General features: G+C 74.5%; 104 protein-coding genes, 1 rRNA gene and 1 other annotated feature (2 of these 106 cut by a window edge). Of the genes, 30 read left to right on the top strand and 75 right to left on the bottom strand.

Annotated features, from left to right (window positions below; translation table 11 throughout):
• The 6 genes from Ae331Ps2_RS17980 to trmD form a co-directional block, all read right to left on the bottom strand.
• A protein-coding gene (locus Ae331Ps2_RS17980) for a YraN family protein (RefSeq protein WP_020627283.1) crosses the window boundary here: on the bottom strand, positions 1-100 show its 5' portion. The gene continues 263 nt to the left of window position 1, outside the view; the window shows 100 of its 363 coding nt (coding positions 1-100); its start codon is at positions 98-100; its stop codon lies beyond the left edge, outside the window.
• Positions 101-234: 134 nt separating this feature from the next.
• The gene (locus Ae331Ps2_RS17975) at positions 235-558 is read right to left on the bottom strand and encodes a DUF2469 domain-containing protein (RefSeq protein ID WP_020627284.1); all 324 of its coding nucleotides are present in this window, start codon (positions 556-558) and stop codon (positions 235-237) included.
• Positions 555-1,325 (bottom strand): ribonuclease HII, encoded by a 771-nt coding sequence (locus tag Ae331Ps2_RS17970; RefSeq protein ID WP_083696300.1) that lies wholly within the window; start codon positions 1,323-1,325, stop codon positions 555-557. The genes Ae331Ps2_RS17975 and Ae331Ps2_RS17970 overlap by 4 nt, the downstream gene beginning before the upstream one ends.
• Positions 1,326-1,417: 92 nt before the next feature.
• Entirely contained in the window at positions 1,418-3,736 is a 2,319-nt protein-coding gene (gene lepB / locus Ae331Ps2_RS33375) for a signal peptidase I (RefSeq protein WP_249265584.1), read from the bottom strand.
• Positions 3,737-3,778: 42 nt separating this feature from the next.
• Positions 3,779-4,135, bottom strand: coding sequence for a 50S ribosomal protein L19 (rplS, locus tag Ae331Ps2_RS17960; protein WP_060714490.1), 357 nt, complete (start codon positions 4,133-4,135; stop codon positions 3,779-3,781).
• A gap of 409 nt (positions 4,136-4,544) precedes the next feature.
• A complete protein-coding gene (gene trmD, locus Ae331Ps2_RS17955; RefSeq protein WP_075307597.1) occupies positions 4,545-5,321 on the bottom strand; it encodes a tRNA (guanosine(37)-N1)-methyltransferase TrmD in 777 nt (258 codons plus the stop codon).
• 50 nt (positions 5,322-5,371) lie between these two features.
• Here trmD and Ae331Ps2_RS17950 point away from each other — a divergent pair, with 50 nt between their 5' ends.
• The gene (locus tag Ae331Ps2_RS17950; protein WP_020625235.1) at positions 5,372-6,130 is read left to right on the top strand and encodes an MgtC/SapB family protein; all 759 of its coding nucleotides are present in this window, start codon (positions 5,372-5,374) and stop codon (positions 6,128-6,130) included.
• Between the two features lie 80 nt (positions 6,131-6,210).
• Here Ae331Ps2_RS17950 and Ae331Ps2_RS17945 read toward each other — a convergent pair whose 3' ends face one another.
• From Ae331Ps2_RS17945 to Ae331Ps2_RS17865, 18 genes are all read right to left on the bottom strand, one after another.
• Complete coding sequence (locus tag Ae331Ps2_RS17945) at positions 6,211-6,756, bottom strand: Clp protease N-terminal domain-containing protein (protein ID WP_075307599.1); 546 nt, start codon at positions 6,754-6,756, stop codon at positions 6,211-6,213.
• Between the two features lie 14 nt (positions 6,757-6,770).
• Positions 6,771-6,986 (bottom strand): helix-turn-helix domain-containing protein, encoded by a 216-nt coding sequence (locus Ae331Ps2_RS17940; RefSeq protein ID WP_020625233.1) that lies wholly within the window; start codon positions 6,984-6,986, stop codon positions 6,771-6,773.
• Positions 6,987-7,083: 97 nt separating this feature from the next.
• Positions 7,084-7,635 carry a ribosome maturation factor RimM gene (gene rimM, locus Ae331Ps2_RS17935; protein WP_020625232.1) on the bottom strand — a complete coding sequence of 184 codons (552 nt, stop codon included), beginning with the start codon at positions 7,633-7,635 and terminating at the stop codon, positions 7,084-7,086.
• Positions 7,632-7,862, bottom strand: a complete 231-nt coding sequence (locus Ae331Ps2_RS17930) for an RNA-binding protein (RefSeq protein ID WP_149663515.1) — start codon at positions 7,860-7,862, stop codon at positions 7,632-7,634. Before Ae331Ps2_RS17930 ends, rimM begins: the two co-directional genes overlap by 4 nt.
• Before the next feature lie 5 nt (positions 7,863-7,867).
• A complete protein-coding gene (gene rpsP / locus Ae331Ps2_RS17925; RefSeq protein ID WP_075307601.1) occupies positions 7,868-8,371 on the bottom strand; it encodes a 30S ribosomal protein S16 in 504 nt (167 codons plus the stop codon).
• Positions 8,372-8,518: 147 nt separating this feature from the next.
• Positions 8,519-9,541, bottom strand: coding sequence for a CPBP family intramembrane glutamic endopeptidase (locus Ae331Ps2_RS17920; RefSeq protein WP_084786443.1), 1,023 nt, complete (start codon positions 9,539-9,541; stop codon positions 8,519-8,521).
• Positions 9,538-10,656 carry an amidohydrolase family protein gene (locus Ae331Ps2_RS17915; RefSeq protein WP_075307603.1) on the bottom strand — a complete coding sequence of 373 codons (1,119 nt, stop codon included), beginning with the start codon at positions 10,654-10,656 and terminating at the stop codon, positions 9,538-9,540. Before Ae331Ps2_RS17915 ends, Ae331Ps2_RS17920 begins: the two co-directional genes overlap by 4 nt.
• 15 nt (positions 10,657-10,671) lie before the next feature.
• A complete protein-coding gene (gene ffh, locus Ae331Ps2_RS17910; protein WP_075307605.1) occupies positions 10,672-12,240 on the bottom strand; it encodes a signal recognition particle protein in 1,569 nt (522 codons plus the stop codon).
• A gap of 10 nt (positions 12,241-12,250) precedes the next feature.
• A complete protein-coding gene (locus Ae331Ps2_RS17905; protein WP_083695699.1) occupies positions 12,251-12,940 on the bottom strand; it encodes an AAA family ATPase in 690 nt (229 codons plus the stop codon).
• Positions 12,941-13,022: 82 nt separating this feature from the next.
• A complete protein-coding gene (locus Ae331Ps2_RS17900) occupies positions 13,023-15,419 on the bottom strand; it encodes a [protein-PII] uridylyltransferase (RefSeq protein WP_075307607.1) in 2,397 nt (798 codons plus the stop codon).
• A gap of 139 nt (positions 15,420-15,558) precedes the next feature.
• The gene (locus tag Ae331Ps2_RS17895) at positions 15,559-15,897 is read right to left on the bottom strand and encodes a P-II family nitrogen regulator (RefSeq protein ID WP_020624117.1); all 339 of its coding nucleotides are present in this window, start codon (positions 15,895-15,897) and stop codon (positions 15,559-15,561) included.
• A gap of 3 nt (positions 15,898-15,900) precedes the next feature.
• Positions 15,901-17,226, bottom strand: a complete 1,326-nt coding sequence (locus tag Ae331Ps2_RS17890) for an ammonium transporter (RefSeq protein WP_075307609.1) — start codon at positions 17,224-17,226, stop codon at positions 15,901-15,903.
• Between the two features lie 116 nt (positions 17,227-17,342).
• A complete protein-coding gene (locus Ae331Ps2_RS32095; RefSeq protein WP_170917006.1) occupies positions 17,343-17,510 on the bottom strand; it encodes a hypothetical protein in 168 nt (55 codons plus the stop codon).
• Positions 17,507-18,706 carry an IS701 family transposase gene (locus tag Ae331Ps2_RS17885; RefSeq protein ID WP_075311481.1) on the bottom strand — a complete coding sequence of 400 codons (1,200 nt, stop codon included), beginning with the start codon at positions 18,704-18,706 and terminating at the stop codon, positions 17,507-17,509. The genes Ae331Ps2_RS32095 and Ae331Ps2_RS17885 overlap by 4 nt, the downstream gene beginning before the upstream one ends.
• A 197-nt stretch (positions 18,707-18,903) precedes the next feature.
• Positions 18,904-20,667, bottom strand: coding sequence for a signal recognition particle-docking protein FtsY (gene ftsY, locus Ae331Ps2_RS17880; protein ID WP_075307611.1), 1,764 nt, complete (start codon positions 20,665-20,667; stop codon positions 18,904-18,906).
• Positions 20,668-20,723: 56 nt separating this feature from the next.
• Positions 20,724-24,329, bottom strand: a complete 3,606-nt coding sequence (gene smc, locus Ae331Ps2_RS17875) for a chromosome segregation protein SMC (protein ID WP_075307613.1) — start codon at positions 24,327-24,329, stop codon at positions 20,724-20,726.
• 48 nt (positions 24,330-24,377) lie between these two features.
• Positions 24,378-24,794 carry a VOC family protein gene (locus tag Ae331Ps2_RS17870; protein ID WP_075307615.1) on the bottom strand — a complete coding sequence of 139 codons (417 nt, stop codon included), beginning with the start codon at positions 24,792-24,794 and terminating at the stop codon, positions 24,378-24,380.
• A 77-nt stretch (positions 24,795-24,871) separates the two neighbouring features.
• A complete protein-coding gene (locus Ae331Ps2_RS17865) occupies positions 24,872-25,162 on the bottom strand; it encodes an acylphosphatase (protein ID WP_083695697.1) in 291 nt (96 codons plus the stop codon).
• 21 nt (positions 25,163-25,183) lie between these two features.
• Here Ae331Ps2_RS17865 and Ae331Ps2_RS32595 point away from each other — a divergent pair, with 21 nt between their 5' ends.
• Entirely contained in the window at positions 25,184-25,990 is an 807-nt protein-coding gene (locus tag Ae331Ps2_RS32595) for a CAP domain-containing protein (RefSeq protein WP_249265585.1), read from the top strand.
• Positions 25,991-26,003: 13 nt separating this feature from the next.
• On the opposite strand, the gene Ae331Ps2_RS17855 is transcribed toward Ae331Ps2_RS32595, so the two are convergent.
• Genes Ae331Ps2_RS17855 through kdpF form a run of 6 tightly spaced genes read right to left on the bottom strand, consistent with a single transcriptional unit; the run spans position 26,004 to position 33,744 of the window.
• The gene (locus tag Ae331Ps2_RS17855; protein WP_043275999.1) at positions 26,004-26,705 is read right to left on the bottom strand and encodes a response regulator; all 702 of its coding nucleotides are present in this window, start codon (positions 26,703-26,705) and stop codon (positions 26,004-26,006) included.
• Positions 26,702-29,203, bottom strand: coding sequence for a DUF4118 domain-containing protein (locus Ae331Ps2_RS17850; protein WP_283160284.1), 2,502 nt, complete (start codon positions 29,201-29,203; stop codon positions 26,702-26,704). Before Ae331Ps2_RS17850 ends, Ae331Ps2_RS17855 begins: the two co-directional genes overlap by 4 nt.
• Before the next feature lie 23 nt (positions 29,204-29,226).
• The gene (locus Ae331Ps2_RS17845) at positions 29,227-29,835 is read right to left on the bottom strand and encodes a potassium-transporting ATPase subunit C (RefSeq protein WP_075307623.1); all 609 of its coding nucleotides are present in this window, start codon (positions 29,833-29,835) and stop codon (positions 29,227-29,229) included.
• Positions 29,835-31,925 carry a potassium-transporting ATPase subunit KdpB gene (kdpB, locus tag Ae331Ps2_RS17840; RefSeq protein ID WP_075312144.1) on the bottom strand — a complete coding sequence of 697 codons (2,091 nt, stop codon included), beginning with the start codon at positions 31,923-31,925 and terminating at the stop codon, positions 29,835-29,837. Before kdpB ends, Ae331Ps2_RS17845 begins: the two co-directional genes overlap by 1 nt.
• Positions 31,926-31,963: 38 nt before the next feature.
• Positions 31,964-33,646 carry a potassium-transporting ATPase subunit KdpA gene (kdpA, locus tag Ae331Ps2_RS17835; protein ID WP_075307625.1) on the bottom strand — a complete coding sequence of 561 codons (1,683 nt, stop codon included), beginning with the start codon at positions 33,644-33,646 and terminating at the stop codon, positions 31,964-31,966.
• The gene (gene kdpF / locus Ae331Ps2_RS31300; RefSeq protein ID WP_020624320.1) at positions 33,646-33,744 is read right to left on the bottom strand and encodes a K(+)-transporting ATPase subunit F; all 99 of its coding nucleotides are present in this window, start codon (positions 33,742-33,744) and stop codon (positions 33,646-33,648) included. Before kdpF ends, kdpA begins: the two co-directional genes overlap by 1 nt.
• 350 nt (positions 33,745-34,094) lie before the next feature.
• Between kdpF and Ae331Ps2_RS17825 the strand changes: the two genes are divergently transcribed.
• Positions 34,095-34,532 (top strand): hypothetical protein, encoded by a 438-nt coding sequence (locus Ae331Ps2_RS17825; protein WP_075307627.1) that lies wholly within the window; start codon positions 34,095-34,097, stop codon positions 34,530-34,532.
• A 42-nt stretch (positions 34,533-34,574) separates the two neighbouring features.
• On the top strand, positions 34,575-35,621 hold the full coding sequence (locus tag Ae331Ps2_RS17820) for a magnesium and cobalt transport protein CorA (protein ID WP_075307629.1): 1,047 nt from the start codon (positions 34,575-34,577) through the stop codon (positions 35,619-35,621).
• 40 nt (positions 35,622-35,661) lie between these two features.
• Here the strand turns inward: Ae331Ps2_RS17820 and Ae331Ps2_RS17815 are convergent, their stop codons facing one another.
• Together Ae331Ps2_RS17815 and Ae331Ps2_RS17810 are read right to left on the bottom strand one after the other, a co-directional pair.
• A complete protein-coding gene (locus Ae331Ps2_RS17815) occupies positions 35,662-36,903 on the bottom strand; it encodes a hypothetical protein (protein WP_075307631.1) in 1,242 nt (413 codons plus the stop codon).
• The gene (locus Ae331Ps2_RS17810; protein ID WP_075307633.1) at positions 36,900-37,217 is read right to left on the bottom strand and encodes a PadR family transcriptional regulator; all 318 of its coding nucleotides are present in this window, start codon (positions 37,215-37,217) and stop codon (positions 36,900-36,902) included. Before Ae331Ps2_RS17810 ends, Ae331Ps2_RS17815 begins: the two co-directional genes overlap by 4 nt.
• 241 nt (positions 37,218-37,458) lie before the next feature.
• On the opposite strand from Ae331Ps2_RS17810, the gene lysA reads away from it, so the two are divergent.
• Positions 37,459-38,793, top strand: coding sequence for a diaminopimelate decarboxylase (gene lysA / locus Ae331Ps2_RS17805; protein ID WP_083695694.1), 1,335 nt, complete (start codon positions 37,459-37,461; stop codon positions 38,791-38,793).
• A 34-nt stretch (positions 38,794-38,827) separates the two neighbouring features.
• Here lysA and mutM read toward each other — a convergent pair whose 3' ends face one another.
• The 6 genes from mutM to Ae331Ps2_RS17775 form a co-directional block, all read right to left on the bottom strand.
• A complete protein-coding gene (gene mutM, locus Ae331Ps2_RS17800) occupies positions 38,828-39,706 on the bottom strand; it encodes a bifunctional DNA-formamidopyrimidine glycosylase/DNA-(apurinic or apyrimidinic site) lyase (RefSeq protein ID WP_075307635.1) in 879 nt (292 codons plus the stop codon).
• 5 nt (positions 39,707-39,711) lie between these two features.
• Positions 39,712-40,461: a ribonuclease III gene (rnc, locus tag Ae331Ps2_RS17795; RefSeq protein WP_075307637.1), complete on the bottom strand. Its 750-nt coding sequence runs from the start codon at positions 40,459-40,461 to the stop codon at positions 39,712-39,714.
• Positions 40,462-40,469: 8 nt separating this feature from the next.
• On the bottom strand, positions 40,470-40,652 hold the full coding sequence (gene rpmF / locus Ae331Ps2_RS17790; RefSeq protein WP_020626225.1) for a 50S ribosomal protein L32: 183 nt from the start codon (positions 40,650-40,652) through the stop codon (positions 40,470-40,472).
• A 70-nt stretch (positions 40,653-40,722) separates the two neighbouring features.
• Positions 40,723-41,298, bottom strand: coding sequence for a DUF177 domain-containing protein (locus tag Ae331Ps2_RS17785; RefSeq protein ID WP_020626224.1), 576 nt, complete (start codon positions 41,296-41,298; stop codon positions 40,723-40,725).
• A 26-nt stretch (positions 41,299-41,324) separates the two neighbouring features.
• Complete coding sequence (locus Ae331Ps2_RS17780; RefSeq protein WP_020626223.1) at positions 41,325-42,326, bottom strand: MinD/ParA family protein; 1,002 nt, start codon at positions 42,324-42,326, stop codon at positions 41,325-41,327.
• Positions 42,327-42,502: 176 nt separating this feature from the next.
• On the bottom strand, positions 42,503-43,270 hold the full coding sequence (locus Ae331Ps2_RS17775; protein ID WP_075307639.1) for a helix-turn-helix domain-containing protein: 768 nt from the start codon (positions 43,268-43,270) through the stop codon (positions 42,503-42,505).
• A gap of 60 nt (positions 43,271-43,330) precedes the next feature.
• On the opposite strand from Ae331Ps2_RS17775, the gene Ae331Ps2_RS17770 reads away from it, so the two are divergent.
• The gene (locus Ae331Ps2_RS17770; RefSeq protein ID WP_075307641.1) at positions 43,331-43,828 is read left to right on the top strand and encodes a glyoxalase/bleomycin resistance/extradiol dioxygenase family protein; all 498 of its coding nucleotides are present in this window, start codon (positions 43,331-43,333) and stop codon (positions 43,826-43,828) included.
• A 226-nt stretch (positions 43,829-44,054) separates the two neighbouring features.
• Positions 44,055-45,341 carry a DUF222 domain-containing protein gene (locus Ae331Ps2_RS17765; RefSeq protein WP_075307643.1) on the top strand — a complete coding sequence of 429 codons (1,287 nt, stop codon included), beginning with the start codon at positions 44,055-44,057 and terminating at the stop codon, positions 45,339-45,341.
• Positions 45,342-45,363: 22 nt separating this feature from the next.
• On the opposite strand, the gene Ae331Ps2_RS17760 is transcribed toward Ae331Ps2_RS17765, so the two are convergent.
• The 7 genes from Ae331Ps2_RS17760 to Ae331Ps2_RS17730 form a co-directional block, all read right to left on the bottom strand.
• The gene (locus tag Ae331Ps2_RS17760) at positions 45,364-46,116 is read right to left on the bottom strand and encodes a DivIVA domain-containing protein (protein WP_020626219.1); all 753 of its coding nucleotides are present in this window, start codon (positions 46,114-46,116) and stop codon (positions 45,364-45,366) included.
• A gap of 97 nt (positions 46,117-46,213) precedes the next feature.
• Positions 46,214-46,699 (bottom strand): pantetheine-phosphate adenylyltransferase, encoded by a 486-nt coding sequence (gene coaD / locus Ae331Ps2_RS17755; RefSeq protein WP_075307645.1) that lies wholly within the window; start codon positions 46,697-46,699, stop codon positions 46,214-46,216.
• A 31-nt stretch (positions 46,700-46,730) separates the two neighbouring features.
• Positions 46,731-47,465, bottom strand: a complete 735-nt coding sequence (locus Ae331Ps2_RS17750) for a GntR family transcriptional regulator (RefSeq protein WP_075312148.1) — start codon at positions 47,463-47,465, stop codon at positions 46,731-46,733.
• A gap of 20 nt (positions 47,466-47,485) precedes the next feature.
• Positions 47,486-48,265, bottom strand: a complete 780-nt coding sequence (locus tag Ae331Ps2_RS17745; RefSeq protein WP_075307647.1) for a glucosamine-6-phosphate deaminase — start codon at positions 48,263-48,265, stop codon at positions 47,486-47,488.
• A complete protein-coding gene (locus Ae331Ps2_RS17740; RefSeq protein WP_075307649.1) occupies positions 48,265-49,428 on the bottom strand; it encodes an N-acetylglucosamine-6-phosphate deacetylase in 1,164 nt (387 codons plus the stop codon). Before Ae331Ps2_RS17740 ends, Ae331Ps2_RS17745 begins: the two co-directional genes overlap by 1 nt.
• A complete protein-coding gene (locus Ae331Ps2_RS17735; protein WP_043280640.1) occupies positions 49,425-49,691 on the bottom strand; it encodes an HPr family phosphocarrier protein in 267 nt (88 codons plus the stop codon). The genes Ae331Ps2_RS17740 and Ae331Ps2_RS17735 overlap by 4 nt, the downstream gene beginning before the upstream one ends.
• A 26-nt stretch (positions 49,692-49,717) precedes the next feature.
• Positions 49,718-51,022: a PTS transporter subunit EIIC gene (locus Ae331Ps2_RS17730; RefSeq protein WP_075307651.1), complete on the bottom strand. Its 1,305-nt coding sequence runs from the start codon at positions 51,020-51,022 to the stop codon at positions 49,718-49,720.
• A 169-nt stretch (positions 51,023-51,191) separates the two neighbouring features.
• On the opposite strand from Ae331Ps2_RS17730, the gene Ae331Ps2_RS17725 reads away from it, so the two are divergent.
• Genes Ae331Ps2_RS17725 through Ae331Ps2_RS17715 form a run of 3 tightly spaced genes read left to right on the top strand, consistent with a single transcriptional unit; the run spans position 51,192 to position 52,548 of the window.
• The gene (locus Ae331Ps2_RS17725; protein ID WP_020626212.1) at positions 51,192-51,422 is read left to right on the top strand and encodes a glucose PTS transporter subunit EIIB; all 231 of its coding nucleotides are present in this window, start codon (positions 51,192-51,194) and stop codon (positions 51,420-51,422) included.
• Entirely contained in the window at positions 51,419-51,868 is a 450-nt protein-coding gene (locus Ae331Ps2_RS17720) for a PTS glucose transporter subunit IIA (RefSeq protein WP_075307653.1), read from the top strand. Before Ae331Ps2_RS17725 ends, Ae331Ps2_RS17720 begins: the two co-directional genes overlap by 4 nt.
• Positions 51,865-52,548, top strand: coding sequence for an HAD family phosphatase (locus tag Ae331Ps2_RS17715; protein WP_158071461.1), 684 nt, complete (start codon positions 51,865-51,867; stop codon positions 52,546-52,548). Before Ae331Ps2_RS17720 ends, Ae331Ps2_RS17715 begins: the two co-directional genes overlap by 4 nt.
• A gap of 7 nt (positions 52,549-52,555) precedes the next feature.
• Here the strand turns inward: Ae331Ps2_RS17715 and rsmD are convergent, their stop codons facing one another.
• On the bottom strand, positions 52,556-53,110 hold the full coding sequence (rsmD, locus tag Ae331Ps2_RS17710; RefSeq protein WP_075307657.1) for a 16S rRNA (guanine(966)-N(2))-methyltransferase RsmD: 555 nt from the start codon (positions 53,108-53,110) through the stop codon (positions 52,556-52,558).
• A gap of 21 nt (positions 53,111-53,131) precedes the next feature.
• Entirely contained in the window at positions 53,132-56,512 is a 3,381-nt protein-coding gene (locus tag Ae331Ps2_RS17705) for a pyruvate carboxylase (protein WP_075307659.1), read from the bottom strand.
• Positions 56,513-56,718: 206 nt separating this feature from the next.
• On the opposite strand from Ae331Ps2_RS17705, the gene Ae331Ps2_RS17700 reads away from it, so the two are divergent.
• Entirely contained in the window at positions 56,719-57,375 is a 657-nt protein-coding gene (locus Ae331Ps2_RS17700) for a hypothetical protein (RefSeq protein ID WP_020626593.1), read from the top strand.
• A gap of 4 nt (positions 57,376-57,379) precedes the next feature.
• Here the strand turns inward: Ae331Ps2_RS17700 and recG are convergent, their stop codons facing one another.
• A complete protein-coding gene (gene recG / locus Ae331Ps2_RS17695; RefSeq protein ID WP_075307661.1) occupies positions 57,380-59,560 on the bottom strand; it encodes an ATP-dependent DNA helicase RecG in 2,181 nt (726 codons plus the stop codon).
• Positions 59,561-61,306 carry a DAK2 domain-containing protein gene (locus tag Ae331Ps2_RS17690; protein WP_075312150.1) on the bottom strand — a complete coding sequence of 582 codons (1,746 nt, stop codon included), beginning with the start codon at positions 61,304-61,306 and terminating at the stop codon, positions 59,561-59,563. It abuts the gene before it with no gap.
• Positions 61,307-61,463: 157 nt separating this feature from the next.
• On the opposite strand from Ae331Ps2_RS17690, the gene rpmB reads away from it, so the two are divergent.
• Positions 61,464-61,655 (top strand): 50S ribosomal protein L28, encoded by a 192-nt coding sequence (gene rpmB / locus Ae331Ps2_RS17685; RefSeq protein WP_020627372.1) that lies wholly within the window; start codon positions 61,464-61,466, stop codon positions 61,653-61,655.
• Positions 61,656-61,726: 71 nt separating this feature from the next.
• Here the strand turns inward: rpmB and Ae331Ps2_RS34290 are convergent, their stop codons facing one another.
• The 3 genes from Ae331Ps2_RS34290 to Ae331Ps2_RS17670 are packed head-to-tail and all read right to left on the bottom strand — an operon-like array spanning position 61,727 to position 63,292.
• Positions 61,727-62,080 (bottom strand): DUF1707 domain-containing protein, encoded by a 354-nt coding sequence (locus Ae331Ps2_RS34290; protein WP_371335636.1) that lies wholly within the window; start codon positions 62,078-62,080, stop codon positions 61,727-61,729.
• A 10-nt stretch (positions 62,081-62,090) separates the two neighbouring features.
• Positions 62,091-62,771 carry a uracil-DNA glycosylase gene (locus Ae331Ps2_RS17675; protein ID WP_086002420.1) on the bottom strand — a complete coding sequence of 227 codons (681 nt, stop codon included), beginning with the start codon at positions 62,769-62,771 and terminating at the stop codon, positions 62,091-62,093.
• On the bottom strand, positions 62,768-63,292 hold the full coding sequence (locus Ae331Ps2_RS17670; protein ID WP_020627369.1) for a gamma carbonic anhydrase family protein: 525 nt from the start codon (positions 63,290-63,292) through the stop codon (positions 62,768-62,770). The genes Ae331Ps2_RS17675 and Ae331Ps2_RS17670 overlap by 4 nt, the downstream gene beginning before the upstream one ends.
• Positions 63,293-63,481: 189 nt before the next feature.
• Here Ae331Ps2_RS17670 and mbhE (Ae331Ps2_RS17665) point away from each other — a divergent pair, with 189 nt between their 5' ends.
• The 6 genes from mbhE (Ae331Ps2_RS17665) to mnhG (Ae331Ps2_RS17640) are packed head-to-tail and all read left to right on the top strand — an operon-like array spanning position 63,482 to position 69,104.
• Positions 63,482-66,220, top strand: coding sequence for a hydrogen gas-evolving membrane-bound hydrogenase subunit E (gene mbhE, locus Ae331Ps2_RS17665; protein ID WP_075307663.1), 2,739 nt, complete (start codon positions 63,482-63,484; stop codon positions 66,218-66,220).
• On the top strand, positions 66,217-66,531 hold the full coding sequence (locus Ae331Ps2_RS17660) for a sodium:proton antiporter (RefSeq protein WP_020622050.1): 315 nt from the start codon (positions 66,217-66,219) through the stop codon (positions 66,529-66,531). The genes mbhE (Ae331Ps2_RS17665) and Ae331Ps2_RS17660 overlap by 4 nt, the downstream gene beginning before the upstream one ends.
• Positions 66,528-68,057 carry a monovalent cation/H+ antiporter subunit D family protein gene (locus tag Ae331Ps2_RS17655; protein WP_075307665.1) on the top strand — a complete coding sequence of 510 codons (1,530 nt, stop codon included), beginning with the start codon at positions 66,528-66,530 and terminating at the stop codon, positions 68,055-68,057. The genes Ae331Ps2_RS17660 and Ae331Ps2_RS17655 overlap by 4 nt, the downstream gene beginning before the upstream one ends.
• Positions 68,054-68,458 carry a Na+/H+ antiporter subunit E gene (locus tag Ae331Ps2_RS17650; protein ID WP_051050016.1) on the top strand — a complete coding sequence of 135 codons (405 nt, stop codon included), beginning with the start codon at positions 68,054-68,056 and terminating at the stop codon, positions 68,456-68,458. Before Ae331Ps2_RS17655 ends, Ae331Ps2_RS17650 begins: the two co-directional genes overlap by 4 nt.
• On the top strand, positions 68,455-68,727 hold the full coding sequence (locus tag Ae331Ps2_RS17645) for a monovalent cation/H+ antiporter complex subunit F (RefSeq protein ID WP_226358826.1): 273 nt from the start codon (positions 68,455-68,457) through the stop codon (positions 68,725-68,727). The genes Ae331Ps2_RS17650 and Ae331Ps2_RS17645 overlap by 4 nt, the downstream gene beginning before the upstream one ends.
• Positions 68,724-69,104, top strand: coding sequence for a monovalent cation/H(+) antiporter subunit G (gene mnhG, locus Ae331Ps2_RS17640; RefSeq protein WP_083695688.1), 381 nt, complete (start codon positions 68,724-68,726; stop codon positions 69,102-69,104). The genes Ae331Ps2_RS17645 and mnhG (Ae331Ps2_RS17640) overlap by 4 nt, the downstream gene beginning before the upstream one ends.
• Here mnhG (Ae331Ps2_RS17640) and mnhG (Ae331Ps2_RS17635) read toward each other — a convergent pair.
• The 11 genes from mnhG (Ae331Ps2_RS17635) to Ae331Ps2_RS17585 all read right to left on the bottom strand — a co-directional run bounded on the left by mnhG (Ae331Ps2_RS17635) (position 69,032) and on the right by Ae331Ps2_RS17585 (position 80,990).
• A complete protein-coding gene (gene mnhG / locus Ae331Ps2_RS17635; RefSeq protein ID WP_337819525.1) occupies positions 69,032-69,490 on the bottom strand; it encodes a monovalent cation/H(+) antiporter subunit G in 459 nt (152 codons plus the stop codon). The genes mnhG (Ae331Ps2_RS17640) and mnhG (Ae331Ps2_RS17635) overlap by 73 nt on opposite strands.
• On the bottom strand, positions 69,472-69,738 hold the full coding sequence (locus tag Ae331Ps2_RS17630) for a monovalent cation/H+ antiporter complex subunit F (RefSeq protein ID WP_020622056.1): 267 nt from the start codon (positions 69,736-69,738) through the stop codon (positions 69,472-69,474). The genes mnhG (Ae331Ps2_RS17635) and Ae331Ps2_RS17630 overlap by 19 nt, the downstream gene beginning before the upstream one ends.
• Complete coding sequence (locus Ae331Ps2_RS17625) at positions 69,735-70,544, bottom strand: Na+/H+ antiporter subunit E (RefSeq protein ID WP_075307667.1); 810 nt, start codon at positions 70,542-70,544, stop codon at positions 69,735-69,737. The genes Ae331Ps2_RS17630 and Ae331Ps2_RS17625 overlap by 4 nt, the downstream gene beginning before the upstream one ends.
• Positions 70,541-72,172 (bottom strand): Na+/H+ antiporter subunit D, encoded by a 1,632-nt coding sequence (locus Ae331Ps2_RS17620; protein ID WP_086002254.1) that lies wholly within the window; start codon positions 72,170-72,172, stop codon positions 70,541-70,543. Before Ae331Ps2_RS17620 ends, Ae331Ps2_RS17625 begins: the two co-directional genes overlap by 4 nt.
• Before the next feature lie 5 nt (positions 72,173-72,177).
• On the bottom strand, positions 72,178-72,612 hold the full coding sequence (locus Ae331Ps2_RS17615; RefSeq protein ID WP_043276360.1) for a Na(+)/H(+) antiporter subunit C: 435 nt from the start codon (positions 72,610-72,612) through the stop codon (positions 72,178-72,180).
• A gap of 20 nt (positions 72,613-72,632) precedes the next feature.
• Positions 72,633-73,217: an MnhB domain-containing protein gene (locus Ae331Ps2_RS17610; RefSeq protein WP_020622060.1), complete on the bottom strand. Its 585-nt coding sequence runs from the start codon at positions 73,215-73,217 to the stop codon at positions 72,633-72,635.
• On the bottom strand, positions 73,214-75,586 hold the full coding sequence (gene mbhE, locus Ae331Ps2_RS17605) for a hydrogen gas-evolving membrane-bound hydrogenase subunit E (RefSeq protein ID WP_254849640.1): 2,373 nt from the start codon (positions 75,584-75,586) through the stop codon (positions 73,214-73,216). Before mbhE (Ae331Ps2_RS17605) ends, Ae331Ps2_RS17610 begins: the two co-directional genes overlap by 4 nt.
• 173 nt (positions 75,587-75,759) lie before the next feature.
• Positions 75,760-76,194 (bottom strand): GNAT family N-acetyltransferase, encoded by a 435-nt coding sequence (locus tag Ae331Ps2_RS17600; protein ID WP_083696296.1) that lies wholly within the window; start codon positions 76,192-76,194, stop codon positions 75,760-75,762.
• Between the two features lie 61 nt (positions 76,195-76,255).
• On the bottom strand, positions 76,256-77,476 hold the full coding sequence (locus tag Ae331Ps2_RS17595; protein WP_233147462.1) for a cytochrome P450: 1,221 nt from the start codon (positions 77,474-77,476) through the stop codon (positions 76,256-76,258).
• A gap of 53 nt (positions 77,477-77,529) precedes the next feature.
• On the bottom strand, positions 77,530-78,750 hold the full coding sequence (locus Ae331Ps2_RS17590) for an MFS transporter (protein WP_198932142.1): 1,221 nt from the start codon (positions 78,748-78,750) through the stop codon (positions 77,530-77,532).
• Between the two features lie 89 nt (positions 78,751-78,839).
• The gene (locus Ae331Ps2_RS17585) at positions 78,840-80,990 is read right to left on the bottom strand and encodes a malate synthase G (protein ID WP_075307672.1); all 2,151 of its coding nucleotides are present in this window, start codon (positions 80,988-80,990) and stop codon (positions 78,840-78,842) included.
• 175 nt (positions 80,991-81,165) lie between these two features.
• Between Ae331Ps2_RS17585 and Ae331Ps2_RS17580 the strand changes: the two genes are divergently transcribed.
• From Ae331Ps2_RS17580 to Ae331Ps2_RS17570, 3 genes are read left to right on the top strand one after another with little or no spacing between them, the layout of a single operon-like run.
• Positions 81,166-82,620, top strand: coding sequence for an FAD-binding oxidoreductase (locus tag Ae331Ps2_RS17580; RefSeq protein WP_020622066.1), 1,455 nt, complete (start codon positions 81,166-81,168; stop codon positions 82,618-82,620).
• Positions 82,621-82,676: 56 nt separating this feature from the next.
• Positions 82,677-83,822, top strand: a complete 1,146-nt coding sequence (locus Ae331Ps2_RS17575; RefSeq protein ID WP_075312162.1) for an FAD-binding oxidoreductase — start codon at positions 82,677-82,679, stop codon at positions 83,820-83,822.
• 7 nt (positions 83,823-83,829) lie between these two features.
• Positions 83,830-85,218 carry a (Fe-S)-binding protein gene (locus Ae331Ps2_RS17570; protein WP_075307674.1) on the top strand — a complete coding sequence of 463 codons (1,389 nt, stop codon included), beginning with the start codon at positions 83,830-83,832 and terminating at the stop codon, positions 85,216-85,218.
• 24 nt (positions 85,219-85,242) lie between these two features.
• On the opposite strand, the gene Ae331Ps2_RS17565 is transcribed toward Ae331Ps2_RS17570, so the two are convergent.
• Positions 85,243-86,127 (bottom strand): LysR family transcriptional regulator, encoded by an 885-nt coding sequence (locus Ae331Ps2_RS17565; protein ID WP_075307676.1) that lies wholly within the window; start codon positions 86,125-86,127, stop codon positions 85,243-85,245.
• Between the two features lie 98 nt (positions 86,128-86,225).
• On the opposite strand from Ae331Ps2_RS17565, the gene Ae331Ps2_RS17560 reads away from it, so the two are divergent.
• A complete protein-coding gene (locus Ae331Ps2_RS17560) occupies positions 86,226-87,116 on the top strand; it encodes an LLM class flavin-dependent oxidoreductase (RefSeq protein WP_075307678.1) in 891 nt (296 codons plus the stop codon).
• An 11-nt stretch (positions 87,117-87,127) separates the two neighbouring features.
• Here the strand turns inward: Ae331Ps2_RS17560 and Ae331Ps2_RS17555 are convergent, their stop codons facing one another.
• Entirely contained in the window at positions 87,128-87,484 is a 357-nt protein-coding gene (locus tag Ae331Ps2_RS17555; RefSeq protein WP_075307680.1) for a hypothetical protein, read from the bottom strand.
• Between the two features lie 315 nt (positions 87,485-87,799).
• Here Ae331Ps2_RS17555 and Ae331Ps2_RS17550 point away from each other — a divergent pair, with 315 nt between their 5' ends.
• Positions 87,800-88,024, top strand: a complete 225-nt coding sequence (locus Ae331Ps2_RS17550) for a hypothetical protein (RefSeq protein WP_020622071.1) — start codon at positions 87,800-87,802, stop codon at positions 88,022-88,024.
• Positions 88,025-88,105: 81 nt separating this feature from the next.
• On the opposite strand, the gene Ae331Ps2_RS17545 is transcribed toward Ae331Ps2_RS17550, so the two are convergent.
• Complete coding sequence (locus Ae331Ps2_RS17545) at positions 88,106-89,107, bottom strand: thiamine-phosphate kinase (RefSeq protein WP_083695683.1); 1,002 nt, start codon at positions 89,105-89,107, stop codon at positions 88,106-88,108.
• 85 nt (positions 89,108-89,192) lie between these two features.
• Between Ae331Ps2_RS17545 and Ae331Ps2_RS17540 the strand changes: the two genes are divergently transcribed.
• Both Ae331Ps2_RS17540 and Ae331Ps2_RS17535 read left to right on the top strand, forming a co-directional pair.
• Complete coding sequence (locus Ae331Ps2_RS17540) at positions 89,193-89,429, top strand: Lrp/AsnC family transcriptional regulator (protein ID WP_020627802.1); 237 nt, start codon at positions 89,193-89,195, stop codon at positions 89,427-89,429.
• Between the two features lie 28 nt (positions 89,430-89,457).
• Entirely contained in the window at positions 89,458-89,979 is a 522-nt protein-coding gene (locus Ae331Ps2_RS17535; RefSeq protein WP_158071460.1) for a DUF3515 domain-containing protein, read from the top strand.
• On the opposite strand, the gene Ae331Ps2_RS17530 is transcribed toward Ae331Ps2_RS17535, so the two are convergent.
• Together Ae331Ps2_RS17530 and Ae331Ps2_RS17525 are read right to left on the bottom strand one after the other, a co-directional pair.
• Positions 89,980-91,050 carry a D-alanine--D-alanine ligase family protein gene (locus Ae331Ps2_RS17530; RefSeq protein ID WP_075307684.1) on the bottom strand — a complete coding sequence of 357 codons (1,071 nt, stop codon included), beginning with the start codon at positions 91,048-91,050 and terminating at the stop codon, positions 89,980-89,982.
• 108 nt (positions 91,051-91,158) lie between these two features.
• A complete protein-coding gene (locus tag Ae331Ps2_RS17525; RefSeq protein WP_075307686.1) occupies positions 91,159-92,496 on the bottom strand; it encodes a PLP-dependent aminotransferase family protein in 1,338 nt (445 codons plus the stop codon).
• 68 nt (positions 92,497-92,564) lie between these two features.
• Here Ae331Ps2_RS17525 and Ae331Ps2_RS17520 point away from each other — a divergent pair, with 68 nt between their 5' ends.
• The 5 genes from Ae331Ps2_RS17520 to Ae331Ps2_RS17500 all read left to right on the top strand — a co-directional run bounded on the left by Ae331Ps2_RS17520 (position 92,565) and on the right by Ae331Ps2_RS17500 (position 99,789).
• Positions 92,565-93,218: a pyridoxamine 5'-phosphate oxidase family protein gene (locus tag Ae331Ps2_RS17520; RefSeq protein ID WP_075307688.1), complete on the top strand. Its 654-nt coding sequence runs from the start codon at positions 92,565-92,567 to the stop codon at positions 93,216-93,218.
• Between the two features lie 98 nt (positions 93,219-93,316).
• Positions 93,317-94,297 (top strand): mechanosensitive ion channel family protein, encoded by a 981-nt coding sequence (locus Ae331Ps2_RS17515; protein WP_075312166.1) that lies wholly within the window; start codon positions 93,317-93,319, stop codon positions 94,295-94,297.
• Positions 94,298-94,320: 23 nt separating this feature from the next.
• On the top strand, positions 94,321-94,704 hold the full coding sequence (locus tag Ae331Ps2_RS17510; RefSeq protein WP_020622424.1) for a globin: 384 nt from the start codon (positions 94,321-94,323) through the stop codon (positions 94,702-94,704).
• Between the two features lie 186 nt (positions 94,705-94,890).
• A complete protein-coding gene (locus tag Ae331Ps2_RS17505; protein ID WP_075307690.1) occupies positions 94,891-96,273 on the top strand; it encodes a hypothetical protein in 1,383 nt (460 codons plus the stop codon).
• 36 nt (positions 96,274-96,309) lie between these two features.
• Positions 96,310-99,789 (top strand): hypothetical protein, encoded by a 3,480-nt coding sequence (locus tag Ae331Ps2_RS17500; protein WP_075307692.1) that lies wholly within the window; start codon positions 96,310-96,312, stop codon positions 99,787-99,789.
• Between the two features lie 24 nt (positions 99,790-99,813).
• On the opposite strand, the gene Ae331Ps2_RS17495 is transcribed toward Ae331Ps2_RS17500, so the two are convergent.
• The 7 genes from Ae331Ps2_RS17495 to rrf form a co-directional block, all read right to left on the bottom strand.
• Positions 99,814-100,458, bottom strand: coding sequence for a hypothetical protein (locus Ae331Ps2_RS17495; protein WP_020628052.1), 645 nt, complete (start codon positions 100,456-100,458; stop codon positions 99,814-99,816).
• Positions 100,455-100,880, bottom strand: a complete 426-nt coding sequence (locus Ae331Ps2_RS17490) for a thioesterase family protein (RefSeq protein ID WP_020628053.1) — start codon at positions 100,878-100,880, stop codon at positions 100,455-100,457. Before Ae331Ps2_RS17490 ends, Ae331Ps2_RS17495 begins: the two co-directional genes overlap by 4 nt.
• 8 nt (positions 100,881-100,888) lie before the next feature.
• Positions 100,889-105,730 (bottom strand): NAD-glutamate dehydrogenase, encoded by a 4,842-nt coding sequence (locus tag Ae331Ps2_RS17485; protein WP_083696294.1) that lies wholly within the window; start codon positions 105,728-105,730, stop codon positions 100,889-100,891.
• A gap of 118 nt (positions 105,731-105,848) precedes the next feature.
• Positions 105,849-110,087, bottom strand: a complete 4,239-nt coding sequence (locus tag Ae331Ps2_RS17480) for a hypothetical protein (protein ID WP_075307696.1) — start codon at positions 110,085-110,087, stop codon at positions 105,849-105,851.
• A 104-nt stretch (positions 110,088-110,191) separates the two neighbouring features.
• Positions 110,192-111,868, bottom strand: coding sequence for an energy-dependent translational throttle protein EttA (gene ettA / locus Ae331Ps2_RS17475; RefSeq protein WP_075307698.1), 1,677 nt, complete (start codon positions 111,866-111,868; stop codon positions 110,192-110,194).
• Between the two features lie 24 nt (positions 111,869-111,892).
• Positions 111,893-112,435 carry a single-stranded DNA-binding protein gene (locus tag Ae331Ps2_RS17470; RefSeq protein ID WP_075307700.1) on the bottom strand — a complete coding sequence of 181 codons (543 nt, stop codon included), beginning with the start codon at positions 112,433-112,435 and terminating at the stop codon, positions 111,893-111,895.
• 1,324 nt (positions 112,436-113,759) lie between these two features.
• Positions 113,760-113,876: ribosomal RNA gene (rrf, locus tag Ae331Ps2_RS17465) — 5S ribosomal RNA — on the bottom strand.
• A gap of 116 nt (positions 113,877-113,992) precedes the next feature.
• Positions 113,993-114,454 (bottom strand) — a sequence feature (23S ribosomal RNA rRNA prediction is too short) (it continues 63 nt past the right edge of the window).

Raw genomic sequence — 114,454 nt, 5'->3', positions numbered from 1 at the left:
ACCGCCAGTTGCGGCTGAGCACGACCATCCCGTGTGCCCGTTCGAGGTACTCGGCGGCGGTGTCCTCACCGCGGCGCCCGAGCTCGTCCTTCGCTGCCATGGGTCCACGATCGGGCCGGGTGGGCCCGTCGCGGGGGTGGATCGGCCGGCTGTGGACGGATCCGCCGGTTGTGGACGGGCACCGTCGGCCGCGCGGCCGGGACGGTGGAACCGTCGGTGGGGTCTGCTACCCGCTCAGCCCGGGAACTGGTCGTCGTCGGGGAGCCGCAGGTCCGGGGTGTCGAGCTCCTCGATGTTGACGTCCTTGAACGTCACGACCCGCACGTTCTTGACGAACCGCGCCGGGCGGTACATGTCCCACACCCACGCGTCGGACATGCGCACCTCGAAGTAGACCTCGCCGTCGGCGTTGCGCGGGGCGACGTCGACGGAGTTGGCCAGGTAGAACCGGCGCTCCGTCTCCACGACGTAGGAGAACTGGGCGACGATGTCGCGGTACTCCTTGTAGAGCGTGAGCTCCATCTCGGTCTCGTACTTCTCGAGATCCTCGGCGCTCACCGGCCCGCTCCTCCTGTGACGATCTCCAACGGCTCCCACGCCCCGACCGTGTCCCCCGGGTCTCCGGGGTCGGGTTCCTGCTCGGGGAGCGCCCCATTGTGGACCAGCCCCGCCGGGGCCTCGCGCCCGGCCACCGCGGCGACGTTCGCGAAGGAGAACCGGTGCTCCGGACAGGGCCCGTGTGCGCGCAGCGCGGCCTCGTGGTCCGGGGTGTTGTAGCCCTTGTGCACCGCGAAGCCGTAGCGGTCGTGCTCGGCGTCGAGTGCGGTCATGATGCGGTCCCGGGTCACCTTGGCCAGCACCGACGCCGCCGCGATGCAGGCCGCCACCCGGTCGCCCTTCGGCACCGCGAGGGCCGGGCTGCCGAAGCCGCGGACCGGGAAGCCGTCGGTCAGGACGTAGCCGGGCGTGACCGCGGTCAGCGCGGCCACCGCGCGACGCATGCCCTCGATGTTGGCCACGTGCACCCCGCGGCGGTCGACCTCCGCCGCCGGGATCACGACGACGGCGTGGTCCAGCGCCCGGGCCCGGATGCGGTCGTACCAGTGGTCACGGGCGGCCGGGGTCAGCAGCTTCGAGTCGGTCAGCCCGTCGAGGGCCTTCGCGTCCGCGGGCCGCAGCACCGCCGCGGCGACGACCAGCGGTCCGGCGCTGGCACCGCGACCGGCCTCGTCGACGCCGGCGACCGGGCCGAGCCCGTGGCGCTGCAGGACCGTCTGCAGGGTCCAGGTGCCGCCGTCGCGGACGACGGCACGCGGCGGACGCAGCCCGTCGGGCAGGACCCGTACGGGGCGTCGGCGGGCACGCGGCCGTCCGGCGGGACGGGCGCGGGTGGGCGGAACCGGCACGGTGCTCCCGGTCAGGTTCTCCGGCGCCACCCGTGCGGGGGGCGCGTCGCGGGCAGGAACCGCTCGGCCTCGGCGCGGGCGAGCAGGGCCCGTCGGCGACCGGCCGCGAGCGGCAGTGTCCCCATGATGCCCAGTGCCAGCGGCAGACCGTCGGGCAGCCCCGGCAGCCCGGCCGCGTCGGCCGTGGTCTGCGGGTCGACCGCACTGACCCAGCCGAACCGGTCGAAGGGCAGCACGATCAGCCGTACCTTGCCGATGATGTTGGCCTCGGGGATGGGGCCGTGCCCCGCCGCCCGGGAGTCCGCGGAGTTGTTCCGCGAGTCGCCCATCATCCAGTACTGGCCCTCGGGGACGGTGATCGGGCCGAACGGGATCTGCCGGGCCGGACCCGCCTCGGGCAGGTAGTAGATGTAGGGCTCCGTCAGCGGCTGCCCGTCGACGACGACCTGGTTGAGCGCGTCGCAGCAGGAGACGGTCTGGCCCCCCACGGCGATGACCCGCTTGACGAAGTCCTTCTCGTCCGGCGGGGCGATCCCGACCAGCGAGCCGAGCGTCTGCATGCCCTTGACCAGCGGGTTCTCGCTGCCCTCGCCGCTGTAGGTCTCGCTGGCCCAGCCGTCGGTGCCGCGGAAGACCACGATGTCGCCCGGGCTGATGTCGGTGAAGTTGTAGGTGACCTTGTCGACGAGCACCCGGTCGTTGTTGCAGCCGGTGCAGCCGTGCAGCGTCGTCTCCATCGAGCTCGACGGGATGACGTAGACCTTCGCGAGGAAGGTCTGGATGAGGACCGTCAGCAGGATGGCGACCCCGGCCAGGAGCAGGATCTCCTTCCAGAACGCCGTCTTGGGCTTCTCCTCACCCGCAGCGGCCGCGGCGGAACCGCGCCCGGTGAGCGCGGCGATCCGGCCGCCGATGCCGACGGGGCGGTTGCGGCGTGCGGCGCGTCCACCCGTGGCGCGCTCCGGCTCGTCCGTCCCGTCCTCCGGCTCGGCAGGGATCTCGGCGGGGTTCTCGTCGGGCTCCTCGGGCGGTTCCGGCGACGCGGCCGCCGGACGGCGGCGTCGGGGGGGCCGCGGCGGCGCATCGGAGCCGGGGTGCGGGACGGCGGCGGTCTCGGGGTCGGCGCCGGGGTCGACGTCGTCGCCGGCCGGGGCCGCGGCGGCGCGGGTACGCCGCGGGTCGGCCTCGGTCGGCACCCGGCGGCGCGTGGTCGTGGCGGCGTCCGGCGGGACGGGGCGACGTGTGGTCGGGACGCCGTCGACCGGCGGCGGGACGGGACGGCGCGACGGCGGGACGGCGCCGTCGGCGAGCGGCCCGGCGGGGCGGCGGCCGGCGCGCGGAGCGGACCGCTCGGGACCGCCGAACGCACCGGTGCCGTCCGGCTGACCGGGGGCGGCTCCGTCGGGGCGCTGGTCCGGGTGGGCACCGTTGGTGTACTCGCCGGACGGGCCGCGCAGCGGCGGGCGGCCGGCCCCACGACCACGCGGGTCGGGGCGGCCGTACCCGTCGGGCGCGTGGCCCTCGGGGGAACGGCCCTCCGGCCGGCCGTTGCGACGAGGTGCCCCGGGGCCGCGGACGGGCGGGGCGGCGTTCGGTTCGAACCCGGCAGGACGGCTCGGGTCGAACCCCGCGGCACGGTTCGGATCGAACCCCGCAGTACGGCTCGGGTCGAGACCGGCGGCGCTGTTCGGGTCGTACCCGGCGGCGCGACGACCGTGCCCGCCGTCGGGAAGGGGCTGGTCGGGGGCCGGGCGGATGCCGTGGCGGCCGGCGCCCTCGGGGCGTCCGGCCGGCGATGCCGGGTACCGGGGTTCCGGGGCGTGCTCCGGGCGGCTGCCGGGAGGTGGCCACGACCTGCCGTTCGGTGCGGCGCCGGCCTCGGGGCCGTCAGGCCGGTTCAGCCGGGCGGCGTAGCGGGCCTGCAGCGTGTCCGGACCCTCGGTGGCCGGGGCGGGCCGGTCCGCGGGGGCCGGGGCGGCCCCGTCGACGCCGTGCCGACCTGAGCGCCCGGCGGCGAGCTCGTCGAACCCGTTGCGGTAGCGACGTCCACGGGGGCCTGCGCCGTCAGCGCCGTCCTCCGGGCCCGTGTGCCGGGTACGGACCCCGCGCGGTGCGCCCTCGGGCTCACCGTCCGCGGAGCCGTCCCGGGCGGGCACCCCGTGCTGCAATGCGGTGCCGAGCAGCCACTGCTGCTCGTCACCACCCGGTTCGCCACCGGTCTGCGGCGGGTCCTCGGGGGCCCGCCGCCGACCGGGGCGCTCGGGGACATCGCTGCCGCGATACCGCCGGGGGCGGGCCCGGCGGTCGTCGGGGAGCTCGGGGAAGGCCACGCTTCGAGATTACGTCACCGGTCCGTCACGACTGGGTGACGGTCAGGACGCGGTGGTCTCCCGGCGCTCCTTGATCTTCGCGGCCTTGCCGCGGAGGTCGCGGAGGTAGTACAGCTTCGCCCGGCGGACGTCACCGCGGGTGGCGACCTCGATCTTCTCGATGTTCGGCGTGTGCACCGGGAAGGTGCGCTCGACGCCGACGCCGAACGAGATCTTGCGCACGGTGAAGGTCTCGCGGGCACCCGAGCCGTGGCGACGGATGACGACGCCCTGGAAGATCTGGGTACGGGTGCGGTTGCCCTCGATGACCTTCACGTGCACCTTGAGGGTGTCCCCGGGGCGGAAGTTCGGGATGTCGGAGCGCAGGGTCTCCGCGTCCAGTGCGTCCAGGGTGTTCATGTCGACGGTCCGTCCTCGTGTGTCGTTCGTGCGGGTCGTGCGGTGCCGGTCCCGGGTCGATCCGGGATCGCGCCCGGGCCACGGGGCGGTCGTGCCGTACTGGCGACGACGCTCCTCACGTGGCGGGCTCGGTACGGCCGGCACCACCGGCGGGACCGGGGCACACGTGACCGTCACCGGGCGCCACACGCGGCGCTGGCAACCCGTCCATAGTGCCAGACGGGCAGATCGCCCCGGACACCCGGTGGTCCGGGGCCTCCGGGAACGGCTCCGCGGGGCCGGTCGTACCGGACGCACCGGGCACCGCCGGTCGCCGGTGGGGGCCCGCCGGGCGACGGCCGGACGGTCCCCCGCACGGCCCTGGGCCGGCCCCGCGGTGCCGGGCCGGGGACGCGACCGGCGGGAACGCTCAGCCGGTGGGGCCGTCGGCGTCGTCGTCGGGGCGCCCGGCGGCGAGCACCGCGCGGTCGGCGGCGTCCAGGGCGTCCGGCCCGAGCGCGTCGAGCAGGTCGGGGCGCCGGTCCCGGGTCCGTTCCAGGGCCCGGTCGCGGCGCCAGCGGGCGATCGCGGCGTGGTTCCCGCCGCGGAGCACCTCCGGCACGGCCAGCCCCCGCCACACCTCGGGACGGGTGTAGGACGGGCCTTCGAGCAACCCGTCGGAGAAGGAGTCCTCGGCGGCCGAGCGCGGGTTGCCCAGCACGCCGGGCAGCAGCCGGGCGACGGCCTCGACCATCACGAGCACCGCGACCTCCCCGCCGACGAGCACGTAGTCCCCGATCGAGACCTCGTCGACGGTGATGCCGCGGGCCCGGGCGTCGAGCAGCACGCGCTCGTCGATGCCCTCGTAGCGGCCGCAGGCGAACACCAGCCGCTCCTCGGCGGCCCAGGCGTGCGCGGTGGCCTGGGTGAACGCCCGCCCGGCCGGGGTGGGGACGACCAGCCGGGCGGGCAGGTCCGGGGTGGCCAGCACGTCGTCGAGGGCCTCGCCCCACACCTGGGGGCGCATGACCATGCCCGGCCCGCCGCCGTACGGGGAGTCGTCGACGGCCTGGTGCACGTCGTGGGTCCAGTCCCGCAGGTCGTGCACGGCGACGTCCAGCAGCCCGCGGTCGATCGCCCGCCCCAGCAGTGCCTCGCGCAACGGTTGCAGGTAGGACGGGAAGATGGTCACGACGTCGATCCGCACGGCGCGGATCGTCGCAGGCGCCCGTCCCCCCGCCCCGAAGGAGGTCGCGCATGTCGGAATCCTGGACCGAGCCGCTCTGGTCGACGGCGGCGCAGTGGAGCCTGCTGCCGCCGGTGCTGCTCGCCCTACTGCTGACGACGGCGATCGGTCTGGAACGCGAGGCCGGGGCGAAGAGCGCCGGACTGCGCACGCACGTGCTGGTCGGCGTCGGCGCGGCGGTGTTCATGGTCATCTCGAAGTACGGCTTCGCCGACCTGCTCACGACCGAGCACGTCGCCCTGGACCCGTCCCGGATCGCGGCGCAGATCGTGTCCGGGATCGGGTTCATCGGCGCGGGGCTGATCTTCGTCCGGCAGGACGTGGTGCGCGGGCTCACCACCGCGGCCACGATCTGGCTGGCCGCCGCGGTCGGGACGGCGTGCGGCGCGGGCCTGGCCCCGCTGGCCGTCCTGGCGACGGCGGCGCACTTCCTGGTCACCCGCGGTCTGCAGCCGGTTGCGCGGGTGGTGCGACGGCACCGTCGTCGCCCGCCGGTGCTGCGGATCCGCTACGACGACGGCCACGGCGTGCTCCGCCGGGTCCTGGAGCGTTGCACCGCGGCCGGCTTCTCGGTCGCCGGGGTGTCCGTGCACCGCGGCTCGTACACCGACGACGGCGGCCGGGTCGCCGCGCTCACCCTGCGGCTCGACGGCCGGGGTGACCTGAACGGACTGGCCGCGGCGCTGTCGGAGACCGACGGGGTGCGCTCGGCCCAGACCAGGGTCGACCCGACGGAGGACCCGGACGACCCGGACCGCGCCGACGACTGAGCGCCGACGACTGAGCAGCGACGACGTGAACGCCGATGACCTGCGCGTCGACGTCCGGACGGGCGACCCGGCCAGGTGGCTCAGCCGGCCCGGCGGGGCCGCCGCCGTTCCACGGCCTCCCGGGTGCCGTACAGCGTCACCCCGCACCGGTCGAGCACCTGTGAGGCCGTGGTGTCCGGGTGCAGCAGCCCGAGCAGGACGTGCTCGGTCCCGATGAACCGGTCGCCCAGCCGGACCGCCTCGCGCAGCGCCAGCTCGAGCGCCTTCTTCGACGACTTCTCGAACGGGATGTGCCCGGCCCGCCACCGCTCGCGCCGCGGTCGGTCGAGCGCGCCGGGGCCGAAGCCCGCCTCCACCGCGTTCCGGACGGCGTCGAGGTCGATGCCCAGGGTGGCGAGGGCGTCGGCGTCGCCACCGGGCGCGCCGTCCACCCGGTCGAGCTCCTCGGCGACGGTGCGGGCGTCGACCCCGGCCGCGGAGAGGATCTCCTCCCCCGGCGTACCGGGGCACCCCAGGACCCCGAGCAGCAGGTGCTCCGGCCCGATCCGCCCCGCGTACCTCGTCCGGGCGATCTCCTGGGCCAGGACGACGACCCTGCGGGCCTCGTCGGTGAACCGTTCGAACATGTGTGTCTCCCCCTCTACAGGCCGAGCCGGCGGTACTTCTTGTGCACCGCCTGCCGGCTGATCCGCAGCGCGTCGGCGATCTGCTGCCAGGACCACCCCTGGTCGCGGGCGTTGGTGACCTGCAGCTCCTCCAGGGACTCCTGCAGCTCACGCAGGGCCACCACCGCCCGCAGCCCCACGGCCGGATCCGTGCTGGACGCCGCCGCGGCCACCGCCGTCGCATCGCTCATGGTGTCAATGTAGGTTGACAACGCACTCGATGTCAACCTTGGTTGACACCGGCGCCACGAGAACGGCCCGGCACCACGGGAGGGTGCCGGGCCGCGATCAGTCCTGGGGGTCGAGCAGCCCGTCGGGCGGGTCGAGGACCACGCGTCCCCCCGCCAGGTCGACGGTGGGCACGATCGCCTCGACGAACGGGACGAGCGCCTCGTGTCCGGCGGGCCGGGTGACGACCAGCAGGGACCCGCCGGGCCCGTGCACGACGTCGGAGACAGTGCCCGCCGCGGTCCCGTCCGCCAGCTCGGCCCGCAGGCCGGTCAACTGGTGGACGTGGAACTCCTCCGGGTCCTCCGGCTCGGCGAGCGCGGAGGTCGGCAGCCTGAGCTGGACCCCGCGCAGGGCCTCGGCGGCGTCGCGATCGGCGACGCCCTCGAAGAGCACGAGCCAGCGACCCGAGTGGGCACGCGCACCGGTGACGGTGAGCGGCCCGGGACCCGCGCCGCGGGTCCGGTGGCCCTGTAGGACGGCACCAGGCGCGAACCGCGTGCGCGGGTCGTCGGTGCGGGGCTCGACCACGACCTCACCCCGCAGACCGTGTACACGCACGACGACGCCGACCAGGACCTGGCCGGCGTCGTCGGGTGCGGAACTCGTCACCGGTCGGTGTCGACGACGTCGACGCGCACGCCGCGACCGCCCACACCACCGATGACGTTGCGCAGGGCGGTGGCGGTGCGACCACCCCGGCCGATCACCTTCCCGAGGTCGTCGGGGTGCACCCGGACCTCGAGGATCCGACCGCGACGCCCGGTGACCAGGTCCACCCGGACGTCGTCGGGGTGGTCGACGATGCCGCGCACGAGGTGCTCGAGCGCGTCCGCCATGAGAGTCACGACTGGGTCGACTCGGTGGCCGGCGCGGCCGCGTCCTTGGTCGCGTCGGCGACGTCGTCGCTCTTCGTCGCGGCCTCGGCCGGGGCGGCGTCAGCGGCCTTGCCGGCGCGGTCGCCACCCTTCTTCTTCGGGGTGGTGGCCGCGGTGGTCGGCTCCTCGTTCGCCGCAGCCAGCGCCTCGTTGAAGCGGGCCAGCTTGTCGACCTTCTCGGCCTGCGGCTTCAGGGTGCCCTCGGTGCCCGGCAGGCCCTTGAACTTCTGCCAGTCGCCGGTGATCTCGAGCAGGTTCTGCACCGACTCGGTCGGCTGCGCGCCGACGCCCAGCCAGTACTGCGCACGGTCCGAGTCGATCTCGATCAGGCTCGGCTCGTTCTTCGGGTGGTACTTGCCGATCGTCTCGATGGCCCGGCCGTTGCGGCGCGTACGGGAGTCCGCGACGACGACGCGGTAGTACGGCTGACGGATCTTGCCCAGACGCATCAGCTTGATCTTGACGGCCACGCTGTGGTGCTCCTCGCGAATGTCGATTCGTGCTGCGATGAGTCAGCCTGCCTCGCGTGGGGTTACGGGCTCGCTCACTCGTAGGTGTCGGCCGTGGCAGGTAGAGGGCCGGCCACGGACCCGATCGACCATTCTGCCAGACGTCGTTCAGACCGCGGGAAAGGCCCCGACCAGCATGAGGGCCAGGGCCAGCCCTGGCAGGAAGTTGTTGACCGCGTGCGCCACGATCCCGGCGGTGACGCGGCCGGTCAGCAGCCGTGCGATCCCCAACGGCAGCGCGACGACGAACAGCAGCGGCGCACGCAGGAACTCCAGGTGGGCCAGGGCGAACACCGCCGTGGTCAGCACGAACACGACCCAGCGGTTGCCGATCCAGTGGGCGACGGCGTTCCACAGCAGGCCGCGGTAGACGATCTCCTCGCAGACCGGCGCGATCACGACGACGCCGACCATCACGGCCAGCGCGACCGGCCACGTCGTGCGGATGCCCTCGAAGGCGACGCCGACCGAGGTCGTGAGGTCCGGGCCGACCAGGTAGAGGTAGGCCAGCGCGGCGGGGATCGTCACGAACAGCCCGGCGACGCCGATCAGCAGCCCGATGCCGACGTCCTCCCAGCGGAACTGCAGGCCCAGGTCGGCGACGGGACCGCTGCCGAACACCCGGGTCCAGACGACGCAGGTGAGCGCGGCCAGGATCGTCGGGACGACGATCGCGAGCAGGACCTCCTGTGCCGAGTCGACCTCCCCCAGGCCCACGGCCAGCAGGAACGACGAGCCGAGGAACACGATCTCGACCACGAGGAACGCGAGCAGCCCGCGGAACGGGCGCGGCGGGGGCGGGGACGGCTCGATCCCGAACAGCCCGCGCCGCGGCGGCGGACCGTACGGCGCGCCCGGGCCGTGCTGCCCGGGTCCACCCGGCCCCCAGGGCGCCGGGCCACCCGGTCCGTACGGCGTCGACCCACCCGGGCCGTACGGGCCGGGCCCGCCTGCACCGTTCGGCCCGGGCCCGCCCGGCCACCCGGCGGGCGGCGGTCCGGCGGGCGACGACGATCCGGCGGGCGACGATCCGGCGGGCGACGGTGCCGCGGCCCCGGACGGGCTCGAGCCGTCCGGGTCGTCGGCGGAGGCTCCGCGTGATCCCCGCGGCGAACCGGGCGAACTGCTCATGCCCCCGTTGATACCCGACGTCCGCGGATCAGGACCACCGACGGGGCCCGCAGCACGCCGAGATCCCCCCGCGGGTCACGGTCGTACACGACCAGGTCGGCAGGCGCACCGGGCGTCGGGCCGGCCGGGCGGCCCAGCCAGGACCGCGCCGCCCAGCTCGCCGCCCCGATCGGGTCCGGGTGCCCGGCCCGGGCGAGCTCGGCGATCTCGTCGGCGATCCGGCCGTGCCGGATGCCGCCGCCGGCGTCGGTGCCCGCGTAGACCGGGACCCCGGCCTCGATCGCGCGGCCGACGGTCTCCCAGGCGTGGGTGTGCAGGTCACGCATGTGGCCGGCGTAGCGGGGATACTTCGTCGCCTTCTCGGCGATGCCGGGGAAGGTCTCGACGTTGATCAGCGTCGGCACCAGGGCGGTGCCACGGGCGGCCATCTCGTCGATGAGCTCGTCGGAGAGCCCGGTGCCGTGCTCGATGCAGTCGATCCCGGCCCAGATCAGCCCGGGCAGCGCCTCGGTGCCGAAGACGTGCGCGGTGACGCGGGCGCCGGCCCCGTGGGCCGCGGTGATCGCCTCGGCCAGTACCTCGTCCGGCCAGAGCGGGGCGAGGTCGGCGTCGTCGGGGCCCGCCGAACGGTCGATCCAGTCCCCCACGAGCTTCACCCAGCCGTCGCCGCGGGCCGCCTGGGTCCGGACCTCGTCGACCAGCAGGCGCGGGTCGTCGAGCTCGGCGGCGAGGCCGGGGATGTAGCGCTTGGGGCGGGCGACGTGCCGCCCGGCGCGGATGATCTCGGGCAGGTCGTCGCGGGCCTGCAGCGGCGAGGTGTCGACCGGGGACCCGCAGTCGCGCAGCAGCAGGGTGCCCGCGTCGCGGTCGGTGCGTGCCTGGGCCGCGCACTCCTCCAGGTCGGTGACCGGGCCGTTCGGCCCGAGCCCGACGTGGCAGTGCGCGTCGACCAGACCGGGGACGATCCAGCCGTCGGTGACCAGGTCCTGGGCGCCGGGCAGCGGCTCCGGGCTGATCCGCCCGGTGCCGTCGACGTACAGGTCGGTGCCCGCGGCACCGTCGGGGCCCAGCAGCGTCCCGCGGAGCCGCCACCCCACGGCCGGGAGATCGGTCATGGGTGGCGACCCTAGCTACTTCTTCTTGCCGAAGTTCAGCTTCGACGGGTCGAACCCGGGCGGCAGCTGGTCGAGGTTGCCCAGCCCGGGCGGGAGCTGCTGGAGGCTCGGCGGCAGGTTCGACAGGTCCGGCGCGCCGGCGGCCGCGCGGTTCGCGGGGTTGCCGCTGCGCCGGCCCTTCTTCGCCTGGCGAGCCTTGCGCGGGTTCTTCGGGACCTTCTTGGTCGCGCTGCGCCCGCCACCGCCGAAGCCGAACTGGCCGGCCATCTGCTTCATCATCTTGCGGGCCTCGAAGAAGCGGTTGACCAGGTCGTTCACGTCGGAGACGGAGACACCGGACCCGTTCGCGATGCGCTGGCGGCGCGACGCGTTGATGATCTTGGGGTCCGCCCGCTCGGCGGGGGTCATGCCACGGATGATGGCCTGCAGGCGGTCGATCTGACGGTCGTCGACCTGCTCCAGCGCGGCCTTCGCCTGCCCGGAGTTCATCCCCGGGAGCATGTTCAGGATGTTGCCGATCGGCCCCATCTTGCGCAGCTGCAGCATCTGCTGGAGGAAGTCCTCCAGGGACAGCTCACCGGAGCTGATCTTCGCCGCGGCGGCCGCGGACTGCTCGGCGTCGAAGACCTGCTCGGCCTGCTCGATGAGGGTGAGCAGGTCGCCCATCCCGAGGATGCGCGAGGACATCCGGTCGGGGTGGAAGACGTCGAAGTCCTCGAGCTTCTCGCCGTTGGAGGCGAAGAGGATCGGCTGGCCGGTGACCTCGCGGACGCTCAGCGCGGCTCCACCGCGGGCGTCGCCGTCGAGCTTGGTCAGCACGACACCGGTGAAGCCGACGCCGTCGCGGAACGCCTCGGCCGTGGCCACGGCGTCCTGACCGATCATCGCGTCGACGACGAACAGGACCTCGTCGGGCTGTACCGCGTCCCGGATGTCGGACGCCTGGCGCATCAGCTCCTCGTCGACACCGAGGCGGCCCGCCGTGTCGACGATGACCACGTCGTACTGCTTCTCACGGGCGTGCGCGATGCCGTCGCGGGCGACGCCGACCGGGTCGCCGGGGCCCTCGGGGAGCTCACCGGACCCGGTGGCACCGGGGTGCGGTGCGTAGGTCGGGACGCCGGCGCGCTCGCCGACGATCTGCAGCTGGTTCACCGCGTTGGGACGCTGCAGGTCGCACGCCACGAGCAGCGGGGTGTGGCCCTGGCCCCGGAGCCAGCGGGCGAGCTTGCCGGCCAGGGTCGTCTTCCCGGCGCCCTGCAGACCGGCCAGCATGATGACCGTCGGCGGTTCCTTGGCCAGGTTCAGCCGCCGCGTCTCGCCGCCGAGGATCGCGACGAGCTCCTCGTTGACGATCTTGACGACCTGCTGGGCCGGGTTCAGGGCCTGGGAGACCTCCGTCCCCTTGGCCCGCTCCTTGATCCGCGCGATGAAACCGCGGACCACCGGCAGGGCGACGTCCGCCTCCAGCAGCGCGATCCGGATCTCGCGCGCGGTGGCGTCGATGTCGGCGTCGGAGAGCCGGCCCTTGCCGCGCAGGTCGCGCAGCGTGGATCCGAGCCGCTCGGAGAGGGAGTCGAACACCCTTACCAGCCTACTTGGCCAGTGCCAGTCCCCCACGGGCACCGGAGCGATCGGTGCGGCGGACCGAGGACCAGCCGGTCTCGGTGCCCGCCCGCAGGGCGTCGACGGTGTCGCGGGCACGCCGCGCGTGCGTCGCGAACGGGCGCGAGCGGACCACCCGTCCCCGGGCGTGCTGGCCGTCGAGTGCCTGGTCGGGGGTGGTGTCGAGCCACAGCAGGTGCGGCGCGCGGCGGCCGAGCCTGGCCAGTGCCCGCACCGCGGCCCGTACCCGCGGCGAGGTCGCGGGCAGGTGGACGACGACGGTGCCCGCGGGCCCGAGCACCGCCGTTACCACCGACGCGCGGTGGGCCAGGTGGGTCAGCCACCGGTACGCCGGGTACGGCGTCGCGGCCGGGAGCAGCCGCGCCAGCGTGGCCCGGGTGGCCCCCGAGTCGAGGACCCGGGTGTCCGCCGGCGCGTCGAGCCCGGCGAGCAGGGTGGACTTCCCCGCTCCCGGCAGGCCCGCGACCAGCAGCAGCGACCGCCCCGGCAGCACGACGACCAGCGGCGCCGCCGGATCGTCGTCGGACGGGGTGCCGGCCACCGGGCCGACGCGCGGCGCCGCGCCGGGGCCGCCGGGCGGACCGGGGTCGGCGGGGCGGTGCTCGGTGGCGCGGGTCGGCGGGACGGCGCCGGTCGGCACGGCACGGGCGGTGGTCATGTGTGGTGAAACGGTCAGGTCGCCCGAATCGTTCCGTTCGCACCGCGCCGCGCCGCACCGCGCCGCGCCGCACCGTGCTGCGTCACGTGCCCGTGTGGGCCTCGCCCTGCCCGGCGGCGACCGTGAGGACCGCGGACTCGATGGCGGCGCGGGCCGCCCCGTCCGGGGACCCGCCGATGCCGAAGGAGTCGACGACCGAGGCGCCGAGCGTCTCGACCCGGGCCCAGACGAGGTCCACCCCGGCCCGTTCGAGCGCGGCGGTGACGTGGTGGAGCAGCCCGATGCGGTCGGTGCCGCGCAGCTCCAGCACGACCGCCCCGGTGGCCTCGTCGTCGAACCACAGCACCCGGGGCGGGGCGGTCCGTTCCACCTCCGGCGTCGACGGCGCGTAGTCGCGCTCCTTGCGCGCCAGCGCCTGCGCCAGGTCCAGGGTTCCGGCACGCACCCGCGTCAGGTCCGAGCGGACCAGCGCCGGGTCGGGCAGACCGCCGAACCGCGGGGTCACCGCGAACGTCTCGACCGTCACCCCGTCGGACACGGTCACGTCGGCGGTGTGCACCTGCAGCGAGTGCAGGGCCAGCACCCCGGCGACGGCCGAGAGCACCCCCCGCCCGTCGGGCAGCGCGACGGTGACCGAGGAGACGTCGCCGTCGCCGGTGAAACGGACCTGCGGTCCCCCCTCCGCCACGGCCTCGACCATCTCGTGGTGCGCCGGATCCGGCGGACCGGGCTCGACGAACGGACGGCCGTCGAGCGCGGACAGGCAGCGCCCGGCCAGCCCGTGGATCAGGGTCCGCCGCCACGGGGTCCAGACACCGGGCCCGGTGCCCAGCGAGTCGGCCTCGGCCAGGGCGTCGAGCAGCTCGACGAGCAGCGCCACGTCGGCGTCGCCCCGGCCGCCGGGGGCGACCGCCTCGCGCAGCGTGTCCAGCACCCGCGACACCGTCGCCGGGTCCTCCGGGTCGCGACGGGTCGCGGTGTGCGGCAGCAGCAGGTGGTGGCGCACCATCGCCGCCAGCAGCACGAGGTCACCCTCGCGCAGACCGAGCCGCTCGCCGATCTGGCCGACCAGCGACTCCCCCACCACCGAGTGGTCGCCGCCGCGGCCCTTGCCGATGTCGTGCAGGAGCGCCCCGACCAGCAACAGGTCCGGGCGTGCCACCCGGGTGGTGAGCCGGGCGGCCTCGGCGCAGACCTCGACGAGGTGACGGTCGACCGTCCAGACGTGCGTGCGGTCCCGCGGCGGCAGGTCACGGACCGCGCCCCACTCGGGGAACAGCCGTCCCCACAGCCCGGTGCGGTCCAGCGACTCGATCACCGCGACGGCCGCCTTGCCGGTCCCGAGCAGGGCGAGCAGCTCGGCCAGCGCGGTCCGCGGCCACGGCGCGCGCAGCTCGGGGGCGGTGTCGGCGAGCCGGGACAGGGTGCCCGCCGAGATCGGCAGCCCGGTGCGGGCGGCGGTGGCGGCGACCCGCAGGACCAGGGCCGGGTCCTTCGTCGCCGACGCGTCGCGGGCGAGCCCGACCTCCCCCGCGTGCTCGACGACGCCGGAGTCCAGCGGCCGGCGCACCGGCGCGCGGCGGAGCGCGGCGAGTCCCCGGCGGGGCAACGCGTTGCGGGCCTGGCGCAGCCCGACCTCGGTCGCGAAGGCGACCGCGCGGGCCGCTCCGGACAGGGCGCGGGCCAGGTCGAAACGGTCACCGACGTCCAGGGTCGCGGCGATCTCGTCGGCCTCCTGGGCCCGCAGGACGTCGCGGGCCCGCCCGGACAGCCGGTGCAGCTCGGTGCGCACGTCCAGCAGCAGCGACCGGGCGGCGACGACGTCGGCCCCCGGCCGGTCGACGAGCTGGGCGGTGGCCAGTGCGTCGAGCAGCTGAACGTCCCGCAGGCCGCCGTGGCCGTTCTTCAGGTCCGGCTCGACGCGGTGGGCGACGTCGCCGTTGCGCTGCCAGCGGTCGGTGGTGGTGTCGACGATCTCGTCGAAGCGGCTGCGCATCCCCGCCCGCCAGGCCGTGCGGACGGCGTCGCGGACCTTGCCGGTGAGCGCCGCGTCCCCGGCGACGTGCCGCAGCTCCAGCAGCCCGAAGGCCGCCCGCAGGTCGGTCGCCGCGACCTGGACGGCCTGGCCGGGCGTGCGCACCGAGTGGTCGAGGCCGATCCCGGCGTCCCAGAGCGGGTACCAGAGCTTCTCGGCGAGCGTGTCGACGTCGGTCCGGCCGTCGTGCAGGAGCACGAGGTCGAGATCGGACCAGGGGCAGAGCTCGCGCCGGCCGAGCGCGCCGACGGCCGCCAGCGCCGTCCCGCTCCCCTCACCGCCGACCCCGAGTGCTGCGCGCCGGGAGGAGAGCCAGAAGTCGTGCAGGTCGACCAGCGCGGCCCGTAACGCCTCCGGACCGTGGTGGTGCCGGCCGTTGGATTCCAGGAGGACCGCTTTCGCCTTGACCAGGTCCGCCGCTTCGCCCGACCCCAGGACCGTCATCGCCCTGCGCCACCCGCTTCCTGTTCGTTCGAGTAGTCGACCGCATACATGTCGTGATGTCCGTTTCGAGCCTGGACGGCGGACGGCCCGCCGCACTCCGGGAAGGGAGCGCGACGGGCCGTCGCGAGGAGTTCGTCGATCAGATGGCGTCGGCGCCGCGTTCCCCGGTGCGGACGCGGACCACGGTCTCGACCGGGGTCACCCAGACCTTGCCGTCACCGATCTTGCCGGTGCGGGCGGCCTCGACGACCGCGTCGACGACCTTGTCCTGCAGCGTGTCGTCGACCACGACCTCGACGCGGACCTTCGGCACGAAGTCGACCGAGTACTCCGCGCCCCGGTAGACCTCGGTGTGGCCCTTCTGGCGGCCGTAGCCCTGGACCTCGCTGATGGTCAGACCGAGCACGCCGATCTGCTCCAGGGCGCCCTTGACGTCCTCGAGGACGAACGGCTTGACGATGGCGGTCACGAGCTTCACGGATCAGACCTCCTGCTTCGCGGCGGGGGTGGCCTTCGCCTCGGTGGCGGGCTTCGGCGAGGAGCCGATGCCGCTGCCGCCGCGCAGGCCGGAGAACTCGTAGCCGGTCTCGGCGTGCTCGCCCTCGTCGATGCCGCTCTGCTCGACCTCGTCGTCGATCCGGAGGCCGATGGTGAACTTGACGATGAAGACGATGATCGTGGTGACGATCGCGGTGTAGGCGATGACGGCGAGCGCGGCGACCGCCTGCAGGCCCAGCTGGGTGAATCCGCCGCCGTAGAACAGGCCGTTGACGGCGTCGGGGGCGACGTCGGTGGCGAAGAACCCGATGGCCAGGGTGCCCCAGAGACCACCGAAGAAGTGCACGCCGACGACGTCGAAGGAGTCGTCGTAGCCCAGCTTGTACTTGAGGCCGACGGCCCAGGCGCAGAGGGCACCAGCGATGGCACCGATGGCCAGCGCGCCGAGCGGGGAGACCGAGGCACAGGCCGGGGTGATGGCGACCAGACCGGCCACGATGCCCGACGCGGCACCCAGCGAGGTGGCCTTGCCGTAGCGGATCTTCTCGACCAGCAGCCAGCCGAGGATGGCGGCGGCGGTGGCGGCGAGGGAGTTGACGAACGCGTAGCCCGCGGCCCAGCCGGCCGAGGTGGCCGAACCGGCGTTGAAGCCGAACCAGCCGAACCAGAGGACGCCGGCACCGAGCATGACCATGGTCAGGTTGTGCGGGCGCATGGCCTCACGCGGCCAGCCGCGGCGCTTGCCCAGGACGATGCAGAGCACGAGGGCGGCGATACCGGCGTTGATGTGGACCGCGGTGCCACCGGCGAAGTCCTTCGCGCCGAGGATGACCGGGATCCAGCCCTGCTCCAGGTCGAAGACCCAGTGGGCGACGGGGAAGTAGACCAGCGTGGCCCAGAGACCGGAGAACAGCACCCAGGCGCCGAACTTCATGCGGTCCGCCGCAGCACCGGCGATCAGGGCGACGGTGAGGATGGCGAACATGCCCTGGAAGCTGACGAAGGCCAGCGCCGGGTAGGTCTCGGTGGCCTCGTCGTCGGGCAGCAGCGCGGTGAGCCCGAAGTACTCGGCCGGGTTGCCCAGCAGACCGCCGCCGACGAGCTCGGTGCCGAAGACCGTCGAGTAGCCGTAGAGGATCCACAGCACACCGACGACGCCCAGGGCGCTGAAGCACATCATGAACATGTTGAGCACGCTCTTGGACCGGGCCTGGCCGCCGTAGAACAGCGCCACCCCCGGAGTCATGAGCATGACGAGTGCTGCGCTCGTCAGGAGCCAGGCGGTATCACCGCTGTTGAGGCCTTCCACGGGTTAGTCCCTCCCACGTCTGTCGTTAGTCCGACTGGGGAGGAAGAATGATGATCGCGTGTTTCGCATTCGACGCCTGTCCGTTTCGCACCGGTTAATACTGCAACGGCAGTTGATCAGCTCGGGGGTCGTTCGCCGCGTCGGCGGTAGTGGCAGTCGCGGGCCTGTTGTTGGCGTTCACGGCGCCAGGTCGACCAGTGCATGACGTGGTCGATGCAGGTGAGCGGGGTGAAGGCGAGCGCGGCGAGGAGACGGCGGATCTCGTTGCCCGACAGCTGAATCAATGCGCGCCGGCTGGCTGAGGATCCCCCTTTTCGGCCTCGCGTGCGTGTTCGGCGGCGCGGGTGACGGCGAGGTAGGCCGCGGTGAGCATGGCCAGGGTGATGTGGGCGTGCCAGGCTCGGTAGGAGCGGACTTGGTAGTGGTCGAGGCCGGCCTCGTTCTTCGCGGTCTGGAAGCATTCCTCAATCGCCCACCGCGCCCCGGCGACTCGAACGAGGTCGCGCAGCGGCGTGTTCGCCGGGGCGGCGCAGCGGTAGAACGCCAGCTCACGGATGGTCTTGCCCTCTGCGGGCTCGGTCTGGCGGCGCACCAGCAGCCAGTGCCCCCAACCCGCCGGGAGGCCGTCGATGGCCAGCGCAACCGCGGTCCAGTCATAGACCCGCATCCCGTGCGCGCCCGGCCCGATCGCGCGGCGCTCCCACCCGTCGTGCCCGGTGTCGAGATCACGCGCCCCGGCGATCGTGGCCAGGGCCTTGGCCGGGCGACGATTCCCGTCCGGGCTGGTGAGCATGTCGTCATTGCGGGTGGCCAACACGAACGGGATCTCCCGCTCGGTGAGCCAGTCGCGAAAGCCCGGGTTCTGCCCGTAGACCTCGTCCGCGGTCACCCACGACCCGGACGTGAGTGCCCCAGCGGCGTACGTGCGGGCCAGCATCGCCGTCCCCAGCTGCGGTTTCGTGGCGAACTCGACGTCATCGGGGACATCCGCGCGCTCGCAGCGTTCGCGGTCCTCGGTCCACGAGGTCGGCAGGTAGAGCTCCCGGTCGATCAACGCCCGCCCCCGCTTCGAGGCGTAGGCCAGGAACACACCGAGCTGACAGTTGTCGATCTTCCCGCTGGTGCCGGTGTACTGGCGCTGCACCCCGGCCGAACGCAGGCCCTTCTTGATGAACCCGGTCTCGTCCACGATGAACACCCCCGACGCGGTGTCGGTGAGATGTTGCAGGACGTAGCCGCGCAGGTCGTCGCGGACCCCGTCGACGTCCCAGTCCGCGGTGCGCAGCAGCCGCTGCATCCCGTCCGGCGACATCGCCCCGGCGTGTTCGGCGAGGGTCCAGCCGTTCTTCCGCTCGAGCCCCGCGAGCAGGCCTCGCAGGTAGGTTCCGACCCGCCGGCGCGGCTCGACCCTGCGGAAACGGCCAGAGATCAGCTCCACCACCGCGTCCAACGAGGCCACCCACCCGGCAAGATCAACCACGCGGTGATCATCACCGCCGAACGGCCGTCAGCCTCTCACCACACGCCGAACTGCCGTTGCAGTATTAACAGGGCGCCGAGCAAGATGACGGTTGCGTTACTCAACCGGATCCGGAGGACCGAAGGTCATCCGAATGGTCCGGTTCGTGACGTGGCGCACGGCGCGGGTCGTCCGGGAGGGCGACCCGCGCCACGACCTCAGTCGAGCAGTGCCTCGACGAACGCGGCGGGCTCGAACGGGGCCAGGTCGTCGGGGCCCTCACCGAGCCCGACGAGCTTGACCGGCACGCCCAGCTCGCGCTGGACGCGGAACACGATGCCGCCCTTGGCCGTGCCGTCGAGCTTGGTGAGCACCACCCCGGTGACGTCGACGACCTCGCCGAACACCCGGGCCTGGGTCAGCCCGTTCTGGCCGGTGGTGGCGTCGAGGACGAGCAGGACCTCGTCGACCCGGGCCTGCTTCTCGACGACGCGCTTGACCTTGCCGAGCTCGTCCATCAGCCCGGTCTTGGTGTGCAGCCGGCCGGCGGTGTCGAGCAGGACGGCGTCGACGCCGTCGTCGGTGCCGCGCGTGACGGCGTCGAAGGCGACCGAGGCCGGGTCGGCGCCCTCGGGCCCGCGGACGACGCCCGCCCCGGAGCGCTCGCCCCAGGTGACGAGCTGCTCGGCGGCGGCGGCCCGGAAGGTGTCGGCCGCACCCAGGGTCACCCGATGCCCCCCGGCGACCAGCACCCGGGCCAGCTTGCCGGTGGTGGTGGTCTTGCCGGTGCCGTTGACCCCGACGATCAGCAGCACCGCGGGGCGCCCGTCGTGCGGCAGGGCGTGCACGGAGCGGTCCTGGCCGGTGCCGAGGGCCTCGACGAGCACGTCACGCAGGGCGGCGCGGGCCTGCTCGGCGGTGCGGACACCACGGGTGGCGATCTGCTCGCGCAGCGCGTCGACGATCTCGGCGGTCGTCTCGGGCCCCAGGTCGGCCTGCAGCAGGGTGGCCTCGACGTCCTCCCACGACTCCTCGTCGAGGTCACCCGCGCCGAGCAGGCCCAGAAGGCTCTGGCCGAGCCCGGAGCGCGACCGGGACAGCCTGCCGCGCAGCCGGCCGATCCGACCCTCGGCCGGGGCGATCTCCTCGGTGGGGGTGCCGGGGGCCTGCGTGTCCGGCGTCCCCGGGCGCGCGACCGGCTCGGTCGGTGCAGACGGCTCGGTCAGCGCGGACGGCACAGTCGGCGCGGTGGGTGCTGCCGGCGGGGGCGCGGCCTCCGGGCGGGCGACCGGCTGGGTGGGCGCGCTCGCCGCGGGTGCGTCGGTCCCGGCGGTCCCGGCGGGGCCCTCGGGGCGGCGGAGCTGCCGGGTGGCCGGGTCCTTGCTGGCCTCGGCCGTGTCGATGACGCGGGCGTCCGGGGTGCCGGTGACGGTCCCGGTCTGCTCGGTCGGGACGGGCGGGCTGCTGGGGGGCGCGGTCGACGGGACCGGCGGTGCGGTGCTGACCGGGACGCCGCGGGGCGGCGTGCGGGCCTCGGTGGCGCCGTCGACGACGGGGGTGCCACCGGGCGGGGTGCGGACCTCGTCGGCGGTGGGCGCGTCGGCGGCCTCGGCGGGGGCCTCCGGGGCGGACGGGGTGGTGGTCGGTGTGGCGGCCGTCGGCGCGTCGGCGGCGGCGTCGGCGGGCGACGCCGGGGCGGACGGGGTGGCGGTCGGGGTGGCGGCGGTCGGTGCGTCGTCGCCGGGGGCGCGCGGCCGCTCGGGTGCGGTGGCCGTCCCGGAGGAGAAGGCGAACCCGCTCCCGGCCTGGTAGCCGCCGCCGGCGCGCGGTGGCTCGTCGGTACCGGTCCCGAGCTCGCGCTGCTGCTCGTCGGACCGCAGGCTGATGCGCCGTCGGCGGGCGATCACCAGCCCTGCGACGACGGCGATCAGCAACACCGCCACGACGATCGCGACGACGATCCAGAGGGTCTGCGTGGTCACGACGCCACCCTGCCACGCCCGGCCGACGCGCCGCGCAGGACGGGCCGGTCAGCAGGTCAGGAGGCGGGTCGCAGGCGCTGGGAGATGACCTGGGTGATGCCGTCGCCGCGCATGGAGACGCCGTAGAGGGCGTCGGCGACCTCCATCGTCGGCTTCTGGTGGGTGATGACGATGAGCTGGCTGGTCGTGCGCAGCTCCTCCATCAGCGAGATGAGCCGGCGCAGGTTGACGTCGTCGAGGGCCGCCTCGATCTCGTCGAGCACGTAGAACGGCGAGGGACGGGCCCGGAAGATCGCGACGAGCAGCGCCATCGCGGTGAGCGAGCGCTCCCCACCGGACAGCAGCGACAGCCGCTTGACCTTCTTGCCGGGCGGGCGGGCCTCGACCTCGATGCCGGTGGTGAGCATGTCGTCGGGGTCGGTGAGCACGAGCCGGCCGTCGCCACCGGGGAACAGCGTCGCGAACACGGTCTCGAACTCGGCGGCGACGTCGTGGTAGGCGGTGGTGAAGACCTCGAGGATCTTGTCGTCGACCTCGCGGACGACGGTGAGCAGGTCACGCCGGGTGTTCTTGAGGTCCTCGAGCTGGGTGGACAGGAACTTGTAGCGCTCCTCCAGCGCCGCGAACTCCTCCAGCGCGAGCGGGTTGACCTTGCCGAGCAGCGACAGGTCCTTCTCCGCTCGCTTGAGGCGGCGTTCCTGGGTGGGCCGGTCGAACGGGACCGGCGGCGGCGCGGACACCTGCTCGCCGCGCTCGCGGGCGGCCTCGTACTCGGCGGTCTCGTCGGCCGACGGCGGCACCGGGACCTCGGGCCCGTACTCGGCGACGAGGTCGTCGACGCCGATGCCGTGGTCGCCGAGGATCTTCTCGGTCAGCTGCTCCAGCCGCATCCGGGTCTGCTGGCGCACCATCTCGTCGCGGTGGACGGCGTCGGTGAGCTTCTCCAGCAGCGCGGTCAGCTTCGTGGTGGTGTCGCGGGCCTCGGCGTGTGCGCGCTCCCGTTCGGCGCGGGCGGCCTGGATCTCGTCGCGCTCCGCGGCCGCGGCGGCCAGCGAGCGTTCGATCCGCTCGGCGGCGACGTGCCCGGCGTCGACGACGAGCCGGGCGACCTCCGAGGCCCGCTCCCGTTCGGCGGCCGCGGCGGCGGCCCGGGACCGGGCGACGCGCTCGCCGTGCGCCTGGCGGCGCAGGGTCTCCGCGCGCCCGGCGATGGCGCGGGCCCGCTCCTCGGCCGTGCGCAGCGCGAGACGGCACTCGACCTCCTCGGAGCGGACCTCCTCCACGCGCTCGGCGGCCTCGTCGCGCAGCTCGGTGTCGGGCTCGTCGTCGACCGGGGCGTCGGAGGCCAGCGACAGCTGGTGCTCGGCGGCCTCCAGCTCGATCAGCGAGTCCGACCGCCGCCGCTCCACGGTGTCGCGGCGCTCGCGCAGCCGCTGGGCCTCGGCGCGGGCCGAGGTGACGACCTGTTCGAGCCGCCCGAGCTGGGCGGCGGCGGCCGCGCGGCGACGGTCGGCGTCGGCGACCGCGGCGCGGGCCGCGGTCAGGTCGGTGCCGCGGGCGGCCTCCTCGGCGCGGGCACCGTCGAGGGTGGGGCGCAGCGACTCCAGCTCGGCGTCGACGGCGTCGCGTGCGGCCAGCGCGTCGTCGACGGCGGCCTGCAGCTGCAGCGCGCCCTCCCCGGCGCCGGTGCCTCCGCGCGCGGCGTGTGCGGTGAGCAGGTCCCCTTCGGTCGTGACCGCGGTCAGCCCCGGCCGGGCCCCCACGGCGGTGGCCGCGGCGTCCAGACCGTCGACGACGACCACCCCGGCCAGCAGCTCCCCCAGCGCCGGGGCGAGCGCGGGCGGTGCGGTGACCAGCGCGGCCGCCCAGCGCCCGGCGGGCGGGTCGCCATCGGGGACCGGGACCGGCACCCGCCCGGCGGAGCGGTCGGCCCCGGCGGACCCGGCGCCGACGAGCAGCGCGGCCCGGCCGGCGTCGCCACGGCGCAGGGACCGCAGCGCGTCGGCCGCGGACACCACGGAGGCGACGGCGACGCCCTCGGCGAGCTCGCCCAGCGCCGCGGCGACCGCCGCCCGACCGGACGGCTCGACCTCGACGAGCTCGGCGACGGCGCCGAGCACGCCGTCGGCGCCGGAGTCCAGCAGGGCGCCGGTGCCGTCACGGCGGACCAGGCCGACCTGAAGGGCCTCGACCCGGGCCCGCCAGTGCGCGCGACGCTGCTCGGCGTCGCGTTCGGCGGCGACCAGCTCGGCGACCCGCTCGGCGGCGCTGCGGTGCGCGGCCTCGGCCTGCTCGACCCGCGTGGCCAGCGCGTCGGTGTCGGCCGCGTCCCCGGAGACGCCGAGGGACTCCCGCGCGGTCTCCAGCTCGGCCTCGGCCTCGGCGGTGCGGGCGCCCGCCTCGGCGAGCGCCTCGGACAGCCGCTCGATCTCCTCGGCGGTCGCGGCGACGCCGGAGCGCAGCGCGTCGGCCTTCCCGGCGAGGGTGGCGATCCCGGCACGACGGTCGGCGATGGCGCGCACGGCGGCCAGGTGCTCGCGTTCGGCGGCGGCGAGGGTCCGCTCGCGCTCGGCCTTCTCGGTGACGACCTCGTCGAGCCGGCGCCGGGCCTCGGCGACGGCGGCGACCAGCTCCTCCTCCTGCTCGGCGATCGCGTCGGCCTCGGCCTCGGCCTCGTCCGGGTCCCGGCCGGGGGTGCGCCCGGCCTCGGCCGAGGACGTGAGGTGGCGGACGCGTTCCTCGGCGAGGCGGACGGTGCCGCGCAGCCGCTCGGCCAGCGCGGAGAGCTGGTACCAGGTGTCCTGCGCGAGCTGCAGCCGCGGCGCGTCCGCGGCGAGCGCGGTCTCCAGCTCCTCCTGGCGCTCGCGGGCGACGTCGAGCTGCTCCTCGACCTCGGCGCGGCGACGCCGGGCCTGCTCCTGGGACGCCTCCTCGCGCTGGGTCTCCTCGGACAGGGTCACGTAGTCGTCGGCGGCCAGGCGGAGCCGGGCGTCGCGCAGCTCGGTCTGCACGGCCTGGGCGCGGCGGGCGATCTCGGCCTGCCGGCCCAGCGGTTTGAGCTGGCGGCGCAGCTCGGCGGTGAGGTCGGTGAGCCGGGTGAGGTTGGCCTGCATCGCGTCGAGCTTGCGGAGCGCCTTCTCCTTGCGCTTGCGGTGCTTGAGGACCCCGGCCGCCTCCTCGATGTAGGAGCGGCGGTCCTCCGGCTTGGACTGCAGCACCCCGTCGAGCTGGCCCTGCCCGACGATGACGTGCATCTCCCTGCCGATGCCGGAGTCGCTGAGCAGCTCCTGCACGTCGAGCAGCCGGGCACGGGAGCCGTTGATCTCGTACTCGCCGGCGCCGTCGCGGAACATCCGCCGGGTCACCGAGACCTCGGAGTAGTCGATCGGCAGGGCGCCGTCGGAGTTGTCGATGGTGAGGGTGACCTCGGCACGGCCCAGCGCCGCGCGGCCGGACGTGCCGGCGAAGATCACGTCCTCCATCTTGCCGCCGCGCAGCGCCTTGGCGCCCTGCTCGCCGAGCACCCAGCTGATCGCGTCGACGACGTTGGACTTGCCCGAGCCGTTCGGCCCGACGACGCAGGTGATCCCCGGTTCCAGGCGCAGCGTGGTGGCCGAGGCGAAGGACTTGAAGCCCTTCATCGTCAGCGTCTTCAGGTGCACGGGCGGGGATCTCCAGGTGCGCGGGGGTCCACAGGGTAGCGGGGGACCTCAGGCGGCCGGTGCCGAGGCGTTGACCAGCCAGCGGACCCCGAACCGGTCGGTGAGCTGGCCGAACTCGTCGCCCCACGTCTGCTTCTCCATCGGGACGCCGACGACGCCGCCCTCGGCGAGCCCGGCGAAGAAGCCGCGCAGCTTCTCCGGTTCGTCGCCGGAGAGGCTGACCGAGATGCCCGAGGGCGCCCCGGTCGGGCGCTGCGGGTCACCGTCGGACGCCATCAGGGCGAACCCGTCGGGGGTGCCGAGGTAGGAGTGCATCACGCCGTCCGGCGGCGGGACGGGGCCCTCGGCCCCCATGTCACCGAAGGTCATGATCTGCAGCTCCCCTCCCAGCACGGAGCGGTAGAACTCCATCGCCTCGCGCGCACGGCCGTCGAAGTGCAGGTACGGGGTCATCTGGACGGGCATCGGGACCTCCGGGGATCGGTGTCGGCGGCTTCGGTGTGGACACAGGTGTAGACCCCGGCACCGACAGAACTGAGCGGTCAGGCCTCGACGAACCCGGAGAATGCGCCGGACGGCTCAGCCCACTGCTCCGACACCGACGTCACCCGCCCCGGGGTGTCCCCGTCGCGCAGCAGCTCCAGCAGGCGCTCGCAGGAGGCGCGGTCACCCTCCGCGGTCACCGCGACCCGGCCGTCGGACAGGTTGCGGGCCTGGCCGACGAGGCCGAGCTCGAGCGCCCGCGACCGCGTCCACCAGCGGAAACCGACGCCCTGTACCTCCCCCTGGACCCATGCGATCAGCCGAACGGTCGAATCTGTGTTGCCACTCACAGTGCTGATACGTTACCGGCCGTGACCCGACGACGCACACCGCGCGCCACGAGCGCCGTGCTCGGCGGGGTGGGGGCCGGCGCCGTGCTGGCCATGGCCGCCCCGCTCGCCGCACCGGCGCTCACCGCGGCGGGCTGGACCGACGCCGAACGGGCCGGTGGACGGGCGTCCGACACCGTGCCCCTCCGGGCGGTCGGTGCCGCGTACGCGACGACGGCCCCGACCGGCACCGGTGCGCGCCCCGCGGTCGACGGCGCCCCCGTCGACGGCGCCGCGCTCGTCCGCGGCGCGCTCGCCGCGGCCCCGGCCGCCCCGGGCTCCTCCGTCCGCACCGCACTCGACGCGCTCGCCGCGCACGAGGCCGCCGCCACCGCGGCCGCCGCGAGGACGACCGGCCCCGCCGCCGGTCAGGCCCCCGCGGCCCGCCCGGCTGCCCCGGCGGCGACGGGTGTCGTGGCCGGGCTGTCCGGCGAGCTCGCCCGGGTCGTCGCGCTCACCAACGCCGAGCGGGCCGCCGCGGGATGCGGCGCGCTGCGGGCCGACCCGCGGATCAGCGCGGCCGCCCAGGGCCACAGCGAGGACATGGCGGCCCAGGGCTACTTCGCCCACGACAGCCGCGACGGGCGCGACTTCGCCGACCGCATCACCGCGGCGGGCTACCCCTCCCCCGGCGCGGAGAACATCGCGATGGGACAGCCGGACGCCGCGACCGTGGTCGCGGACTGGATGGAGTCCCCCGGGCACCGGAAGAACATCCTCGACTGCTCCCTGACCACGATCGGCGTCGGGCTGGCCGACGGCTACTGGACCCAGGACTTCGGCCGCTGAGGGACACGCCGCCTCAGCCGTCGAACCGGTACCCCATCCCCGCCTCGGTGATCAGGTACTTCGGCCGCGACGGCACCGGCTCCAGCTTGCGCCGCAGCTGGGCGAGGTAGACCCGCAGGTAGTGGGTCTCGGTGCCGTACTGCGGCCCCCAGACCTCGCGCAGCAGCCGCTTCTGCTCGACGAGCTTCCCGCGGTGGCGCACCAGCAGCTCCAGGATCCCCCATTCGGTCGGGGTCAGGTGCACCTCGGCGCCGTCGGCGCGCACGACCGTCTTGGCCGCCAGGTCGACGGTGAAGTCCGCGGTGGTCACCACGGCCTCGCCGTCGACGGACGACACCGCGGCGCGGCGCACGGCGGCCCGCAGCCGGGCCAGCAGCTCGGCCATCCCGAACGGCTTGGTGACGTAGTCGTCGGCGCCGGCGTCGAGCGCCCGCACCTTGTCGGTGGAGTCGGTGCGCGCGGACAGCACGATCACCGGCACCGTGCTCCAGCCGCGCAGCCCCTCGACGACCTCGGTGCCGTCGAGGTCGGGCAGCCCCAGGTCGAGCACGACGACGTCCGGGTGCCCGTCCGCGGCCACCCGCAGCGCCGCCGAGCCGTCCGCGGCGACGAGCACCGTGTAGCCGTGCGCGGTGAGGTTGATCCGCAGGGCCCGCAGGATCTGCGGGTCGTCGTCGACGACCAGCACCCGCACCCCGTTCCCGCCCCCGCTCATCGGGCCGCCCCCACCGGCGCGGCGGGCAGCGAGACGACCACGGTGAGTCCGCCGCCCGGGGTGTCCTCCGCGGTCAGCTCGCCGCCCATCACCACGGTCAGCCCCTGCGCCACCGACAGGCCCAGGCCGAGCCCGGACGTCGCGTCGCGGTCACCGAGGCGCTGGAAGGCGGCGAACAGCGCGTCGCGTTCGCGCGGGGCGACACCGCGGCCCCGGTCGACGACGCGCAGCTCGACCCGGTCGGAGTAGGCGCTGGCGCGCAGGACCACCTCCGTCCCGCCGTGCCGCAGCGCGTTGTCGACGACGTTGGCGAGCACCCGGTCGAGCAGGCCCGCGTCGGCGAGCACGTCGGGCAGGTCCTCGTCGATCTCGACCCGGACCCGGTCGGCGCCCTCCAGACCGAGCAGCGCGGTCGCGGCCACCTCGTCGTAGCCGACCGGGGCGAGCAGCGGGGTCACCGCGCCCGCGGCGAGCCGGGAGGAGTCGAGCAGGTTGTCCACCAGGCCGGTGAGCCGGTCCGCGGACTCCTCGACGGTCGCCAGCAGCTCGGCGCGGTCGTCGGGCCCGAGCGGGAGGTGCTCGTCGCGCAGGCTGCCCGCGGCGGCCTTGATCGAGGTCAGCGGACTGCGCAGGTCGTGTCCGACGGCGGAGAGCAGCGCTCCCCGGGTCTCGTTGGCGGCCGCGCGGCGCTCGGCGTCGGCGGCGCCCGCCTCGGCACGCTGCCCGCGCAGCGCCAGCAGCGCCTGCCCGCCGACGACCTCCAGCAGCCTGCGGTCGGCCGCGGGCAGGGCCCGGCCGGTCCCGACCAGGTGCAGACCCTCGTCGACGACGACGTCCACGTCGGCCTTCTCCGGCCGGTCGCACGCCCCGGCGTCGCCGGTGCACGCCACCCGGCGCCACACCCGGTCCTCGCCCTGCTCGAGCAGGGCCACCGACTGCAGTGCCCAGGTCTCGCGGACCCGGTCCAGCAGCCGCGGCAGCGGGTCGGACCGGGTCAGCACGGTCCGCGCGAACGACGCCAGCAGCGCCGCCTCGGCCCTGGCCCGCACCGCCTGCTCCGCGCGCCGGGCCGCCCGGTCGACGACGAGCGCCACCAGCACCCCCACCAGCAGCATCGTGGACACGGTGATGACGTTGCCGGGGTTGGCGATCGCGAGCGAGTACAGCGGCGGGGACAGGAAGAAGTTCAGCAGCAGCCCACCGAGCAGCGCGGCGAGCAGCGCCGGACCGAGCCCGCCCGCCAGCGCGGCGAGCACGGTCGCGAGGAAGTAGAGGACGACGTCGGTGGACAGGTCCACCCAGTCGGTCAGCGCGATCCCGATCACGGTCGCCGCCGCCGGGGCGAGCACGGCGGTCGCCCAGCCGAGCGCCTGGCGCCCCGCCGGCAGCCCGTTGCGCAGCCTCGGCAGGCGCAGGGCCCGCCCGGCGGCGGAGTGGGTGACCATGTGCACGTCGATCGGTCCGGACTCCTGCACCACCCGCGCCCCGATGCCGGGGTCGAACACCCGGGCCAGCCGGGAGCGCCGGGAGGTGCCCAGCACCAGCTGGGTGGCGTTGGCCCCGCGGGCGAAGTCGAGCAGGGCGTCGTCGACGGACTCCCCGACGACGGTGTGGAAGCTCGCGCCGACCCCCTCGGCCATCCGCCGGACCCGGTCCGCGGCCCCGACACCGGTGGCGGCGAGGCCGTCGCCGCGCAGCACGTGCACCGCCATCAGGTCGGCGCCGCCGGAGCGTTTCGCGATCCGCGCTGCGCGGCGGAGCACGGTCTCGGACTCCCGGCCGCCGGTCAGCGCGACCACCACCCGCTCGCGGGTCTCCCACACGTCGGACACCTGCTGCTCGGTGCGGTAGCGGCGCAGCACCACGTCCACCTCGTCGGCGATCCACAGCAGCGCGAGCTCCCGCAGCGCGACGAGGTTGGGGACCCGGAAGTAGTGCGCCAGGGCGGCGTCGACGCGTTCGGGCGGGTAGACGTTGCCGTGCGCGAGCCTGCGGCGCAGCGCCTCCGGGGTGATGTCGACGATCTCGATCTGCTCGGCGCGGCGGACCACCTCGTCGGGGACGGTCTCCTGTTGGCGGGCCCCGGTGATGGTCTCGACGACGTCGCCGAGGGACTCCAGGTGCTGCACGTTGACCGTGGAGATGACGTCGATGCCGGCATCGAGCAGCTCCTCGACGTCCTGCCAGCGCTTGGCGTTGCGCGAGCCGGGCGCGTTGGTGTGGGCGAGCTCGTCGACCAGTGCGACCTGGGGGCGGCGGGCCAGCACCGCGTCGACGTCCATCTCGTGCAGCTCGGTCCCGCCGTGCAGGACGGTGCGCCGCGGCACCACCTCCAGTCCCTCGAGCAGCCCGGCGGTGCGCTCGCGGCCGTGGGTCTCGACGACGCCGACGACCACGTCGGCACCGCGGCCGACCCGCCGGTGGGCCTCGCCGAGCATGGCGAAGGTCTTCCCGACCCCGGGTGCGGCACCGAGATGGATGCGCAGTTCTCCCCTCACCCGGCCATTGTGGTCCCGCCCCACTACCGCGCGTCCCGCACGGACAGGTTGAGTTCGGTGACGTTCACCCTGGGCTCGCCGAGGAAGCCGAGGGTGCGGCCGCTGGTCGCGTCGGCGACCAGCTGTTCCACCCGGTCGAGCGACAGCCCGGTGACCCGGGCGACCCGCGGTGCCTGGAGCACGGCGTAGGCCGGGCTGATGTCGGGGTCGAGTCCGGAGGCGGACGCGGTCACCGCGTCGGTGGGGACGGCGGCGGGCGCGACACCCTCCCGGGCGGCGATCGCCGCGCGGCGCTGCTGGACCGTGTCCAGCAGCCCGGTGTCGAAGCCGCCCTTGTTGGACGCCCCGGAGGTCGTGGTGTCGGCCGGGCCGAGACCCAGGTCGGCCTCCGCGGTCGCCGAGGGCCGGGTGTGGAAGTACGGGTCGGCGGCCGGGTCGGCGGCGACCGGGTCGATCCCGATGAGCGACGAGCCGGTCCCGCCCGGCAGCACCGAGCCCTCCGCGGCGGTGGACAGCCCGGGGATCCGGGCGACCCCCCAGATCGCGAGCGGGTACACGATGCCGCACAGCACGGTCATGACGAGGAGCACGCGCAGACCGGTCGCGGTCTGGCGGCGCAGGGTGGTGAGCATCAGATCCCCGGGACGAAGCGGACGAGCAGGTCGATGAGGAAGATCCCGACGAACGGGGTGACGACCCCGCCGAGGCCGTAGATCAGCAGGTTCCGCCGCAGCAGCGACGCCGCCGACGACGGCCGGTACCGCACCCCGCGCAGCGCCAGCGGGATCAGCGCGACGATGACGAGCGCGTTGAAGATCACCGCGGACAGGATCGCGGACTCCGGCGTCGCCAGGCCCATCACGTTGAGCAGTCCGAGCGACGGGTACAGCGCGACGAACATCGCCGGCAGGATCGCGAAGTACTTCGCGAGGTCGTTGGCGACGGAGAACGTCGTCAGCGCGCCGCGGGTGATCAGCAGCTGCTTGCCGATCTCGACGATCTCGATGAGCTTGGTCGGGTCGGAGTCCAGGTCCACCATGTTCCCCGCCTCCTTGGCGGCGGAGGTCCCGGTGTTCATGGCGACGCCGACGTCGGCCTGGGCGAGCGCGGGCGCGTCGTTGGTGCCGTCACCGGTCATCGCGACGAGCCGGCCCCCCTCCTGCTCGCGGCGGATGTAGGCGAGCTTGTCCTCCGGGGTGGCCTCGGCGATGTGGTCGTCGACGCCGGCCTGCGCGGCGATCGCGGCCGCGGTGCGCGGGTTGTCGCCGGTGACCATGACGGTGCGGATGCCCATCGCGCGCAGCTCGGCGAACCGCTCGGCCATGCCGGGCTTCACGACGTCGGACAGCTCGATGACGCCGAGCACCCGCCCGTCGGCGCCGGCCGGCCCGGAGGCCCTGGCGACGACCAGCGGGGTGCCGCCGCCGTCGGAGATGGTCTCCACCAGCCGGTCCACCTCGGCGCGGTCGCCCGCGTGGGCCCAGTCGAGGACCGCGGCCGCGGCGCCCTTGCGGACGACGCCGCCGGGCAGGTCGATGCCCGACATCCGGGTCTGGGCGGTGAAGGGCACGAACTCGGCGACGGCCTCGGTCGCGTCGGCCTCGGGGGGCAGGCCGTGCTCGGCGGCGCAGAGCTCGACGATGCTGCGTCCCTCGGGGGTCTGGTCGGCGAGGCTGGACAGCCGCGCCGAGCGGGCCAGCTCGTCGAGGTCGGTGCCGCCGACCGGGTGCAGCGCGGTGGCGCGCCGGTTGCCGAAGGTGATCGTGCCGGTCTTGTCGAGCAGCAGGGTGTCGACGTCGCCCGCGGCCTCGACGGCGCGCCCGGAGGTGGCGAGCACGTTGCGCTGCACCAGCCGGTCCATCCCGGCGATGCCGATCGCCGACAACAGCGCGCCGATGGTGGTCGGGATGAGGCAGACCAGCAGCGCGGTGAGCACCAGCAGCGGCACCTGGGTGCCGGCGTAGGCGCTCATCGGCGCGATCGCGACCACGGCGAGCAGGAAGATGATCGTCAGCGCCGACAACAGGATGGTCAGCGCGATCTCGTTCGGGGTCTTCTGCCGGGCGGCGCCCTCGACCAGGGCGATCATCCGGTCGACGAAGGACTCCCCCGGCTTCGTCGTGATCCGCACGACGATCCGGTCCGACAGCACGGTGGTGCCGCCGGTGACGGCGCAGCGGTCGCCGCCCGCCTCCCGGATGACCGGTGCGGACTCGCCGGTGATGGCGGACTCGTCGACCGAGGCGATGCCGTGGACGACGTCGCCGTCGCCGGGGATCGTCTCCCCCGCCTCGACGACGACCAGGTCGCCGAGCGTCAACGTGGCGCCGGGGACCTGCTCCTCGGCCGCGGCCGGGTCGGCCGGGTCGGCGCCCAGCAGGCGGCGGGCGACGGTGTCGCGCTGGGTGGCGCGCAGCGACGCGGCCTGGGCCTTGCCCCGTCCCTCGGCGACGGCCTCGGCGAGGTTGGCGAACAGCACGGTGAACCAGAGCCACACCGCGACGAGCACCGCGAACACGCTCGGGTCGGCGACGGCGAGCACCGTGACCAGCACGGACCCGACCCAGACGACGAACATGACCGGGTTGCGGGCCTGCACGCGCGGGTCGAGCTTGCGCAGTGCCTCGGGCAGGGCGGCCAGGAGCTGGCGCGGCGCGAACGCCCCGGCGGCGACGGGCGCCGCGCTCTGCGGCGCCGCCTGCGGCTCGGTCGTCACGGACACGGATTCCTCCGACTCGGCACGGTGGTGGTGGGTGGCGGTCACGACAGGGCCTCGGCGATCGGGCCGAGCGCGAGCGCCGGGAAGAAGGTCAGCGCCGACACCAGCAGCACGGTGCCGCCGACCAGGCCGGCGAACAGCGGCCCGTCGGTCGGGAGGGTCCCGGCACCGGCCGGGACGCGGCGCTGGCGGGCCAGCGAGCCGGCGAGCGCCAGCACCGCCAGCATCGGCACGAACCGTCCGAAGAGCATGGCCAGCCCCAGACCGGCCTGGAAGAAGTCGCTGGTCGCGGTAAGCCCGCCGAACGCGGAGCCGTTGTTGTTGGCGGCCGAGGCCCAGGCGTAGAGGACCTCGGAGAAGCCGTGCGCCCCCGAGTTGCCCAGCGCGTCGGCGGTGCCCGGCAGCGCGATGGCCAACCCGGCGCCGATGAGGACGAACGCCGGCATGACCAGGATCGACACGGCGGCGTAGGTGATCTCGCGCCGGCCGAGCTTCTTGCCCAGGTACTCCGGGGTGCGCCCGACCATCAGTCCGGCCAGGAACACCGCGATGACCGCGAGGACCAGCAGGCCGTAGAGCCCGGAGCCGACGCCGCCGGGTGAGACCTCGCCGAGCAGCATGTTCAGCAGCGCGACGCCACCGCCCGCGCCGGTGAGGCTGTCGTGGGTGGAGTTCACCGCGCCGGTGGACGTGCCCGTGGTGGACACGACGAACAGTGCGGAGCCGGGGATGCCGAACCGCACCTCCTTGCCCTCCATCGCCCCGCCCGCGGCGAGCGCGGCCGGGCCGTTGGGGTGCAGCTCGGCCAGCCAGGTCGCGGCGAGGAACAGCGCCCACAGCCCGCCCATGACCGACAGCAGCACGACGCCCTGGCGGACCCGTCCGACCAGCACGCCGAACGTGCGGGTCAGGGCGACCGGGATCACGAGCATCAGGAAGATCTCGAGCAGGTTCGACAGCGGGCTCGGGTTCTCGAAGGGGTGCGCGGAGTTGGCGTTGAGGATGCCGCCGCCGTTGGTGCCGAGCTCCTTGACCGCCTCCTGCGAGGCGACCGGGGCGAGCGCCAGGGTGTGGGTGCTGCCGTCGACCGTCGTCACGTCGACGCCGGATCGCAGCGACTGCACCACCCCGGTGGCGACGAGCACGACCGCGGCGACGGCGGCGAGCGGCAGCAGGATCCGGACGACGCCGCGGGTCAGGTCGACCCAGAAGTTCCCGATCCGGCCCCCCTCGTCGTCGCCGGTCGCGCCGTGGGCCACGAAACCGCGGACCAGCGCGATCGCGACCGCCATGCCGACGGCGGCGGACACGACGTTCTGCACGGTCAGCCCGGCCATCTGCACGGTGTGGCCGAGCACCTGCTCGGGCACGTAGGACTGCCAGTTCGTGTTGGTCACGAACGACACCGCGGTGTTGAACGCCATCGCCGGGGACACCGAGGTGCCGCCGTCGGTGCCGCGGCCGAAGCCGAGCGGGAGGAAGGCCTGCAGCCGCTGCATCAGGTAGAGCAGCACGATCGAGACGAACGAGAAGCCCAGCACGCCCGCGGTGTAGGTCGTCCAGCGCTGCGTGGACGTGGCGTCGATGCGGCAGATCCGGTAGACGAGCCGCTCGATCCGCCAGTGCCGGGTGTCGGTGTAGACCCGCGCCATCCAGTCGCCCAGCGGCTTCCAGGTCACGGCGAGCAGCGCCACCAGCGCCGCCGCCTGCGCGAGCCCGGCCATCAGAACCGCTCCGGGCGGAGCAGCGCGATGACCAGGTACACCAGCAGGCCCAGGGCGAGCAGGCCCCCGGCCGCGTTCTCGACGACGGTCGCGATCACAGCTTCTCCATCCCGCGCAGGGTGAGCGCGAGGACGGCGAAGGACGCCACCAGCAACGCGATGTAGGCCAGGTCGGCCACGGGACTCTCCTCGGTCGTGCTCACCCGCCGGGGATCTCCGGCGGGCCGCCGGGGATCGTGCGCCGAACGAGGTCCCGCGGGACCGGTCGATGACGGCGGATTGACGCCCACCGGCTCCCGCGTTGACGCGTTCTTGACGCCCGGTGGTGGCCATCACGTCCCCCGGACGGGCGGTCGGTCTCAGGAACCCGTCAACACACGCGTGTGACGACGCCAACACCGCGTCAGGAGCCCGGCCGGCGGCCCGGTGAAGGGCGCACCCTCCCGCGCATGCTGCAGCGCCGCCCCGCCCGTCCGGTCCCACCGCCGCCCCTGACCGGGGGCGCAGGCTTCGTCGCGGGGATCGCCGCCGGTGTCGCCGCGGGCCTGAGCGCCGGCGCCGCGGCCCTGGCCGGTGCGGGGCCCGGCGGGTCCGCCGCGGCCGCGGTCGTGGTCGCCGGGGTGGGAACCGTGCTCCTGGCCGCCGCGACGACGGCGGTGGGCGCACTCGCCGTCGCCGTGGTCTGCTGGGGGTTCAGCGACGGCTTCGGCCTGCACCACCTGGCCGAGCTGCACCTCGCGGGCCCGGACCTGTGGCTGCTGGCGGTGCTGCTCGGGGCCGCGCTGCTCACCCGTGCCGCGACGGTCGCACCGTCGGCGGTGGGGCGTCGGCGGCCCGCTCGTCGTCGCACGGTTGCGGACCGCACCGCTGGATACCCTTCCCGGTGACGGCGGGGGCGCTCCCCGGCCGGGACCGGAGGAGGCCCACGCATGTCCGTGATCGACAACGCGGTCTACGTCGACGGCAAGCGCGCCGCGGCGCCGGAGTCCGTCGACAGCGCGGTCGAGGTGTTGCAGGGCTGCCGCGCCGACCACGGCGAGGACTCCACGGCGTTCTGCTGGATCGGGATGCTGCGCCCGGACGTCGAGGAGCTCCACCAGGTAGCGCGGGAGTTCGATCTCCACTCGCTCGCGATCGAGGACACCGTCAACGCCCACCAGCGCCCGAAGCTGGAGCGCTACGGCCGCACCGAGTTCGTGGTGCTGCGCCCCGCCCGCTACGTCGACGCCGACGAGGTCGTGGAGATCGGCGAGGTCCACCTGTTCCTCGGTCCCGACTTCGTGATCACCGTGCGGCACGCCGTCGAGCCGCAGCTCAGCGAGGTCCGCGCCCGGTTGGAGAACGACCCCGATCTGCTCGCGCACGGCCCGATGGCGGTGCTCTACGCGGTGCTCGACCGGGTCGTCGACGACTACTTCCCCGTCCTCGACGGCCTGCAGGACGACATCGACGGGATCGAGGAGGAGGTGTTCCGCGGCGACCCGAACGTGTCGCGGCGCATCTACCAGCTGACCCGGCAGGTCATCGCGTTCCAGCGGGCCGTCGAGCCGCTGCAGGAGATCTTCATCGAGCTGCGGGCCCGGTTCGCCAAGTCCGGCGACGCCCCGGACCTGGAGCTGCGCCGCGCGATGCGCGACGTGATCGACCACGCGACCCGTGTGCGGGAGCGCGTCGAGGGCTTCCGGGACCTGCTCGGCAACATCCTGACCGTCAACTCGACGCTCGTCGCGCAGCGCCAGAACGAGGAGATGACCCGGCTCACCGAGGCGGGCTACGCGCAGAACGAGCAGATGAAGCGGGTGTCGTCGTGGGCGGCGATCCTGTTCGCGCCGACCCTGATCGCCGGCATCTACGGCATGAACTTCGACGAGATGCCGGAGCTGCACTGGGCCCTGGGCTACCCGATGGCCATCGGGCTGATGCTGCTGCTCGGCCTCGTGCTGTACGTGGCGTTCAAGCACAACGATTGGCTGTGAGGGCCGGGCGCCCACCCCCCGTGGGCGCCCGGCCCCGGCGTCAGCCCGTCGTGGTCGGCGCGGCCGGCACCGGCGCGGTCGACTGCGCGGGCGACGGGGCGGGCGCCGCGCTCGTCGGACGGGGTGCCGTGGTCTGCGGGATCGTCACGACCAGCGGCTGCGGCGGCCGGGTCACGCAGCGCCCGGTCGTCGGGTCGATCGTGCGGACGCCCCGCGGGTACGGCCCGGGGGCCGGCGGGGTGGACGTGGCGGCATACCCCCCGTCCACCCCCTCGTCGACGCAGGAGTGGTCGTCGACCGCGAGCGGGCGGCCGTTCTCGTCGAACAGGTACACCCCGCTCAGCGGCCTCCCCTTCGCGTCGAAGGGCCGCACGTCGGCGACGGAGGTGCCGTCGAGGCTCAGCCCGGCCGGGGGCGCGTAGGACACCGCGCCCCCGTTGCGGTCCTGCCCCAGTCCCAGCACCGCGGCCACCAGCAGTCCCACCGCGAACGCGTTCAGCGGTACGACGGCCCACAGCAGCCGCCGGTCGGCCGCACTGCGCGGGCCGAGCAGCACCGACAACGGCACCGCGGGCACGGCGAGGACCAGCGCCGTCACCAGCACGGCGGACCCGCCGCCGCCGAACGCCCACCCGATGACCCCGGCCGCGACCAGCGCGCGCAGCACCCACCAGCCGGGTTGCAGGGACAGCACGAACCCCCCGGCCGCGCCGTCGGTACGGGCCCGGGCGAGCCGTTCGCGCAGCGCGACGACCGACGGCAGCGACGCCGCCGCGGGCTGCGCCGGCCCGTCGGACCAGGCGGCCAGCGCACCGGCAGCGGCGAGCGGCACCGCGAGGAACAGCGGCGCCACCGTCGACGGCCCGACCTGCCCCACCGCGAGCCCCGCGGCCCCCGCCGCGGCGGTCGCGACGACGAGCGCGGCCAGGGCGAACCCGGCCCGCCCGGTGCGCGGGCGCTCCACGGGCTCCTGCTGTGCTGGCGGGTACCCGGCCGCCGCGCGCAGCTCGGCCGCGTAGTCCTGCGGGCTGCCGAGCCGGGCGTGCACCGCGTCGCGGCCGTAGCCGGCGCCCAGCTCCTCGGCGAGCTCCGCGAGGTGCCCGCGCGCGTCGTCGACGATCTCGGCGACCTCGGTGTGCGGCAGGCCGGTCAGGGCGACCCGCAGGCCCACCAGGTAGTCGTCGGTGACCGGGTCGCCGATGCGCGCCGTGACGTCGGTGTCAGTTCCGTTGCCGCCGTTGCTGCCGCCGCCGCGGCCGCCCCCGCTCTGCTCGGTGCTCACGTGCCCACCAGGCCTTCCATCGTGGTGGCGAACGCACGCCACCGTTCGGTCGTCTCCCGCAGCCGGACCCGGCCCGGTTCGTTGATCGCGTAGTACTTGCGGTGCGGCCCCTCCTCGCTGGGGACCACGTACGAGGTCAGCAGGCCCGCGCCGTAGAGCCGGCGCAGCGTGCCGTAGACCGAGGCGTCCCCCACCTCGGCGAGGCCGGCGCCGCGCAGGGCCCGGACGACCTCGTAGCCGTATCCGTCCGCGCGGTCCAGGACCGCGAGCACCGCGAGGTCGAGCACTCCCTTGAGCAGCTGGCTGGTGTCCATCGCACCTCCTTACGCTTCGCAGACTACTATGCGATGCGCAGTAGTCCGCGCACCGCTGCACCGGGCGCGTGTCGAGCCGGGGGTCGGAGCCGGGTGTCGGGGCCGGGTGTCAACGGGCCGCCAGTCCTGCGCCGGACGGCGTCAGGGCGGCGTAGCGACGGCGGACGCGCGCGGCTCCGCGGGGCGACAACGGAGGGGCACGGCGCCCGCACCGGGCGCCCGCCACCAAGGAGTCATCCCGGTGACCCTCGCCGACCTGCTCCCCTCCCTCCGCCCGACGCTCGCCGCCCGCCTCGAGCCGGGCCTGTGGCCGGTCACGACCCGCACGACCTCCGACGGCGCCCTGCAGATCGGCGGGGTCGACCTCACCGAGCTCGCCGCCCGCTTCGGCACCCCGGTGCAGGTGCTCGACACCGCCGACGTCCGCGCCCGCTGCCGCGCCTACCGGGCCGCGCTGCCCGACGCCGAGATCGTCTACGCCGGCAAGGCGTTCCTCTGCCGCGGGATGGCCCGCCTGGTCGCCGACGAGGGCTGCTCGGTCGACGCGTGCTCCGGCGGCGAGGTCGCGGTGGCCGCGGCCGCTGGGCTGCCCGGTGACCGCATCGTGCTGCACGGCACCGTCAAGACCGACGAGGACCTGAAGGCGGCGTTCGCCGCGGGCGTCGGGCGGATCGTGCTGGACTCGGCGGCGGAGGTCGACCGGATCGCCTCCCTCGCGCCGCGCCGGCAGAAGGTGCTGCTGCGGATCAGCCCGGACGTCGACGCCGGCACCCACCCGGGGCTCACCACCGGCACCGCGTCGTCGTGGTTCGGGATGCCGCCCTCCGAGGCGCTGGAGGTCGCCGGACGGGTACTGGCCCGCCCCGAGCTGGAGCTGGCCGGGCTGCACTGCCATCTCGGCTCGCAGGTGCCGTCGGTGTCGCGCTACGAGCGGGCCGCGGTCCGGATGGTGGGCGTGATCGCGGCGCTGCGTGCGCGGTACGGGGTCACCGTCGCCGAGCTGGACCTGGGCGGCGGGCACGCGGTCGGCTACGCCGAGGGCGAGCCCTGCCTGGACCCGGCGATCTTCGGCCGGGCCGTGCGGGGCACCCTGGCCCGGGCCTGCGCGGCGCACGGCATCGACGAGCCGCGGCTGCTCGTCGAGCCGGGGCGCGCGATCGTCGCCCGGGCCGGGGTGACGCTCTACCGGGTCGGCGCGGTGCAGCGCTGCGGCGACGGCCGCACCACCGTGCTGGTCGACGGCGGCATGAGCGACGACCCCCGCCCCGCCCTCTACGGCGCCCGCTACCCGGTCCGGCTCGTCGGGCGCGCCACCCGGGCACCGCTGGAGTCGGTCCGCGTGGCGGGGCGGCACTGCGAGTCCTCCGACGTGATCGCCGACGGCGTCCGGCTGCCCGCCGACGTCGCCCCCGGGGACCTGCTGGCGGTGCCGGTGTCCGGCGCGTACCACGCCTCGATGGCCTCGACCTACAACCAGGTCCCGCGCCCGCCGGTGGTCGCCGTCGCCGCGGGGGCGTCGCTGCCGCTGCTGCGCCGCGACACCCCGGAGGACCTGCTGCGCCGCGACTGCTCCTGAGGCCCCGCGCCGGTCGGCACCCGGTCAGCGCCGGTCAGCGGCGGGGCCGCGGGGCCGGCTGGCACCGCGGGCAGGTGAACGACGAGCGGTTCATGAACGCGTCCCGGCGGATCGGGGTGCCGCAGCGACGGCACGCCCGGTCCGCCTGGCCGTAGACGTTCAGGGAGCGGTCGAAGTAGCCCGAGGCGCCGTTGACATTGACGTACAGCGCGTCGAAGGAGGTGCCGCCCTGGGCGAGCGCCTCGTGCATGACGGTCGTCGCGGCGTCGAGGACGGTGTGGCCCTGGGCCCGGGTCAGTTTCTCGGTGGGCCGGGTGCCGTGCAGCCGGGCCCGCCAGAGCGCCTCGTCGGCGTAGATGTTGCCGATCCCGGAGACGACGGTCTGGTCGAGCAGCGCCCGCTTGACCTCGGTGCGACGGCGACGCATCGCCGCGACGGCGTCGTCGGCCGAGAACGCCGGGTCCATCGGGTCGCGGGCGATGTGGGCGACCGGCTCGGGCACCAGGCCGCCGCCCGCGGCCGCGGCGAGGGGGTGCACCGACAGCCCGCCGAAGGTGCGCTGGTCGACGAAGCGGAGCTCGGGGCCGTCGTCGTCGAACCGGACGCGGACCCGCAGGTGCTTCTCGTCGGGCGCGTCCGGGGGTTCGACGAGCATCTGCCCGGACATGCCCAGGTGCGCGAGCAGCGCGTCGTCACCGGGGCCTGCGGTGTCCAGCTCCAGCCAGAGGTACTTGCCGCGCCGGGCGGCCGCGGACAGCGTGCGCCCGGCCAGCCGGGCGGTGAAGTCGTCAGCCCCGGTGGGGTGCCGGCGCACCGCGCGCGGATGCAGCACCTCGACGCGCGCGATCCGCCGGTCCAGCACGTGGTCGGCGAGGCCGCGGCGGGCGACCTCGACCTCGGGCAGTTCCGGCATCGCGGCTACCGCCCGGAGCCGGCACTCTCGTCGGACAGCGCGTGCCAGGCGATCTCGGCCGCCTTCTGCTCGGCCTCCTTCTTGGTGCGCCCCGCGCCGCTGCCGAGGTCACGACCCCCGACGACGGCCGTCGCGGTGAACACCTTCAGGTGGTCCGGGCCCTCCTCGTCGATCCGGTACTCGGGCACACCGTGCCCGCCGGCGGCGGTGAGCTCCTGGAGGCTGGTCTTCCAGTCCAGGCCCGCGCCGAGCAACGGGGCACTGTGCAGCAGGTCCGCGAACAGCCGGTGGATCAGCTCGCGGGACGGCTCGAGGCCGTGCGCGAGGTACACCGCGCCGAGCAGCGCCTCGGTGGCGTCGGCCAGGATGCTGGCCTTCGACCGGCCACCGGTCAGCTCCTCACCGCGCCCCAGGTACAGGTACGCGCCGAGGCCGTGAGGCACACCGTCCGGTGTGGGCAACGCCACGGCGACGGTGGCGAGCGCGTGCATGTTGACCACGCTCGCGCGCAGCTTCGCCAGCTGCCCCTCGGGGAGTTCCGGGTGGTCCCGGTACAGCCGCTCGGTGATCACGATCGACAGCACCGAGTCGCCCAGGAACTCCAGGCGCTCGTTGGTCGGCAGTCCACCGTGCTCGTAGGCGTAGGACCGGTGGGTCAGCGCCAGCGTGAGCAGCGTCTCGTCCAGGTCCACACCGAGTGCGGACAGCAGAGGTGACCGGTCCGTCACCGGACCGGTCACACTCTTGTCGCCCACTGCTGCGATCAGGCCGGGCTGGTGACCTGACGACCGTCGTACTGCCCACAGGTCGGGCAGGCGATGTGCTGCAGCTTCGGCTCACGGCAGGCGCGGTTCGAGCAGGCGACCAGGGTCGGCGCAGTGGCCTTCCACTGCGACCGGCGCGCACGCGTGTTCGACCGCGACATCCGGCGCTTGGGAACGGCCATGATGACACTCCTCGGTACTTCGAACGATCAGGTCTGCCCACCGGGGAGCGGGCTCACGGGGAGCCGCCGCTCAGTCGGTGGAGGGCAGGCGCTCACGGAGCGCCGCCCAACGAGGATCCAGTGTCTCATGCCCGTGATCCGATGGGAGATCGGCCCACCTCTCCCCGCACTCGACGCACAGACCAGGGCAGTCCTCGCGGCACAGCGGTGCCATCGGCAGCTCGGTCACGATCGCGTCGCGCACGGCCTGGGTGAGGTCGATGCGCTCGTCGACCAGGCGCGGGATCTCGTCGGCGTCGGTGGTCTCCTCGGTGACCGAGTCCGGATAGGCGAACAGCTCGCCGATCCGGACCTGCACGTCCTCCCCGATCGGCTCCAGGCAGCGCGAGCACTCCCCCGCCAGCCGGGCGTCGGCGGTGCCGGAGACGTAGACGCCCTCGGTCACCGACTCCAGGGACACGTCGAGCTCGACGTCGGACCCGCCGGGGACCGTGATCACCCCGGTCAAGCCGATCTCGGCGTCGCCGGACGGCGCGGGGACCGTGCGGGCCACGGTGCGCTGGTTGCCGGGGCGGCGGGCCAGCTCGCGGGTGGAGAGGACCCAGGGGTTGTCGTCGGGACGGTTCTGGCTGCGCGCGGTGTTCATCTCGCCGACCAGCGTACGCGGCCCGGTCAGTCGCGTCGTCGCACGTCGAACGCGTCGGCGACCAGGGCGCCCAGCTCCAGGAACGCGTCCGCGGTGGCCGGCCGGAGCCGGGCCGGGTCGATCCGCCCGCCGGTGGCCAGGTGCGGGTCGTGCGGCACCTCGACGACGCCGCGCACCCGCTGGGCGAAGTGCTCGCGGATCCGGGCGGCGTCGACCTCGGCGCTGCGCCGGTCGCAGGACAGCACGACCACCGCGTTGCGGACGAGGTCGCCGTGGCCGTGCGCGACCAGCCAGTCCAGCGTCTTGCTGGCCCGGCCCGCCCCGTCGACGGTGGGGGCTCCCACGACGACCACCGAGTCGGCGCGCGCGAGGGTGCCCTGCATCGTGGAGTGCACCATCCCGGTGCCCGAGTCGGTGATGATGATGTTGAAGAAGCGGCCCAGCAGGTCGACGACGCGCTCGTACTCGTCGCGGGAGAACGCCTCACCGGAGGCGGGGTCCTGCTCCGAGGCCAGGACCTGCAGGCGCCCGGCGAGGCTCGTGTAGCGGGACACGTCGGTCCAGGTGCCGACACCCTCCAGGTCGTTCAGCAGCTCGCGGACGGTGATCCGGGAGTCGCCGGTCAGCCGGTCGGCGAGCGTGCCGGCGTCGGGGTTCGCGTCGAGGACGACGGCCCGGTCCCCTCGGTGCTCGGCCAGCGCCTGCCCGAGGCAGGCCGCGACCGTGGTCTTGCCGACGCCGCCCTTCACCGACATGACCGCCACCCGGTGCGCACCGGCCAGTGGTGCGCGGACCCGGGCCAGCATCCCGGTGCGGAGCTCCTCGGCGTCGCTGGGGCCGGGGTTCACCCGGCCACCGGTGATGTCGTAGAGGGCACGACGCCAACCGGTGCGCGGCCGGTCGGGCCGGGGCCGCAGCATGGAGTCCTCACGCAGGTCCGCCGCGGCCGCCCCGGCGTTCCCACGCCGAGCCTCGGAGCGGGGCAGCTCGGGACGCGGGGCCTCGGGGGGCGGGGCCGGGTTCGTCACGGGGGGTCCTTCCAGCCGGTGCCCATAGCGTTCCCACCAGGTCGTCGGGTCGGGTTCGGGCCGGCGTGCCATGCGCGGGAGAGTAGTACGGCGGGTGACCTGGATTCCTGCTTCCGGCGTATCCGATCACAGTGACTGCCCGCGGTGAAGCACCTGCGCCGCAGCCGTTGCCGCGATCACCCGGCCGCGCGGGCCGCCTGCCGGGTCGCGCCGGGGGTCTCGCCGAGCACGGCCCGGTAGCGACGGGTGAAGTGGGCCTGGTCGGCGTAGCCGAGTTCGGCGGCCAGCCCGGCCAGCGCGGCGTCCGGGTCGGTCCGGAGCACCGCGGCGGCGTGCTGCAGGCGACGGCACTCGATCAGCCACAGCGGGGTCAGCCCGATGTGGCCGCGGACCAGCCGTTCCAGCGTCCGCGGCGCGACGCCGACGAGCTCGGCGAGCTGGTCGGCGCGCACGACGTCGGTGCGGGACTCGGCCAGCGCGCAGGCCCGGTTGACCAGGCGTCCGGCGTCGGTGACCCGGTCGGCCAGCGGGGCGAGCCAGTCCCGCACCGTCGCGGCCGGGTCGCCGCACGCCACGGCCGTGGTCAGCTCCGCCACCGGCGCGGGGTGGACCTCCTCGTCGGCGCCACGCAGTGCGGCCGGTGCGGTGGCGGTGAACAGCGGGGTCGCGCCGGGCCGGAGCAGCACGCCGACGACCCAGGACCGCCCGGTCAGCTCCCGGACGTCGACGCCGGTGCGCGGCCCGTGCAGTATCGCGGTGACCGGGTCGGTGACGAGGTTGAACGCCGGGTACTGCAGCACCCGCTGGCGCACCGTGCGCCCGGGCGGCACGTCCCAGCGGGCGGTCCACACCCAGCGCACGAGGTCGTCGAGCCCGATCCGGACCCGGTCGAGCGCGACCTCCGGGGCGCCCGGGTTCAGGTGCCCGCGCGACTCGACGGTCATCGGCCACTCCTGTCGGCAATGTTCAATCCGCCTGTGTCGCGGGGCGGGCACGCTCGTCCCATGGAGCTCACGAGCAGCGTCACCGGCACCCACACCACCGACGGCCGCCCGCACGGGGTCACCTCGATCACCCCACACCTGGTGGCCTCGCCCGCCCGCGCGGCGATCGAACTCTACTGTGCCGCCTTCGGGGCCCGGGTGCTCTCGGTCACCGAGATGGGCGACATGATCGGGCACGCCGAGCTGGAGCTGGCGGCCGGCCGGTTCACCGTCTCCGACGCGATGCCCGACTACGGCCTCGTCGCCGCCCCGGCGGGCGACCACCCGGTGTCGCTGTCGCTCGCGGTGTACGTGCCCGACACCGACGCGGCCGTCGCCACGCTGGCCGAGGCCGGGTCGACCGTGCGGGAGCCGGTCTCGACGTTCGTGTCCGGGGACCGGTTCGACTCGGTCGTCGACCCGTACGGGGTGCGGTGGGCGGTGATGACCCGGGTGGAGGACCTGTCGCCGGAGGAGAGCGCACGGCGGGTCACCGAGTGGGCGGCGGAGCAGGGCTGACGGTGGGGCGAGCGGGGCCCCGATCGGCGCGCCGGCGTCCCGGCCGCCGCCGACGGCATACGGCAGGGCCGGCCGGGGCCTCGGCCCTGCCGTGGTCCGGGGTGCCGGCGCATCGTGTTCCCGCCCGTACCTGCCACGCGGGACCGGCACCGTTCTCGCAGCTCACGAGTTCGCAATGGTGAACGAGAACTAGAGATCGAACTAATGTTCGAGTACCATCGACGAGGTGACCGCGACCCAGGAGCCACCCGCCCACGCCACCGGCGTGGGCTCCGGCAGGTTCCGCTCCGGTGACCTCGCCCTGATCCAGCTCCTGATAGACCAGGCGATCGGCGACGACACCACCCTGCTCTCCGAGACAGACCTGATCGACCAGATCCAGCAGATCGAGTCCGTCCAGGCCTCCCTCGCCGCACTCCAGTCCACCCGCATCCGGGCGTTCGCCCGAGCCCACGTCGAGAACCACCTCACCGACGACCAGACCGACGGGACCGACCGCGCCCGGACCGCCCCCGAGCGGCTCCACCGCAGCGTCGTCGCCCAGATCCAGCTCGCCTGCCGGATCTCCACCACCGAAGCCCGCACCCGCGTGGCCAACACCCGCGACCTGCACTCCGGGCTCGACCACGTCCGCGGCCTGCACACCGCCGGGGAGCTCAGCGCCGCCAAAGTCACCGCCATCGCCGTCGAATGCCGCGACCTCGACCCACACCAGCGCAGACACCTCGACACCCGCCTCGCCACACACGACCTCACCCGGCTCGGCATCGGCCGACTCCGCACCATGACCCGCCGCATGGTCGCCGAGATCGCGCCCGAACGCTTCCGAGCCCGCGTCCACACCGCCACAGCCGAACGCCGAGTCACCCTGCGCCCGGCACCGGACGCGATGAGCTACCTCACCGCCTACCTCACCGCCGCACAAGGCGCCGCCTGCCTCGCCGCACTCCAGAAAGCCTTCGTGCAGGCCCAGGTCGACCCGGCACCGCTGACCCGCAGCCGCGGACAGGTACACGCCGACACATTGGTCGAACGCGTCACCGGACAAGCCACCGCCACCGCGGTCAACCTCGAGGTCCAGGTCACCGTCCCCGTCCAGGCCCTGCTCGACCCCACCTCCCCACTCCCCGCAGAGATCCCCGGACTCGGACCCGTCCCCGCCGACCTGCTCGCCACCAGCGACGGCACCGCATCCCTACGGCGGCTACTCACCGACCACGGCCTGGTCATCGGCGGCGACTCACGCCAACGCACCTTCACCGGCCTCCTCGCCACCCTCGTCAAAGCCCGAGCGAACAACCGGTGCACCGAGCCCTACTGCGACGCCCCCGCCCGCCACATCGACCACATCCACCGGGCCGCCGACGGCGGACACACCGAACTCGACAACGGACGCGGGGTGTGCGAGTTCCACAACCACATCCGCGAACAACCCGGATGGCACGTGGCCCGCGGTCCGGACGGGGTCACGACCACGACACCCACCGGGCACACCTACCGCGGGCCGGACTGACCCGACCCGGTGTCGGCGGCCGTCAGTCGATCAGGTCCATCCCGGTGCCGGTGCGACCCTGCTCCGGGGGCAGCCCGCCGCCGTAGTTCGGGCCGTACTGACCGCGCCAGATCTGGCTGCGCCCGCGCCCGACGACGCCCAGCGCGTTGTTCAGGGTGGTCTCCAGCTCGCCGAGGGTGGTGTCGACGTAGTCGTCGCACTCGCGGCGCAGCCGGTCGGCCTCGGCGTGCGCGCCGTCGACGATCCGGCCGGCCTCGGCGTGCGCGGCACGGACGACCTCGGTCTGGGACACCAGCCGGGTCTGCTCGTTCTGCCCGTCGGCGATGAGCCGGTCGTGCGCGGCCCGGCCGGCGTGGCTCATCCGCTCGGCCTCGTCACGGGCCCGGTCGGTGAGTTCGGCGTACTGACGGCGGCCCTCGGCGACGGCGCGCTCCGCCTCGTGGCGGGCCTCGGCCAGGGTGCGCCCGGCCTCCTCCTGCGCCTCGGCGACGAGCCGCTCGGCCTCGGTGCGCGCGTTCTGCAGCGTCTCCTCGGCCTCGGAGTTCGCCGCGGTCCGGGTCTCCTCCGCCTCGCGCTCGGCCTCGGACACGATGTCGTCGCGCCGGTCGAGCACGTCCTGGGCGTCGTCCATCTCGCCCGGGATCGCCTCGCGGACGTCGTCGAGCAGCTCCAGCACGTCGCCGCGCGGGACCACGCAGTTCGACGTCATCGGGACGCTGCGCGCCTCCTCGACGATCGTCACCAGCGCGTCCAGCGACTCGAAGACCCGGTACACGCGAGCGATCCTCTCACCGTCGCGGGCGCGGACCCGTTATTCGGCGCCGCTCCCGCGTGTCAAGTTCCGACCGGGTGAGCCTTGCAGGGGTCCGGGCTCAGCCGGACAGGCGCTCCAGCAGCCGGGTGTGCACGCTCGGCGGGAGGAACGCGGTGACGTCGCCGCCGCCGCGGGCGACCTCCTTGACCAGCGAGCTCGACACGTAGACCTGACCGGGCGCGCCGGGCAGGAACAGCGTCTCGACCCCGGTCAGGTGCCGGTTCATGTGCGCCATCGGCAGCTCGTAGTCGTAGTCCGTCGCGCCGCGCAGGCCCTTGACCATCGCCCGGGCGCCGCGCTCACGGCAGTAGTCGACGACGAGGCCCTGGAACGACTCGACCCGCACGCCCAGCAGGTCCGCGGTGATCTCGGTGAGCATCACGACACGCTCGTCGACGGAGAACAGCCCCTCCTTGCGGGGGTTCACGAGGATCGCGACGAACACCTCGTCGAACAGCCCCGCGGTGCGGGCGATGACGTCGAGATGCCCCACCGTCGGCGGGTCGTAGGAACCGGGGCAGACGGCGCGGCGGACCTCGGGCATGGGGCGGAACCTATCAGCCGGTGATCACCGGTCAGGCCCAGCTCCGGTCGAGCGACATGTGCAGCTCGTAGCGGTCACCGCGGTAGTGGGACACGGTGTACTCGACCGGCCGGTCGCCGGAGCTGGCGGTCCGGTCGAACACCAGGACCGGGTGCCCGGCGGGGATCCCGAGCAGGACCGCCGAGGCCTCGTCGGCCTGCCGGGCGGCGACGGTCTGCTCGGCGCGGTCGATGGGGAGCCGGTAGTGGTCCTGCAGGATCTTGTAGACCGAGCCGCTGAGGTCGTGGGCGTCGAGGTCGGGGACCCGCTCGGCGTCGTACCAGGCGTCGTCGATCGACATCGGCACCCCCTCGGCGACACGCAGCCGCCGCAGGTGCCAGCACCGGTCGTCGGGACCCTGGCCGAGCGCACGGACGGCCTCCGGCGGCCCGGTGGTGCAGGCGACCTCGAGGACGACCGTGGTCGGGGTGAGTCCGAGCCGGCGCATGTCGTCGTGGAAGGACGCGAGGTGCAGCCGGGAGCGCGCGGTGCGGGCGGCGACGTAGGTGCCCTTGCCGCGGACCCGGGTCAGCAGCCCGTCGCGCTCCAGCTCGCCGACGGCGGCCCGCACCGTCACCCGGCTCACGCCGTGGTCCAGACACAGCCTGCGCTCGCTGGGGAAGGGGTCGCCCGGTGAGAAGTCCCGCGCGATCGTCTCCGCGAGCAGGGTGCGGAGCTGCTCGTGCTTGGGCACGACCCCGTCGCCGATCCGGACCTCGCCGTTCATGGTGCCGTCCACCGTAGCCACTACCGCCCCCGTCCCGGTGCGCCGACCTGCCCGGCCGCGACGGGCCCGGCCCGCTCCCCGGCGGCCGCCCGGTCGAGCACGAGCGTGCAGTGCGGGTGGGTGCGCAGCACGGTCGCGGGCACGTCGGTCGTGACCGGTCCGGACACCGTCGCCGCCACGGCTGCGCGCTTGCCCTCCCCGGTCGCGACGAGCACGATCCGCCGCGCGCCGGTGATGGTGGCCAGCCCCTGGGTGAGTACCCGGTGCGGCACATCGGCCGGACGGTCGAAGAACCGTGCGTTGTCGGCGCGGGTCCGCTCGGTCAGCGTCGTGACCCGGGTGCGCGAGTCGAACGCCGAGCCGGGCTCGTTGAACCCAATGTGGCCGTTCCCGCCGATGCCCAGGATCTGCAGGTCCACCGGGCCGTGCGCGGCGAGCAGCCGCTCGTAGTCTGCGGCGGCCGCCTCCGGGTCGGCGCGGGTGCCGTCGGGGGCGTGCACCGCGGCCGGGTCGATGTCGAGGTGGTCGGTCAGCTCCCGGCGGATGACCTCGCGGTAGGACTGCGGATGCCCCGCGGGCAGGCCCAGGTACTCGTCGAGCAGGAACGCCCGCGCCCCGGCGAAGGACAGCCCCTCCTCGCGGTGCCGCCGGATCAGCTCGGCGTAGGCGGGCAGCGGGGAGCTTCCGGTGGCGAGCCCGAGGGTCGCCGGCCGGCCGGTGTCACGGGCCAGGACCTCGGCGACGGCGTCGGCGACCGCCCGCCCGCAGGCCCGTGGGTCGTCGAGGACCACGATCTCCATCACGCACCCCCACCGATGACGGGCTCCCCGGCACGCAGCACGTGGCGCGGCCGCAGGTCCGCGTCGGTGACGAGCACGTCGGCGCGGTGGCCCGGGACCAGCGACCCGACCTCGCCGTCGAGCCCGAGGAGCCGGGCCGGCGTGCGGGTCGCGGCGAGCACCGCGTCCGGCAGCCGGACCCCCGCGTCGCGCACCGTGGCCCGGACGACGTCGACCAGGCACGCGGTGCCGCCGGCGATGGGCCCGTCCGGGATCCGGGCGACACCGTCGTCCACCCGGACCTGCATCGTGCCCAGGCGGTACTGGCCGTCGGGCATCCCGGCCGCGGCCATCGCGTCGGTGACCAGCGCGACCCGGTCCGGCCCGACGAGGTCGAACACCGCGGCGACGGTCTCCGCGGCCAGGTGCACCCCGTCCGCGACGAGCTCCACGACGAGCTCGCCCCGCGCGGCCGCCGCCAGGCACGCCGCGGCCGGCCCGGGCGCCCGGTGGTGCACCGGGGGCATCGCGTTGAACAGGTGGGTGGCGCTCATCGGCGCCCCGCCGGCCCGTTCGATCCCGGACGCGGTGGTGCGGGCGTCGGCGTCGGTGTGGCCGATGCTCGGCAGCACGCCGTGCGTGGCGAGTACCGCGAGCAGGTCCGCCGCGTGCGCGGTCTCCGGCGCGTAGGTCACCGACGCGACGGCGCCGTCGGCCTTGGTCAGCAGCTCGTCGAGCAGCACGGGGTCGCCCGGGAGGATCGCGCGCGGGTCGTGCGCGCCGCACCGCGCGGTGGCCAGGAACGGGCCCTCCAGGTGGATCCCGGCGAGGTCCCCGGCGACGACGAGCGGGCGCAGCGTCGCGATCCGTTCCGCCAGCACGTCCGGCGAGGCCGAGACGAGCGAGGCGACCGTCGTCGTCGTGCCGTGCGCCCGGTGGTGGGCGACGGCCGCCGCGGCCCCGGCCGCCGTCGCGTCCGGGAAGCCGTGTCCGGCACCGCCGTGGTCGTGCACGTCGACCAGCCCGGGCAGCAGCAGCGACGACGACGCGGGCGGGAGCGGACCGTCGTACGCCGTGGCCGGGACGACCGCGACGATCCGGTCCCCCGCGATCGCGACGACCGAGTCCGGGAGCAGCCGGCCGTCGGTGACGACGGTGCCGCGCAGCACGCGGTCCGCCGTCACGCGTCGTGGTCCGTCTCGAGCAGCGCCACGAGGCCGTCCAGCGCGGCGGGTGCGTCGTCGCCGGTGGCCCGCAGGACGACCTCGTCGCCGAAGACGACGCCGAGAGTCATGAGCCCGAGGACGCTGCGGGCGTCGACCGGGTCCTTCCCCTGCGTCGCGACGGTGACGTCCAGTCCGGTGGCGCCTGCCGCGCGGGCGAACAGCGCGGCCGGGCGGGCGTGCAGCCCCACCCGGGACGCGACGACGGCGGTGCGGGTGTGCACGGTGCTCTCCTGCTCCTCGTGGGTGGTCACCGGTCGGCCCGCCCGGCGGTGTCGGTGTCGCCGGCGGCCCCGGTGGTCCCGGCGCTCTCGGTGGTCGCGGCCGTGACGGTGGCCGGTGTGGTCTCGGTGCCGGTGGTCTCGTCGTCCTCCCGGCCGGGGGTGCGCAGGTTCCAGCGGCGGATCACGAAGCGGAACAGCACGTAGTAGACGACGGCGTAGGCCAGCCCGATCGGGATCAGCCACAGCGGCCGGGTGGACTGGCCGAAGTTGAGGACATAGTCGATCGCGCCGGCGGAGAAGGCGAACCCGCTGTGGATGTCGAGCGCGTTGACCAGCGCGAGCGAGGTGCCGGTGAGCACCGCGTGGATCAGGTACAGCGGCCACGCGACGTAGACGAAGGCGTACTCGAGCGGCTCGGTGATGCCGGTGACGAAGGAGGTCAGCGCGACCGACACCATGATCCCGCCGACCAGCTTGCGCCGCTCCGGGCGGGCCTCGTGCCAGATCGCGAGTGCCGCGGCGGGCAGCGCGAACATCATGATCGGGAAGAAGCCGGTCATGAAGGTGCCCGCGGTCGGGTCACCCTGGAAGAACCGCTGCAGGTCGCCGTGCACCCCCTGGTAGTCCCCGATGAGGAACCAGACGACGTTGTTGACGATGTGGTGCAGCCCGATCGGCAGCAGCAGCCGGTTCACCAGGCCGAAGATCCCGCCGCCGACGACAGCGTTCTCCCCGACCACGGTGCCCAGCCCGGTCAGCCCGGCGTTGAAGACCGGGTAGACCAGGCTCATCACCGACGCGATCACCATCATCGAGACCGCGGTGAGGATCGGGACCAGCCGACGGCCGTTGAAGAAGCCGAGGAAGGTCGGCAGCGTCGTGCGGTGGAAGCGCTGCCACAGCAGCGCCGCGACGAGCCCCGCGACGATGCCGCCCAGCACCCCGAAGTCGATCGTGGCCTGCTCGCCCTTCGAGTCGAGCACCCCGGGCAGCAGCACCGGGGACAGCGCGGTGAACACCCCGTCCATGACGAGGTAGCCGACGAGGGCCGCCAGCGCGGTGGAACCGTCGGAGCGGCGCGCCCAGCCGATCGCGATGCCGACCGCGAAGATCATCGGGAGGTGGTCGAACAGCGCGCCGCCGGCCGCGGCGAGCACCGCCGCGGGCTGCTTCAGCGCCTCGACCCCGCCGAGCAGGTCGTCCTGCCCGAGACGCAGCAGCAGACCGGCCGCGGGCAGGACGGCGATCGGGAGCATCAGGCTCCGGCCGAGACGCTGCAGGCCGGCCAGCCCGGCCCGTCGTCGTACCGGTTCCGCTGTGGAGGTGCTCATGGGCTCGCACTCCTCGTGAGGTGTCGGCGACCGGGACCGGTGCGCGGGCGTTGTGGAGCCGCCGCGTCAGCCGGTACGGTCTGGTTATAACCAGTGAGGGTGCGGGGCGATCGCGGCACTGTCAAGACACTGGTCATGACCAGTAGTGACCGGAGAGCGGAGGAACCCCATGAGCAGGGCCGACGACATCGTGGCGGGGCTGGGCGGGCCCGGGAACATCACCGACATCGAGGCGTGCATCACCCGGCTGCGGACCGAGGTCGGCGACCCCGGCCTGGTCGACGACGCCGCGCTGAAGGCCGCCGGGGCGCACGGTGTGGTCCGGTCCGGGACCGTCGTGCAGGTCGTGATCGGGCCGGAGGCGGAGAACCTCTGCGACGACGTCCGGGACCTGTTGTGAGCTCCGTGCTCGCGCCCGTCGACGGGACCGTGGTCGGGCCGGCGGGGGTGCCGGACCCGGTGTTCCGCGACGAGCTGCTCGGCGGTGGGACGGCCGTCGAACCGTCCGCGGACGCCACCGAGGCGGTCGTGCTGGCCCCGGTCGGCGGGACGGTCGCGGCGCTGCACCCGCACGCCTTCGTCGTCGCCCCCGCCGACGGGCCCGGGGTGCTGGTGCACGTCGGGATCGACACGGTCTCGCTCGGCGGGGCCGGGTTCACCGTGCACGTCGCGAAGGGCGACGCGGTCGACCCGGGTAGCCCGGTGCTGACCGTCGACCTCGCCGCCGTGCGGGCTGCCGGACTGGCCGCGACCTGCCCGGTCGTCGTGCTGGACTCACCCGCCGGGTCGGTGAGCGCCCCCACCGGGCACACCGTGCGCGCCGGCGACGAGCTGTTCCGCCTGTGAGCGGCGCCGATGCAGTGGCCACCGTCCCCGACGGGGCCCCGGTCGTCTTCGACCTCGACGGCACCCTCGTGCGCAGCGAGCACGTGCACCGCCGGATCTGGGCCCGGTTCTTCGCCGAGTGGGGCGCCGAGGTCGACGACGACACCTACCGGCACCGGTTCATGGGCCGCCGCGCGGTCGACGTACTGCGCGAGGTCGTCGGGCCGTGGCGCGGCCAGGACCCCGACGAGCTCGCCGCGCAGCTGGCCGGGCACGGCTCCGCCCTCGCCGAGGACGTCGACGTCGTCCCCGGCGCACCCGCGCTGCTCCGCTCGCTGGCCGAGCGCGGGCACCGGCTCGCGGTGGTGACGAGCGCCCGTCGCAGCTGGGCGGACCGGGTGCTGGGTGACGTGCTCGGCGCGGCCCCGCTGGTCGAGCTGGTCGTCACCGCCGAGGACGTGGTGCGCGGCAAGCCGGACCCGGAGGGCTACCTCGCCGCATGCCGCCGGCTCGCCGCCGAACCGGGCGGCTGCGTCGCGTTCGAGGACTCCGTCGCCGGGGTGTCCTCGCTGGTCGCGGCCGGGATGGGCACCATCGTCGGGGTACGGACGACGGCCGGGGACGCGGAGCTGACCGCGGCCGGGGCGCACCGCACGGTGCCCGACCTGACGCCCGACCGGCTACTGGGCCCGGCGGCCTGATCCGGGCTCAGCCCACGAGCGAGCCGTGGTGCAGGACGGTGTCGCCGTAGCGGCGCGACCGGCCCGCGGTGAACCCCTCCGGCCAGCCGAACTCCCCCGACGCCTTCGCCCGCTCGACGACGACGGCCGCCCCGGGTGCGAGCCACCCGTGGGCGGCGGCGGCGCTCAGCCAGCCCGCGACCTCGTCGTCGGGCACCGCGTAGGGCGGGTCGACCAGCACGACGTCGAACGCCCGCGGCGCGGGCCCGGCCAGCACGGTCCCGGCCCGCCCCGCGACGACCGTCCCGCCGAGCCCGACCGCGGCCAGGTTGCGCCGCAGCACCCCCGCTGCCCGCTTGTCCGACTCGACGAACAGCGCCTCGGCGGCGCCCCGGGACAGCGCCTCCAGCCCCAGCGCGCCGGAGCCCGCGCACACGTCCAGCACGGCGGTCCCGTGCAGGCCCGGGTCGTGGTCGAGCGCGGAGAACAGCGCCTCCCGGACCCGGTCCGACGTCGGCCGGGTCCCCGACGGCGGCACGGCGAGCCGTCGTCCGCCCGCCGTGCCCGCGATCAGCCTGGTCATCGCTCCATCGTGCCGTGCGGCTCAGTCCAGCTCGACCAGCAGGTCCCCGCCCTCGACCTGGGTGACCTTCCCGATCGCGAGCCGCGTGACGGTGCCGGCCCGGTGCGCGGTGATCGACGCCTCCATCTTCATGGCCTCGATGGTGGCGACGGTCTGGCCGTCGTCGACGGTGTCGCCCTCCTCGACCTGCAGCGTCACGACACCGGCGAACGGGGCGGCGACGTGCGCGTCGTTGCCCTTCTCCGCCTTCTCCGCGGCCTTCACCTCGGTGGCGACCGACTCGTCGCGCACCGACACCGGGCGCAGCTGGCCGTTCAGGGTGGTCAGCAGGGTGCGGTAGCCGCGCTCGTCGGGCTCGGAGACGGCCTCCAGCTCGATGATCAGCGTGACGCCGGGCTCGAGGTCGACGGTGTGCTCGAGGTCCTCCTCCAGCCCGTAGAAGAAGTCCTTCGACGACAGCACCGCGGTGTTGCCGTACTGCTCGCGGTGGGTGTCGAAGTCCTTGGTCGGGCCGGGGAACAGCAGCCGGTTCAGCGTGCGGCGCCGGTCGTGGGCGAGGCCCTCGCGGTCGTCGCCGGACAGTTCCGCCTTCTCCGCCTCGGGGCTGCGGCCCTCCAGCGCGCGGGTCCGGAACGGCTCCGGCCAGCCCGCGGGCGGCGAACCCAGCTCACCGCGCAGGAACCCGATCACCGAGTCCGGGATGTCGAAGCTCGCCGGGTCCTTCTCGAAGTCCGCGGGCTCCACCCCGGCCCCGACCAGGTGCAGGGCCAGATCACCGACGACCTTCGACGACGGCGTCACCTTCACCAGCCGGCCCAGCATCCGGTCCGCGGCGGCGTAGCAGTCCTCGATCAGCTCGAACCGGTCGCCGAGGCCGAGCGCGATCGCCTGCTGGCGCAGGTTCGACAGCTGCCCGCCGGGGATCTCGTGGTGGTAGACCCGCCCGGTCGGCGACGCGAGCCCGGACTCGAACGGCGCGTAGACCTTGCGCACCGCCTCCCAGTACGGCTCCATGTCCCCGACCGCGGCCAGGCTCAGCCCGGTCGCACGCTCGGTGTGGTCGGTGGCCGCGACCAGCGCCGACAGCGACGGCTGGCTCGTGGTGCCGGCCATCGAGGCGACCGCGCCGTCGACGGCGTCGACCCCGGCGTCGATCGCCGCGACCAGCGTCGCGAGCTGACCGCCAGCGGTGTCGTGGGTGTGCAGGTGCACCGGGAGGTCGAAGCGTTCCCGCAGCGCCGTGACCAGCGTCCGCGCCGCAGGCGGGCGCAGCAGCCCGGCCATGTCCTTGATCGCCAGCACGTGCGCACCGGCCTCAACGATCTCCTCGGCCAGGCGCAGGTAGTAGTCCAGGGTGTAGAGCTTCTCCCCCGGGTCCGACAGGTCCGCGGTGTAGCAGAGCGCGACCTCGGCCAGCGCCGTGCCGGTGCCGCGGACGGCGTCGATGGCCGGACGCATCTGGGACACGTCGTTGAGGGCGTCGAAGATCCGGAAGACGTCCATGCCGGTGTCCGCCGCCTCCTGCACGAAGGCGTCGGTCACCTCCGTCGGGTACGGCGTGTAGCCGACCGTGTTGCGCCCGCGCAGCAGCATCTGGGTGCAGATGTTCGGCGCCGCCGCCTTGATCGCGGCGAGCCGGTCCCACGGGTCCTCGGCGAGGAAGCGCAGCGCGACGTCGTAGGTCGCACCGCCCCAGCACTCCAGCGACAGCAGCTCGGGCATGGTGCGCGCCACGTACGGCGCGACCGCGAGCAGGTCCCGGGTCCGGATCCGGGTCGCCAGCAGCGACTGGTGGGCGTCGCGGAACGTCGTGTCGGTGACCGCGACGGCGGTCTGCTCACGCAGCCGGCGCGCGAAGCCCTCGGGACCGAGCTCACGCAGCAGCTGCGCGGAGCCGTCCGGCGCCGGCGTCTCCAGGTCGACACCGACGGGCAGCTTGTCCACCGGCTCCACGACCAGCGGCCGGTCACCGTTGGGCTTGTTGACCGTGACCTCGCCCAGGTACTGCAGGATCCGCGAGCCGCGGTCGGCCGACGGGCGGGCCTTGAGCAGGTGCGGGCGCTCCTCGATGAAGCTGGTGGTCACCCGGCCCTGCTTGAAGTCCTCGTCCTCCAGCACGGCGGCCAGGAACGGCAGGTTCGTCGCCACACCGCGGATCCGGAACTCGGCCAGCGCGCGCCGGGCGCGCCGGGCGGCGTTGGCGAAGTCGTGGCCGTGGCAGGTCAGCTTGACCAGCATCGAGTCGAAGTGCGCCGAGACCTCGGCGCCGACGTGCACGGTGCCGCCGTCCAGGCGCACGCCCGGGCCGCCCGGGGAGCGGTAGACCGACAGTGTGCCGACGTCGGGGCGGAACTCGTTGGCCGGGTCCTCGGTGGTGATGCGGGTCTGCATCGCCGCACCGGTGAGGGTGATGTCGTCCTGGGTCAGCCGCAGCTCCGGCAGCGTGAGCCCGGAGGCGATCCGCAGCTGGGCGATGACCAGGTCGCGGTCGGTGACCTGCTCGGTGACCGTGTGCTCGACCTGGATCCGCGGGTTCATCTCGATGAAGTGGTGCTTGCCGCGCTCGTCGAGCAGGAACTCCACGGTGCCGGCGTTCACGTAGCCGATCGTCTTCGCGAAGTTCACCGCGTCGGCGCAGATCCGGTCCCGCAGCTCCGGGTCCAGGTTCGGGGCCGGGGCGATCTCGACGACCTTCTGGTGGCGGCGCTGCACCGAGCAGTCGCGCTCGTAGAGGTGCACGACGTTGCCCTCGGCGTCGGCGAGGATCTGGACCTCGATGTGGCGGGGGTTGACCACCGCCTGCTCCAGGAACACGGTGCCGTCGCCGAAGGCCGACTCCGCCTCCCGGCTCGCGGCCTCGATCGCGTCGCGCAGGTCGCCGGGCTCGGTGACCCGGCGCATCCCGCGCCCGCCGCCGCCGGCGACGGCCTTGACGAAGATCGGGAAGTCGATGTTCTCGGCGGCGGCGAGCAGCTCCTCGACGTCGTCGGAGGGGTCGGAGGACTCCAGCACCGGCACGCCGGCCTCGCGGGCGGCCGCCACGGCGCGGAACTTGTTGCCCGTCAGGTGCAGGACCTCGGTGGGCGGGCCGACGAAGGTGATGCCCTCCTCGGCGCAGGCACGGGCGAGGTCGGGGTTCTCCGACATGAAGCCGTATCCGGGGTAGACCGCGTCCGCGCCGGCCTTCTTCGCGGCGCGGATGACCTCCTCCACCGACAGGTACGCGCGGACCGGGTGACCCGGCTCACCGATCTGGTAGGACTCGTCGGCCTTCGCGCGGTGCAGCGAGTTGCGGTCCTCGTACGGGAACACCGCCACCGTCGAGACACCCAGCTCGAACGCGGCCCGGAACGCCCGGATGGCGATCTCGCCCCGGTTGGCCACCAGCACCTTGCGGAACATCGGTCTCCTCATCACGGTCGGCGACGAACCCCGTCGCGACAGGGGTTCCCCCGCGACGGACGCGTGATCCTGACACGATCGGAGCGGTCCCGACCACCGCTCGGGACGGGGTGCCCACCCAGCGGGACGACGCCCGGCTCCGTGAGGCACGTGGCGCGATCCGCCCACCTGGGGCACCGTGGACGGTGGTCCGGGGCGGAGGGGCGGTGGTGCCGGTGCTGACCGTGGTGGTCCAGCTCCTGTCGCTGGCGTTGCTGGTGATGGCCGTGGTCGGCGCCTACCGGCGGCTGCGCGCCGACCGCGGCCCGGCGGACGGTCCGGTGGCGGAACCGGTCCCGCGGCCTGCGCTGTCGCCCGACGCCGTCGCCGCCGAGCAGGCGTGGCGACGTGCACGGGCCGAGTTCCAGCGGCTGCGCGGCGAGTTCGCCGCGCACGAGGCCGACCCGCTGGCCGTGCTGCGCCGCCCGGCGCTGTCGGACACCACGGTGGCGGCCACCGCCCGGTTCGTCGACGCGTTCGCCGAGGCCCAGGCGCTGGACACCGACGGCTACCCGGGCGAGCCGCACGCCGCGACCCACGTGCGCGCCGTCGACGCCGCCCGCCGCGCCTGGACCGCCGCGGTGGACGCCGCCGACCGGATCCGGCTCGCCGGGCTGGACCCCGAGGAGCGGCGCACCGTCGAGCGCGTGGTGAAGCTGCTGACCACGGCGCGGGACTCCGACTCCGAACCAGAACGGCTCGCCGCCTACGGCCGCGCCCGCGCCGAGCTGGACCGCCTCGAGCGGTCCGGGCGGGTGCACCTGCCCCGCCCGGCCCGCGCCCGGCTCGACGCCGCGGCCCGCGGTGAGCTCCCCGGGCCGTGACCGGTCAGGACTTGTCCAGGTAGGCGGCCCGCTCCTCGTCGCCGAGGGTCTCGGCCACCAGGGCCCGCAGCCGCGGGTGGCCGGCCAGGCCCGGGTCCTCGGCGACCAGGTGCCGGGCGTAGACCTGGGCCTTCTCGATGACCTCGCCGTGGCGCAGCAGCGACAGCAGCTTGAGCCCCGAGCGGGACCCGGACTGGCTCGATCCGAGCACGTCGCCCTCGCGGCGCAGCTCCAGGTCCAGCCGGGCCAGCTCGAAGCCGTCGGTGGTCCCGGCGATCGCGTCGAGCCGCTCGCGGGCGGCGGTCGCGGCGGGCATGTCGGTGACCAGCAGGCACAGCCCGGGAGCGCTGCCCCGGCCGACCCGGCCGCGCAGCTGGTGCAGCTGGGACAGCCCGAACCGGTCCGCGTCGAGCAGCACGATCCCGGTCGCGTTCGGCACGTCGACGCCGACCTCGATCACCGTGGTCGCGACCAGCACGTCCAGCTCGGCGCGTTCGAAGGCCCGCATCACGGTGTCCTTCTCCTCCGGCGGGAGCTTGCCGTGCAGGATCCCGACCCGCAGACCGGCCAGCTTCTCGGAGATCAGCGGGGCGATGTCGAGCACCGCGAGCGGGGCGCGCCGCTCCTCGCCGCCGTCGTCGTCCGGCGGGGGCTCCTCGGTGTCCTCCTTCTCGGCGCCCTCCTTCTCGGCACCGCCGACCCGGGGGCACACGACGTAGCACTGGTGACCGGCCTCGACCTCCTCGCGGATCCGCTGCCAGACCCGCTCGATCCACGACGGGTGCTCCGCGAGCGGCACGACGGTCGTCGCGACCGGGGAACGGCCCTTCGGCAGCCCCTTCAGCTCGGACACGGCCAGGTCGCCGTAGACGGTCATGGCCACGGTGCGCGGGATCGGCGTGGCCGTCATGACCAGCATGTGCGGGGCCTTCTCCCCGCGGGCGCGCAGCGCGTCACGCTGCTCGACGCCGAAGCGGTGCTGCTCGTCGACCACGACCAGCCCCAGCTCGGCGAACCCGACGGTGTCCTGGATCAGCGCGTGGGTCCCGACGACGATCCCCGCCGCCCCGGACTGCGCGTCGAGCAGCGCCTGCCGTTTGGCCTTCGCCCCCATCGACCCGGTCAGCAGCGTCACCGCGGTCGCGTTCTCCGCCGCGCCGAGCTCGCCGCTGCGCCCGAGCGGGCCGAGCATCGCCCGCAGCGAGCGGGCGTGCTGGGCGGCGAGGACCTCGGTGGGGGCCAGCATCGCGGCCTGGGTGCCCGCGTCGACGGCCTGCAGCATCGCCCGCAGCGCGACGATCGTCTTGCCCGCGCCGACGTCGCCCTGCACGAGGCGGTTCATCGGGTGCTCCCGGGCGAGGTCCGCGGCGACCTGCTCACCCACCTCCTGCTGGCCCTCGGTGAGCGGGAACGGCAGGTTCGCGTCGAACGCGGCGAGCAGGCCGTCGTCGCGGCGCGGGCACACCGGGGCCGGCCGCGCGACGGTGGCCTCCCGGCGCAGCGCGAGCGCCAGCTGCACACCGAGCGCCTCGTCCCACACCAGGCGGTGCCGAGCGGCGAAGAGGTCGGCCTCGGTCTCGGGGACGTGGATGCGCCGCAGCGCCCGCCCCAGCTCGGGCAGCTTCTCCCGCTCGCGCAGCGACTCGGGCAGCGGGTCGGTCGGGTCGTCGATCTGGTCCAGCACCTGGCGGACCGACCGCGCGATCGCCTGCGAGGTCACCTTGGCGTTCGCCGGGTAGACCGACAGGAACGGGCGCAGCGAGTCGCTCTCCTCGATCTCCTCGAACTGCGGGTGGGTCAGCTGCAGCCGGTTGTTGAACACCCCGACCTTGCCGGAGAACACCCCGACGACGCCCTGCTTGATGAAGCCCTGCAGCTTCCAGCCGTTGAAGAAGGTGGCGTCGAGCTCGCCGCCCTTCTCGTCCCGGATGACGGCCTTGAGCATCTTCCCGCGCCGGTTGCGCATGTCCCGCAGCTCGGCCCGCGCGACCTGCGCGACGACCGTGACGTGCTCCCCCGCGACGAGACCGGCGATCTCGGTGAGCCTGCCGCGGTCGACGTAGCGGCGCGGGTAGTGCCGCAGCAGGTCGCCGACGGTCTCCAGCCCGAGCGGGGCCAGCGCGTCGGCGGCCTTGCGCCCGAGCGGCCCGTCGAGCCGGCTGTCGAGGTCGAACCCGTCGTCCATCTACTCCACTCCCAGCACCAGCGGGTAGTCGCCCTGCTCCCCCCGGTGCACCACGACGTCGACCTCCGGGTGGGTGCGGCGCAGGTCCTCGGCGAGCCGCTCCCCGAGCTCGTCGGGGGCGGCCGCGCCGAGCAGCACGGTCACCAGCTCCCCACCCGGAGTGAGCATGCGGTGAGCCAACCACAGGGCACCGACAGCGAGATCCGGGGCGATCAGCACGACCTCGCCGTCGGAGATCCCGAGGATCTCCCCCGGACGGCAGGGACCGGCCCAGGTGAGCGCCTCGGCCTCGGCGACGGCGAGCCCACCGGTCCGGGTGGCGGCCGCGGCCTCGGCCATCGCGACGACGTCGTCCGGGGCGCGACGGGCCGGGTCGTGCACCGCGAGCGCGGCCAGGCCCTGCAGCACCGAGCTCGCCGGGACCACCACGACGTCGATGCCCTCGAACCGCACCCGCTCGGCCGCGGTCTCGGTGACCGTGCGCCGGTGCGTCGCGCACGGCAGCACCACGACGTGCTCCGCACCGGTCGCCCGGATCGCGGCCAGGACCTCGTCGACGGTCGGGTCCGGGTCGGCGACCAGCACGTTCCCACCCGCGGCCCGGGCCAGCGCCCCGGCCCCGCTGCTCTCGATCATCAGCAGGACGGCGCGGTCCCGACTCGGCCGCGCCGGCGGCAGCGCCTCGATCCGGATCCCGGACGGGCGCCCCGCCGCGAGCCCCGCCTCGACCGCGGGCCCGGCCTCGGTGGTGTGGACGTGCACCATCACCCCGCCGCCGCCGCCGTCGCCGGCGAGGCCGACCGAGTCCCCGAGCCCGGCGAGCCGGGCGCGCAGCGTCTCCACCGCCGCCGGGTCGGGGGCGGGCAGCCAGTAGGTGACCTCGTAGACCGGCTGGGGCACCCACGGCACGAGCTCGCCGTCGGCGGTGACCGTCGAGGCCGGACCAGGCCCCGCCACCTGCGACGACGGCGGCGGCGCCGGATCACCGCCGGCCGCGGCGACCAGCGCGTCGAGGACGACGACCAGGCCGAGCCCGCCCGCGTCGACGACCCCGGCCCGCACGAGCTCCGGCGGGCGCCCGGTGGACCGGGCCAGCGCGGCCCGCGCCGCGTCCGCCGCGACGCGCGCGGCCTCGGCGAGGGCGACGGTCGTCCCGTGTCCCGCGTCCGTCCCGTGTCCCGCGTCGGCGGGGTCCGCGGGGTCGGCGGGGCCGGCGACCCGGGTGGGCGTCGCACCGGGGACCAGGGGCTCGGACGCAGGCCCGGACGCCGTACCGGCGGCGACCCGCGCCGCGACGGCCGCGGCGGCGGCGTCGAGCACGGTGAGTGCGGTCCCCGGACGCGGCGCGGACACCGCGACGGCCGCCAGCGCCGCCGCCCGCCGCAGCGCCCCGGCGAGCAGCTCACCGGCGGGGGTGTTCGGGCGTCGTGCCGCCGCGGCCTCCAGCTCCTCGGCCAGGCCCCGGAACAGCTGGGACAGGATCAGGCCGGAGTTCCCGCGGGCTCCGCGCACGGCGGCCGCGGCCAGGGCCGACGCGGCCCGCACCGGTCGGACGTCCTCGGCCGCGTCCCCGTCGAGCGGGGCCGAGGCGGCCGCGCGGGCGGTCAGCAGCAGGTTCGACCCGGTGTCGTGGTCGGCGACCGGGAAGACGTTGATGCGGTCGATCTCGGCCCGCCCGGCGGTGAGCCGCTCGGCGGCGGCGTCGATCCAACGGCGCAGCAGCGCGGGGTCGAACGGCGAGGCCACGGGCACCACACTAGGTGCGCGGCGGCCCCCGGTGCCGCGGGACGGCCCCGCGCGCCGGTCGCGACACGGGGGTGGCTAGACTTGAAGGCCGAGCCTCGGCACGTCCGTGCCGAGAATCTGTTCGTGAATCTGTTCGTCAACCCGAGGAGTGTCCGACGTGGCTGCCGTCTGCGACGTCTGTGGCAAGGGTCCGGGCTTCGGCATGTCCGTCTCGCACTCGCACCGCCGCACCCACCGCCGCTGGAACCCCAACATCCAGACGGTGCGCGCCGCGATCAACGGCGGCAACCGCCGTCGGATCAACGCCTGCACCTCCTGCCTGAAGGCGGGCAAGGTGACCCGCGTCTGAGTGCGCGAGACCCGAACCACGATCGAGGCCCGGTCCCCTGGGGACCGGGCCTTCGTCGTTCCCGGGGCGGCTCACTCGACCATGGACCGCCACCAGCTGCGGCGGGGACCGCGCACCGTGACCGACCCCATGCCGACCTTGCCGTGGACCACGACGTGCGGCCCGGCGGCCCCGGGCGTCGAGGGCACCTTGGTCTTCACCTCGCCCCAGGACGCCTTCGTGCCGTCGACGTCGGCGGTGCCGCCCTCGGGCAGGTCCGCCAGCGGCGGCCGCAGGTCCCGGGCGACGCGGGCGGCGTAGACCGCGTCGAGCCGTTCCTCCAGCTCGGCCAGCGTGATGCGGCCCTCACCGAGGGCGTCGTGCAGCCGGCGGGCCGCCGCCTCACGGTCGGCGTCCGATATGCGCATGTCCCCCGGGTCGTCCACCCGGTCCAGCCTAGGGCAGCTTCCAGTCGACGGGTTCCCCGCCGATCTCCTCGAGCAGGTCGTTGGCCCGGCTGAACGGCCGCGACCCGAAGAAGCCGCGGTCGGCCGACATGGGCGACGGGTGCGCCGACTCGATCGTCGGCACGTCCTCCAGCAGCGGCGCGAGGTTGCGGGCGTCGCGGCCCCAGAGGATCGCCACCATCGGCGCGGCGTCGCGGGCCACCAGGGCGCGGATCGCCTGCTCGGTGACCTCCTCCCAGCCCTTGTTGCGGTGCGAGGCCGGCTCTCCCGGTGCGACGGTCAGGCACCGGTTGAGCAGCAGCACGCCCTGCTCGGTCCACGGGGTCAGGTCGCCCGAGCTCGGCGCCGGGTGCCCGAGGTCCTCGGTGTACTCGCGGAAGATGTTCTGCAGCGAGCGCGGCAGCGGCCGGGTCCCGGGGGCGACGGAGAACGACAGCCCGACAGCGTGCCCCGGGGTCGGGTACGGGTCCTGGCCGACGAGCAGCACCCGGACGTCGTCGAAGGGCTGCTGGAACGCGCGCAGCACGTTCGCCCCGGCGGGCAGGTAACGACGGCCCGCGGCGATCTCGGCACGCAGGAACTCGCCCATCGCGGTGATCGTCTCGGCGACCGGCTCCAGGGCCCTGGCCCACCCGGCCTCGACGACCTCGTGCAGCGGCTTGGCCATCAGCCCTCCAACCGGCGCAGCTGGGAGGCGAACCGGCGGCCCCGGTCCACGTAGGACTCCACGGCGTACCGCCAGCGGTCGGCGGGCACCTCGTAGCCGTCGCGGACGCGGGCGGGTACGCCCAGCGCCATCCGGTACGCGGGCACGTCGGCCTTCGGGGAGACGACCGCGCCCGCGGCGACGACCGCGCCCTCGCCGACCGTCGCCCCGTTCAGCACCACCGAGCCCGACGAGACGAGCGCGCGGTTGCCGATGGTGGCCGCCTCGATGTGCACGTTGTGCCCGACGGTCACCTCGTCCCCGATGATCGTCGGCTGCTGCAGGGTGGTGTGGATGATCGACCCGTCCTGGATGCTGCTGCGGGCGCCGACCTCGATCCGGCCGTCGTCGCCGCGCAGCACCGCGGTCGGCCAGACGGTGGACTCCGGGCCCAGCGTCACGTTGCCGATCACGACGGCGTCCGGATGGACGTAGGCGGTCGGGTGGATGTCCGGTTCGGCGTCACCGAGCGCGTACAGAGGCACACCGGGAGGGTACGAAGCCCCCGCGGACCGCCACGCCGGGGGCCCACCCACCCCGGGAAACCGTGCGCGGCGCAACCGGGTGGAGTGACCGGAAACCTCGGTGTGGAAACCCCGTCGAACGGGTAGAAGCTCCCGAGTCATGATCAGGGTGCCTGGCACCCCCGGCCCCCTGGACGGAGGCGCTGCCCGGTGATCCCCCTGGTCACCCTGGGTGGGGCGGTCGCGCTGGCGCTGCTCGCCCCGGTGCTCGCCCGGCTGCTCGGCCGCAACGCCGGCTACCCGCTGGCCGCGGGTCTCGCCGCGCTGGCCGTGTACGCGAACACCGCCGCCGGAGAGGTCGTCCGCGGGGAGGTCCCCACCGCGGGCGTGTCCTGGATGCCGTCGCTGGGCGTCTCCTTCGGCCTGCGCATGGACGGCCTGTCGCTGCTGTTCGTGACGATCGTGCTGGGCGTGGGCGCGCTGGTGATGGCCTACTGCCCGCGCTACCTGGAGGCGTACTACCCGATCGGCACGGTCTACGGCCTGCTCACCGGGTTCGCCGCCGCCATGATCGGCCTGGTCACCGCGAACGACCTCGTGCTGCTCTACGTGTTCTGGGAGCTCACGACCGTCCTGTCGTTCCTGCTGATCAACACCGCCGGTCCGGCGGCGGCGCTGCCGGCGGGCCGCGCGCTCGTGGTGACGGCGATGGGCGGGTTCGCCCTGCTCGGGGCGGTGGTGATGATCGGCGTCGCGGCCGGGAGCACCAGCCTCGACGTTGTGCTCGCCGACCCCGGCGCGGTGCTCACCAGCCCCCTGGCCCTGCCCGCCGGGGCGCTGCTGATCCTGGCCGCGGCGACGAAGTCCGCGCAGCTGCCGTTCACCTTCTGGCTGCCCGGCGCGATGGTCGCGATGACCCCGATCAGTGCCTACCTGCACGCCGCGACGATGGTGAAGGCGGGCATCTACCTGCTGATGCGGTTCACCCCGATCTACGTGCCGTCGGTGGCCTGGTCGGCGGTGCTCGTCCCGCTCGGGCTGGCGACGGCCGTCGTCGGCGCGGTGCTGGCGCTGCGCGAGCACGACCTGAAGGCGATGCTCGCCCACTCCACGGTCAGCCAGCTCGGCCTGCTCACCGCCGCGATCGGCGTCGGCACGTCCTACGCGCTGTCCGCGGCGGTCCTGCACACCTTCGCCCACGCCCTGTTCAAGGCGACCCTGTTCATGCTGGTCGGGATCATCGACAAGGAGGCGGGCAGCCGGGACGTCCGCGAGCTCGGCGGCCTGTGGAAGGTCATGCCGGTCACCGCGGCACTGACCGGGGTCGCCGCGCTGTCGATGGCCGGGGTGCCGCCGCTGCTCGGGTTCGTGTCCAAGGAGAACCTCTACGAGGGCTTCCTGGAGGCCGACTTCGCGCCCGGTGCCGGGCCGGTCGCGGCGGCCGTCGCGGTCGTGGCCTCGGCGCTGACCTTCGCCTACTCCGCCCGGATCGTGCACGGCGCGTTCGGCGGCAGGCTCACCCAGCCCGGCCTCTACGAGCCGTCGTGGGCGTTCCTCGCACCGGCTGCCGTCGCCGCGCTGCTCGGGCTGGTCCTCGGGCCGGCGGTGCGGGTCCTCAACCCGCTGACCGACCGGGCCGCGCGCGACCTCGACCCGGGCTCGGAGCCGGTCACGTTCGTGCTCTGGCCCGGGTTCGGCACCGCCCTGGTGCTGTCGGTGCTCACCGTCGCCGCCGGTCTCGCGCTGTTCCACTGGCGCGGCCGCGTCGACCGGGCGCTGGAGCGGCTCCCGGTGCCCGACGGCGCCGCGGTCTTCGACCGGATCCGGGCCGGGGTGCTCGACCTCGGCGCCCGGGTGGGGCGGCCCGACACCGACCCCTCCCCCGCCGCCGTCCTGGTCCGCCCGGTGCTGGCGCTGCCGGTGCTCGCCGTCGTCGCCTGGGTGGCGCTGCCCGCACCGGCACCGTTCCCCGGGCCGGTGACCCGTCCGCTGGACTGGGTGGTCGTCGTGCTCGTGGCGGCCACCGTCGCCGGGGCCGTGACGACCCGTTCGGTCACCGCGGCACTGGCGCTGACCGGCTTCGGTGGGCTGGCGACGGCGCTGTGGCTGCTGCTCGCGGGCGCCCCGGACGTCGCGATGACGCTGCTGCTGGTCGAGGTGCTGACCACGGTCGTCGCGGTGCTGGTGCTGCGCGGACGCGGGGTCCGGCTGCGCCGCCCGGCGCGGTGGCGGCGGGTCCCGGCCGCGGTGGCCGCACTGGCCGCGGGCCTGTCGCTGGGGGCGGCGACCTACGTCCTGACCGGGCGGCGCGCGCCGTCGCCGGTCGGCGGGTACCTGCTCGACACCGCGGAGGCCGCGACCGGCGGGACCAACGTGGTCAACACGATCCTCGTCGACTTCCGCGGCATGGACACCTTCGGTGAGGCCGTCGTCGTCGGGGCCGCGGCGCTCGGCCTGCTCGTGCTGATCCGCCGCGGCGAGGCCGGGGCCGATGCGAGCCCGCGGCAGCGCGTCGCCACCGACGGCCCGGCCGACACGATCGTCATGCGGGTCGCGAGCCGGGTGCTGGCCCCGCTGATGCTCCTGATGTCGCTGTTCCTGCTCTGGCGCGGCCACGACGAGCCCGGCGGCGGGTTCATCTCCTCGCTGGTCGGCGGCGTCGCGATCGTGTTCCTGCGGCTCGCCCACCGCGGCAACGCGTGGGCACTGCGGCTGCGGCCCGAGCCGCTGGTCGGGTCCGGGCTGCTGCTGAGCCTGCTCACCGGGATCGCGGTGTACCCGCTGGGGCTGCCGTTCCTCACGCCGGTGTACCTGCCCGGCGGGGTGCTGTTGTCGTCGTTCGTGTTCGACCTCGGGATCTACCTGATGGTGGTGGGGCTGATCGTGGCCGCGACCGACCGGATCGGCGGGCGCGCCCGCACCGGCTCCGTGCTGGGGAGCTCCGAGTGACCGCCGCGGTCGTCGTCGCCGTGCTCGTCGCGGGCGGGGTCTACCTGGTGCTGCAGCGCGAGCTGCTGCGCACGGTGCTCGGGTTCGTGCTGCTCGGCCACGGGGTGAACGTCCTGATCATCTCCGCGGGCGGGATGGCGACCCGCGAGCCCGCGCTGCTGGGCCAGCAGGACCGGGCGCAGATGGCTGACCCGCTGCCGCAGGCGTTCGTGCTCACCGCGATCGTGATCGCCTTCGCGATCACGGTGTACCTGCTGGCCCTGCTGAAGGCCGGTGGCACCGCCGACACCGAGGAGGACGAGCCCCGGTGACCGGTCTCGAGGCGCTCGTCGTCGTACCGATCCTGGTCCCGCTCGCCGCGGCGGGCCTGCTGATCCTGCTCACCGCGCGCCCACCGGGCGGGGGCGGACCGTTCCTGCTGCCGATGACGGCGCGCCGGGTGGTCGCGTTCACCGCGCTCGTGGTGTCGACGGCGGTGTCGGCGGTCCTCCTGGCGGCCACCGCGGACGGCGCGGTGATCGTGCAACGGCTCGGGAACTGGCCCGCGGGCATCGCGATCCCGCTGGCCGCCGACGCGTTCGGCACGATCATGCTGACCGTCACCGGGGTGCTGGGGATCGCCTGCCTGGCCTTCGCCGCGGTCACCGGCTCCGACACCGACCGGGCGTTCCTGCCACAGTCGCTGCTCCTGCTCGCCGGGGTGCACGGCGCCTACCTCACCGCGGACCTGTTCAGCCTGTTCGTGTTCGTCGAGGTCATGCTCGTCCCCAGCTACGTGCTCATCGCGACCGGCCGTGGCCCGGAGCGGATCGCGGCGTCGCGGCTGTACCTGACGGTGAACCTCCTGGCCTCGACGGTGTTCCTCGCCGGGCTCGGCCTGGTCTACGGCGTCGCCGGGACCGTGCAGCTCGGTGACCTCGCCGGGCGCGCGGTGACCGACCCGGCACTGGCCGCGGCGACCGCAGTGATCCTGCTGGCGCTCTCGGTGAAGGCCGCGCTGGTGCCGCTGCACAACTGGCTGCCGCGGGCCTACACCGCCGCGCCGGCCGCGGTCACCGTGCTGTTCTCCGGGCTGCTGACCAAGGTCGGTGTGTACGCGCTGTTCCGGATCTACGCCCTCGTCTACGACGGCGACCCGCGCTTCCTGCCGGTCGTCCTGGTGGCGGCGCTGCTGACGATGGTCGTCGGGGTGCTCGGCGCGGTCGGCGCCGGCGGGATGCGCCGGATCCTGACCTTCCACATGGTCAGCCAGATCGGCTACATCGTGCTCGGCCTGGCGATCTCCACCCCGGCCGGGTTGGCCGCCGCGATCTACTTCCTGGTGCAGTACGTGCTGGGCAAGGCGGCGCTGCTGATGGTCGCCGGTGCCGTCGAGCAGTACGCCGGCACCGACACGCTGTCCCGGCTCGGTGGGCTCGCCGCCCGCAACCCGGCGACCGCGGTCGCGTTCGCGGTGTCGGCGCTGAGCCTGGCCGGGATCCCGCCGCTGTCCGGGTTCGTCGCGAAGTTCGCCCTGGTGCTCGGCGCGGTCGAGGCCGGCATGGTCGCCGCGGCGGTCGTCGCCGTCGCGGTCAGCGTGGTCACCCTGCTGTCGATGCTCAAGATCTGGAACGGCGCGTTCTGGGGCGGCGAGGCCCCCGCACCGGACCCCGGGGGCGGTGCGGGCACCGTGGTCGCCGTGGCGGTCCCGGTCCGCGCGGGGGTCCCGGCGCTGGCGCTGGGGGCGCTGTCGCTGCTGCTCGGGCTGTGGGCGGAGCCGCTGCTGGCGCTCTCGACGGTCGCCGGGCAGGGGCTCGCCGACACCGCCGCCTACGTCGGGGCGGTGGGGGCGCCGTGACCACCCGCCGACGTGCACCCGGGCGCGGCGGGCGCCTGCGCGCCGCGGTGGGGTTCCTGCTGTGGTTCACCGGCGAGTTCCTCCGCGCCAACGCCGTCGTGCTCCGCGAGGTCCTCACCCCCGGGCACGGCATCGACCCGGCGGTGGTCCGGGTCCGGCTGCGGTCGCGGAGCATGGTCGAGATCGCGTCGATCATGAGCCTGCTCAGCCTGACGCCCGGCACCCTCGCCCTGAACCTGACCACCGGCGCGCGCAGCCCGGAGCTGCTCGTGCACGGCATGCACGCGTCCGACCCGGAGCAGCTGCGGGCGAGCGTGCACGAGATGGAGGACCGGTTGCTGGCGTTCCTGCGCCGCCCCACCCCGGGTGTGGTCGACCGCGATCCGGAGGAGACGCCGTGAGCACCCTGTTGCTGGACGCCGGGATCGTCCTGCTGGCCCTGGGCCTGCTCGTCGCGGTCTGGCGGGTCCTGGCCGGGCCCACCGACGCCGACCGCGGGCTGGCCGTCGACTACGGCTTCGTGGTCGTCGTCGGGCTGATCGCGCTGCTGGCGCTGCGGCTGGGCTCGGTCGCGATGCTGGACCTCGTCGTCGTCGCGACGCTGGTCGGGTTCCTGACCACGGTCGCCGTGGCCCGGCTGATCTGGGCGGAGAAGGGGGCTCGCAGATGAGCGGCGTCGACGCCGGCCTGGGGACCGTGCTCACCGGCGGGCCCGTGCAGAACGCGATCGGCGGCGTCGTACTGGGTGCCGGGGTCCTGCTCGTGGCGGCGGGCGCGGTCGGCCTGGTGCGCCTGCCCGACGTCTACAACCGCACGAACGCCGTCACCAAGGCCGCCGGGCTCGGGATCGTCGCGATCCTCGTCGGGGTCGCGATCCTGGTGCCCGAACCGGGGGTGCTGCTCACCCTCGGCGTGGCCGTGGCACTGCAGCTGTTCACGATCCCGATCGCCAGCTTCGCGATCGGGCACGCCGCCTACCGGTCCGGGGCCCCGTCGACCCCGTCCACGCTGCGCGAGGACGACCCCGGCTCCGGCGACGACGGCTGAACCGTCCGCACCTCCCGGGCGCGCGCGTCGCTGTCGATGTCCTCCCCCAGGTCGTCGACGACGAGCGCGTCCCGGTCGATCGCGCCGCTGCGGTAGGCCGAGCGCCCGACCACCTGCGAGATGACCGGCGCCGTCAGCACCTGGAACAGCACGACCAGGATCAGCGTCGAGGAGTTCTCGAACTCCAGGTTGACCGCGACGCCCAGCAGGATCAGCAGCAGGCCGAGGGTCTGCGGCTTGGTGGTGGCCTGCAGCCGGGCGGGCAGGTCCGGCAGCCGGACCAGCCCGAGCGCACCGAGCAGGCAGGACAGCCCGCCGGCGAGCATCAGTGCGGCAGAGACCACGTCGAGCACGTCGTGCAGGCCCATCAGCGGTGCCGCTCCCATCGTTCGACCAGGCGGGCCGCCGTCGCCGAGCCGACCAGCGCGATCAGCGCGACCGCGGCCAGCAGCGGGATGTTCGACCCGTCGGAGTAGATCGCCGCGTACACCGCGGCCGCGGCCACGATCAGCACGACGAACACGTCCAGCGCCGCGATGCGGTCCAGCGTCGTGGGGCCCTTCAGGAGCCGCCACATCGTCAGCACCCCCGCGGCGGTCAACATGATCAGTACCAGCGTGTGGACGACGGTCACCGGTCGTTCCTCCCCGTGTCCCCGGCGGCGACCGCGGCGACGGCGGCGGCGCACCGGTCCCGGTCCTCCTGGCTGCCGACGGCGTCGATCACCCGCAGCTGCAGCCGCATCATGTCCCGGCGGAGCCGTTCGACGGCGCCGGGCCGGTGCAGGCCGAGTGCATAGACGTACCAGCGACGCCGGGCCCGGTCGATCTGCAGCGTGAAGCTGCCCGGGGACAGCGCGCAGGCCGCGACGATCGTCGTCGCGGTGCGGTCCGAGCCGGTACACAGCGGTAGCCCGACGATCCCGGACCGGGCGCGCGGCCCGTGCCGCAGCGTCACCATGCTGACCCGGATCCCGGAGACGACCAGGTCCGAGGCCAGGAACGCCAGCAGCCGCAGCAGCTTCCACGGGCGGAACGGGAGCCGCTCGGGCAGCAGCGGCAGCGGGAAGATCGCCGTCACCGCGAGGCCGACGAGCAGACCGCCGACGATCGCGGCCGCGGACACGCTCCCCCACAGCAGCACCCACACCAGCGCCAGCGCGAGCACCTGCGGGATCCGCCGGCGCACGCTCCCGCCGCGGGCGGACCCGCCCATCGGCTCGGCGACGGTGTCGGGGACCGGTGGCGGCACCCGGGCGGGGGTGCGGGCGTGGTCGGGCTCCGGCGGCTCGCCGACCTCGGCCGCGCCCATCTCGGCCTCGCGGCGCGCCTCCGGCGAGGAGAGCACGGCGTCCTCGCGGTCGTCGCCGTCGGGGCGGCCCTGCGGGTCCGGGCCGTCGGTCGTGCCCGCGCCACCGCGGCTCGGGGTCTGCTCGCTCACGGGGTCACCTCCGGGGTGTCGCCGGCCGCGGTCCGCACGGTCGTGTCCCCGGCGAGGTCACCGGACCGTCCGCTCGCGCTGATGGTCCCGTCACCCCCGGGGTCGGCGCCCGGCCCGAGGACGGCGGCGGTGTAGCCGGTCCGGTCGTGCAGGTCCACCCCGGCCCTGGCCGTCACCCCGGACAGCGGGCCGGCGAACACCGCGATCGCGACGCTGACCACGACCAGCGTGGACGCGCCGACGTACATGCCGCGGGCGCTGCGCGCGGTCCCGACGACGAGCTCGTCGTTCGGGTCGTCGTCGGCGAGGGGCTCCTTCGGGGCGCCCCAGAAGACCCGCACCCAGACCCGGGCGACGGCGTAGAGGGTCAGCAGGCTCGCCAGCACGACGACGGCGGCGACCAGCTCCCCGGCGAGGCCCGCGCCCGCACCGGCCTGCAGCAACGCGAGCTTCGCGACGAAGCCCGAGGTCGGGGGCAGCCCGGCCAGGGTGATCGCCGGGATCGCGAACAGCACGGCCAGGTGGGGTGCCTGCTGGGCGAGCCCACCCATCTGGGAGATCGACACGGTGCCGGTCCGCCGGGTGATGAGCCCGCTGACCAGGAACAGCGTCGCCTGCACGGTGATGTGGTGGACGACGTAGAGCCCGGTCCCGGCGATGCCGTCGGGGGTGTGCAGAGCCAGCCCGAACACCATGAACCCGATGTGGCTGACCAGCAGGAACGACAGCAGCCGGTTGAGGTCGTCCTGCGCGACGGCGCCGAGCGCGCCGACCACCATCGTCACCGCGGCGATCACCAGCAGCAGCGTCGAGGGGCTGTCCTGCGGGAACACCAGGGTCTGGGTGCGCAGCAGCGCGTAGATGCCGACCTTGGTGAGCAGGCCCGCGAACAGCGCGGTGACCGGGGCGGGAGCGTTCGGGTAGCTGTCGGGCAGCCAGAAGTGCAGCGGCACGATCGCCGCCTTGATGCCGAACACCACGATGAGGACCAGGGCGAGCACCGCGCGCAGGCCCTCCGGCAGCGCGCCCATCCGCCCGGCGAGGTCGGCCAGGTTGACCGTGCCGGTGGCGGCGTAGACGAGCCCGACCGCGGTCAGGAACAGCAGCGACGAGGTCAGCGACACGATCACGTAGGTCATGCCGGACCGGATCCGCGACGCCGACGTCCGCCGGGTGATGAGCACGTAGCTCGACGCCAGCATGATCTCGAACGCCACGAACAGCGTGAACAGGTCACCGGTCAGGTAGGCCAGCGACACACCCGTCGACAGCAGCAGGAAGATCGGGTGGAAGGTGGTGCTGGCGGTCTCCCGGCCGTAGTCGGAGATCCGCTGGTCGATCGCGTAGACCAGCACCGCGAGCGTCACCACCGAGGAGATGAGCAGCAGCAGCGCCGACATCCGGTCGGCGACGAGCACGATGCCCATCGGGGCGGGCCAGCCGCCGAGCTCGGCGACGACCGGCCCGTAGGTGTCCGCGGCCACCAGCAGCACCGCGCCGACGACGCACACCAGCGCCAGGGTCACCACGCCGATGACACGCTGGGCCGAGGCACGACGGCTGACGACGACGCTGGTCGCGGCGCCCAGCATGGGCAGCAGCACCGGCAGCGTGACCAGGGCCTGCAGCGGGGTCACTTGCGGCCCTCCTCGAGCTCGTGGGAGTCGGCGGTGTCCTCGGGCTCGGCGTCGGTCTCGTCCGCGGTGCCCTCCTCCATCGCGCCCTTGGGCTTCTGCCGGTCGGCGATGCGGCGGTCCTCCACGTCGTCCTGCACCTCGTCGTGCCCGACGAGCACCCAGGAGCGGTAGCCCAGCGCCAGCAGCAGCGTGGTCAGGGCGAAGGTGATGACGATGGCGGTCAGCGCCAGCGCCTGCGGGAGCGGGTCGGCGATCTGCTCGGGGAGCACCGCGTCGAGGATCGGGGCCCGCCCGGGCGGTCCGCCGGAGACCTGCAGCAGCAGGTTCGCGCCGTGCCCGAGCACCACGATGCCGATCAGGATGCGCATCAGCGACCGCTGCATCAGCAGGTAGAAACCGACCGAGTACAGCACCGCGAGCACGATCGCCATGCTCAGGTTGATGGTGGTGTTCACCTCGGGCCACCCCCGCGCGGGAGGTCCTCGCCCGCCTCGCGGGCGTCGCGGGCGATGCCGGACCCGAGCGAGCGCAGCAGGTCGAGCACCACGCCGATGATCAGCAGGTAGACGCCGACGTCGAGCAGCAGGCTGCTCACGATGTCGAGGTAGCCGAACGGACCGAAGGTGATCGTCCACTTGACCGAGGCGAGCACCGGGTCGCCCCAGGCCACCGGGGCCAGCGCGGTGAGCACCGCGATGATCAGTCCGGTGCCGACCAGCACGGGCGGGCGGATCCGGAACCGGGAGCCCAGGTTGTCGTCGCCGCCTGCGATGTGGCGCAGCACGAACGCGAGCCCGGCGACCAGGCCGCCGGAGAACCCGCCGCCGGGACCGTAGTGGCCCTCCAGCAGCAGGAACACCGAGAACACCAGCACCACCGGGAACAGCAGCCGGGCCGCGGACTCCAGCACCAGGGTCCGCTCGCGGACGTCCGGGCAGGTGCCGGTGAGCATCCATCGGCCGCTGGGCTGGTCCATCCTGGCCCAGCTCTCGGCGTCCCCGGCCGGGGACGCGGGCTTCTCCTGCGAGGTCGTCATCCGAGCACCTCCTTCTCGTGCTTGGGCGATCCCGAGCCGCTGCGCACGACCTTGCCGTTCTGCCTCTTGTCGTACCGGGTCGCGAGCACCAGGCTCGCGGTGCCGGACGCGCAGATCAGCAGCACGGTGATCTCGCCGACCGTGTCGAGTGCGCGGAAGTCGACCAGGATCGCGCTGATCAGGTTGGTCGCGCCGGCCTCCGGTGCGCCCGCGATGAACGGCTCCGTGGTGGCGGGCGGCAGGGTGCGGGCCCCCGAGAGCATCACGGCCATCCCGGCGACGAGCAGGCCGCCGACCGCGGCGACCGCGGCCTTGGGGCCCCGGACGCGGCGCTCGGTGTCCGGCTCGTCGAAGTGGGCGGGCAGGCGTCGCAGCACGAAGACGAACGCGACCAGGGTGAGCGTCTCGACCAGGAACTGGGCGAGTGCCAGGTCGGGGGCGCCGTCGATGACGAACAGGCCGCCGATGCCGTAGCCGACGGCACCGACCAGCAGCACCGCGGTGAACCGGCGGTGCGCCAGGCAGAGCGCGATCGCCGCGATGATCACCATCAGTCCGACCGGGACCTGCATGATCGAGTGGTACGGGGCCTGGTCGGTCGGCCACGTCCCGGTGACGGCGATGACCGGGCCGGGCAGCGCGATCAGGGTCGCGAGGATGCAGCCGAGGTAGACCGGCAGCGACCCGATCTGGAGCCGGCCGGTGACCGCGATCGCCGAGCGCTCCAGCCCCGTCACGACGGCCTCGTACCCCCGCTGCGCCGACACGTGCGGCACCGAGAGGTGCCCGGTCAGGGGCTGCCCGTAGCGGTGCAGGAGGAGTCCGCCGACCAGCGCGACCCCGGTGAACAGCAGCGGCAGCCCCGGGGTGTGCCACAGGGCCAGCTCGTAGCGGGCGGCGTAGGCGTCGCCGACCGGGGGCAGCGACGCGGCATAGGAGGCGGCGAGCTGCTGGACCAGCGGCGCGGCGAACCCGGCCGCGATCCCGGTCAGCGCGCACAGCCAGGCCGGGCCGGACAGGCCGAGCGGGACCGGGTCGCCACCGGTGGGGTGCAGCCCCTTGGTGGAGAACGCCCCCCACAGGAACCGTGCGGTGTAGGCGACGGTCAGCAGCGAGCCCGCGACGAGGCCGATCGCGGTGATCCAGCCACGGACGCCGCCCTCGAGCACGAACGCCTCGAACGCGGCCTCCTTGCCGACGAAGCCGAGCATCGGCGGGAGCCCCGCCATCGACAGCCCGGCGAGCGTGGCGACGACGGCCAGACCGCGCCGGCGGCGTCCGAGCCCGCACAGCTCCCGCAGGTCACGGGTGCCGCAGGCCTTGTCGATCGCCCCGACCACCATGAACAGCGGCGCCTTGAACAGGCCGTGCGCCAGCAGCATCGCGATGCCGGCGAGACCGGCGACCCGCGAGCCGGACCCGAACAGCACCATGAGGAACCCGAGCTGGGAGACGGTGCCGAAGGCCAGCAGCCGCTTGAGGTCGGTCTGGCGCATCGCGCGCCAGCCGCCCAGCACCATCGTCGCGAGACCGAGCACCATGACCGGTGCCCACCACACGGGGTGCACCGAGAACGCGGGCCCGAGCCGCGCGACGAGCACGACCCCGGCCTTCACCATCGACGCCGCGTGCAGGTACGCCGAGATCGGCGTCGGGGCGGCCATCGCGTACGGCAGCCACGGGTGGAACGGCAGCTGCGCGGACTTGGTCAGCGCACCGAGCAGGATCAGCACCAGCGAGACCGAGAGCGCGACCGGGCTGTCGGGGGCGAGCGTGCCGGAGGTCGCGGCCGCGGTGATCTCCGGGATCGAGTAGGTGCCGGCCAGCTGGCCCAGCAGCACGATCCCGAGCAGCATCGCCAGCCCGCCGAAGACGGTGACGACGAGCGCCTGCACCGCGGCACGCCGGTTCTCCCGGTACTGGCCGCCCTGTCCGACGAGCAGGAACGACGTCAGCGACGTCAGCTCCCAGAACACGTAGAGGGTCAGCAGGTCGTCGGCCAGGACGAGGCCGAGCATCATCCCGGCGAAGGCGACCAGCAGCGCCGCGGAGCGGGCCGCGTCGGTGGAGCGCGGCCCGAAGTACCAGGCCGCGTAGATCATGATCAGCGCTCCGACGCCGGAGACGAGCACGATCATCGCGATCGCGAGCGCGTCCATCCGCAGGCTCAGCGTCAGCCCCAGCTCGGGGGCCCACTCGATGCGGTCGGTCACCCCGCCGGAGAGCGCGGTCGAGGCCTGCGCCGTCGTCCACACGAGAGTGGCGGCGAGCAGGGCGGCGCCTGCGCCGAACGCCAGCCGCCGGTGGTACCGGGCGAGTGCGGGCAGGCACAGCGCCAGGACGAGATGGGCGGCCACGACGGCGAGCACCGACACCTCCTGGGGTCACGGGGTCGTTCGGACCAGCGGTTCCGCTCACGTCACGGCCGGACACGGGGAGCGCCGGAAGAGGCCGCCGCACGCTCACCGGAGGGGACGCGGCGACGACGCCGAGGTCATCCTATCGGCGCAACCGGACGTTTCGCCCGTGACCGTACCGAGGCTCACCCCGGCAGCGGTTTGGCGAAGCACCGGGAGCGGGGGTCGTTCCGGTACACACCGAATCTGCTGGTCCGACGGTATCCGCTGCTCTCGTACAGCGCGATCGCAGCGGACTGGGGGTCACCCGTCTCGAGGATCATCCGACGACGCCCGGCGGCGGCCGCCGCGCGCTCCAGCGCGACGAGCACCGTCCGGGCGTGTCCCCGACCGCGGGCGGCGGGCTCGACGTACATCCGCTTCAGCTCGGCGTCGCCGTCGCGGCGCGCGGGGTCGGCCGGGTCGGCGTCCACGGCGCGCCACGCCCCGGTGGCGACGGGGACGCCGTCCTCGTAGCCGACGAGGAACAACCCGGACGGGGCGCGGAAGTCGGCCGGGACGACGGGCGTGACGTCACCGTCGCCGTAGACCTCGCCGTAGAACGCCTGCAGCCGCCGCATCAGCGGCGTGACGTCCGGATGGTCGATCCCGGACACCCTCAGTTCGAGCTCCCCCACACCCTCATGATCGGTCCCAGGTGACCGGCAGCGCGCGCAGGCCCCCGGTGAGCACGTCCGTGCGCAGCTCCAGCTCGGAGCGCGGCACGGCCAGGCGCAGCGACGGGAACCGGGCGGGCAGCGCCCGGAACACCTCGGTCAGCTCGACCCGGGCCAGGCTCGCGCCCACGCAGAAGTACGGCCCGTGTCCGAACGCGAGGTGCGTCGGCTTCCGGGTGACGTCGATGTCCTCGGCCCCGTCGAAGTGGCGCGGATCCCGGTTCGCGGCACCGAGCGCGAGCAGGATCGCGTCGCCCGTACGGATGTGCACCCCGGCGATGTCGATGTCGGCGTGGGCGTAGCGCGGGATGCCGCCGTTGCCCCCGCCGGGCACGGCCAGCCGCAGGACCTCCTCGACCGCGCCCGCGGCCCGCTCCGGGTCCGCGGCGAGCGCCGCCCACTCCCCCGGCCGGTCCAGCAGCAGGACGGTGCCGGTGTCGATCCGCCCGACCGTCGTCTCGTGCCCGGCGAACAGCAGGCCGGCGCCGAGCGCGGCGAGCCGGTCGCGCTGCTCCGGCGCCGAGCCGAGCGCGGCGAAGTCGGAGAGCACGTCCTCCCCCGGCTCGTCGTCCTTGCGATCGATCAGGCCGCGGACGTAGGCGAACAACGCCTGCGCCGCGGCCTCGGCGCGGGGCCGGTCGTGGAGCAGCCCGAGCTCGCCGGACCAGCGACGGAACTCCTCGCGGTCGTCGAAGGGGACGCCGAGCAGCTCGCAGATGACCAGCACCGGCAGGGGGAAGGAGAACAGCTCGTGCAGGTCGCAGCCGGGCCCGGCGGCCTCGACGACGTCGAGCCGGCTGTGCACCAGCTCGGCGACGTGGTCGGACAGCCTGCGCATCCGCCGCGCCGAGAACGCGGGCGCGAGCAACTTGCGCATGGCGGTGTGGTTGCTCCGCTCGGTCTCCGGTGAGTCGCCGCTGGGCCCACCGAAGATCATCGAGTCGGAGATGCGCGCGGCCCGCTCCGGCGCGGGATGGCTGCGGCCGAGCCGGTCGTCGGCGAACAGGGCACGGGCCTCGTCGTAGCCGGTGACCAGCCACGCGACATCGCCGGCCGGGGTCCGGACCGGGGTGATCGGGGACCGGTCCCGCAGGTGGTCGAACTGCGGCGGGAGGTCGAGGACGTCGTGGCGCGGGAACGGCAGGCGCGGCAGGTCCGTGGCGTCGGAATCCGTGGTGGTGGTCACCCGCCCGACGCTACGAGCGCGGGCCGGCACCCGCCTCCGCCCGGAGGTGGACATCAGGTGGATCCGCGGCCGGCCGCATGATCCGCTCCGCGCGCGCGGAGCGGATCAGCCGCGGGGACCGGCTCCGCCACCCGGTGGGCTCCGGCCCACACCAGGACCAGGCAGAGCGCCTGCACCCCGGCGACGACGAGCAGCAGCACCGGGTACCCCGCGACCCCGGTCAGGGCCGAGAGCAGCATCGGCAGCAGGAACCCGAGGTAGGTCAGCGAGTAGAACACCGCGGTGAGCCCGGCCAGGTGCTCCGGCGCGGCGATCCGCTGGACCTCCTGCAGCCCGGACAGCAGCACGAACCCGTAACCGGCACCGAGCAGCGCGGCCGCGACGAACGCCACCGGGATGCTGCGCCCGGCGGCGCCGAACGCCGCCACGACCGTCCCGGCGACGACGAGCGCGAGCCCGATCCGGGTGGCGGCCAGCGGCGAGCGGGCGTCGACGGCGCGGGCGGCGGACTGGGCGAGGAACCCGCAGCCCAGGGTGACGGCGGTGAGCAGGGTCGCGTCGAGCAGCCCGTAGCCGCCGAGGACGTCGCCGAGCGCGGTCGGCTGCACCGCGAACGACAGCGCGGCGGCGCCGAACACCCAGGGCGCGGCGGGCAGCACCAGCCACCGGAAGCGCGGATGGGCGGCGGCGGGCACCCGCAGGTCGCGCAGCCAGGACCGGGAGCGGCCCGGCTCGACCGTCTCCGGGGCGGCCACGAGCCACCAGGTGACGGGGACCATGAGCACGATGTGCACCAGGTAGGGCAGCTCCATCGGCAGCGGCGCGAACTGCGCGAGCAGCCCGCCGACCAGCGGGCCGAGGCCGAACCCCGCGGTGAGCGCGAGTGCGGCCCGCCGCGCACCCTCACCCTCGCCGGACAGCTCCTTGACCCAGGTCGTCGCCACCGCCATAGCGACGCCGATGCACAGGCCGAACAGCAGCCGTCCGATGTAGAGGAGGGGCTCGGAGAACGCCCCCAGCGCGATGACGGCACTGGCCGGGATCGAGGCGGCCGTGGCGGGCAGCAGCACCCGGCGCCGCCCCCAGCGGTCCGACGCAGGTCCGCCGACGAGCAGACCCGGGGCGAGACCGAGCACGTAGACGCCGAAGAACGCGGCGACCACGGTCGCCGAGTAGTGGCCCTGCTCGCGGTACATGACCATCAGCGGGCTGAACTGGTTGGCGCCGTAGCCGACGCCGAACAGCACCAGCGCGGGCCGCATCCACGGCTTCACGATCCTCGTCCTCCCTGATCACGACGACGCCCCCGGGAACGCGTCCCGGGGGCGTCGTCGTCGACGGTGGTGGTGACGGTGATGCGACCTCAGGCCGCGGCCTTGGCCCGCTGACGCCAGCGGGTGAGCGTCCGCTCGGTGTAGCCGTTCGGCTCGGTCGCCCCGCTGAACACCAGCTCCAGCGCCGCCTGGAACGACTCGCTGGACTCCAGGTCCTTGGCCATCGCGGGGTAGCCGTCCTCGCCGGCGTTCTGCTCGTCGACGACGGCGGCCATCCGGGCGAAGGTGTCGCGCACGACCGCCTCGTCGACGACGCCGTGCCGGAGCCAGTTCGCGACCAGCTGGGCGGAGATCCGCAGGGTGGCGCGGTCCTCCATCAGCCCCACGCCCTCCAGGTCCGGCACGGTGGAGCAGCCGATGCCCATCCCGACCCAGCGCACCACGTAGCCGAGGATCGACTGGGCGTTGGTCTCCAGCTCGTGGGTCACGGCGTCAGCCGGGAGCGAGGACGCGTCGGTCACCGGCACCTCCAGCAGTCTGCGCCGGTCGGCGGTGGTGCGGGACGCGATCTCGTCCTGCACCGCGTGCACGTCGACGCGCAGGTAGTGCAGCGCGTGCAGGGTCGCGGCGGTCGGCGAGGGCACCCAGGCGCAGTTCGCACCGGCCTTCGGGTGGCCGATCTTCTGCTCGATCATCTCGGCCATCGCGGCGGGCTTGGCCCACATGCCCTTGCCGACCTGCGCGGTGTGCGCGAACCCGGCGGCGAGCGCGACGTCGACGTTGCGGTCCTCGTAGGTCTTCAGCCAGGTGGTCGACTTCATGTCGCCCTTGCGCAGCACCGGGCCCGCGGCGAAGCAGGTGTGGATCTCGTCGCCGGTCCGGTCGAGGAAGCCGGTGTTGACGAAGATGACCCGGTTCGCGGCCTCGGCGATGCAGGCGGAGAGGTTGACCGAGGTCCGCTTCTCCTCGTCCATGATGCCGATCTTGAGGGTGTTCGGCTGCAGTCCGAGGGCCTCCTCGACGGCGCTGAACAGCTCGACGGTGAGCGCGACCTCCTCGGGCCCGTGCTGCTTGGGCTTGACGATGTAGACGCTGCCCGCGCGGGAGTTGGTGTGCGGGCCCTTGCCCTGCAGGTCGTAGAGCCCGGCGACGGCCGAGACCAGTGCGTCGAGGACGCCCTCGGCGATCTCGCCGCCGTCGGCGGTGCGCACGGCGTTCGTGGTCATGTGGTGGCCGCAGTTGCGGACCAGCATGAGCGACCGTCCGGGCAGGGTGAGGGCGGAGCCGTCGGCCGCGGTGTACTCGCGGTCCGGGTTGACCCGGCGGATGACGGTCTTCCCGCCCTTGCGGAACTCGGCGGTCAGGTCGCCGCGCAGCAGCCCGAGCCAGGTGCGGTAGGCCAGGGCCTTGTCCTCGCCGTCGACGGTCGCGACCGAGTCCTCGAGGTCGACGATCGTGGTGACCGCGGACTCGAGCACGACGTCGGCGACGTCGGCGTGGTGCTGGGTGCCGACCTGGGTGGTCGGGTCGATCGTGATCTCCAGGTGCAGCCCGTTGCGGGTCAGCAGGACGGCGCCGCGACCGTCGCCGTCGACCGGGCGGAAGCCGGCGAACTGCGCGGGGTCGGCGAGCCCGACCGTGCCGTTCGCGGCGGTGTCGACGACGAGCCCGTCGGTCGACGGCCGGTAGGCGGTGGCGTCGGCGTGGCTGCCCTTCGCGAGCGGGAACAGCTCGTCGAGCAGCTCGTCGGCGGCGGTGATGACCTGCGCGCCGCGGCGCTCGTCGTAGCCGGGGGCGAGCTCGTGGTCCTGCGGCAGCGCGTCGGTGCCGTAGAAGGCGTCGAACAGCGAGCCCCAGCGCGCGTTGGCGGCGTTGAGCGCGTAGCGGGGCACGGTGGAGGGCACGACCAGCTGCGGGCCGGGGATCTCGGCGATCTCCGGGTCGACCCGGTCGACGTCGATGGTCGGGGACCGTTCCGGGAGCAGGTAGCCGAGGTCGGTGAGGAACTTCTCGTAGTCCTCGACCGAGCCGGTGCCGTGCTCGCGGTGCCACTCGTCGATGCGTGCCTGGATCTCGTCGCGACGGGCCAGTGCGTCGGCGATCTTGGGAGCGAAGCGTTCCTGGAGCCGCGCGAGGGTCGCCCAGAAGTCGTCCGCCGTGAGGTCGACGTCGGACAGGAGCTCGCCCTCGACGAAGGACCTCAGGTGCTCGTCGACCTGCAGGCCGGCGGTGTCGGCCATCTGTGACCACCCTCTCCGTGTGGATGTCGGAACTGGTCGTATTTCTACCAGTGGATTATCTTTTCCGCATCACGGAAGTGATGCGGACCCTGTCCGTGACGTCGAACAGGCGTGGCGTCACCGTGTCGACGTACCCTCCCGTGAGCCCCGCCACGCGCAGCAAGGGAGTCCAGCGATGCCTCTGGCCCGCTCGATCCACGACGAGTTCGTCGCCCTCCTGGGCGCCGCGGACGTGCTCGACGACCCCGTCCGGACCCGGACCTACGAGTGCGACGGCCTGACCGGCAGCCGGGTCGTCCCCGAGCTCGTCCTGCTGCCCCGCACCGCCGACGACGTCGCCGGGTGCGTACGGATCTGCGCCCGGCACCGGATCCCGTTCGTCGCCCGCGGCGCCGGTACCGGCCTGTCCGGCGGCGCGCTGCCGGTGGCCGAGGGCGTCGTCATCGGGCTGAACCGGCTCAACCGGGTGCTCGAGGTCGACCCGGAGAACCGGCGCGCGGTGCTGGAGCCCGGCGTCACCAACCTGGAGATCACCGCGGCCGCGTCGCCCCACGGGCTCTACTACGCCCCGGACCCGTCGAGCCAGCAGGTGTGCACGATCGGCGGCAACGTCGCGGAGAACTCCGGCGGCGCGCACTGCCTGAAGTACGGCTTCACCACCAACCACGTGCTGTCGATGGAGGTCGTGCTCCCCGACGGCGAGGTCGTGACCCTGGGGTCGGACTCGATGGAGCAGTCCGGGCCCGACCTGCGCGGGGTGTTCCTGGGGTCGGAGGGCACCCTCGGGATCGTCACGAAGGTGACCGTGCGGCTGCTGCGCACCCCCGAGGTCATGCGCACGCTGCTGGCGGACTTCCCGTCCGTGTCGGCGGGGGGCCAGGTGGTCTCCGACATCGTGGCGGCCGGGATCGTCCCCGCCGCGGTCGAGATGATGGACGCGCTGGCGATCGAGGCCGCCGAGGGCGCCACCGGCGCCGGCTACTCGCTCGACACCCCGGCCGCGCTCGTCGTCGAGCTCGACGGCACCGTCGAGGAGTGCGAGGAGCAGTTCGCGCTGGTCAAGGAGATCTGCGACCGGCACGGCTGCACCCGGCTGCACATCGCGGGATCGCCGGAGGAGCGGGCGAACATCTGGCGCGGCCGCAAGGCGGCGTTCGCCGCGGTCGGCCGGATCTCGCCGGACTACATCGTCCAGGACGGCGTGGTCCCCCGGACCCGGCTCGCCGAGATCCTCGAACGGATCGACGAGATGGGCTCCGAGGCCGGGCTGCGCGTCGCGAACGTGTTCCACGCCGGCGACGGCAACCTGCACCCGCTGGTCCTGTTCTCCGCCGCGGAGGGCCAGACCGACGAGGCCGAGCACCTGTCGGCGCGGATCGCGGAGCTGTGCGTCGAGATGGGCGGGTCGCTGTCGGGCGAGCACGGCATCGGCACCGACAAGGCCTGTTCGATGCCGCGGATGTTCGGCGAGGACGACCTGGCCGTCATGCGCCGCATCCGCGACGGCTTCGACCCCGACCACATCTGCAACCCCGGCAAGCTCCTGCCGACCCCGCGGCTGTGCGGCGAGAAGCCGGGGCGCTACCGCCCGCACCCGCTGGAGGAGGCGGGCCTGATCGAACGGCTGTGACCCGCCCGGCCGACCTGTCCGACCGACCCGCACGCGACCCGGAAGGGCCCGACGACATGACACGCGCCGCTCCCACCACGCTGCGCCCCACCTCGGCCAAGGAGGTCCGGGACGCCGTCCTGGACACCCCCGGCCGTCTCGCGATCGCCGGCGCCGGCACCGCCGCCGGCTGGGCAGGACGCGCGGACGACGACGTCGCCGCGACGCTCGACCTCTCCGGGCTGTCCGGGGTGATCCACCACAACCCCGGCGACATGACCGTCTCGGTGCACGCCGGGACCCCGGTGCTCGCGCTGCAGGAGCAGCTGGCCGAGCACGGCCAGCGCCTCGCGTTCGACGCCGCCCGGGTCGCCCGCGGCGCCACCGTCGGCGGGCTGCTCGCCACCGCCGACGCCGGCCCGTCCGCCCTGGTCTGGGGCGGTCTGCGGGACCTGGTCATCGGCACCACCTCGGTACTCGCGGACGGCACGATGGTCCGCTCCGGCGGGCACGTCATCAAGAACGTCGCCGGCTACGACATGGCCAAGCTCCTGCACGGCTCCCACGGCACCTTCGGCCCGGTGGTCGAGGTCGTCCTGCGGCTGCACCCGGTCCCGAAGGCGGTCGCCTGCGTGGCTGTCGACGGCCCGGTGGCCGAGGCCGCGTCGCGGGTACTGGAGCTGATGGCCAGCCCGCTGGAGCCGATCGCCGTCGAGTGGGTCTCCGGTGACCCGGGACGTCTGCTGGTCCGGCTGGAGGGCGGGGCCGGGACCCTGCCGGCGCGGGTGGAGCGGCTGCGCGAGCTCCTCGGCGCCGACGCAAGGGAGGTGGGTCCGGACGCGTGGGACGCGCACGCGTCGCTGGCCGACGGCCCGCACGCCGGCGGCGACGCCGACCGGCCCGCCCGCGACGGCGCCGTCGTCCGGATCGGGTGCGCCCCGACCCGGCTGGCGCCGCTGGTGGAGCAGCTTCCCGCCACCGCCGTCACGGCCGGGCTCGCGACCGGCGTCGCGACCGTCACCGTGCCGGGGGCCGCCGTGACCGAGGTGCACGACGCCGTCGCCGCGGTCGGCGGCACGAGCATGCTGCGCGACCGCCCCGAGGCGCTGGACGCCCCGGCGTGGGGCCCCGCGCCGTCCGCGCTCGCGCTGCTGAAGGCGATCAAGAACCAGCTCGACCCCGAGGCCCGGTTCGCCGCCGGTCGCTTCGCCCCCTGGATGTGAGGCACGCATGACGAGCACCCACGAGCCCGCAGGCACCCCCGCCGGAGCGGCCGAGACCAAGATCCCGCAGCAGGGGCCGAGCGCGTTCGACCCGGTCCACCCGCCCCAGCGCGAGCTGCTCGACGACTGCGTGCACTGCGGCTTCTGCCTGCCGACCTGCCCCACCTACGTGCTGTGGGGCGAGGAGATGGACTCCCCGCGCGGCCGGATCCTGCTGATGGACCTGGCCGAGAAGGGCGACATCACCCTCGACGGCCCGTTCACCGAGCACATCGACAACTGTCTGGGCTGCATGGCGTGCGTGACCGCCTGCCCGTCCGGGGTGCAGTACGACAAGCTCCTGGAGTCGGTGCGCCCGCAGATCGAGCGCAACGTGCCCCGCAGCGCGTCGGACAAGCTGTTCCGCGACGCGATCTTCGCCCTGTTCCCCTACAAGCGACGGCTGCGCGCCGCCGCCCTGCCCGGCGCGCTCTACCAGCAGCTGCGCAAGGTCCCCGCGATCCGCAGGCTCGCCGAGAAGCTGCCCGGCCAGCTCGCGGCGATGGAGTCGCTGCTGCCGCCGGTCTCGGTGCGCGAGGCGTTCGCGCGGCTCCCGGTGCACACCCCGGCCGTCGGCACCCGCCGGGCCCGGGTCGCGCTACTCACCGGATGTGTGCAGGACGTGTTCTTCCACCGGGTCAACGAGGCCACCGTGCGGGTGCTCTCCGCCGAGGGCTGCGACGTCCTCGTCCCCCGCGACCAGCAGTGCTGCGGCGCGCTGGAGGTGCACGCCGGGCGCGAGGAGTCCGCCCTGGACCGGGCCCGGCGCACCATCGCCCGGTTCGAGACCCTCGACGTCGACGCGGTCGTCACCAACGTCGCGGGCTGCGGCTCGTCGATGAAGGACTACGGCCATCTGCTCGCCGACGACCCGGAGTGGAAGGACCGCGCCGCCGCCTTCTCGGCGCGCTGCCGCGACGTGCACGAGGTGCTCGCGGACCTGTACTCCCGCGACGACGACGGCGGCCCCCGTGCCCCGCGCACGCCGGTCCCCGGCCGGGTCGCCTACCACGACGCCTGCCACCTCGGGCACGCCCAGGGTGTGCGCAGCCAGCCCCGCGAGGTGCTGCGGACCATCCCGGAGCTGGAGCTGGTCGACATCGCCGAGGCGTCGCTGTGCTGCGGCTCGGCGGGCATCTACAACATGGTCAAGCCGGACGCGGCCGCCGACCTGGGCGTGCGGAAGGCGGAGAAGATCCGGGAGGCGAGGCCCGACGTCGTGGTGACCGCCAACCCGGGCTGCCTGCTGCAGATCGGGAAGTACCTGCCGAGCGACGACGTCGCCGACGTCCCGCTGCTGCACCCGGTGCAGCTGCTCGACGCGAGCATCCGCGGGGCGGGCGTCCCCCGGCGCTGACGCGGCGCCGGACCCGATGCCCCGTCAGGCCGACGCCAGATCGGTGAGGTCGGCGTCGCGGAACGCGTCCACGACCGCGGCGAGGCAGCCCGGGGTCGTCGACGACGGCGCGACCACCGACCCGGTGACCGTCACCGGTGGGTCGAGCGGGATCTCACGCACCCGCGACGCCCCGGACGCGGCGGCCCGCCCGGCGGGTAGCAGCGTCCACCCGGTGGGATCGGCCCCCATCTCCGCGACGACGGCCTCACCCACCCCGACCGGCCGGCCCATCCGGGCCCCGGACGGGGCGACCATCCGGGCGAGGGCGTCGTGCCAGGGCGGGTCGGTGTCCCGGCACGGCGGTCGGAACGGCCCGGCCGCGGCCAGCGCCGACAGCCGCACCGAGGACCGGCGCACCAGCGGGTGCCGGTCGGACACGACCGCGTGCAGCTGCTCGCTCCACGCCGGGCGCACCACCAGGCCGGATCCCGAGGGCTCCCCCCGGGCCACCGCGAGGTCCAGGAGGCCGTCGGCCACCGCCGACAGCCGCTCGGGCACCGGCAGGTCGAACAGCTGGACCTCGAGATCCGGGGAGCACTCCTGCAGCCGGCGCAGCGCCAGCTCCAGACGACCGGTGAGCCCGGGCGCGGTGCCGACGCGGATCCGGGTCGCCGGCGCGTCCACGACCGCACGCACCCGCTCCGCCGCCGCCAGCGCCTCCCGCGCCGCGGCCAGCACCCGGTGCCCGGCGGGGGTGAGCCGGACGTGGCGCGAGGACCGGTCCAACAGCCGGGTCCCGAGCTCGCGTTCGAGCCGGGCCACCTGTTGGCTCACCGCGGGCTGCACGATGTGCAGCCGCTCGGCGGCCCGGCCGAAGTGCAGCTCCTCGGCCACCGTCACGAAGTAGCGCAAACCGCGCAGTTCCATCCCACACCCTCCCCGACCTCTGTCGATCACGAACGCCGATCGCTGTGCGGGTTGTTCCGGTCTGGTTCCCCGGGCCCGGCGCGGCTGCACTGGAGAGCATGCGGATCGGAACCCTGAACCTCACCCCCGACGGCCCTGCCGCCGTCCGGGAGACCGTGCTCGACGCGGGCCGCCGGGGCCTGGACGCGGTCTGGGCCAACCAGATGCCCGGCAGCTGGGACCCGTTGACCCTGCTCGCCGCGGCGGAGCCGGGTACCGGGCCCGCCGAGCTCGGCACCGCGGTCACCCTGACCGGTCCCCGGCACCCCGTCGCGCTCGCCGCCCAGGCGCTGACCACGCAGGCGGCCCTCGACGGCCGGCTGACGCTCGGGGTGGGCCCGGGCCACGCCCCCTACCTCACCGGTGAGCTGGGGCTGCCGTTCGACGCGCCCGCCGCCCGGACGCGGGAGTACCTGGAGGTGCTGATCCCGCTGCTGCACGGGGAGCGGGTGACCCACCGGGGCCGGTTCCTCGACGTCGACACACAGCTCACGTTGCCGCGGCCGGTGCCGGCGCCGCGGGTGCTGCTGTCGGCCCTCGGTCCCCGGATGCTGGAGATCGCCGGGGAGCTGGCCGACGGAACCGGCGTGACCTGGGTCCGCCCGGACTTCGTGCGCGACCACCTGCGGCCCGCGCTCCCGGACACCGCTCGCATCGTGGTCTCCGTGGTGGTGGGTGTGACCACCGACCCGGACCGGATGCTGGATTCGGTCGCGCAGGACTTCGCCGCCGTCGGGACGCTGCCCAGCTACCGGGCGCTGCTGGACCGCAGCGGGCTCCGCGGGCCGGAGGAGACGGTGGTGGCCGGATCGGAGGAGCTCCTGGCGCGGGAGTTCGCCCGGTTCGCCGAGGCGGGCGCGACCGACCTCGTGGTGCTCGACCTGAACCCCGAGGGCCGATCGGCGCTCGACGTGGCGGCCACCCTGTCGTCCTCGCACGTCACCGCCTGACGCCGCCCCGTTCAGGAGGGGCCCCGCCGGGTGCGGCCCTCCGGGCGCCGGTGCGACCGGCGCCATGCCGTGGCGCCGGCCTTCCGGGTACGTCCGGGCGCCCCGCCGGCGGGGACCGGGGACCCGGTGTCGCCGCCGGCCGGGCGGGAGCCTCCGGCAGTGCGGGAGCCGCTTGCAGGTCGGGAGCCGTCGTCCGGTCGCCGGTGCAGCGCCCGCAGCTCCGCACGCAGCGCGACGATGTCCCACTTGCGGGCGGTGTGTTCCCGCTCCAGCCGTTCCAGCCGCCGGTGGGCCAGCACGAGCAGCACGCCGGCGGCGATCCATCCCGCCAGGGCGGCCCACGCCACCACCGCCACCAGCCCCGACACACCCGCTCCGTCCACTCGTCCCGCCTGCTCGGCATTCACCGTAGCGAGCACCCGGGTGCCCGACGGCCCGCCCGGTGAGCCACCGCACACGTCTCCGGCACACGTCACGTCGGTACCCTGGGCGGGCAGGCACCGCCGCCCCGCGCTCCCCTTCCCGGGCCCCGCGGTGGCCCGTCACGAATGCGGCACGCGCGGAGGGACCCCGGCCCCGGCGGGCACGGGACCCGGCGATGTACCCCGCCCGAGACCGTGAGGAGGCCGGAGATGCAGCAGTTGGTCGGTAACGATCGAGCCACCGCGAGCGATGGAACGGCCGTGGAGGAGACGACCGTGCACCCCGAGAAGACCCCGTCGCCCGATGCGCGCCACTTCCCGCAGACCCTGGTCGCGATGGACCCGCCCACCCTCCCGGCGGCCCACCTGACCCCGCCGCCCGCGGAGTTCCGGCAGTTCCCGGCCCCGCAGCGGTCGGTCCCCGGTCACCCCAGCCTGCGCAACCGGCTGCGCCGGGCGCTGCTGTTCTGGCGCCGCGGCGCCTGAGCCCCGATCTTCCGGCGGCCCGGTCCCTCACCGAGGGGCCGGGCCGCCGTCGTGTGCGCGTGCCGCGGTCGGTGGCCGCGGTCAGTAGCGGGTGAAGTGGGCCCAGCCGGCGTCGCCGTCGTAGGGGCGGCCGTCGACGGTGACCGCGGGGCCCTCGGCGTCCGCTGCCTCGACGGCCCCGACCTCGGTCCAGCCCTCGGGCAACGGCATGTCGGCGGGGAAGGTCGCCGCGAGCGCGTGGTCCTCACCGCCGGTCAGGACCCAGCGCAGCGGATCCAGGCCCAACGCGGACGCGATCTCGGCCAGCCGCGCAGGCACCGTGAACGCCCGCGACCGCAGCCGCAGCGTCACCCCCGAGGCCCGCGCGACGTGCGCCATGTCGGCCAGCAGGCCGTCCGAGACGTCGATCATGGACGTGGCGCCGGCGTCGGCGGCCTGCGGACCCGCGGAGTAGGGCGGTTCCGGGACCCGGTGCGCGTCGACCAGCACCGCCGGGGACCGGAACCCACGCCCGAGCACCGCCAGCCCGGCCGCGGACCAGCCCAGCCGCCCGCAGACCGCCACCCGGTCGCCCGGCCGCGCGCCGGAGCGCAGCACCGGCGCGCGGCCCTGCAGGTCCCCCAGTGCCGTCACCGAGACCACGATCACCGGCGCCGAGGTCAGGTCGCCCCCGACGAGCCCGGCCCCGGTCGAGCGGGCCTCGGCCCACAGCCCGTCGGCCAGCTGCTCGAGCTGCGCCGCGGGCGTCGACGAGGGGCACGCCAGCCCCACCAGCAGCGACGTGGGCACCGCCCCCATCGCGGCGATGTCGGCGAGGTTCGCGGCCGCGGCCTTGCGTCCGACCTGCTCGGGGCTCGACCAGTCGAGCCGGAAGTGCACACCTTCCACGAGCACGTCGGTGCAGGCGACGACCCGCCCGTCGGCCGCGGTGACGACGGCCGAGTCGTCACCGGGACCGAGCTCCGTCGTAGCCGGTTGGACACGGTCCGTGGTGACCCGGTCGATCAGGGCGAACTCACCGACCTCCCGGAGTGAGACACCGGTCTCGGAACCGCCCTCGGGCGTGATCGCGGATGGGGACACGGGGGCGGCCTCCGGTAGGTTCTGCGTCCGACATTCCTGCCGTCAACCATCCGGCAGGTCGGCAGTTACCGGAAAGGGGCACGCCGTGGTGCAGGCATACATCCTCGTCCAGACCGAGGTCGGCAAGGCCGCCTCGGTCGCCTCCGAGATCGGGGGTCTGCCGGGCGTCGTCTCGGCCGAGGACGTCACCGGCCCGTACGACGTGATCGTGCGCGCCGAGGCGGACGACGTCGACGAGCTCGGCCGGCTGGTCGTGGCCCGGGTGCAGAACGTCAACGGGATCACCCGGACGCTCACCTGCCCCGTGGTCAAGCTGAGCTGAGACGGGGACAGACGTGGCAGGGGCACGCGTGTCACCACCGGTCGTGGTGGCACTCGCGCTGCCCCTGCTGCTCGCCGTCGTCGTGGCGGGGCTCGCGGTCTGGGCCCGCCTGACGACGGGGCCGGACACCGGTCCCCTGGAACTGCCGGCACGGGCCGCACCGCAGGCGTCGTCGCCGTCGTGCGAGGCGGTGCTGCGGGCGCTGCCCACCGGGCTCCCCGGTGACACCGGTGACCTCGCGCCGCGCGAGATCGACCCGCCGGTCCCCGGCGCGCGGGCCTGGGTCGCCGAGCCCGAGCCGGTCGTGCTGCGCTGCGGCACCGAGCGGCCCGCCGAGCTGGGGCCGACCTCGCCGCTGATCGTGGTCAACGGGGTGAGCTGGCTGCCGCTGGGCACGCCGCAGGGTGCGCTCGCCACGACCTACGCCGTCGTCGACCGCGGGGTGTACCTGGAGCTGTCCGCACCCACCGAGACCGGCCCGGGGCCGCTGCAGGCGGTGTCCGACGCGGTCGTCGACACGCTCCCGCCGCAGCCGGTGCGGGTCCGCTAGCTACCGCAGCCCCGTCCCGCGGGCCAGCGCGGTGTCGATCATGGTGCTGAGCAGCTCGGAGTAGTCGAGGCCGGTGACCGCCCACATCTTCGGGAACGCCGAGCTCGGGGTGAAACCGGGCATCGTGTTGACCTCGTTGACGGTGATGTCGCCGTCGTCGGTGACGAAGAAGTCGACCCGGGCCAGCCCCTGCACGTCGAGCGCGCGGAACGCGGTGATCGCCTTCCAGCGCAGCGACTCGGTGATCTCGTCGTCGAGCTTGGCGGGGATCTGCAGGTCGGAGGTGTCGAGGTACTTGGATTCGAAGTCGTAGAACTCGCCGGTGTAGCGCAGCTCGGCGGGCAGGCTGGCGCGGACGCTGCCGTCGGGGAACTCCAGCACCGCGCACTCGATCTCCCGGCCGGGCACGGCCGCCTCGACGAGCACCTTCGGGTCGTGCCGGCGGGCCTCGGCGACCGCGGCGTCGAGCGCGGCCGGGTCGGTGACGCGGGTGACGCCCATCGAGGACCCGGCGCGGGCCGGCTTCACGAACAGCGGCAGCCCGAGCCGGTCGCGGTCGGCGAACCCGATGTCGGTGCCGGGGCGGAGCACGACACCGTCGGCGACGTGAAGGCCCTCGGCGCGCAGCAGCTTCTTCGCGAACTCCTTGTCCATGCCGACCGCGGAGGCCAGCACGCCGGCGCCGACGTAGGGCAGGCCGGCCATCTCCAGCAGCCCCTGGATGGTGCCGTCCTCGCCGAACGCGCCGTGCAGGATCGGAAAGACGACGTCGACCGAGGTCAGCGCCTCGCGCGCGTCGAGGCGGACCAGGCCGCGACCCGGCTCGCCGGGCAGCACCAGGGACTCGGCCGCGCCGTCGACCTCGGGGAGCTCCCGGCCGGAGATCGCCAGCCGGGCGGGGTCGGAGGGGCCGGCCACCCATGCGCCGTCCGGGGTGATCCCGACCGGGACGGCCTCGAACCGCTCCGGGTCGAGGTGGGTCAGCACGCTGCCCGCGGACACGCACGAGATCGCGTGCTCGGAACTGCGGCCGCCGAAGACGACGGCGACCTTCACCCGGTCGGCACTCATGGGGCCCGAGGGTAGGCGGCGGCTGCGCGGGGGCTCACAACCGGGCCGCGGCCCGGCCCTCGACACAGCCGGGCGGCGGCCCGGCCCTCGACACCGCCGGGCGGCAGCTCACCCCATCAGCGCCGCCAGCGCGGCGGTCAGCTCGGCCCGTGTCCCGGCCGCGTACCCGACGACCAGCCCGGACGTGCGGGGCGTGCCCTGGTGGTAGTCGGCCAGCCCGCGCACGGCGACGCCGCGCCCGGCGGCCGCCGCGATCGCGGCCCGCTCACCCTCGGGCGGCCGCAGCACCAGGTGCGCCCCGGCCGGGTCCCCGTGGACCGCCCAGCCCGCCGCGCGGGCCGTGGCCAGCACCTGGGCCCGGCGCTCGCGGAGCTCGCGGCGCAGCCGTCGCAGGTGCCGGGAGAGGTCGCCGTGCGCGGCGAGCGCGGTGAGGACGAGCTGCCCCGCCGGCGACGGCCGGGTGCCGGTCCGGGCGCGCAGGTCCCGCCAGGCGTCGACGACGGCGGGTGGCGCGACCGCCCAGCCGACCCCGAGCGTCGGGCTGAGGATCTTGCTCGCCGTGCCCAGGTGCACGACGTGGCCGGGGGCGAGCGCGGCCAGCAGGGGCAGCGGGGCGACGTCGTAGCGCAGCTCGCCGTCGTAGTCGTCCTCGATGACCAGGAGGTCCTCGGTGCGGGCCCGCTCGACCAGGGCGACCCGGCGGGCGGCGGAGAGCCGCACCGCGGTCGGGAACTGGTGTGCGGGGGTGGTGTAGACCGCCGCGCATCCGGCCGGGACGGCGTCGACGACCAGGCCGTCGTCGTCCACGGGCACGCCGACGACCCGCAGCCCGGCGGCCCGCAGCGCGCTGACCGCCCGCGGGTACCCCGGTTCCTCCACCGCGACGGTCGCCCCCGGGGGCAGCAGCCGGGCCAGCTCCGCGACGGCGGCGGAGGTCCCGGCGGTGGCCAGCACGGTGTCCGCGACCGGGGTGAGTCCGCGGTGGCGCAGCAGGTGCCCGGCGACGGCCTCGTGGAACGGGGCCAGCCCGTCGGCGCGGGGGCGGTCGTCCGGGGGCGGGTCGGCGGCGGCCCGCCAGGCACGGCGCCACATCGCGGGGTCCAGCGCCGCGACGCACGGCCGCCCCGGGTCCAGCACCGACGGCTCGGCCCGCGGCCGGGGCCCGGTGGTCGCTCCCGGGCCCGTGGGGGCGGGCCCGGGGACCGCGGTCACGAACGTCCCCGCGCCGACCCGACCGGTGACCCAGCCCTCGGCGAGCAGCTGGTCGTAGGCCGCTGCGGTGACCGTCCGGGACACCCGCAGCGTCGTCGCGAGCCCGCGGGTGGACGGGAGCCGGTCACCGGGCCGCAGTGCACCGCCGGCCGCCGCGGCGCGCAGGGCGTCGGCGAGCTGGACCGCCAGCGGGGTCGCCCCGGCGCGGTCGAGGACGATCGGGAGATCCGGCACAGTGGCCTTTCGTACAAGGACGGAAGTGGCCGTTCCAGGATGCCACTGTCGCCGGTCATGCTCGGGGAGTGACGCTCTCCCCCACCACCCGCAGCACGCTGGGCCGCAAGCGCGACCGGGCCGCCGTCGACCGGGCCGACCTGCACGCGGTCCTCGACGACGGCCTCGTCGCCCACCTCGGCTTCGTCCGCGACGGCGCACCCGTCGTCCTCCCGACCGCCTACGGCCGCGACGGCGACACGCTGTTCCTGCACGGCTCGTCCGGGGCCCGCTACCTGACCGGGGACACGCTGTCCTGCTGCGTGACCGTGACCCACCTCGACGGCATCGTGCACGCCCGCGCACTGATGCACTTCTCGATGAACTACCGCAGCGCCGTCGTCCACGGCGACGCCCGCCGCGTCACCGGTGAGGACGAGCGTCTGCACGCACTGCGGGTGATCGTCGAGCACCTCGCCCCGGGCGCCTGGGACCACGCCCGCCGCCCGGACCGCCGGGAGCTGGCCGCCACCGCGGTGTTCGCCCTCGACCTGGCCGAGGCGAGCGTGAAGAGCCGCTCCGGGCCGCCGTCGGACGACGGCGCCGACGTGGCCGCCGGTCTCGCCTGGGCCGGCGTGGTGCCGCTGCGAACCGTCGCAGGGCCTCCGGAAACCGCCCCTGACCTGCAGGGACACCGGCCGGTTCCGGACCACGTGCGCGACCGCCGTCACACCGGAGGGTGACGTAGCCTCGAGGGCTCCGACGCAGCCCTCACCGCCCCCGAGGAGGACTCGTGACCCCCGACGTGCTGCCCGACATCCCTCTGCAGGACGTGTCGCTGATGCCCGACTGTGTCCAGGACGCGGGTTCGTGGTGCGCCACGCTCTACCGCTGGACCAGCAACGACTTCCTGGCCCAGCACGCGGACACCCTGGTCAGCAAGACCGTCGCGATCACCGTGATCGTCGTGGTCGCGGTGCTGTTCCGCTGGCTGGCGCACCGGGCGATCGGGCGGATGGTCGACGGCGCCACCAACGGCCGGTTCACCGTGTTGGTCGGCCGGGCCCGCCGGTTGCGGCCGGGCGGCCGTGGGGCCGCCGCCCCGGCGGACCCCGGCACCCAGCGACGGGCGCAGCGGGCACGCACGATCGGCTCGGTGCTGCGGTCGATCGTCTCGGCGGTGGTGCTGCTCGTCGCGGTGATGATGGTCATGAACGAGCTCGGCTACCCGCTGGGCCCGCTGCTGGCCGGCGCCGGGGTGATCGGGCTCGCCATCGGTTTCGGTGCGCAGAACCTGGTGCGCGACTTCCTGTCCGGCATGTTCATGCTGCTGGAGGACCAGTACGGCGTCGGTGACGTCGTGGACGTCGGGGAGGCCGTCGGCACCGTCGAGGCGGTCGGCCTGCGGATCACCACGATCCGCGACATCAAGGGCACCGTCTGGTACGTCCGCAACGGCGAGATCCTGCGTGTGGGCAACATGAGCCAGGGCTACGCGGTCGCGGTGGTCGACCTGCCGATCGCGCACCACGCCGACGTCGAGGAGGCCACCGAGCTGGCCGGGAGGACCGCCACCGAGCGCGCCGCCCAGGACGACATCGCCGGGGACGTGCTGGAGGTCCCCGAGGTGCTCGGCGTCGACAAGATCGGCCCGGAGGGCGTCACGCTGCGGATCACCGTGCGGGTCAGCCCGGGCCGGCAGTGGGCGGTGCAGCGCGCGCTCAACGGCGCGATCACCGACGCCTTCGACGACCACGGCATCCCCCGGCCGATGGTGTTCCCCGGCGCGGCCCTCGACGGCCCGGCCCAGAAGCAGAACTGACAGATCCTGGGAGACTGGTCGGCGTGAGTGCACCGCAGAACTTCTACGCCGAGGTGGGCGGCGCGCCGGTCTTCCACCGGATCGTCCACCGGTTCTACGAGGAGGTCGCCCGGGACGAGGTGTTGCGGCCGCTGTACCCGGAGGAGGACCTCGGCCCGGCCGAGGAGCGCCTGCGGCTGTTCCTGGAGCAGTACTGGGGCGGCCCGCGCACCTACTCCGACCAGCGCGGCCACCCCCGGCTCCGGATGCGGCACGTGCCGTTCAGGATCGGCCCGATCGAGCGCGACGCCTGGCTGCGCTGCATGCGGATCGCCGTCGACGAGGAGAACCTCTCCCCGGAGCACCGTGACCAGCTGTGGAACTACCTGCAGTACGCCGCGGCGAGCATGCAGAACTCCGAGTTCTGACCTCGGTAGGGGCATTACCACACAGCGTGATCATCTGCCCGTTCGTCCGACGGCCATTCGAGTGATGTTCGGACGCTTTCCGGGCTGACACACCGCCGAACGTGACCGAACGCGTCCGGGCTCGTTGGACGGATCGCCGCCGCGGCACGTCGGGCGGCTCGTAGTCACCCGTCTTGGGGGTTCATCGTGAGCGTCTCTCCCGCACCGTCCGGTCCGCATCGGCACGAGCCGGTCAACGGGTCGTCCAACGGGTCGTCGCGGCACGCGCACCCCGGCGGTGACGCCGGGGCCCACCCCGACCGCCACGACGGCGAGGACGGCTCGTGGTTCACCGTCGTGCTGCGCGGCTACGACCGTGGCGAGGTCGACAGCCGGCTGGCCGAGCTCGACCACCGCATCCACGACGAGATCCGCCGCGCGGACGCCGCCGAGCAGTCGCTGTCCGCGGCCCGTGCGCAGATCCGGCGACTGCAGGAGCAGCTGGAGAACGACTCCGCCGCCCGGGCCGGCGAGGACCGCCGCGCCGAGGAGGCCGGGTTCGGCCGGCGCGTCGAGCGCGTCCTGCAGGCCGCCGAGCAGGAGGCAGCCGAGCTACGCGGGCGCGCGGCCGACGAGGCCGCGGAGATCGTGGAACGCGCCCGCCGCGAGGCCGAGGACCGTCGTTCCCGCACCGAGGAGGCACTGCTCGGCCGCGCCGCCACCCTGGACCGCGAGTTCACCTCCCGCAGCAGCACCCTCGACGACCGCGAGCGCGACGCCGACCGCCGCGAGCGCGATCTCGCCGAGCGGGAGCGCACCGTGTCCGACCGGTTGTCCGACGTCCGCACCGAGGCCGAGCGCATCCTCGCCGACGCCCGTTCCGACGCCGAGCAGACGCTCTCCGCCGCGCGCGCCGAGGCCGCCGCGCTGCTGCGGGACGCCGAGCAGGGCGCCGGGGAGCGGCGGTCGGCGGTCGTGCGCGAGGTCGAGCGGCTCGCCGCGCTGCGCGACGACGTCCGTGACGAGCTGACCCGCGTGCAGCGCACCCTCGCCGAGGAGCTGGACCGTGAGCCGGTCTCGGCCGCCCTCGACGACGCCCTGTTCGGCCCGGCACCGCTCTCCCCGCCGGCCCTGCTCACGTCGTCGCTCTCGTCGTCGTTCCCGGGGCCGTCGTCGGTCTCGTCGTCCTCCCCGGCTTCGTCCGCGGCGTCGTCCTCGGACGGGGACCCGATCGCGTCGGTGTCGGAGCTGGGCTCCCGGTCACCGATCGACCCCGCCGACCCCCTCTCCGGGTCGGGCACCGACCACGGCACGGACCACGGCACCGACGACGACACCGACGACGAGGACGCGCCCGTCACCGGCTCCCTGCTCCTCGGCCCCGGTCGCCGCCCGGCCGAGGAGGACGCCGACAGCACCACCGTCGGTCGCATCCCCCCGATCTCGCTCACCTCGATCGGGGTCCTCCCGTTCGGTGATCTCGGAACGGGCCGTGACCAGCCCCGGACCAGGACAGACGCCGCAGGCGGGACGACCCGGACGGGGCGGGGGGCGACCCGGGGTCCGGGCCCGGGACGACGCTCGCGATAATCGAATCGTTATGTGCACCCGACCGCCGCAGAACGCATGACGTCGGCGCCCGGTCACCCGGGCCCCGACGACCGCTCCCCCCGGCGTGCCGACGGCCCGCCGGGCCCCGATCCGAACCCCGACGGGCTCGGCGAGGCGATCCGGACCGGCCGCGTGCCGGTGGTCCCCGGCTCCCTGGTCGATCTGGTCATGCGGTCGGGTTCCGGGGAGGAACCGGAGCAGGAGGCCACGTCCGAGGACGACGGCGCCCGGCGCGAGCCGACCCCGACGGGCTTCACCGAACTGGTGTCCCGGGACGGCGGTCCCGCGCCCTCGGCACGTCCGACCCCGGGTCCGCGGCCCGCCGCCCCCGAACCGCCGTCGGATCCGGGTGACTACGCCGACCTCGGCGACCTCGGCGACGACCCGTTGGGCGTCGGGCCGCTGCCCGACGAACCCGGCGACGACGGTCTCGACCCCCTGCACACCCCGGCGGACCGCTTCGCGCCGCCGCCGTCGTTCGCGCCGGACTCACCGGACGGGCCGACGACGCCCGCGCCGGACGGCGCTCCGACGCCGCCCCGGCCCGCTCCGGTGGACGCTGCTCAGCCGGATCCCCGGCCCGGTCCGTCGGACTCCTCCCGGGCGGAGGACGCCCCGTCGGGTCCCGCGCCGGAGGCGGGGAGCCCCGTCACCGGGACGGGTGGGGACCGGCCGGACCCCGTCGCCACCCCGGCGGAGGGCGGCCGTCGCACCGACGCCGGCCCCGGGCCGGACGGTGTGCCGGTCACCGAGCCCGCACCGACCGTCGTCCCCCCGATCGCGCCCACCCCGCGGCCGCTCGGCGACGACGCCCGCCCCGCCGCGGGCCCCACCCCGAACCAGGACCCGACGCCGTCGCCCTCGGCCGGAGACAGCACGGGCTCCGGCGCCACCGGGTCCGACGACGAGGGCCGGGACACCGCGGAACAGCACACCGCGAAGCGGTGGCCGCCACGCCCGGCGCGCAGCAGCGCCGACGGCCCGGAGACCGACATCCTGCCCCCCGGCGCGCTGATCGGGCACTACCCGAACACGGGCTCCACCGACGGCCGGGCCGAGCAGCCGCCCGCGCGGCCCTCGACCCCACCGTCCGGGAGCCGTCCGACCATGCCCGGCCACCGGCCCCCCGCCCCCGCGGGCCCGGAGCGGCGTCAGGCGCCCCGTCCGGCGATGGGTGGTGTCCCGTCCGGTCCGGCGATGGCCGGTCTGTCGGGCAACGACCTGTTCGCCACCGTCGGCGGCGACCCGGGCAGCGGCTTCGGCCGGCTCCCGAGCCGCGCCGACGACCCACAGGACTCCCGCACCGACGGCGCGGCCGCCACCCCCGACGCGGACCGCCCCTCCCCCGACGACTCCCCCGACGACGTCGACCGCGCCGACTCCCTCCGAGACGACTCCCTCCGAGACGACTCCCTCCGAGACGACTCCCTCCGAGACGACTCCGTCCGGGACGACTCCGTTGCCCGGGGCGACGTCCCGGGCCCGGCAGCCGCCGCGTTCTCCGGACCGCCCCGGACCGGGGCGTTCCCCGGCCTCGGCGCGGGTCCGGACGAGCGGCCCGGCGGAGAGGGCACCAACGGGTACCCGGACGGTCGGCCCGGCGGGCAGGGACAGCACGGGTACCCCGACGGTCGGCCCGGCGGGCCGGGCACCGGCACGTACCCGGCAGGCCGGCCGGAGCGACAGGGCGCCGGCATGTCCCCGACCAACCGCGCCGGTGGGCAGGGCACGGGCACGTACCCCGTCGGCCGACCGGGCGGGCAGGGCCCGGGGCCGTATCCGACCGACCGGCCCGGCGGCCCGGGGGCCGGTGGCCGCCCTGGCGGACCCGGTACCGCCGTCCCCCCGCCGCACGGGCCCGGCGCCCCCGGCACCGGCACGTTCCCCGCGGGCGGTGGCCCCCGGCCCGCCCCGCGCGACCCCGGTGCCCGTTCCTGGGCGCCCGCCCCCGACCGCCCCGGCCCAGCAGGACCGGACGGTCGGACCGCAGCGCGACCGGACCCCGCGTCCGACACTGCGTCCGGCTCCGCGTCCGACACTGCGTCCGACACCGAGACCACCGTGGTCCTGCGGGCCGTCGGCACCGACGACGAGCCGCCGACGCTGCGGGGCCTCGCCCCGGCCACCGGGCACCCGGACGCTCCGGCACCGGCGGACGGCACGGCCGGTCCGTCGGACCCGGACCAGCCGGACGCCGCGACGACCCGTCGCAACGCCGCCGCCGCGGCCTCGGTCGGGGCCGTCTCGGTGGCCGCCGCCCGCGCTGCGTCCGGCCGGGACGGCACGGTCGAGGACACCGGTGAGAGCACCGCGGTCCAGCCCGCGGCCGCGGAGGCCGCCGCCCACGCCGCGGCGACCGGGGACAAGCCGGTCACGCCGCGCCACGAGGCGATCATGTCGGCGAAGCCGCGCAACGGCCGTCGCAGCCCGTCCGCGGCCGGGCTCGCGATCGCGCTGGCGATCGTGCTCCTCGGCGCGCTGACCCTGTGGGCGATGCTGTCGCCCAGCACGTCCACCCCGGGTGCGAACGCGACCCGGCCGGCCGTCTCGGCCGGCCCGGGGACGGGGCCGCGGCCGGAGGTGGCCGCGGCAGGGACCAGCCTGGCGCAGCCGACGGTGCGGGCGACCGTGCAGGTCCCCGGCGCCCCGGTCGCCGTCGCGGCCGCCCCGGACGGCGCGACGGCGCTCGTCGCGGTCCGCGACGCGAACCGGCTCGCGGTCGTCGACACCGCGACCGACGCCGTCACCGGCGAGGTCGGGCTGCCGGCGGCGCCGCAGGGGCTGGTGACGTCCCCGGACGGCACCCGTGCCTACGTCAGCACCGGTGGGCCGGGTGGCGGGCAGGTCGCCGTCGTCGACGTGCCGGGGCGGACCGTCGTCGGCACGGCGGCCGTCGGCGGGGATCCCGGTGCGGCCTCGGTCTCCCCCGACGGCCGGTTCCTCTACGTGCCGTCGCGCACGGACGGCACCGTGCAGGAGCTCGACCCGAACGCGGGCACCGTGACCCGCACGGTGCCGGTGTCGCGCGACCCGTACGCCGGTGCCACGAACGCCGCGGGCGACCGCGTCTACCTCGCCACCCGCGGCGCCGACCAGCTCACCGTGCTCGACCCGGACAGTCTCACCGTCCTCGGCAGCTTCCCGGTGCGCGGCGGTGCCGAGTCCCTGGCCGTCAGCCCCGCATCGGTCCCGCGGACCATGGTCGCGGTCGGCGGGCCGGAGTCCGGGACCGTGATGGTCCTGGACCCCGCCGACGGGCGCGAGATCGCGACCGTGCAGGTCGACGGCGGCGCCACCGGCATGGCCTTCGCCCCCGACGGCCGTCACCTCTACGTCGCGACCCGGCAGGGTCTCGTCACCGTCGACACCGGGACCTGGCAGGTCACCGGCACCACCGACGTCGCCCCGAACCCGACCGGGGTCGCCGTCGCCCCCGACGGCCGGACCGGCTGGGTCACCGGTGACGGCGCGGTCAGCGTCCTGAACCTGACCTGAGCCGGTCCCCGCGGCGGGAACGGTTCAGGGCGCCACCGACAGCGGCAGCGACACCACGCGCCGCTTCACCACCGCCCCGTACCGGGCGTCGAGCCGGATCCACGACCCGGAGGCGGAGACCCGTACCCGGGGGCCGTCGGTCTCCTGCGGTGCCGAGCCGAGGAACCCCATCCCGGACATCGCGAACAGCACCCGCATCGGCACCGTGACCGGGCGGCCCTGGTCCGGTGGGGACACCGTCAGCACCGTCTGGTCCAGCAGCGACGCCGGCGGGCCCATCGGGCCCGCGTGCTCCCGGGCCAGTGCCAGCCCCCGGTCGGCGAGCTCGTCGAGTTCCGCGGCAGGGACGTCGTCGACCCGGGACCAGCCGTCGTCGGGCGGGAGCTCGTCGAGCCACGGCGCTGGCGGGCCGGGGTCGACCGCGGCGGAGCGGTCGACGGCCAGCGCCGTCAGCAGCGTCGACGCCTGCGCGGTGACCGGCACCGCCGGGTCGAGCTCGCCCGCCACGGAGCGGGTCACGAGCACGTCGAACGGCGTGCGGGCCCACGCGGTGACCCGGCCGACACCCGCGGTGAGCCGGACGGCGGCGGTCTGGTCGAGCCGGACGACGCGGGCGGTGAACGCGCCGAGATCGTCCCGCTCGGTCGCGTCCGCAAGCCGCAGGGTCACGACACGTCTCCCAGGTGACGCTTCAGGAAGTCCCGCTCGTCGGCGGTGAGCCGGCGGACCCGGTTCGCCCCGAGGTCGTAGAGCGCCATCCGGGTCCACGCGGTGACCGCGACCGGGTCGTCCGCGCCGGGCCCGTCGTGCAGGGCGTAGTCGAGGACGAACGACGCCGCCCGCAGCTCCCGCACGGTGATCGCGCAGCGCAGCGGCTCGGGCCGCCACGGCAGCTGCCGCTTGTAGTCCACGTGCAGCCCGGCGACGAGCAGCCCGGAGGAGAACCCGGCGAGCCCCTCCCGCCCGGCGGCGGTGAACGCCAGCGCGACGCGGGCCTCCTCGATGAGCGTGACGATCCGGGCGTGGTTGACGTGCCGGTAGGCGTCCTGGTCGGTCCAGCGCAGCGGGACCTCGGCGACGAATGCGGTCACGAACGCCCCTACCGGGCCAGCCCGCGCAGCTGACGCGAGATCACCGACAGCGTCGCGAGGTCCAGCGACGCCGACGCCCCGATCTCCTCCAGCGCGCTGCGCGCGCGCGACAGCTTCGAGGCGTTGGCCTGCTCCCACGCGGCGATGGCCTCGTCGACGTCGGTGCCGGGCGGGGTCTCGCGCAGCGCGTCGAGGGTGATCGAGCGCAGGGAACCGTAGAGGTCGTCGCGCAGCGCGAGCCGGGCCAGCGCGTGCCAGCGGTCACCGCGGTCGAGCCGGGACACCGCGGTCAGCGCCTGGTCGACCCCGAGGTGCTCGGACAGCGCGTAGTAGAGCCGGGCGACCTCGGCGCCGGGCCGCGGCTCGGCCTCCCGGTCGGACAGCTCGACGAGCTCGACCACGTCGAGCAGCCCGTAGGCGTAGAGCGACAGCGCCGCCGGGTCCACCATCTCCGCGGGGACTCCGCAGTCACGCAGCTCCGCGGCGCGGGCCTGCACGGCGTCGAGCTCGCGGCCCTGCAACAGCTCGGGCAGCTGGGCCCGCAGCTCGGCGATCGGCCCGGCGAACCGGTTGATCTCGGCGCCGACGGCCAGCGGCTGCGGTCGGTTGGTCAGGAACCAGCGCGACACGCGGTCCAGCAGCCGTCGCGACTGCAGGACGACACCGTCGGCGACGGCGACCGGGACGTCGGCCCGGCGGACCGCGTCCCACAGCGCGGGCAGCTCGAACACCCGGGTGGCGACGGTCCAGGCACGCACGACGTCGTCCGGCCCGGCGGAGATCTCCTCGCCGAGGCGGAACGCGTAGCTGATCCCGGCCCCGTCGACCATCTCGTTGACCAGCGAGGTGCCGATGATCTCCCGGCGCAGCGGGTGGTTGCGCACGGCGTGGGCGAAGCGCTCCCGCAGCGGGTGCGGGAAGTAGGCGGGCAGCGTGGGCGCGAACGCGGGCAGGTCGGGCAGGTCGGTCTGCAGCAGCCGGTGGGTCAGGTCCAGCTTGGTGTGGGCAAGCAGCGTCGACAGCTCGGGACCGGTGAGGCCGAGGCCGGCGGCGGCGAGCCGGGCGAACCCCGCCTCGTCGGGCAGCACCTCGAGAGTGCGGTCGAGCCCGGTGCGCTCGGCGAGGTCGGTGACCATCCGGGCGTGCACGGCGACCATGCCGGGCGCGTGTGCCCTGGCGACCCCGAGCACCTCGTTCTGCGCGACGTTGTCGGCGAGCACGAGCTCGGCCACCTCGTCGGTCATCGACGCGAGCAGCTCGTTGCGGGCGTCGCGGTCCAGGGTGCCGTCAGCGACCGGGCGGTCCAGCAGGATCTTGATGTTGACCTCGTGGTCGGAGCAGTCGACGCCCGCGGAGTTGTCGATGGCGTCGGTGTTGATCCGCCCGCCGAGACCGTCCGGGCCGCCGTGGCGGGCGAACTCGATCCGCCCGCGCTGGGTGAGCCCGAGGTTGCCGCCCTCGCCGACGACCCGCACCCGCAGGGCGCGGCCGTCCACCCGGATGGCGTCGTTGGCCTTGTCCCCCACCTCGGCGTCGGTCTCGCCGGACGCCTTGACGTAGGTGCCGATCCCGCCGTTCCACAGCAGGTCGGCGGGGGCGAGCAGGATCGCGTGGATCAGCTCGGGCGGGGACATCGCGGTGACCGTGTCGGCCAGCCCGAGCGCGGCGCGCATCGCCGGCCCGACCGGCACCGACTTCGCGGTCCGCGGCCACACCCCGCCGCCGGCGCTGATCAGGGAGGTGTCGTAGTCGGCCCAGGAGCTGCGGGGCAGCTCGAAGAGCCTGCGGCGCTCGGCGTAGGAGGTCGCGGCGTCCGGCGTCGGGTCGACGAAGACGTGCCGGTGGTCGAACGCGGCGACGAGCCGGATGTGGGGGGACAGCAGCATCCCGTTGCCGAACACGTCGCCGGACATGTCACCGATACCGACGACGGTGAACTCCTCGCGCTGGGTGTCGACGCCCAGCTCGCGGAAGTGCCGCTTGACCGACTCCCACGCCCCGCGGGCGGTGATGCCCATGGCCTTGTGGTCGTAGCCGACCGAGCCGCCGGAGGCGAACGCGTCGCCCAGCCAGAAGCCGTAGGACTCGGCGACGGAGTTGGCCAGGTCGGAGAACGTGGCGGTGCCCTTGTCCGCGGCGACGACGAGGTAGGAGTCGTCGCCGTCGTGGCGGACGACGTCGGTGGGCGGCAGCGTCTCGGTGGAGCCGTCGGCGCGGGTCAGCAGGTTGTCGGTGACGTCGAGCAGCCCGGAGATGAAGGTCCGGTAGCAGTCCCGGACGTGCTCGGGTGCCGGTGCGGGCCAGCGCACGACGAACCCGCCCTTCGCCCCGACCGGGACGATGACGGCGTTCTTCACCGCCTGGGCCTTGACCAGGCCCAGCACCTCGGTGCGGTAGTCCTGCTGGCGGTCGGAGAAGCGCAGGCCGCCCCGGGCGACCGGGCCGAACCGCAGGTGCACGCCCTCCACCGCGGGCGAGTACACGAAGATCTCGAACCGCGGACGCGGCAGCGGCATGTCCGGCACGGCGGCCGGGTCCAGCTTGAAGGAGAAGAACGGGCGACCCCGGAACCAGTTGGTCCGCAGCGTCGCCTCGATGACGGCGAGCAGGCCCCGCAGGATGCGGTCGGCGTCGAGACCGGACACCTCGTCGATCAGGGTGGTGACGTTCTCCAGGGCCCGCTGGTGGGCGGCCTGGCGCTCGTCGGGGTCGGCGGTGGCCGGGTCGAACCGGGCCCGGAACAGGGTGATCAGCCCCTGGGCGACCTGCGGGTGCGCGACCAGGACCCCGGCCGTGTACTGGAGCGTGAACAGCCCGCCGAGCTGGCGGGTGTAGCGGCTGTAGGCCCGCAGGACGGCGGCCTCGCGCCAGTGCAGACCGGCCCGCAGGACGAGCGCGGAGAACCGGTCGGACTCGGCGTCGCCCCGCCAGGCGGCGGCGAACGCCTCCTCGAAGCGCCGACCGGCGTCCTCGACGGTGACCGTCGGGACCGCGGGCGCACCGGCGGGCTGCGGGGGCCGGAGCCCGAAGTCGTAGAGCCAGCAGCGACGGCCGTCGGGGCGGCGGAACTCGTAGGGCCGTTCGTCGACGACCTCGACGTCGAGCTGCTGCAGCAGCGGCAGCACTCCGGTGAGGGTGACCGGGTCGTCGCCGACGTAGAGCGCGAACCGGATGTCGCCCTCGACGCTGCGGTAGAGACGCAGGTCGAAGGCGTCCTCGCCCTTCTCCCCCAGCGTCATCAGCCGGCGCAGGTCCTCGACGGCCCGCAGCGGGGTCACCGTGGCCTTGTAGGACTCGGGGACGCCGGCGAGCATCGGGCGGGCAGCGGGCCCGGCGTCGCCGAGCGCGGCGACGAGCAGGTCGTCCCAGGTCCGGGTCGCCTCGGCGACGTGGTCCTGCAGCTCGGCCAGGTCCACCGTGGGCGCTTCGGCGCCGGGGTCGGTGGTGATCGTCAGGTGCAGCAGCGCCAGCTCGGCGTCGCCGACCTGGGCGGTGTAGCTGACGTCGGTGCCGCCGAGCCGGGTGCGCAGGATGTCGGTGATCTTGAGCCGGGTCGCGGTCGTGTAGCGGTCGCGCGGCAGGTAGACCAGGCAGGACAGGAAGCGTCGGTACGGGTCGGGGTGCACGAACAGGCGCACCGCGCGGCGGGCGCCCGCCTCCAGCACACCGACCGCGGTGTCGTGCAGGCGTTCCTGCGACGAGGTGAACAGCTCCGCGCGGGGCAGCTGGGAGAACACCTCGAGCATCTGCTGCCCGGAGTAGGAGTCGGCCGGGAAGCCCGCGCGCCGGATCGCGCCGCGGATGCGCCGGGCGACGACGGGGATGTCCAGGACGGACTCGTGCCGGGCCGGCACGGTCAGCATCCCGAGGAAGCGGTGCTCGCCGGTGACGGTCCCGTCGGCGTCCCGGGTGCGGACGCCCACGTAGTACGGGTGCACCGCGCGCAGGACCCGGCTGCGCTCGCTGGCGCGGGTGAACAGCAGCAGGCCCGCGGGGTCGGCGGCGCCGGTCTCCTCGGGGAGGAAGACGTTCGCGCCGGCGTCGCCGGGGCGCAGCACACCCAGGCCGGTGTCGGTGTCGGGCCGCAGCTGCCCTTCCGGGCCGCCCTCGCCGTCGGTGCGCCGCGAGTAGTGGCGGTAGCCGACGAACACGAAGTGGTCGTCGACGAGCCAACGCAGCAGGTCGGCGACCTCGGCCGGGTGCACGTCGTCCTCGTCGGCCTCGACGGCCGTGGCGGCACCGGCACCCGAGAGGTCGTCGGCGAGTGCACGGGCGCGCAGGGTCATCGCGGCGGTGTCGTCGACGACCTGCCGGACCGCGGCGAGGGTGCGCTCCAGCTCGGCGTGCAGTGCGTCCGGGTCGAGATCCCCGGAGGACACGACGTCGACGTGCATCCACGACTCGACCGAGGCCCCCTCGGTGGGGTCGGTCGGGTCGGCGTCGGTGTCGACGCCGGTCAGCGTGCCGTCGTCGGCGCGGTGCACGACCAGGATCGGGTGCACGACGCGCCGCGCGGTGCCTCCGGCCCGGCCGATCCCGGCGAGCACCGACTCGACGATGTAGGGCATGTCGTCGGTGACGATGTCGACCGTCACGGCGTCGCCCCCGCCGGTGGTCACCCGGACGGCGGCCCGGCCGGGTTCGCGGTGCGCGCCGAGCCCGAGGTGGGTGTCGACGACGGTCGCCGGGCCGGGCAGCTCCGTGCCGCCGGCCGTGTCGGTCTCGGGCGTGTGCCGGGCGTAGAGACGGACGAGGTCCGCGGCGGCACCGCTCCCGGGGCGGGGATCACCGCCCGGCCCGTCGGTGCTCGTGGTGTTCCCGGTCTGCCCCGTCGTACCGCTGCTCACGATCCACTCCGGCCCCGTGCGTGTGCTGACGGCAGTCACCCTATCCCGCGGTACCGACGCCACCGGCGGACCGCCGACGGCCGCGCTCGCGACGACCGGGCGAACGGTTCCCCGCGTCCGGTCAGATCTCGCGGTAGGCCGCGAGAGCCCCGGCGAGGAGATCGGCGAGGCCCATGTCCTCGGGGATCGCGGCGGGCTCGGACGGGGCAGGTGTCGCCGAGGCGCCCGGCGTCTCGTCCGTCGATGACGACGTCGTCTCCGGGCGTTCTGTCGTTTCCGGCCGCTCGGTCGTCCCCGAGTGCTCCGTCGTCCCCGGATACTCCGTCGTCCCCGGACGCTCGGTCGTCCCCGGCTCCGTCGCACCCGTGTGTTCGGCTCTCGCGGATGGCGCGTCGTCCGAGGTCGCGGGGGTGCCCGCCTCGCCGTGCTGCGGCTCGGTCGCCGGACGGTTCGCGGTGGTGGATCCGTTCGCGGTGCCCGGGCCGTTCACGGGGGTCGGTCCGCTCGTGGCGGACGGTCCGCTCGTGGCGGCGCCGTCGTCGGTCCCCGGAGCGACGACGGCCGGCGTACCCCGCACGACGGTCGGTCCGGCCGCGGTACGCAGTGTCCAGGTCCCCGCGCCGCTCCCGTCGGGCTTCCCGGACGCACCGTGCGCAGCGCTGTCGTTCCGGTGGCCACCGCCCCGGACGGAGGTGGTCCCGTTCCCGTCGAACAGTCCTGCGGTCCCGTCGTGTCCGTCGTCGGTCGGCGGAGTGACATCCCGCTCACGACGACGGGGCAGCGCGGACTCTCCCGCCCCGTCGTCGACCCCGGACCACCGCACCGGCAGTCCGGAACGTTCCCGGGCCGGGCCGTCGTGCCGGGAGGCGGCGCCGTCCGTCCCGGGGAGGTCGAGGTGGGCCCGCACGGCCTCGGCGAGGCGCCGGTCCGGTTCCGGGGGCAGCGCGAACCGGGTGTCCAGCGGGTCCGGTGCCGACGTGCGGTCCACCGGAGCGGAACCGCCCCACACCTGCGACGTCGTGGTGCTCTCCGGGTCGGTGGAGTCCGTGCCCGCCGCACCGCGGTCGGACGGGGCCCGGACGGCGTCGTCCCCGGCAGAGGGGCGCGGCTCCGCGGTGCTCCCGGAGGCGCGGTCCCGGCCACCGGGGCCGGGGCCGGCCAGGTCCCGGGCGGTCCGGTCGGGGGGCGTCGGGCTCCCGACGGGTCCGTCGGAGCGCCGCCGCCCGCCGCTCCCGGGCCGGACGGTGAGACCGACAGCGCTCAACGACCTCGCCGCGTCACCACCGGCCCGTCGACGCCCACCCCGGCCCGCGCCTCCGCCGGTCAGGTCCAGCGGTGTGGCCAGTGCCGGCCCGGCGACCGGCTCCGGGGCCGACGACCCACCGCCGTCCGACCGGTCCGCCTCGGCGTTCCGTGTCGTGCCGGAGTGTCCGTCGGCCCGGTCGCGTACCGAGGAGGCCTCGGGGAGGGGCGCCGGTGTGTCCGGCCCGGTCAGCTCGGTGACGATCTCCTCGCCCTCGACACCGTGCGGGCCGACGGCCTGCATCCGCAGGGACGCCCCCGCCGGCAGCCCGCCCCGGCGCACGCGGGCGCCGAGGTGCGTCGCGAGCGACCGTGCCCAGAGCAGGACGGTGACGTGGTCGACGTCGGGCAGGATGACCCGCACCGTGTCGTCGTCGCGACGCGTGGTCCCCGACGGCGGGACCAGCCGGCGGGTCCGGACGACCACGTCGTGCAGGGCCCCCACCGCCGCCGTGCCGGTGATCGTCTCGAGATCGCCGTCGACCAGGTCGAGGACGATCGACCGCTCCGCCGGACCCGGTGGCCCGGTCGGGGTCGCAGGGGCGGCCGGGGTCGCAGCCCGACCCGTCTCCGGAGCACGGCCCCCAGCGCGCCCGCTCCCCTGATCGGTGCGCGTGCCGGTGTCGGCGGGGGGCGGCTCGGGCGCCGCCCGATCGGCGACGACGGTCGGCTCCGGAACGGGAGATCCGTTCCGGTGGTCGCCGGCGCGGCCTGGGTCGTCCGCGCGATCCGCGCCGTGGTCCTCGCCGGACCGGTGGGCCCCGTTGCGTCGTGTTCCGTTCCGTCGTCCGGACTCGGCCGGGACGTGGGACCCGTTGCGGGGCGCGGCGGGAGGCGGCTCGGGGGTACGCCACTCGGCCAGGAGGGCATCGGCGAGCGGTGAGCCACCTGCCGCGTCGGGGGTCCACGACGGACCGGTCCACGAGGGATCCCGAGGTGCCGTCGACGCCGGCTCGTCCGTGAGGAGACCGGAGATACCCAGCGGGTCGGCGGGGTCGATGCCCGTGGGTCGTTCGCGGCCGCTGCTCGTGGTGCCGTCGACCCCACGGTCGGCTGCCCCGGCTGCCTCCGCAGGGCCCGCAGGGTCGGGTCCGGTCGCCTCCGTGGTGCTCGTCGTGTCCGGACGGGCTGTCCCCGGGCGCCCGGTGGTGTTCGGCGGGCCGACCGTCTCCGCGGGGTCCGTGGTGTCCGGCGCGGCAGCCGTCTCCGCGGGGCCCGTCGTGTCCGCGAGACCCGTCGTGTCCCCGGGGATCGTCGTGTCCGGGATCGTCGTGTCCGGCGCACCGGTCGCCGACGACGTACCTGGTGCGACGCCGGCGTCGCCGGTACCGCGACCGTTCCGGTTCGCGCCGGCGGACCGGTCCACGGTGCGGTCGTCGCGTGACGGATCGGCAGGTCCGGCATCGTTCGCCGTGCCGGGGCCCAGGAGCAGGCTCGCCGAGGGCGCCCAGCGCAGCGGGAAGCGTCCGGGCAGGTCGTTCGCCGGACGGCCGTTCGCATCCCCGGGTCCCGCGGCGTCGTCGTTCCCGGGCCGGGCCGGCCGGCCGTCCCTGGCCCCGCCCGAACGGTCGTCCCTGCTCGGCGTGCCGGTGGAGCGGTCCTCCCCGGGCCGGTCGCCGGCAGGACGGCCGCGGTCGGACTCGGTGGGTCCGGTTCCGGCGGGTCGGTCGGTCCCGACCCACGCACCGACCGGTTGGTCCCCGACCGGCGTCCCGGTGGACCGGTCGTCCCCGGCCCGCTCGTCCCTTCCGGACGGCGACACGGCCCTGCCGGAGCCGGTCCCGGCGAGACCGCTCTCCGACGCACCGCGACCGGCGTCCTCCCGGGCCCCGGCACCGGGCCCACCGCTCGGGGCCCCGGCGACGGTGCCTCCGGTGGCAGCCGGACGCTCCGCGGATGCGGCTGGCACTCCGCCCGTGCGCGGGAACGGGGTGGGCCGCTCGGCGGTGGTGAGGACGTCCGCGAGCGGCAGCAACGCCGCCATCGCGGCGCGGAAGCGCGTGCCGCGGTCGCGATCGATCTGGTCGGCCTCCATCGCGGCCCGCATCGCCTCGAGGGCATCGCGGTACCGGCCCGAGCCCTCGTGCAGCTCGGACTGGGCGGTACGGCAGGCCGCGACCAGCGCGGGGACGCCCGCCTGTTCGGCGCCGTCAGCGGCCTCCACCAGGGCGCGGGCGGCGTGGTCCGCACGGCCCGCCTGCACCCGGGCGAGCGTGAGCCGCAGCAGGACGCCCTGACGGCCGGCGTCCGCGGCATCGCGCTGTGCGGCGGCCGCGGCGACCGCATCGGCCGGGACGTGTCCGGAGTCGAGCAGTGCAGTGATCCATTGGCTGAGCAGCGCCGCGGCGAGGTGGGTCGACAGGGGGCGGGCCCCGGGCCGTTCCGGCGTCCAGCCGAGCTGGGCCAGGCCGCGCAGCGCGCGGTCGACGGCGGCGTCGTGTTCGCGCCGCGCCCGGTGGACCGATCCGACGACGAGGTCCGCGTACGCCGCGGGCTCACCACCGAAGCCGGACCCGCAGGAGTCGACGTCGCTGCGCAGCCGCTCGAGTTCGGCGGCGGAGGCCCCGGCCAGTGCGCAGCGCACCTCGACCGCGAGCCGGTCGAGGCGTAGCAGCCCCGGGTCCTCGCCCGGTGCGTCGTCCGGCAGTCCGACGACGAGTGCCCGAGCCGCCTCGAGCTCACCGTCGGCCTGGGCGACCCCCGCCAGTTCCACCCGCAGACGAGCGCCCTCGGGGCGGGTGAGCACCTCGGTACCGGGCGCGCGGAGCGGGACCGGGACCGGGACCGGGACCGTGGTGTCACCCGCGGTGACGTGACCGGTCACCCCGGCGACGACGGCGGTGGCGACGTCACGGGCGTCCCCGCCGGCGGCGTGACCGTCGAGCAGCCAGCCCGCAGCCTGGAGCCAGCGCAGATCGTCACCGTCTGCGCCGGCTCGCCCGCACGCCTGCTCGGCCAGCTCCGCGGTGAGCAGCGGCCGCTGCCAGCGCAGGGCCGCCGCTGTGCGCAGCTCGGCCGTCGTCGCGCCGGCGGCCCGACCTCCCAGGTCGAACGTCACATCACCTCCCGTGAGTGACACCACCGTCCGGACCTCCCGGCGAGCCGGTCACCCGTCTCCGGGGACCGGACCGACCGGATGGCGAGGTCCGGACCGGGCGGTGATCAGTCGCGGGTGAGCTTACGGTGGGTGACCCGGTGCGGTCGCGCCGCCTCCGCGCCGAGCCGCTCCACCTTGTTCTTCTCGTAGGCCTCGAAGTTGCCCTCGAACCAGAACCACGCGGCCGGGTTCTCGTCGGTGCCCTCCCACGCCAGGATGTGCGTGCAGGTCCGGTCGAGGAACCAGCGGTCGTGGGAGATGACCACGGCGCAGCCGGGGAACTGCTCGAGCGCGTTCTCCAGCGAACCGAGGGTCTCGACGTCCAGGTCGTTCGTCGGCTCGTCGAGCAGGATCAGGTTGCCGCCCTGCTTGAGCGTCAGCGCCAGGTTGAGCCGGTTGCGCTCACCGCCGGACAGGACCCCGGCCGGCTTCTGCTGGTCCGGGCCCTTGAACCCGAACGCAGCGACGTAGGCGCGCGACGGCATCTCGGTGTTGCCGACCTGGATGTAGTCGAGTCCGTCGGAGACGACCTCGAAGACGGTCTTCTTCGGGTCGATGCCGCCGCGGTTCTGGTCGACGTAGGACAGCTTGACCGTGTCGCCGATCTTGACCTCGCCGGAGTCCGGGTGCTCCAGCCCGACGATCGTCTTGAACAGCGTCGTCTTGCCGACACCGTTCGGACCGATCACACCGACGATGCCGTTGCGCGGCAGCGTGAAGGAGAGGTCCTTGATCAGCTGGCGGCCGTCGAAGCCCTTGTCGAGGTGGGAGGCCTCGACGACCTGGCTGCCCAGACGCGGGCCCGGCGGGATCTGGATCTCCTCGAAGTCGAGCTTCTTGTGCCGCTCGGCCTCGGTCGCCATCTCCTCGTAGCGGTCGAGCCGCGAGCGGCTCTTCGCCTGACGCGCCTTCGGGTTGGAGCGGACCCAGGCCAGCTCCTCCTTCAGCCGCTTCTGGAGCTTCGCGTCCTTCTTGCCCTGGACGGCGAGACGCTCGGCCTTCTTCTCCAGGTAGGTGGAGTAGTTGCCCTCGTAGGGGAAAGTGCGTCCCCGGTCGAGCTCGAGGATCCAGCCCGCGACGTTGTCCAGGAAGTACCGGTCGTGGGTGACCGCGAGGACGGCGCCCGGGTAGCTCGCGAGGAACTGCTCGAGCCACAGGACACTCTCGGCGTCGAGGTGGTTGGTGGGCTCGTCGAGCAGGAGAAGGTCGGGCTGGGACAGCAGCAGCTTGCACAGCGCGACGCGCCGGCGCTCACCACCGGAGAGGTGGGTGACCTGGGCGTCCCCGGGCGGGCAACGCAGCGCGTCCATCGCCTGCTCGAGCTGGGAGTCGATCTCCCACGCGTCGGCGTGGTCGAGCTCCTCCTGGAGCTGGCCCATCTCCTCCATCAGCTCGTCGGTGTAGTTGGTCGCCATCTCCTCGGCGATCGCGTTGTACCGGTCGAGCTTGACCTTCACGTCGCCGAGGCCCTCCTCGACGTTCCCGAGGACGGTCTTCTCCTCGTTGAGCGGGGGCTCCTGCTGGAGGATGCCGACCGTCGCGCCGGGCTTGAGGAACGCGTCGCCGTTGTTCGGGTTCTCCAGCCCTGCCATGATCTTGAGGACGGTCGACTTCCCGGCCCCGTTGGGGCCCACGACACCGATCTTCGCCCCCGGCAGGAAGCTGATCGACGCGTTCTCCAGGATGACCTTGTCGCCGTGCGCCTTACGCACGTTCCGCATCGTGTAAATCAGATCCGCCACGATGCGATGGTAGATCGGGCCGGCTCAGCCGCTCGAGGCCGGTGCGGTCGTCAGCCGCGCGAGCTCCTCGACCTCCGCACTCTCTGCCTCGTCCGGCTCGTCGTCGTACCCGTCGTGGTCCGGCGCCTCGGTCGGCGGGACTCCCCACCGGGAGACGGCATCGTCGGCGTCGCGGACCGACGGAACCGACGGACCTGAGTGCACCGACGGACGCGGCGCGACGGCCGCCGGGGAGAAGCGGATGTCGAGCCCGACGCTCGACGGCTCGATCCGGATGCTCTGCCGCACGTCGCCCTCCCGGCCCGTCCACTCCTCGACGTACATCCGGCCGATGACAATGACGCGGTGCCCCTTCTCGAAGGTCCGTACCGCGTGCTCTGCCAGGGTCCGCCAGCACGTCACCGTGTAGTAGGTGCAGGTGACGTCGCGCCACTGCTCGGTCATCGGGTCCTTGCGTCGGTGGTTCACCGCGACCATCAGGTCCGTGACCGGGATGTTGTTCGCGGTGTAGCGCAGGACGGGGGTGCGGGTCAGGTTGCCGACGATGGTGGCGGTGTTGTCGCTCATCGGATCCTCCGGAGCTCTCGGGTGCGTTGTCCCCATGAGCTTCACCCGCCCACGCCCCGTCGACGGGGTCGCTTCGCTGTCTGTGGACAACTGCGCCCATTGGGGATGAGTGGCCATCCCATCTGGACGGAGCCACGGAGATTGTCGGGCCGCTGTGCCTGCCCTGGCCTCTCGCCTACCCCGACGTGTCCAGCGTGGTGGCCGACACTCCCGTGAGCAGCGACGACGACAGCCGCACGGAATCCTCACGTCGCGGATCTCCGATGGGCCTGGATGCACGCAGGACCCTCTGCCCAGCGGAGCGGGCACCGTCGCGCGTCCACCACCCTCATGATCCGGTCACGCCGGACGAGGGCCACTGTCCGCACAGAACTGAGATGCCGGGGGGGGGCAGCGGGGTTCCCGGTGCGATCGTCAGTAGAGCGCTGACGGGGCACGTCACGGAGATGCGCTACGACCGGCCCCGGTGGTGGCCCCGCGGTGGAGCATGCGACCACCAGGGATCGATCACCGGTTCACGGACATGGCCGGCAGCGCGGCAGGACCTACTGCGCCCACGCTGATCTCCGGACCACCGTGCCGCGACCACACTTGGCCTGGAAAGCGTGCGGGCCTGGCCGACGGCTCCTCGTGTGTCGACGACGCCGTGGGTGCCGATCTCTGAGGGCTTTGGTGGCTGGTGTTGCCGCCGGGGGTGGCTGGTGTTGCTGCCGGCGGTTGTTCTCGGCCGACTGGGTGCCTCACAAGCGAGACTCCGCCTGTGTGTGCCTTATTGGCCCTGGCGTGCTCTCTCGCCGGTGGTGGAGAGTCGCGGGCTAGCCGGTGGTGCAGGGTCACGTCTTATCGATGGTGCAGAGTCGGGTGCCGAGCAGCGTCATCGGTGGAGCAGCGTCATCGGTGGACCGGGGGTCGCCGTGGCCCCGGCCCCGGGCCGAGTCCCCGCCCACTCTCACCCCGCATCGCCCTGCCTTACCGCGCCTCATCCATCGCCGCGGGTGCGTTCGACCTCGCACACCGTCCTACGACCTCGCAGACCCTGCAGCAGATGCGAGGTCACAGAAACCTGTGCCCCGTGCCCCGCCCGGCTCACAGCCGGCGCAGAACAGAACAGAACGGGACAGAACGGGACGGGACGGGACGGGACCGACTCCACAACCGAAAGCGGGCCCAGAGCACAGGCACACAACGCCCCGCACCCCGCCGGGCGCACTGTGGGCAGCGCTGTCGTGCCCTGGCAGCCTACGGAGAGCCGACCGGAACAGAACCCAGAAAACAGGAAACGCCCCGGACAATGAAGTCCGGGGCGTTTCCTGATCATGTTGAATGTCGGCGGCGACCTACTCTCCCACACCCTGGCGAGTGCAGTACCATCGGCGCTGGAAGGCTTAGCTACCGGGTTCGGAATGGGACCGGGCGTTCCCCTACCGCAATGACCACCGACAACACTATTCAACAAACCCCCACACAAACATGGGGGGACCTACGAACACACAACCCGCACAGGGTTGTGGGCTCAGGGTCACACAGTGGATGCGAACAACTCGTTGTGGCAAGCCCTCGGCCTATTAGTACCGGTCAACTCCACCCCTCACAGGGCTTCCATCTCCGGCCTATCAACCCAGTCATCTCCTGGGAGCCTTACCCACTCAAAGGTGGTGGGAGACCTCATCTTGGAACAGGCTTCCCGCTTAGATGCCTTCAGCGGTTATCCCTCCCGAACATAGCCAACCAGCCGTGCCCCTGGCGGGACAACTGGCACACCAGAGGTTCGTCCGTCCCGGTCCTCTCGTACTAGGGACAGCCTTCCTCAAGTCTCCAACGCGCGCGGCGGATAGGGACCGAACTGTCTCACGACGTTCTAAACCCAGCTCGCGTACCGCTTTAATGGGCGAACAGCCCAACCCTTGGGACCTACTCCAGCCCCAGGATGCGACGAGCCGACATCGAGGTGCCAAACCATGCCGTCGATATGGACTCTTGGGCAAGATCAGCCTGTTATCCCCGGGGTACCTTTTATCC

It is taken from the genome of Pseudonocardia sp. Ae331_Ps2 (genome assembly GCF_001932405.1).
GTDB lineage: Bacteria > Actinomycetota > Actinomycetes > Mycobacteriales > Pseudonocardiaceae > Pseudonocardia.
The sequence above is the reverse complement of the archived record's forward strand: the minus strand, read 5'-3'. Positions and strand labels throughout refer to the sequence as shown.

Coding starts and splice junctions, on each gene's coding strand:
- rplS (WP_060714490.1), bottom strand. CDS start 4,135: ATGAACACCCTGGACGCACTGGACGCGGAGACCCTGCGCTCCGACATC.
- Ae331Ps2_RS17950 (WP_020625235.1), top strand. CDS start 5,372: ATGTCGGAATCCTGGACCGAGCCGCTCTGGTCGACGGCGGCGCAGTGG.
- Ae331Ps2_RS17945 (WP_075307599.1), bottom strand. CDS start 6,756: ATGTTCGAACGGTTCACCGACGAGGCCCGCAGGGTCGTCGTCCTGGCC.
- Ae331Ps2_RS17940 (WP_020625233.1), bottom strand. CDS start 6,986: ATGAGCGATGCGACGGCGGTGGCCGCGGCGGCGTCCAGCACGGATCCG.
- Ae331Ps2_RS17930 (WP_149663515.1), bottom strand. CDS start 7,862: ATGGCGGACGCGCTCGAGCACCTCGTGCGCGGCATCGTCGACCACCCC.
- Ae331Ps2_RS17920 (WP_084786443.1), bottom strand. CDS start 9,541: ATGAGCAGTTCGCCCGGTTCGCCGCGGGGATCACGCGGAGCCTCCGCC.
- Ae331Ps2_RS17915 (WP_075307603.1), bottom strand. CDS start 10,656: ATGACCGATCTCCCGGCCGTGGGGTGGCGGCTCCGCGGGACGCTGCTG.
- Ae331Ps2_RS17905 (WP_083695699.1), bottom strand. CDS start 12,940: ATGACCACCGCCCGTGCCGTGCCGACCGGCGCCGTCCCGCCGACCCGC.
- Ae331Ps2_RS17900 (WP_075307607.1), bottom strand. CDS start 15,419: ATGACGGTCCTGGGGTCGGGCGAAGCGGCGGACCTGGTCAAGGCGAAA.
- Ae331Ps2_RS17870 (WP_075307615.1), bottom strand. CDS start 24,794: ATGCCCGTCCAGATGACCCCGTACCTGCACTTCGACGGCCGTGCGCGC.
- Ae331Ps2_RS17855 (WP_043275999.1), bottom strand. CDS start 26,705: ATGAGCGGGGGCGGGAACGGGGTGCGGGTGCTGGTCGTCGACGACGAC.
- Ae331Ps2_RS17845 (WP_075307623.1), bottom strand. CDS start 29,835: ATGCTCACCACCCTGCGCCGCCAGACCGCGACCGGTCTGCGCGTGCTC.
- kdpA (WP_075307625.1), bottom strand. CDS start 33,646: ATGGCCGGGCTCGCGCAGGCGGCGGCGCTGGTGGCGCTGCTCGCCGTG.
- Ae331Ps2_RS17825 (WP_075307627.1), top strand. CDS start 34,095: ATGCTGCAGCGCCGCCCCGCCCGTCCGGTCCCACCGCCGCCCCTGACC.
- Ae331Ps2_RS17820 (WP_075307629.1), top strand. CDS start 34,575: ATGTCCGTGATCGACAACGCGGTCTACGTCGACGGCAAGCGCGCCGCG.
- Ae331Ps2_RS17810 (WP_075307633.1), bottom strand. CDS start 37,217: ATGGACACCAGCCAGCTGCTCAAGGGAGTGCTCGACCTCGCGGTGCTC.
- mutM (WP_075307635.1), bottom strand. CDS start 39,706: ATGCCGGAACTGCCCGAGGTCGAGGTCGCCCGCCGCGGCCTCGCCGAC.
- rpmF (WP_020626225.1), bottom strand. CDS start 40,652: ATGGCCGTTCCCAAGCGCCGGATGTCGCGGTCGAACACGCGTGCGCGC.
- Ae331Ps2_RS17785 (WP_020626224.1), bottom strand. CDS start 41,298: ATGAACACCGCGCGCAGCCAGAACCGTCCCGACGACAACCCCTGGGTC.
- Ae331Ps2_RS17775 (WP_075307639.1), bottom strand. CDS start 43,270: ATGACCGTCGAGTCGCGCGGGCACCTGAACCCGGGCGCCCCGGAGGTC.
- Ae331Ps2_RS17770 (WP_075307641.1), top strand. CDS start 43,331: ATGGAGCTCACGAGCAGCGTCACCGGCACCCACACCACCGACGGCCGC.
- coaD (WP_075307645.1), bottom strand. CDS start 46,699: ATGCCCGAGGTCCGCCGCGCCGTCTGCCCCGGTTCCTACGACCCGCCG.
- Ae331Ps2_RS17750 (WP_075312148.1), bottom strand. CDS start 47,465: ATGAACGGCGAGGTCCGGATCGGCGACGGGGTCGTGCCCAAGCACGAG.
- Ae331Ps2_RS17745 (WP_075307647.1), bottom strand. CDS start 48,265: ATGGAGATCGTGGTCCTCGACGACCCACGGGCCTGCGGGCGGGCGGTC.
- Ae331Ps2_RS17730 (WP_075307651.1), bottom strand. CDS start 51,022: ATGAGCACCTCCACAGCGGAACCGGTACGACGACGGGCCGGGCTGGCC.
- Ae331Ps2_RS17725 (WP_020626212.1), top strand. CDS start 51,192: ATGAGCAGGGCCGACGACATCGTGGCGGGGCTGGGCGGGCCCGGGAAC.
- rsmD (WP_075307657.1), bottom strand. CDS start 53,110: ATGACCAGGCTGATCGCGGGCACGGCGGGCGGACGACGGCTCGCCGTG.
- Ae331Ps2_RS17705 (WP_075307659.1), bottom strand. CDS start 56,512: ATGTTCCGCAAGGTGCTGGTGGCCAACCGGGGCGAGATCGCCATCCGG.
- recG (WP_075307661.1), bottom strand. CDS start 59,560: ATGGACGACGGGTTCGACCTCGACAGCCGGCTCGACGGGCCGCTCGGG.
- mnhG (WP_083695688.1), top strand. CDS start 68,724: ATGAGCGGCGTCGACGCCGGCCTGGGGACCGTGCTCACCGGCGGGCCC.
- mnhG (WP_337819525.1), bottom strand. CDS start 69,490: ATGGGAGCGGCACCGCTGATGGGCCTGCACGACGTGCTCGACGTGGTC.
- Ae331Ps2_RS17615 (WP_043276360.1), bottom strand. CDS start 72,612: ATGGCGATCGTGCTCGCGGTGCTGTACTCGGTCGGTTTCTACCTGCTG.
- Ae331Ps2_RS17610 (WP_020622060.1), bottom strand. CDS start 73,217: ATGACGACCTCGCAGGAGAAGCCCGCGTCCCCGGCCGGGGACGCCGAG.
- Ae331Ps2_RS17600 (WP_083696296.1), bottom strand. CDS start 76,194: ATGCGGCGGCTGCAGGCGTTCTACGGCGAGGTCTACGGCGACGGTGAC.
- Ae331Ps2_RS17585 (WP_075307672.1), bottom strand. CDS start 80,990: ATGGCCGACACCGCCGGCCTGCAGGTCGACGAGCACCTGAGGTCCTTC.
- Ae331Ps2_RS17580 (WP_020622066.1), top strand. CDS start 81,166: ATGCCTCTGGCCCGCTCGATCCACGACGAGTTCGTCGCCCTCCTGGGC.
- Ae331Ps2_RS17575 (WP_075312162.1), top strand. CDS start 82,677: ATGACACGCGCCGCTCCCACCACGCTGCGCCCCACCTCGGCCAAGGAG.
- Ae331Ps2_RS17570 (WP_075307674.1), top strand. CDS start 83,830: ATGACGAGCACCCACGAGCCCGCAGGCACCCCCGCCGGAGCGGCCGAG.
- Ae331Ps2_RS17565 (WP_075307676.1), bottom strand. CDS start 86,127: ATGGAACTGCGCGGTTTGCGCTACTTCGTGACGGTGGCCGAGGAGCTG.
- Ae331Ps2_RS17560 (WP_075307678.1), top strand. CDS start 86,226: ATGCGGATCGGAACCCTGAACCTCACCCCCGACGGCCCTGCCGCCGTC.
- Ae331Ps2_RS17530 (WP_075307684.1), bottom strand. CDS start 91,050: ATGAGTGCCGACCGGGTGAAGGTCGCCGTCGTCTTCGGCGGCCGCAGT.
- Ae331Ps2_RS17515 (WP_075312166.1), top strand. CDS start 93,317: ATGCCCGACTGTGTCCAGGACGCGGGTTCGTGGTGCGCCACGCTCTAC.
- Ae331Ps2_RS17500 (WP_075307692.1), top strand. CDS start 96,310: ATGACGTCGGCGCCCGGTCACCCGGGCCCCGACGACCGCTCCCCCCGG.
- Ae331Ps2_RS17470 (WP_075307700.1), bottom strand. CDS start 112,435: ATGAGCGACAACACCGCCACCATCGTCGGCAACCTGACCCGCACCCCC.